97 protein-coding genes, 4 tRNA genes and 3 rRNA genes (2 of these 104 running past the window's edge) are annotated in these 115,343 nt (G+C 71.0%); 77 read left to right on the top strand and 27 right to left on the bottom strand.

Going from position 1 to position 115,343, the window contains the following annotated elements; translation table 11 throughout:
- From galE to DEJ08_RS11835, 4 genes are all read left to right on the top strand, one after another.
- On the top strand, window positions 1-98 hold the 3' end of the coding sequence (gene galE, locus DEJ08_RS11850; RefSeq protein ID WP_071405789.1) for a UDP-glucose 4-epimerase GalE. The gene continues 865 nt to the left of window position 1, outside the view; the window shows 98 of its 963 coding nt (coding positions 866-963); its start codon lies beyond the left edge, outside the window; the stop codon is at window positions 96-98.
- Window positions 99-286: 188 nt separating this feature from the next.
- A complete protein-coding gene (locus tag DEJ08_RS11845; RefSeq protein WP_081827389.1) occupies window positions 287-619 on the top strand; it encodes a WhiB family transcriptional regulator in 333 nt (110 codons plus the stop codon).
- A gap of 178 nt (window positions 620-797) precedes the next feature.
- A complete protein-coding gene (locus DEJ08_RS11840; protein ID WP_111039892.1) occupies window positions 798-3,635 on the top strand; it encodes a glycosyltransferase in 2,838 nt (945 codons plus the stop codon).
- Window positions 3,632-5,041, top strand: a complete 1,410-nt coding sequence (locus DEJ08_RS11835) for a DUF5719 family protein (protein WP_071405767.1) — start codon at window positions 3,632-3,634, stop codon at window positions 5,039-5,041. Before DEJ08_RS11840 ends, DEJ08_RS11835 begins: the two co-directional genes overlap by 4 nt.
- Before the next feature lie 22 nt (window positions 5,042-5,063).
- Here the strand turns inward: DEJ08_RS11835 and DEJ08_RS11830 are convergent, their stop codons facing one another.
- A complete protein-coding gene (locus DEJ08_RS11830) occupies window positions 5,064-5,504 on the bottom strand; it encodes a metallopeptidase family protein (protein ID WP_071405768.1) in 441 nt (146 codons plus the stop codon).
- A gap of 59 nt (window positions 5,505-5,563) precedes the next feature.
- Between DEJ08_RS11830 and DEJ08_RS11825 the strand changes: the two genes are divergently transcribed.
- Window positions 5,564-5,779 (top strand): DUF3499 family protein, encoded by a 216-nt coding sequence (locus DEJ08_RS11825; RefSeq protein ID WP_111039893.1) that lies wholly within the window; start codon window positions 5,564-5,566, stop codon window positions 5,777-5,779.
- A 105-nt stretch (window positions 5,780-5,884) separates the two neighbouring features.
- Window positions 5,885-7,363: an adenosylhomocysteinase gene (gene ahcY / locus DEJ08_RS11820; protein WP_071405791.1), complete on the top strand. Its 1,479-nt coding sequence runs from the start codon at window positions 5,885-5,887 to the stop codon at window positions 7,361-7,363.
- Between the two features lie 124 nt (window positions 7,364-7,487).
- Here ahcY and DEJ08_RS11815 read toward each other — a convergent pair whose 3' ends face one another.
- Window positions 7,488-8,357 carry an RDD family protein gene (locus DEJ08_RS11815; protein WP_111039894.1) on the bottom strand — a complete coding sequence of 290 codons (870 nt, stop codon included), beginning with the start codon at window positions 8,355-8,357 and terminating at the stop codon, window positions 7,488-7,490.
- Window positions 8,358-8,399: 42 nt separating this feature from the next.
- On the opposite strand from DEJ08_RS11815, the gene DEJ08_RS11810 reads away from it, so the two are divergent.
- Complete coding sequence (locus DEJ08_RS11810; RefSeq protein WP_111055276.1) at window positions 8,400-9,398, top strand: stage II sporulation protein M; 999 nt, start codon at window positions 8,400-8,402, stop codon at window positions 9,396-9,398.
- Between the two features lie 13 nt (window positions 9,399-9,411).
- On the opposite strand, the gene DEJ08_RS11805 is transcribed toward DEJ08_RS11810, so the two are convergent.
- From DEJ08_RS11805 to DEJ08_RS11785, 5 genes are read right to left on the bottom strand one after another with little or no spacing between them, the layout of a single operon-like run.
- On the bottom strand, window positions 9,412-10,764 hold the full coding sequence (locus tag DEJ08_RS11805) for a DUF58 domain-containing protein (RefSeq protein WP_071405772.1): 1,353 nt from the start codon (window positions 10,762-10,764) through the stop codon (window positions 9,412-9,414).
- Window positions 10,764-11,771 carry an AAA family ATPase gene (locus tag DEJ08_RS11800; RefSeq protein WP_375334838.1) on the bottom strand — a complete coding sequence of 336 codons (1,008 nt, stop codon included), beginning with the start codon at window positions 11,769-11,771 and terminating at the stop codon, window positions 10,764-10,766. Before DEJ08_RS11800 ends, DEJ08_RS11805 begins: the two co-directional genes overlap by 1 nt.
- Window positions 11,772-11,776: 5 nt before the next feature.
- On the bottom strand, window positions 11,777-13,024 hold the full coding sequence (locus tag DEJ08_RS11795) for a DUF4350 domain-containing protein (protein WP_111055277.1): 1,248 nt from the start codon (window positions 13,022-13,024) through the stop codon (window positions 11,777-11,779).
- Entirely contained in the window at window positions 13,021-13,662 is a 642-nt protein-coding gene (locus tag DEJ08_RS11790) for a DUF4129 domain-containing protein (RefSeq protein WP_111055278.1), read from the bottom strand. Before DEJ08_RS11790 ends, DEJ08_RS11795 begins: the two co-directional genes overlap by 4 nt.
- A complete protein-coding gene (locus tag DEJ08_RS11785) occupies window positions 13,659-14,897 on the bottom strand; it encodes a glycerophosphoryl diester phosphodiesterase membrane domain-containing protein (protein WP_181439053.1) in 1,239 nt (412 codons plus the stop codon). The genes DEJ08_RS11790 and DEJ08_RS11785 overlap by 4 nt, the downstream gene beginning before the upstream one ends.
- Before the next feature lie 329 nt (window positions 14,898-15,226).
- Here DEJ08_RS11785 and mtrA point away from each other — a divergent pair, with 329 nt between their 5' ends.
- The 6 genes from mtrA to secA all read left to right on the top strand — a co-directional run bounded on the left by mtrA (window position 15,227) and on the right by secA (window position 23,950).
- Window positions 15,227-15,901 carry an MtrAB system response regulator MtrA gene (gene mtrA, locus DEJ08_RS11780; RefSeq protein WP_017888813.1) on the top strand — a complete coding sequence of 225 codons (675 nt, stop codon included), beginning with the start codon at window positions 15,227-15,229 and terminating at the stop codon, window positions 15,899-15,901.
- Window positions 15,902-15,906: 5 nt separating this feature from the next.
- On the top strand, window positions 15,907-17,682 hold the full coding sequence (gene mtrB, locus DEJ08_RS11775) for an MtrAB system histidine kinase MtrB (RefSeq protein ID WP_258367240.1): 1,776 nt from the start codon (window positions 15,907-15,909) through the stop codon (window positions 17,680-17,682).
- Window positions 17,682-19,364 (top strand): LpqB family beta-propeller domain-containing protein, encoded by a 1,683-nt coding sequence (locus tag DEJ08_RS11770; RefSeq protein ID WP_111055279.1) that lies wholly within the window; start codon window positions 17,682-17,684, stop codon window positions 19,362-19,364. The genes mtrB and DEJ08_RS11770 overlap by 1 nt, the downstream gene beginning before the upstream one ends.
- A 97-nt stretch (window positions 19,365-19,461) precedes the next feature.
- Window positions 19,462-20,124 (top strand): ComF family protein, encoded by a 663-nt coding sequence (locus tag DEJ08_RS11765; protein WP_146248548.1) that lies wholly within the window; start codon window positions 19,462-19,464, stop codon window positions 20,122-20,124.
- 158 nt (window positions 20,125-20,282) lie between these two features.
- Window positions 20,283-20,993 (top strand): ribosome hibernation-promoting factor, HPF/YfiA family, encoded by a 711-nt coding sequence (gene hpf / locus DEJ08_RS11760; RefSeq protein WP_071405776.1) that lies wholly within the window; start codon window positions 20,283-20,285, stop codon window positions 20,991-20,993.
- A gap of 170 nt (window positions 20,994-21,163) precedes the next feature.
- Window positions 21,164-23,950 carry a preprotein translocase subunit SecA gene (gene secA / locus DEJ08_RS11755; protein WP_110865380.1) on the top strand — a complete coding sequence of 929 codons (2,787 nt, stop codon included), beginning with the start codon at window positions 21,164-21,166 and terminating at the stop codon, window positions 23,948-23,950.
- A gap of 142 nt (window positions 23,951-24,092) precedes the next feature.
- Here secA and DEJ08_RS11750 read toward each other — a convergent pair whose 3' ends face one another.
- Window positions 24,093-24,533: an Rv3235 family protein gene (locus DEJ08_RS11750; protein WP_111055281.1), complete on the bottom strand. Its 441-nt coding sequence runs from the start codon at window positions 24,531-24,533 to the stop codon at window positions 24,093-24,095.
- Between the two features lie 118 nt (window positions 24,534-24,651).
- Here DEJ08_RS11750 and DEJ08_RS11745 point away from each other — a divergent pair, with 118 nt between their 5' ends.
- Window positions 24,652-26,154 (top strand): sensor histidine kinase, encoded by a 1,503-nt coding sequence (locus tag DEJ08_RS11745; protein ID WP_110865382.1) that lies wholly within the window; start codon window positions 24,652-24,654, stop codon window positions 26,152-26,154.
- A 69-nt stretch (window positions 26,155-26,223) separates the two neighbouring features.
- On the opposite strand, the gene DEJ08_RS11740 is transcribed toward DEJ08_RS11745, so the two are convergent.
- The gene (locus DEJ08_RS11740; protein WP_017888820.1) at window positions 26,224-26,472 is read right to left on the bottom strand and encodes a WhiB family transcriptional regulator; all 249 of its coding nucleotides are present in this window, start codon (window positions 26,470-26,472) and stop codon (window positions 26,224-26,226) included.
- Window positions 26,473-26,733: 261 nt separating this feature from the next.
- Here DEJ08_RS11740 and DEJ08_RS11735 point away from each other — a divergent pair, with 261 nt between their 5' ends.
- The gene (locus tag DEJ08_RS11735; RefSeq protein ID WP_084741237.1) at window positions 26,734-27,165 is read left to right on the top strand and encodes a hypothetical protein; all 432 of its coding nucleotides are present in this window, start codon (window positions 26,734-26,736) and stop codon (window positions 27,163-27,165) included.
- 79 nt (window positions 27,166-27,244) lie between these two features.
- Here the strand turns inward: DEJ08_RS11735 and bcp are convergent, their stop codons facing one another.
- Window positions 27,245-27,715 carry a thioredoxin-dependent thiol peroxidase gene (gene bcp, locus DEJ08_RS11730; protein WP_111055282.1) on the bottom strand — a complete coding sequence of 157 codons (471 nt, stop codon included), beginning with the start codon at window positions 27,713-27,715 and terminating at the stop codon, window positions 27,245-27,247.
- Window positions 27,716-27,810: 95 nt separating this feature from the next.
- On the opposite strand from bcp, the gene DEJ08_RS11725 reads away from it, so the two are divergent.
- A tRNA-Lys gene (locus DEJ08_RS11725) sits at window positions 27,811-27,883 on the top strand.
- A gap of 121 nt (window positions 27,884-28,004) precedes the next feature.
- Here DEJ08_RS11725 and DEJ08_RS11720 read toward each other — a convergent pair.
- A complete protein-coding gene (locus DEJ08_RS11720; RefSeq protein WP_071405779.1) occupies window positions 28,005-28,655 on the bottom strand; it encodes a YigZ family protein in 651 nt (216 codons plus the stop codon).
- Window positions 28,656-28,756: 101 nt separating this feature from the next.
- Here DEJ08_RS11720 and DEJ08_RS11715 point away from each other — a divergent pair, with 101 nt between their 5' ends.
- From DEJ08_RS11715 to DEJ08_RS11685, 7 genes are all read left to right on the top strand, one after another.
- Window positions 28,757-29,197 carry a hypothetical protein gene (locus tag DEJ08_RS11715; RefSeq protein ID WP_051596928.1) on the top strand — a complete coding sequence of 147 codons (441 nt, stop codon included), beginning with the start codon at window positions 28,757-28,759 and terminating at the stop codon, window positions 29,195-29,197.
- Window positions 29,194-29,655 (top strand): ImmA/IrrE family metallo-endopeptidase, encoded by a 462-nt coding sequence (locus DEJ08_RS11710; RefSeq protein ID WP_111055283.1) that lies wholly within the window; start codon window positions 29,194-29,196, stop codon window positions 29,653-29,655. The genes DEJ08_RS11715 and DEJ08_RS11710 overlap by 4 nt, the downstream gene beginning before the upstream one ends.
- Complete coding sequence (locus DEJ08_RS11705; protein WP_111055284.1) at window positions 29,652-30,578, top strand: hypothetical protein; 927 nt, start codon at window positions 29,652-29,654, stop codon at window positions 30,576-30,578. The genes DEJ08_RS11710 and DEJ08_RS11705 overlap by 4 nt, the downstream gene beginning before the upstream one ends.
- 162 nt (window positions 30,579-30,740) lie before the next feature.
- Window positions 30,741-30,953, top strand: a complete 213-nt coding sequence (locus DEJ08_RS11700) for an SCO4848 family membrane protein (protein WP_071405782.1) — start codon at window positions 30,741-30,743, stop codon at window positions 30,951-30,953.
- Window positions 30,954-31,001: 48 nt separating this feature from the next.
- On the top strand, window positions 31,002-31,679 hold the full coding sequence (locus DEJ08_RS11695) for a response regulator transcription factor (protein ID WP_110865386.1): 678 nt from the start codon (window positions 31,002-31,004) through the stop codon (window positions 31,677-31,679).
- A complete protein-coding gene (locus DEJ08_RS11690) occupies window positions 31,672-33,069 on the top strand; it encodes a sensor histidine kinase (RefSeq protein WP_111055285.1) in 1,398 nt (465 codons plus the stop codon). Before DEJ08_RS11695 ends, DEJ08_RS11690 begins: the two co-directional genes overlap by 8 nt.
- 49 nt (window positions 33,070-33,118) lie before the next feature.
- Entirely contained in the window at window positions 33,119-33,772 is a 654-nt protein-coding gene (locus tag DEJ08_RS11685; RefSeq protein ID WP_146248549.1) for a PepSY domain-containing protein, read from the top strand.
- Window positions 33,773-33,841: 69 nt separating this feature from the next.
- Here the strand turns inward: DEJ08_RS11685 and DEJ08_RS11680 are convergent, their stop codons facing one another.
- Entirely contained in the window at window positions 33,842-34,141 is a 300-nt protein-coding gene (locus DEJ08_RS11680; protein WP_128780676.1) for a hypothetical protein, read from the bottom strand.
- 76 nt (window positions 34,142-34,217) lie between these two features.
- Entirely contained in the window at window positions 34,218-35,750 is a 1,533-nt protein-coding gene (locus tag DEJ08_RS11675) for an amino acid permease (RefSeq protein ID WP_111055287.1), read from the bottom strand.
- A 138-nt stretch (window positions 35,751-35,888) separates the two neighbouring features.
- On the opposite strand from DEJ08_RS11675, the gene DEJ08_RS11670 reads away from it, so the two are divergent.
- Window positions 35,889-37,052, top strand: a complete 1,164-nt coding sequence (locus DEJ08_RS11670; RefSeq protein WP_111055288.1) for a mechanosensitive ion channel family protein — start codon at window positions 35,889-35,891, stop codon at window positions 37,050-37,052.
- 123 nt (window positions 37,053-37,175) lie between these two features.
- Here the strand turns inward: DEJ08_RS11670 and DEJ08_RS11665 are convergent, their stop codons facing one another.
- Window positions 37,176-37,364 (bottom strand): hypothetical protein, encoded by a 189-nt coding sequence (locus DEJ08_RS11665; RefSeq protein ID WP_027466522.1) that lies wholly within the window; start codon window positions 37,362-37,364, stop codon window positions 37,176-37,178.
- Window positions 37,365-37,457: 93 nt separating this feature from the next.
- On the opposite strand from DEJ08_RS11665, the gene DEJ08_RS11660 reads away from it, so the two are divergent.
- Window positions 37,458-38,609: an SLC13 family permease gene (locus DEJ08_RS11660; protein WP_110865404.1), complete on the top strand. Its 1,152-nt coding sequence runs from the start codon at window positions 37,458-37,460 to the stop codon at window positions 38,607-38,609.
- Between the two features lie 51 nt (window positions 38,610-38,660).
- Here the strand turns inward: DEJ08_RS11660 and DEJ08_RS11655 are convergent, their stop codons facing one another.
- Together DEJ08_RS11655 and DEJ08_RS11650 are read right to left on the bottom strand one after the other, a co-directional pair.
- The gene (locus tag DEJ08_RS11655; protein ID WP_111055289.1) at window positions 38,661-39,632 is read right to left on the bottom strand and encodes a magnesium transporter CorA family protein; all 972 of its coding nucleotides are present in this window, start codon (window positions 39,630-39,632) and stop codon (window positions 38,661-38,663) included.
- An 82-nt stretch (window positions 39,633-39,714) separates the two neighbouring features.
- Window positions 39,715-42,507 carry a zinc ribbon domain-containing protein gene (locus DEJ08_RS11650; protein ID WP_111055290.1) on the bottom strand — a complete coding sequence of 931 codons (2,793 nt, stop codon included), beginning with the start codon at window positions 42,505-42,507 and terminating at the stop codon, window positions 39,715-39,717.
- Window positions 42,508-42,757: 250 nt separating this feature from the next.
- On the opposite strand from DEJ08_RS11650, the gene otsA reads away from it, so the two are divergent.
- From otsA to DEJ08_RS11525, 25 genes are all read left to right on the top strand, one after another.
- The gene (gene otsA, locus DEJ08_RS11645) at window positions 42,758-44,350 is read left to right on the top strand and encodes an alpha,alpha-trehalose-phosphate synthase (UDP-forming) (protein WP_071405817.1); all 1,593 of its coding nucleotides are present in this window, start codon (window positions 42,758-42,760) and stop codon (window positions 44,348-44,350) included.
- Window positions 44,343-45,125: a trehalose-phosphatase gene (gene otsB, locus DEJ08_RS11640; RefSeq protein WP_111055291.1), complete on the top strand. Its 783-nt coding sequence runs from the start codon at window positions 44,343-44,345 to the stop codon at window positions 45,123-45,125. The genes otsA and otsB overlap by 8 nt, the downstream gene beginning before the upstream one ends.
- A 70-nt stretch (window positions 45,126-45,195) precedes the next feature.
- A complete protein-coding gene (ilvD, locus tag DEJ08_RS11635) occupies window positions 45,196-46,890 on the top strand; it encodes a dihydroxy-acid dehydratase (RefSeq protein WP_071405815.1) in 1,695 nt (564 codons plus the stop codon).
- 45 nt (window positions 46,891-46,935) lie between these two features.
- A complete protein-coding gene (locus DEJ08_RS11630; protein WP_027466529.1) occupies window positions 46,936-48,759 on the top strand; it encodes an acetolactate synthase large subunit in 1,824 nt (607 codons plus the stop codon).
- Window positions 48,756-49,256 carry an acetolactate synthase small subunit gene (gene ilvN, locus DEJ08_RS11625; protein ID WP_017888842.1) on the top strand — a complete coding sequence of 167 codons (501 nt, stop codon included), beginning with the start codon at window positions 48,756-48,758 and terminating at the stop codon, window positions 49,254-49,256. The genes DEJ08_RS11630 and ilvN overlap by 4 nt, the downstream gene beginning before the upstream one ends.
- Before the next feature lie 71 nt (window positions 49,257-49,327).
- Window positions 49,328-50,353 carry a ketol-acid reductoisomerase gene (gene ilvC, locus DEJ08_RS11620; RefSeq protein ID WP_027466530.1) on the top strand — a complete coding sequence of 342 codons (1,026 nt, stop codon included), beginning with the start codon at window positions 49,328-49,330 and terminating at the stop codon, window positions 50,351-50,353.
- Between the two features lie 209 nt (window positions 50,354-50,562).
- Window positions 50,563-51,753 (top strand): mannitol-1-phosphate 5-dehydrogenase, encoded by a 1,191-nt coding sequence (locus tag DEJ08_RS11615; protein ID WP_071405813.1) that lies wholly within the window; start codon window positions 50,563-50,565, stop codon window positions 51,751-51,753.
- A gap of 59 nt (window positions 51,754-51,812) precedes the next feature.
- On the top strand, window positions 51,813-52,277 hold the full coding sequence (locus DEJ08_RS11610; RefSeq protein ID WP_111047588.1) for a hypothetical protein: 465 nt from the start codon (window positions 51,813-51,815) through the stop codon (window positions 52,275-52,277).
- The gene (locus DEJ08_RS11605; RefSeq protein WP_111055293.1) at window positions 52,274-52,657 is read left to right on the top strand and encodes a hypothetical protein; all 384 of its coding nucleotides are present in this window, start codon (window positions 52,274-52,276) and stop codon (window positions 52,655-52,657) included. The genes DEJ08_RS11610 and DEJ08_RS11605 overlap by 4 nt, the downstream gene beginning before the upstream one ends.
- 156 nt (window positions 52,658-52,813) lie before the next feature.
- Window positions 52,814-54,403 (top strand): phosphoglycerate dehydrogenase, encoded by a 1,590-nt coding sequence (gene serA, locus DEJ08_RS11600; protein WP_071405810.1) that lies wholly within the window; start codon window positions 52,814-52,816, stop codon window positions 54,401-54,403.
- Window positions 54,404-54,416: 13 nt separating this feature from the next.
- Window positions 54,417-55,490: a 3-isopropylmalate dehydrogenase gene (locus DEJ08_RS11595; RefSeq protein WP_071405821.1), complete on the top strand. Its 1,074-nt coding sequence runs from the start codon at window positions 54,417-54,419 to the stop codon at window positions 55,488-55,490.
- 15 nt (window positions 55,491-55,505) lie between these two features.
- A complete protein-coding gene (locus tag DEJ08_RS11590) occupies window positions 55,506-56,615 on the top strand; it encodes a branched-chain amino acid aminotransferase (protein WP_111055294.1) in 1,110 nt (369 codons plus the stop codon).
- A gap of 30 nt (window positions 56,616-56,645) precedes the next feature.
- Window positions 56,646-57,416: a fumarylacetoacetate hydrolase family protein gene (locus DEJ08_RS11585; RefSeq protein ID WP_027466538.1), complete on the top strand. Its 771-nt coding sequence runs from the start codon at window positions 56,646-56,648 to the stop codon at window positions 57,414-57,416.
- Window positions 57,417-57,935: 519 nt separating this feature from the next.
- Window positions 57,936-59,457: ribosomal RNA gene (locus tag DEJ08_RS11580) — 16S ribosomal RNA — on the top strand.
- A gap of 433 nt (window positions 59,458-59,890) precedes the next feature.
- Window positions 59,891-63,018, top strand: a 23S ribosomal RNA gene (locus DEJ08_RS11575).
- Window positions 63,019-63,170: 152 nt separating this feature from the next.
- Window positions 63,171-63,287: ribosomal RNA gene (rrf, locus tag DEJ08_RS11570) — 5S ribosomal RNA — on the top strand.
- The 16S, 23S and 5S rRNA genes sit together here, the layout of an rRNA operon.
- A gap of 115 nt (window positions 63,288-63,402) precedes the next feature.
- On the top strand, window positions 63,403-64,890 hold the full coding sequence (gltX, locus tag DEJ08_RS11565; protein ID WP_111054674.1) for a glutamate--tRNA ligase: 1,488 nt from the start codon (window positions 63,403-63,405) through the stop codon (window positions 64,888-64,890).
- A 6-nt stretch (window positions 64,891-64,896) separates the two neighbouring features.
- Window positions 64,897-65,901, top strand: coding sequence for an NAD(P)/FAD-dependent oxidoreductase (locus DEJ08_RS11560; RefSeq protein ID WP_111054675.1), 1,005 nt, complete (start codon window positions 64,897-64,899; stop codon window positions 65,899-65,901).
- A gap of 45 nt (window positions 65,902-65,946) precedes the next feature.
- Window positions 65,947-66,018, top strand: a tRNA-Gln gene (locus tag DEJ08_RS11555).
- Between the two features lie 363 nt (window positions 66,019-66,381).
- Window positions 66,382-69,147: an AMP-binding protein gene (locus DEJ08_RS11550; RefSeq protein ID WP_181439001.1), complete on the top strand. Its 2,766-nt coding sequence runs from the start codon at window positions 66,382-66,384 to the stop codon at window positions 69,145-69,147.
- A 368-nt stretch (window positions 69,148-69,515) separates the two neighbouring features.
- Complete coding sequence (locus tag DEJ08_RS11545; RefSeq protein ID WP_258367093.1) at window positions 69,516-70,475, top strand: glycosyltransferase family 2 protein; 960 nt, start codon at window positions 69,516-69,518, stop codon at window positions 70,473-70,475.
- Window positions 70,472-71,437 carry a glycosyltransferase family 2 protein gene (locus tag DEJ08_RS11540; RefSeq protein ID WP_071246821.1) on the top strand — a complete coding sequence of 322 codons (966 nt, stop codon included), beginning with the start codon at window positions 70,472-70,474 and terminating at the stop codon, window positions 71,435-71,437. The genes DEJ08_RS11545 and DEJ08_RS11540 overlap by 4 nt, the downstream gene beginning before the upstream one ends.
- Entirely contained in the window at window positions 71,434-75,006 is a 3,573-nt protein-coding gene (locus tag DEJ08_RS11535; protein ID WP_111054677.1) for a glycosyltransferase, read from the top strand. Before DEJ08_RS11540 ends, DEJ08_RS11535 begins: the two co-directional genes overlap by 4 nt.
- Window positions 74,993-76,978, top strand: a complete 1,986-nt coding sequence (locus tag DEJ08_RS11530) for a DUF7402 domain-containing protein (RefSeq protein ID WP_284180464.1) — start codon at window positions 74,993-74,995, stop codon at window positions 76,976-76,978. Before DEJ08_RS11535 ends, DEJ08_RS11530 begins: the two co-directional genes overlap by 14 nt.
- Window positions 76,963-77,931 carry a glycoside hydrolase family 16 protein gene (locus DEJ08_RS11525; protein WP_111054679.1) on the top strand — a complete coding sequence of 323 codons (969 nt, stop codon included), beginning with the start codon at window positions 76,963-76,965 and terminating at the stop codon, window positions 77,929-77,931. Before DEJ08_RS11530 ends, DEJ08_RS11525 begins: the two co-directional genes overlap by 16 nt.
- 68 nt (window positions 77,932-77,999) lie before the next feature.
- Here the strand turns inward: DEJ08_RS11525 and DEJ08_RS11520 are convergent, their stop codons facing one another.
- From DEJ08_RS11520 to DEJ08_RS11505, 4 genes are all read right to left on the bottom strand, one after another.
- A complete protein-coding gene (locus DEJ08_RS11520; protein WP_181439003.1) occupies window positions 78,000-79,211 on the bottom strand; it encodes a glycosyltransferase family 4 protein in 1,212 nt (403 codons plus the stop codon).
- Entirely contained in the window at window positions 79,208-80,716 is a 1,509-nt protein-coding gene (locus DEJ08_RS11515) for a lipopolysaccharide biosynthesis protein (protein ID WP_111054681.1), read from the bottom strand. Before DEJ08_RS11515 ends, DEJ08_RS11520 begins: the two co-directional genes overlap by 4 nt.
- Window positions 80,713-81,657 (bottom strand): beta-1,6-N-acetylglucosaminyltransferase, encoded by a 945-nt coding sequence (locus DEJ08_RS11510; RefSeq protein WP_111054682.1) that lies wholly within the window; start codon window positions 81,655-81,657, stop codon window positions 80,713-80,715. The genes DEJ08_RS11515 and DEJ08_RS11510 overlap by 4 nt, the downstream gene beginning before the upstream one ends.
- 114 nt (window positions 81,658-81,771) lie before the next feature.
- A complete protein-coding gene (locus tag DEJ08_RS11505; protein WP_163343513.1) occupies window positions 81,772-81,945 on the bottom strand; it encodes a hypothetical protein in 174 nt (57 codons plus the stop codon).
- Window positions 81,946-82,103: 158 nt separating this feature from the next.
- Here DEJ08_RS11505 and DEJ08_RS11500 point away from each other — a divergent pair, with 158 nt between their 5' ends.
- Window positions 82,104-83,417, top strand: coding sequence for a glycosyltransferase family 2 protein (locus tag DEJ08_RS11500; protein ID WP_111054683.1), 1,314 nt, complete (start codon window positions 82,104-82,106; stop codon window positions 83,415-83,417).
- Between the two features lie 145 nt (window positions 83,418-83,562).
- Here the strand turns inward: DEJ08_RS11500 and DEJ08_RS11495 are convergent, their stop codons facing one another.
- Entirely contained in the window at window positions 83,563-84,891 is a 1,329-nt protein-coding gene (locus DEJ08_RS11495) for a glycosyltransferase (RefSeq protein WP_111033421.1), read from the bottom strand.
- A 294-nt stretch (window positions 84,892-85,185) separates the two neighbouring features.
- Between DEJ08_RS11495 and DEJ08_RS11490 the strand changes: the two genes are divergently transcribed.
- The 6 genes from DEJ08_RS11490 to DEJ08_RS11465 all read left to right on the top strand — a co-directional run bounded on the left by DEJ08_RS11490 (window position 85,186) and on the right by DEJ08_RS11465 (window position 90,694).
- Window positions 85,186-86,469, top strand: coding sequence for an ABC transporter substrate-binding protein (locus DEJ08_RS11490; protein ID WP_071405683.1), 1,284 nt, complete (start codon window positions 85,186-85,188; stop codon window positions 86,467-86,469).
- 104 nt (window positions 86,470-86,573) lie between these two features.
- Entirely contained in the window at window positions 86,574-87,599 is a 1,026-nt protein-coding gene (locus DEJ08_RS11485; protein WP_111054684.1) for a carbohydrate ABC transporter permease, read from the top strand.
- 65 nt (window positions 87,600-87,664) lie between these two features.
- Window positions 87,665-88,507 carry a carbohydrate ABC transporter permease gene (locus DEJ08_RS11480; RefSeq protein ID WP_071405697.1) on the top strand — a complete coding sequence of 281 codons (843 nt, stop codon included), beginning with the start codon at window positions 87,665-87,667 and terminating at the stop codon, window positions 88,505-88,507.
- A 5-nt stretch (window positions 88,508-88,512) separates the two neighbouring features.
- The gene (locus DEJ08_RS11475; protein ID WP_111054685.1) at window positions 88,513-89,010 is read left to right on the top strand and encodes a hypothetical protein; all 498 of its coding nucleotides are present in this window, start codon (window positions 88,513-88,515) and stop codon (window positions 89,008-89,010) included.
- Between the two features lie 21 nt (window positions 89,011-89,031).
- Window positions 89,032-90,048 (top strand): LacI family DNA-binding transcriptional regulator, encoded by a 1,017-nt coding sequence (locus DEJ08_RS11470; protein WP_111054686.1) that lies wholly within the window; start codon window positions 89,032-89,034, stop codon window positions 90,046-90,048.
- Window positions 90,049-90,058: 10 nt separating this feature from the next.
- Complete coding sequence (locus DEJ08_RS11465; RefSeq protein WP_111054687.1) at window positions 90,059-90,694, top strand: MBL fold metallo-hydrolase; 636 nt, start codon at window positions 90,059-90,061, stop codon at window positions 90,692-90,694.
- A gap of 115 nt (window positions 90,695-90,809) precedes the next feature.
- On the opposite strand, the gene DEJ08_RS11460 is transcribed toward DEJ08_RS11465, so the two are convergent.
- The gene (locus DEJ08_RS11460) at window positions 90,810-91,715 is read right to left on the bottom strand and encodes a DUF72 domain-containing protein (RefSeq protein ID WP_111054688.1); all 906 of its coding nucleotides are present in this window, start codon (window positions 91,713-91,715) and stop codon (window positions 90,810-90,812) included.
- Window positions 91,716-91,818: 103 nt separating this feature from the next.
- Here DEJ08_RS11460 and DEJ08_RS11455 point away from each other — a divergent pair.
- The 5 genes from DEJ08_RS11455 to DEJ08_RS11435 all read left to right on the top strand — a co-directional run bounded on the left by DEJ08_RS11455 (window position 91,819) and on the right by DEJ08_RS11435 (window position 93,544).
- A tRNA-Glu gene (locus DEJ08_RS11455) sits at window positions 91,819-91,894 on the top strand.
- Between the two features lie 33 nt (window positions 91,895-91,927).
- A tRNA-Glu gene (locus DEJ08_RS11450) sits at window positions 91,928-92,003 on the top strand.
- Window positions 92,004-92,109: 106 nt separating this feature from the next.
- Window positions 92,110-92,556 carry a fluoride efflux transporter FluC gene (locus DEJ08_RS11445; protein WP_111054689.1) on the top strand — a complete coding sequence of 149 codons (447 nt, stop codon included), beginning with the start codon at window positions 92,110-92,112 and terminating at the stop codon, window positions 92,554-92,556.
- Window positions 92,553-92,942: a fluoride efflux transporter CrcB gene (crcB, locus tag DEJ08_RS11440; RefSeq protein ID WP_111054690.1), complete on the top strand. Its 390-nt coding sequence runs from the start codon at window positions 92,553-92,555 to the stop codon at window positions 92,940-92,942. Before DEJ08_RS11445 ends, crcB begins: the two co-directional genes overlap by 4 nt.
- Window positions 92,939-93,544, top strand: coding sequence for a histidine phosphatase family protein (locus DEJ08_RS11435; RefSeq protein WP_027465908.1), 606 nt, complete (start codon window positions 92,939-92,941; stop codon window positions 93,542-93,544). The genes crcB and DEJ08_RS11435 overlap by 4 nt, the downstream gene beginning before the upstream one ends.
- Before the next feature lie 306 nt (window positions 93,545-93,850).
- Here the strand turns inward: DEJ08_RS11435 and DEJ08_RS11430 are convergent, their stop codons facing one another.
- On the bottom strand, window positions 93,851-94,918 hold the full coding sequence (locus DEJ08_RS11430) for an FUSC family protein (RefSeq protein ID WP_181439004.1): 1,068 nt from the start codon (window positions 94,916-94,918) through the stop codon (window positions 93,851-93,853).
- Between the two features lie 202 nt (window positions 94,919-95,120).
- On the opposite strand from DEJ08_RS11430, the gene leuC reads away from it, so the two are divergent.
- From leuC to DEJ08_RS11400, 6 genes are all read left to right on the top strand, one after another.
- Window positions 95,121-96,578, top strand: a complete 1,458-nt coding sequence (leuC, locus tag DEJ08_RS11425; protein ID WP_111029137.1) for a 3-isopropylmalate dehydratase large subunit — start codon at window positions 95,121-95,123, stop codon at window positions 96,576-96,578.
- A complete protein-coding gene (gene leuD, locus DEJ08_RS11420; protein WP_111038544.1) occupies window positions 96,578-97,174 on the top strand; it encodes a 3-isopropylmalate dehydratase small subunit in 597 nt (198 codons plus the stop codon). The genes leuC and leuD overlap by 1 nt, the downstream gene beginning before the upstream one ends.
- On the top strand, window positions 97,174-98,541 hold the full coding sequence (murA, locus tag DEJ08_RS11415) for a UDP-N-acetylglucosamine 1-carboxyvinyltransferase (protein WP_111023958.1): 1,368 nt from the start codon (window positions 97,174-97,176) through the stop codon (window positions 98,539-98,541). The genes leuD and murA overlap by 1 nt, the downstream gene beginning before the upstream one ends.
- An 80-nt stretch (window positions 98,542-98,621) precedes the next feature.
- Complete coding sequence (locus tag DEJ08_RS11410) at window positions 98,622-99,371, top strand: lysophospholipid acyltransferase family protein (protein WP_071405671.1); 750 nt, start codon at window positions 98,622-98,624, stop codon at window positions 99,369-99,371.
- Window positions 99,372-99,450: 79 nt separating this feature from the next.
- Window positions 99,451-100,464 carry an NAD(P)H-dependent glycerol-3-phosphate dehydrogenase gene (locus DEJ08_RS11405; RefSeq protein ID WP_031259730.1) on the top strand — a complete coding sequence of 338 codons (1,014 nt, stop codon included), beginning with the start codon at window positions 99,451-99,453 and terminating at the stop codon, window positions 100,462-100,464.
- Window positions 100,465-100,523: 59 nt separating this feature from the next.
- Window positions 100,524-101,606: a D-alanine--D-alanine ligase family protein gene (locus DEJ08_RS11400; RefSeq protein WP_111054692.1), complete on the top strand. Its 1,083-nt coding sequence runs from the start codon at window positions 100,524-100,526 to the stop codon at window positions 101,604-101,606.
- A 9-nt stretch (window positions 101,607-101,615) separates the two neighbouring features.
- Here the strand turns inward: DEJ08_RS11400 and DEJ08_RS11395 are convergent, their stop codons facing one another.
- Window positions 101,616-102,101, bottom strand: a complete 486-nt coding sequence (locus DEJ08_RS11395; RefSeq protein WP_111023961.1) for a DUF3515 family protein — start codon at window positions 102,099-102,101, stop codon at window positions 101,616-101,618.
- Between the two features lie 24 nt (window positions 102,102-102,125).
- Between DEJ08_RS11395 and thiL the strand changes: the two genes are divergently transcribed.
- The gene (gene thiL / locus DEJ08_RS11390; RefSeq protein WP_111054693.1) at window positions 102,126-103,121 is read left to right on the top strand and encodes a thiamine-phosphate kinase; all 996 of its coding nucleotides are present in this window, start codon (window positions 102,126-102,128) and stop codon (window positions 103,119-103,121) included.
- 93 nt (window positions 103,122-103,214) lie between these two features.
- On the opposite strand, the gene DEJ08_RS11385 is transcribed toward thiL, so the two are convergent.
- Window positions 103,215-103,775: an RsmD family RNA methyltransferase gene (locus tag DEJ08_RS11385; RefSeq protein ID WP_110863961.1), complete on the bottom strand. Its 561-nt coding sequence runs from the start codon at window positions 103,773-103,775 to the stop codon at window positions 103,215-103,217.
- A 97-nt stretch (window positions 103,776-103,872) separates the two neighbouring features.
- On the opposite strand from DEJ08_RS11385, the gene DEJ08_RS11380 reads away from it, so the two are divergent.
- The 7 genes from DEJ08_RS11380 (at window position 103,873) to DEJ08_RS11350 (ending at window position 113,025) form a co-directional block, all read left to right on the top strand.
- The gene (locus DEJ08_RS11380; RefSeq protein WP_258367095.1) at window positions 103,873-106,101 is read left to right on the top strand and encodes an ATP-dependent DNA helicase RecG; all 2,229 of its coding nucleotides are present in this window, start codon (window positions 103,873-103,875) and stop codon (window positions 106,099-106,101) included.
- A gap of 38 nt (window positions 106,102-106,139) precedes the next feature.
- A complete protein-coding gene (gene coaD / locus DEJ08_RS11375; protein ID WP_071405665.1) occupies window positions 106,140-106,625 on the top strand; it encodes a pantetheine-phosphate adenylyltransferase in 486 nt (161 codons plus the stop codon).
- Window positions 106,626-106,718: 93 nt separating this feature from the next.
- Window positions 106,719-107,291 carry a YceD family protein gene (locus DEJ08_RS11370; RefSeq protein ID WP_071405664.1) on the top strand — a complete coding sequence of 191 codons (573 nt, stop codon included), beginning with the start codon at window positions 106,719-106,721 and terminating at the stop codon, window positions 107,289-107,291.
- 55 nt (window positions 107,292-107,346) lie between these two features.
- Window positions 107,347-107,550, top strand: coding sequence for a 50S ribosomal protein L32 (gene rpmF, locus DEJ08_RS11365; protein WP_017888273.1), 204 nt, complete (start codon window positions 107,347-107,349; stop codon window positions 107,548-107,550).
- 13 nt (window positions 107,551-107,563) lie between these two features.
- On the top strand, window positions 107,564-108,289 hold the full coding sequence (gene rnc, locus DEJ08_RS11360; RefSeq protein ID WP_173034235.1) for a ribonuclease III: 726 nt from the start codon (window positions 107,564-107,566) through the stop codon (window positions 108,287-108,289).
- 4 nt (window positions 108,290-108,293) lie between these two features.
- Window positions 108,294-109,265: a bifunctional DNA-formamidopyrimidine glycosylase/DNA-(apurinic or apyrimidinic site) lyase gene (mutM, locus tag DEJ08_RS11355; protein ID WP_071405663.1), complete on the top strand. Its 972-nt coding sequence runs from the start codon at window positions 108,294-108,296 to the stop codon at window positions 109,263-109,265.
- Window positions 109,266-109,296: 31 nt separating this feature from the next.
- Window positions 109,297-113,025: an AAA family ATPase gene (locus tag DEJ08_RS11350; RefSeq protein ID WP_111054694.1), complete on the top strand. Its 3,729-nt coding sequence runs from the start codon at window positions 109,297-109,299 to the stop codon at window positions 113,023-113,025.
- Window positions 113,026-113,239: 214 nt separating this feature from the next.
- On the opposite strand, the gene DEJ08_RS11345 is transcribed toward DEJ08_RS11350, so the two are convergent.
- Both DEJ08_RS11345 and ftsY read right to left on the bottom strand, forming a co-directional pair.
- A complete protein-coding gene (locus DEJ08_RS11345) occupies window positions 113,240-113,398 on the bottom strand; it encodes a hypothetical protein (RefSeq protein WP_171907827.1) in 159 nt (52 codons plus the stop codon).
- A 106-nt stretch (window positions 113,399-113,504) separates the two neighbouring features.
- Window positions 113,505-114,374 carry a signal recognition particle-docking protein FtsY gene (ftsY, locus tag DEJ08_RS11340; RefSeq protein ID WP_017888268.1) on the bottom strand — a complete coding sequence of 290 codons (870 nt, stop codon included), beginning with the start codon at window positions 114,372-114,374 and terminating at the stop codon, window positions 113,505-113,507.
- Window positions 114,375-114,591: 217 nt separating this feature from the next.
- On the opposite strand from ftsY, the gene DEJ08_RS11335 reads away from it, so the two are divergent.
- Window positions 114,592-115,343, top strand: the 5' portion of a protein-coding gene (locus tag DEJ08_RS11335) for a TerC family protein (protein ID WP_110859106.1). The gene runs 274 nt beyond the window's last position; the window shows 752 of its 1,026 coding nt (coding positions 1-752); it begins with the start codon at window positions 114,592-114,594; the stop codon falls past the right edge of the window.

The raw sequence follows: 115,343 nt of genomic DNA, 5'->3' as shown, positions 1-115,343 counted from the left end.
CCGGCGAAGCCGCCGCCCGTGACCTCGAGTGGGCCATGCGGCACTCCCTGGACGAGATGGTGTCGAGCGCCTGGGAGGCCCGTCGCAGCGCCTCCTGAGCGCCTGAGGACGAGTCAGTTGTCCCCCGGAAGGCCCACCCGAGCGGTGCGACACGCCCAAACGGGGGACATGACACGCTGGAGCGGTCAGTGCCTTCTATGATCCGCGACTTGACTCAGGCGAATGACACCGCTGTAATTACAGGCAACGGCCGCAAGAGTTGGGGTTCGTTGTCGAGGCGGCAGGGGTGATCAGGGTGAACGGTTCCGAGTTCCACGCCGGAGTTCCGGAGGACTGGCACGTCGATCCCGTGGCGCTCGGCGTCCCGGGTGTCCGACGTCCGGAGACCGACGACGAGGAGAACCCGCTCGCCTGGCAGGTCGACTCGCTCTGCGCGCAGACCGACCCCGAGGCGTTCTTCCCCGAGAAGGGCGGCTCCACGCGCGAGGCGAAGAAGATCTGCACCTCGTGCGAGGTCCGGGCACAGTGCCTCGAGTACGCGCTCGAGAACGACGAACGCTTCGGCATCTGGGGTGGCCTCTCCGAGCGGGAACGCCGGAAGTTGCGGAAACGGGCGTAGGAGCGTTCACGGCGCGCCAGCGCCGTGCGACTGCGCCCCTGAGGAGCCTGCGACGAAGGCGCCGGAAGGCGACCACCTCCGCCCGTCCCGCACCGCGCAGTGAGCGCATCCAAAGGTTCACGGCGCGCCGCCGTCCGCAGCCGACACCGCGCCTCCAGACCGTAGAGTGACGCCCGTCATGCAGCCCAGAGTCACCGCGATCCTCGTCGCCGCCAACGGGGCGGCCCACCTCGACCGGACCCTGGACGCGCTCGCCGCCCAGACCCGCCACCCCGAGAACCTGGTGGTCGTCGACGTCGGCACGACCGACGGATCGACCGCCGAACTGTCCTTCGGCGGGTCCGCGCAGCTCGTCCGGCTGCCCGCCGGTACCGCGTTCGGTGACGCCGTCCGCCAGGGCGAGCGCAGCGCGCCGCCCGCCGCGACCGACGAGCCGGTCGATGAGTGGCTGTGGGTCCTCGGCCACGACAACGCGCCGGCACCGACCGCGCTCGCCGACCTGCTGTCCGCCGTCGAGATCGCGCCCTCGGTCGTCGTCGCCGGTCCCAAGCTCGTCGCCGACGACGACCCCTCGCTCATCCGCGCCTTCGGCGAGAGCATGACCCGCTTCGGCCGGTCGATCGTGCTGGTGCAGGACGAGCTCGACCAGGGCCAGCACGACCGCAACACCGACGTGCTCGGCGTCGCCGCGGGCGGCATGCTCGTACGCCGCTCCGTCTGGAACGAACTCGGCGGCTTCGACCCGGCGCTGCCGGACGTCGACGCGGCCCTCGACTTCTCGGTGCGGGTCCGCCTGGCCGGACACCGCGTCGCCCTCGTGCCGGAGGCCAAGGTCACCAGCGCCGGGCCGATCGAGGAGTTCGGTCGCAAGCGCGTGTCCGAGGCGCGGCGCGTCCGGATGCACCGGCAGGCGCAGCTGCACCGCCGGATGACGTACGCGCCCGCCGCGCTGGTCTGGCTGCACTGGCTCACACTCGTGCCGTTCGCGATCGGCCGCGCGCTCGGTCACCTGGTCGCGAAGCACCCCGCCGCCGTGGTCCCCGAGCTCTCCGCCGCGTTCGCCGTCGCGTTCGGCGGCGGCACGGGACGTGCGCGCAAGAACCTCGCCCGCACGAAGAAGCTCGGCTGGGCCGCCGTCGAACCGCTCCGCGTGAGCTGGCGTCGGGTGCACGAGCACCGCACCACCTCCCGGGACGTCGAACTCGCCCGGGCGGAGGACGCCCCGATCGCCCGGGCGTCGTTCCTCAGCGACGGCGGCATCTGGGTGGTCCTGGCCGCGGCGGTCCTCAGCGTCGTGACGCTCTACCCGCTGCTCGGGTCGCCGGCCCTGACCGGCGGGGGACTCCTGCCGCTCTCCGCGACGCCGGGACAGCTCTGGCAGAACGTCGGGTACGGCTTCCACTCGCTCGGTACGGGCTTCACCGGCCCGTCGGACCCCTTCGCCGCGGTGCTCGCCGTGCTCGGCTCGATCGTGTTCTGGTCGCCGTCCACCGCAGTCGTGCTCGTCATGCTCGTCGCGTTCCCGCTGTCCGCACTGGGGGCCTGGTTCGCGGTCCGCAAGGTCACGACCCGCACCTGGGTGCCGGTCATCGGTGCGTCGCTGTACGCGATCGCCCCGTCGCTCGTCGGAGCCGTTACGACCGGACACCTCGGCGCCGTGATCGCGCACCTGGTGCTGCCGTGGCTGTTCGTCGCCGTGCTCGAGGCGCACCGCTCGTGGGCCTGGGCCTCGGGAGCGTCGCTCCTGTTCGCCGTCGTCGCCGCCTCGGCGCCGTCGCTGCTGCCGGTCCTGCTGGTCGGCTGGCTCGTCGCGCTCCTGGTCGGCTGGCGCCGGGCCCACCGTCGTCTGTTCATCCCGGTGCCGACCGCGGTGCTCTTCCTGCCGCTGATCCTGGCGCAGGCCGCACGCGGCAACCTGCTCGCGGTGTTCGCCGACCCGGGTGCGCCGTCCGCGACCCGGGCGCCGTCCGCGCTCCAGCTGGCCATCGGACAGCCCCTGCCCGACTGGAGCGGCTGGCTCCCCGCGACGTCCGGACTCGCGCTGGTCGCCACGGTCCTGCCGATCGTGATGGCCGTCCTCGCGCTCCCCGTGGCCGCCGCCGCGATCGGGGCGATGCTCGGCCACCGCTGGGCGGTCGCGGGCTCGGCGCTCGTCATCGCGCTCCTCGGCTTCGCCACGGCCTTCGCCGCCACCCACGTCACGGTCACCGGTGTCGGGTCGACCACCACCATCGTCTGGCCCGGCAGCGGTCTGTCCGTGTACTGGCTCGCCCTCGTGGTCGCGGCCTGCATCGGCATCGACGTGCTGCCGAAGGCCGCTCCGGTCACCGGGCTGGTCGCGACCGTGCTCGCCGGTGTGGCCGTGGCTCCGGCCTTCGCGGCGTTCTACCTCGGCACCGCCACGATCGAGCCGACCACCGGCCGGGTGCTCAGCGCGTACGTGAACGCCGAGGCCCAGGCGAACCCGGACGTCGGCACGCTCGTGGTCGTCCCGCAGGACGACGGTTCGCTCGCCGTCACGCTCGAGCGCGGGCAGGGCTCCACCCTCGACGACCAGTCGACGCTCGACGCCACCGCACTCCGGCTGAGCGAGTCCGGCGCACGGCTGACGACGCTCGCCGGCAACCTGGCGAGCCGCAGCGGGTACGACCCCCGGCCGGCGCTCCGCGAGCTCGGCGTGAGCTTCGTGCTCATCGACGACGCCGGTGACGACCCCGAGGCGCAGACCGTGCACGACCGGGCCGCCGGCGCGATCGGTCAGAACGCGCTCTTCACGAGCATCGGCGAGACCACGAACGGTCAGCTGTTCCACTACGAGGGCGAGGTCGACCGCACCCGCTCCGGCTCCGCGGCGACCCAGGCCACCCACGTGCTGTACCTCGTCGTGCTCGGCGTGGTCTTCGGCGCCGCAGCACTCCTCGCGGTCCCGACGGCCCCCCGCCGCCGCCGTGCCACCTCGAACGTCATCGAGGCCGAGGAACCCGCCACCACCTTCGACGAGGAGCGCGACGAATGAGCACCAACCCCTCCTCGGTCCGGCGCTGGATCGTCCGCGGCACCGCCACGGCCGTCGCCGTCGTCGTCGCCGCGGGTGCCGTCACCGCGGCCCACGCCATCGGCACCGAGTCCGAACCCGGTCGACCGGCCGGACGCACCGTCACGCCGGTCCCCGCGGCCGCCGAGCGTGTCTGCGCCGGCAGTGCGCTGCGCCTGTCCGACGACGCCGGCAACGACGCGACGCAGGCGAGCACCGTCGGCACCGCGACCGTCGCGACCGCGACGACCGGTTCGACGGTCGAGCGGTCCTCGCTCGACTCCTCGACCACCGGCGGCAGCGACCCCCGGCTCCTGACGGCCCCCGCTGGTGAGACGACGCCGCAGGTCGCGGGCAGCAGCTTCCAGAGCGTCTCGAGCGGCGACCTGGTGGGGGCGGGCGCCGCCTCGTGCGACGACCCGACCCAGTCCACGTGGCTCGTCGGCGGCTCGACGGAGACCGGTCGGACGAGCCTCGTCACGCTCTCGAACCCGACCGACGTGAACGCCACGGTCGACCTGACGATCTTCGACGGCTCGGGGACGGTCAGCGCACCCGGGACCACCGGCATCGTCGTCGCGCCGAACACGCAGAAGGTCGTCCCGCTGTCGGGCTTCGTGTCCGACGCCGCCTCGACCGTCGTGCACGTCACGTCGTCCGGCGGCCAGATCGTCGCGCACATGCAGGAGTCCGTCGTCCGCACCCTCACCCCGGGCGGCTACGACATCGTCTCCGGTGGGGCCGCGCCGTCCCGCTCGCAGGTCATCCCCGCCGTCGCCCTCGCCGACGCGCAGGCCGCCCAGCGCGGCGACGACACGGCCGACGCGGCGCCGATCGTCCGGCTGTTCGTCCCCGGCACGAAGTCGGCGCGCGTCACCCTCGGCATCAGCACGGCCGACGGCGGCGGCACGACCGTCAACGCCACCGCAGAGCCCGGGGTCGTCACCGACGTCGCGCTCGACGACTTCCCGGACGGCCGGTACTCGTTCACCGTCACCTCGACCGAGCCGGTCGTCACCGGTGCGCGCACCACGACGCCGACCGACGGGGCCAGCAGCGGCACCGACCTCGGGTGGTTCGCCTCGGCCGAGCCGCTGGGCGACCGGACGATCACCGCCATCGCCCCGGGCGAGGGCGTGCGGCTGAACTTCGTGAACCCCACCCGCCAAGACCGCTCCGTCACGGTGCGGTCGGGCGACGAGCGGCGCACGCTGAAGATCCTGTCCGGCGCGACCGTGACGCTCCCGGTGCAGACCGCGAAGCAGCTCACGCTGACCGGGACGGAGGGCATCGTCGCGGGCGTGACCTACCGCGGGGCCGACGGCATCGCCGGGTTCCCGGTGCGTCCGGCCACCGACGTCTCCACCCCGGTCCGCGTCTACCCCTGACGGGCGGCTCGATCAGCCCGGCTCACCAGTGCCGGTAACGGTCCGGCGCCAGGTCCCAGGGGTCCTTGCCGATCAGCTCGCCGACCGCGCGGAACACCGCGGTCTCGATGATGATGCGGCGGTCCGAGTCGTCCTTCTCGGGGCTCCGGTTCACCCGCTCGACGGGGATCCGGAAGACGGTCACGCGGCGGGTGTCGCGGTCGATCCGCCAGCGCGGCATCTCGTCCGGCAGGGTCGTGTCGCTCGGCATGTCCGCCACCTGGAACACGACGCCGGAGAGCTCCTCGGGCCAGAGTCCGAGCAGGTAGTGCGCGCTGTCGCCGACGATCCGGTCGAACGCCTCGGCGCGGGTGATGATCGGCGCGAGCTCGGGGCCGGTGACGCTCGAGCGCCCACCGCGGCCGTGCCGGGAGCGCCCTCGACCGCGGTCGACCGGGGTGACGAGGCGAGGCTTCCGACGCATCCCCACATCGTACGCGGGGACGGGTGCGCGCCGGACGCTCCGCTAGGCTCCCTGTCGAGATGGACGTGCGGATCTGCAGCAAGGTGGCGTGTGCCAACAGCGCTTCGTCGACCCTGACGTACGACTACGGCGACTCCATGGTGGTCGTCGGTCCGCTGTCGACCAGGGTCGAGCCGCACGGCTACGACCTCTGCGCCCGGCACGCTGCCGCCCTGCGCGTCCCGCGCGGCTGGCAGGTGGTGCGGCGCGAGCCGCTCCCGCGCGACGCCGACTGACGGCTCACGTTCGCGACGTGGGTGCGGGGGTCGGTCTGGAGGCCCGGGGAACGTGACCGGGATCGGCTGGTGATCCGCGCCTCCCGGCATGGAAGACTGGTGGGCATGCCCACCGAAACCCGCACCGCTGCTGCGTTCCGCGTCGCCGACCTGTCCCTCGCCGAGGCCGGCCGGCACCAGATCCGCCTCGCCGAGAACGAGATGCCGGGCCTGATGTCCCTGCGTGACGAGTTCGCCGCGTCGCAGCCGCTCGCCGGCGCGCGCATCGCCGGGTCCCTGCACATGACGGTGCAGACCGCGGTGCTCATCGAGACGCTCGTCGCCCTCGGCGCGCAGGTGCGCTGGGCCAGCTGCAACATCTTCTCCACCCAGGACGAAGCCGCGGCCGCCGTCGCCGTCGGACCCACCGGCAGCCCGGACGCCCCCGCCGGCGTCCCGGTGTTCGCGTGGAAGGGCGAGACGCTCGAGGAGTACTGGTGGTGCACCAGCCGCATCTTCGACTGGAGCGACGAGGCCGCCGCGGCGGGTGCCGACTGGACCGGACCGAACCTGATACTCGACGACGGCGGCGACGCCACGATGCTCGTGCACACGGGTGCCGACGCCGAGGCGGCCGGTGCCGCCCCGGTCGCCGAGCCGGACGCGAGCACCGAGTGGAAGATCGTGCTCGACACCGTCGCGCGGTCGCTCGAGACGTCCTCCGACCGCTGGACCCGCATCGCGGCCGACATCCAGGGCGTCACCGAGGAGACCACCACGGGCGTCCACCGCCTGTACGAGCTGTTCCGGAACGGCGAGCTGAAGTTCCCGGCGATCAACGTGAACGACTCGGTGACGAAGTCGAAGTTCGACAACAAGTACGGCATCCGGCACTCGCTGCCCGACGGCCTGAACCGGGCCACCGACGTGCTCATCGGTGGCAAGGTCGCCTTCGTCGTCGGCTACGGCGACGTCGGCAAGGGTGCGGCCGAGGCGCTCCGCGGGCAGGGTGCCCGCGTCATCGTCAGCGAGGTCGACCCGATCTGCGCGCTGCAGGCGGCGATGGACGGCTACCAGGTCGCGCGCCTGGCGGACGTCGTCGACACCGTCGACATGGTCATCACGTGCACCGGCAACCTGGGCGTCGTCGGGGTCGACGAGATGCTCGGGCTGAAGCACCTGGCGATCGTGGCGAACGTGGGGCACTTCGACAACGAGATCGACATGGCGGGGCTCGAGGCGCTGCCCGGCGTCTCGAAGGTCGAGATCAAGCCGCAGGTGCACGAGTGGCGGCTGCCGACCGGTCGGTCGATCCTGGTGCTGTCCGAGGGACGGCTCATGAACCTCGGCAACGCGACCGGGCACCCGTCGTTCGTGATGAGCAACTCGTTCACGAACCAGGTGCTCGCGCAGATCGAGCTGCACACGCGGCGCGAGGAGTACCCGACCGGCGTGTACGTGCTGCCGAAGCACCTGGACGAGAAGGTCGCGCGCCTGCACCTCGACGCACTCGGGGTGCAGCTGACGTCGCTGCGTCCGGAGCAGGCGGCGTACATCGGTGTGCCGGTCGAGGGGCCCTTCAAGCCGGACCACTACCGCTACTGAGCGCGGCGGGGCGGCCTGGGGCCGGCGGAACCTGGTTCCGGACACAGCACCGTGGATCTCCGCGGTGCTGTGTCCGTTTCGCAGTGTTGCGAGGGGGCAGTCAGCCCGGGCGCCGCGGTGCGCGTCAGCGCGGGAAGCCGGGCGGGGGCGCCGCCGCCGTCGCACCCGCGGCGGTGAGCAGTTCGGCGCGGGCACCCAGCGCCCGGACGTCCCGACGACGCCGCAGCACGACGACCCCGGCCAGGAAGACCTCGGGCGGGACGGGCGGCACCGGGTGTGCGAACGCGGACACCTCGGCCGCCAGGGTCTGCGCCGCCGCCTCGCGCAGTTCGGGGCGCATCAGCGCAGCCCCGCGGAAGAACGCACCGAGGCGGTTCTCCAACCGCTGCGGCAGCGCCGAGACGTCCGCGACACCGGCCCAGGCCGTCAGCTCCGGGGGCAGCAGCACCTCGGGGTCCCGCTGCTTCGGCAGGCGCTCGTGCTGCACGATCGTCCCCGCCAGCAGGTCCCCGAGGCGCCGCGGCCGGCTGCCGAACAGCGCGACGAGCAGGGCGACCGAGCCGAACGTCATCCAGAGCTCGAACAGGCCGACGAGCGACCGCGTGAAGGCGTGCCGGAAGCCGATCGCGCCGCCGTCGAGCCGGACGACGCGGGTGCCGGTGGCGAACCGTCCGACGCTCCGCCCCTTCGTCACGGTCTCGACCGCCGCGGGAACCAGGACCAGCACGACGACGAGCAGCACGATGTTGAGCGCAGCACCCCAGGCCGGCTCGAGCCCCCTCGGCCAGAGCCGCCAGACGCCGAACAGCGCGAGCACGAACAGGACGAGGACGCACAGGCCGTCCAGCAGCGCGGCCGCGAGCCGCAGCACGAGTCCGGCGGGTTGGACGTCGAGCGCGACGCCCTCGCCGACCACGAGCTCGTCGGCGGTCTCGTCGAGGTCGCGCGAGAACCGGGCGTCGGCGAGGTCACGCGGCGTGCGGGGCTTCGGCATGGGATCATTCTGTCGGAGATCGCGCGACCTGAGGGGGAACACGTGGACCTGGATGCCTACACCGAGGTGCACCGTGACCGGTGGCAGGAGCTCGACCGTCTGGCGCGTGCCCGGCACCGGTCCGGTGCGGACGTCGATCGGCTCGTCGCCGGCTACCAGGAGGCCGCGACCGACCTCGCCCGCATCCGGGGCGCAGCACCGCGCACCGTGACCGGCGACCGGCTCTCGCTGACGCTGTTCCGCGCCCGTCTGCGCTTCACCGGCACGCCCGTCGACCCCTTGACCGCCGTCGCCCTGTTCTTCACGCGGCAGCTGCCCGCGGCGCTCTACCGGATCCGCTGGGTGACCATCTGGGTCGCGCTCGCGACGGTGGCGATCGGGGCGATCGTCGCGGTCTGGATCACCACCACGCCGGGTGCGACGGCGACGTTCGGCAGCGAGGAGGCCCTGCGCCGGTACGCCACGCAGGACTTCGTCGACTACTACTCCGACCGTGGCCTCGGGGCCTTCACCGCGCAGGTCTGGACGAACAACGCCTACATCGCCGCGACGATGGTGGCGTTCGGCATCACCGGGGTCTTCGTGCCGTTCTCGATCATGCAGAACGCCGTCAGCCTCGGGGTCTCCGCGGCGATCATGCACTCCCAGGGCCGCCTGGCCGACTTCTTCCTCTACATCTCCCCGCACGGGCAGCTTGAGCTCTACTCGGTGTTCCTCGCGGGCGGTGCGGGGCTGATGATCTTCTGGTCGTGGGTGGCACCGGGACCCGGACGGACGCGCGCCCAGGCCCTCGCCGAGGACGGCCGTGCGCTCATCACCATCGCGATCGGTCTGACCCTGACCCTGCTGCTGTCCGGCATCGTCGAGGGCGTGGTGACGCGGCAGGACTGGCCGTGGCCGATCAAGATCGGCATCGGCACCCTCGCCCTGGTCGCGGTGCTCGCCTACCAGTGGGTGCTCGGCGGCCGCGCGTACCGAGCGGGGGAGCGCGGCGACCTCGAGGAGTTCGAGCGCGGCTCCACCGCCCTGGTGGCCGGCTAGGGCCTGCCCCGGTTCAGAGCCGGCCGGTGGCCTTCGCCCGGATGTAGGCGTCCGCGACGAGCGGCGGGACGTCCGCCGGTGCGCCGCGCACGACCTCGGCGCCGGAGCGCCGTGCGACGTCGGCCGCACCGTCCGCGTCGAGCAGGGTGCGTTCGGCGGCCGCGCGTCGGTAGACGTCGCGCTCCGCGCCGGTCGGGAGGCCCGGCACCTTTCCGCCCCGCGCCGTGCGGATCGCCGTGGTCGGGTCCACCCCGCCGCGCGCCATCCGCTGGACGGCCGGGTCCTCGATGCTCGTCACGACGACCGCGTGCCGTCGGGACAGCCGGGGGAGCACGGCGAGCAGGTCGCCCGAGGCGCCGACGGAGTCGAGGCTCGAGGCGAGGACGACCATGGCGCGCGAGGTCGTGATCGAGTCGACGAGTGCGGGCACGGATGCCCAGTCGGTCGCGGCGAGCCCGGGTTCGGCCATCGCGAGTGCCTCGCCGAAGCGCTGCACGACGTCGGTGCGGGTGGCGCCGTGCACGCGGTCGTGTGCGGTGTCGTCGAGGACCACCAGGTCGACGCGGTCACCGGCGGCTGCCGCGAGGGCACCGAGGAGCAGCGCCGACTCGATGAACGTGTCGAGTCGGGGTTCGTCGGCGACGCGGCCGGCACCCGCCCGGCCCGCGTCGACCACGACGACCACGCGTCGGTCGCGTTCCGGACGCCAGGTGCGGACGACGAGGTCCTGCCGCCGCGCGGTGGCGCGCCAGTCGATCGACCGCACGTCGTCGCCGCGCACGTAGTCGCGCAGCGAGTCGAACTCGGTGCCGTGCCCGCGGAGCTGCAGCGTGGTCTCGCCGTCGAGCTCGCGGAGCCGTGCCAACCGTGACGGCAGGTGCCGCCGGGAGCGGAACGGCGGCGTCACGACGAGTTCGCCCGGTGCTGCGACGACCCGCTGCCGTGCGGCGAGGCCCAGGGGACCGAAGGACCGCACGGCGACCCCGGTGGTGCGGCGTCGACCACGACGGAACGGTGTGAAGCGCATCCGGGCCGTCCGTCGCTCCCCGGCGGGGACCGTCATCCGGATCCGACGGGGACGGTGGCCGGCCGACGGCTCCCACATGTCGCGGACCACACCGCGGACCGTCCGGGAGCCGTCGTTGGCGAGCACGAGGGTGCCGTCCGCGGTGCTGTCGCGTCGAGCGAGCCGGGGCATCCGCCGCTCCACGCGGACCCGTCGCAGGTCGGCGGCGAGCACGACGTCGAGCGCCGCGGCGAGCAGCACCACCCCGACCCACGCCAGACCGGCCCACCCGCTGCCGAGCAGCACGGTGGGCACGAGGGCGACGGCGAGGAGCGCGACGAACCGGCCGGAGACCGCCACTAGATCGGCACCCGCACCTGCTCGAGCACCTGCTGGAGCACGCCGTCGGCACCGACGCCCTCGAGCTCGGCGTCGGCGGCGACCCGCAGGCGGTGCCGCCAGACCGGCAGGGCCATGGCCTGCACGTGGTCCGGGGTGATCGCGTCGTAGCCGGTGAGCCAGGCCCAGGCCTTGGCGGCCGCGAGCAGTGCCGTCGCTCCGCGGGGGCTCACCCCGACGCGGACGGACGGTGCCTGCCGGGTGGCCCGGGCGAGGTCGACGATGTACGCGAGCACGTCGTCGCGGGCCCCGACGCCGCGGACGGCACGCTGCGCACGGACGACCTCGTCGACGCCGACCACCGGGGTGATGCCGGCCGACCGGACGTCGCGCGGGACGAACCCGTCGGCGTGGCGCCGGAGCACCTGCCACTCGACGTCGCGCGGCGGGATGTCGAGCGTCAGCTTCATCAGGAACCGGTCGAGCTGCGCCTCGGGCAGCGTGTAGGTGCCCTCGAACTCGATCGGGTTCATCGTCGCGGCGACGAAGAAGGGGTCGGGCAGGGCCCGGGCGTCGCCGTCGACGCTCACCTGGCGTTCCTCCATCGCCTCGAGCAGGGCCGACTGGGTCTTCGGCGGCGTGCGGTTGACCTCGTCGGCGAGCAGGACGTTCGTGAAGACGGGGCCCTCGCGGAACGGGAACGTGCCGGTCGAGGCGTCGTAGACGAGCGACCCGGTGACGTCGCCGGGCATCAGGTCCGGTGTGAACTGGATGCGCTTCGTGTCGAGCGTCATCGCGGCGGCGAGGCTGCGGACGAGCAGGGTCTTCGCGACACCGGGGACGCCCTCGAGCAGCACGTGCCCCTGTGCGAGGAGTCCGACGATCATGCCGGAGACCGCGCCCTCCTGGCCGACGACGGCCTTGGCGACCTCGGTGCGGACCCGGCCGAACGCGTCGCGCAGGTCGGAGCCGGCCGCGGTCGCCGGGTCGTGCTCCGGTGCGGTGTGCTCGGTGGTGGCAGGGGGCAGGTCGGTCACGGTCGTGCTCCTGGTCGGTCGGGGTCGGAGGTCGGTCGGTCACCGGAGGTCGCCCGGCGGACGGCGCGTTCGAGGTCGTCGAGCGCGGCGGTGCCGTCGACGAGTGCACGGTCGTCGTCGGTGGTCCCGCCGACGAGCACGGCGCCGACACGGGTGTGCGGGATGCCGGTGGCCTGGGCCGCGGTCCGGACGACCTCGTCGACGTGTGCCGATCGGGGAAGTCCGAGCATCCGGCCGATGCGGCGGACGGCGGCGACGCGCAGGGTGTCGAGGGCGTGGGTGCGGTCACGGGTGCGGGCGTACATCCGGGCGCGACCCTCGGTGGTCTCGGCAGCACGGACGACGACGGGCAACCGCTCGACGACGAGCGGGCCGAGCCGTCGGCCCCGCCAGACACCGGCCGCCACGGCGACGAGGGCGAGCAGTGCGAGGGCGCTCGGGACCCACGGCGGGGCGAGCTCGCCGAGGGTCGGTGCGGCGTCGGGGGTGCCGACCGCCGGGGTGTACCAGACGAGTCGCTCGTCGGCGCCGAGCAGCCCGAGGGCGAGCGCGGCGTTCCCGGCGGTGGCGATCGTGTCGTTCCGGAACGCCGAGGTTGTGCCGAGCAGGGTGACGTCACCGCCCGGGGTCGTGGTGCGCACGAGGCCCCAGACCCGGGAGCCGCCCTCGCCCGTCGGCGCGCACCGTTCGGCGGCGTCGTCGTCCACGGTGTACCCGGAGCCGGCGGTCGTCACCCGGGCAGCCGAGGCCGCCGCCGGGATCCCGCACGAGGCCGTCGAGACGGTGGCGTCACCGTCGATCTGGGCGGGCGGGTCGACCGGGAACCCGAGCAGCGCGTCGAGGCCGGCGCCGCTCGTGCCGACGACCACGACGTGCCGGGCCGTGCGGGCGATGCGTTCCGCGACGGCGGGGTCGAGCGCGCCGTCGGCGTCGTCGATGAACACCGTGCCGCCGTCGATCCCGCCGACGCCGTCGACGGTGTCGGTGACGGAGACCGCGGTGCCCCGCTGTTCGAGCACCCGGACCAGCGCGGCAGAACCACTGGCCGTCGTCGAGGTCGGGTCGAGTGCGCGCGGTGCGTCCGGGTCGGTGCCCTGCACGACGGCGGTCAGCGCGGCGAGCAGGACGCCGACCAGGACGATCGCGACCCAGAACCCGATGCGGAACCGGCGTCCCTCGGCCGGAGCCGGAGCCCGAGCAGGAGTCGATCCGGCGCTCGTCCGCATGGCGGTTTCGGTCGTCATGCCGGCACCACCGGTCCCTCGGCCGGGGCGGGCCGGGCCTGCCGGACGGTCCGCTCGGTGTCGAGCACGCGCAGGGCCGCGGCTTCGTCGGCCTCGGCACCGAGGTACCGGACCGCGTCGAAGGCGGTCGCTGCCGCGTCGAGTGCACCGGCCGACGCGGGGAACGGCACCGCACCCCGCGCGGCGATCGTCCGTGCGGTGGCTCCGGGCACGTCGGGCACCAGGTCGCGTTCGCCGAGCCCCCTGGCGATCGCGCGGAACCCGTCGAGCACCGCTGCCGACCAGTCGGCGCGACGGACGGCGGCCTGGGCCGCTTCGAGGAGTTCCCGGGCGGAGCGCAGGTCGTCGGCGTCGAACACCCCGCCGGTGTCACCGTCACCGGCCCGCGCGCGCCGGCGGGGGAGTCCGCGGGCGACGACGACGAGCACGACGACCGCGACGAGCACCACGATCGCGATCACCAGCGCGGTGCGGGCCGCCGCGGGGGAGTCGATGCTGTCGGCGCGGAGCGACCCGAGCCAGTCGAGGAAGGAGCGCGAGGCACGGTCCCACCACGTCGGCCGGGCACCGTCGTAGGCGGACCGTTCGAGCTCGCGCTCGAGCAGGCGACGCGCCTCGTCCGGGTCGACCGCCGTCACGCGGAGCCGTTCGGCGGCGCCTGGCCCGGACCCTGCTGCCAGGGTTGCTGCTGCTGGCCGGGCTGCCAGGGTTGCTGCTGCTGGCCGGGCTGCCAGGGTTGCTGCTGCTGGCCGGGCTGCCAGGGTTGCTGCTGCTGGCCGGGCTGCCATTGCTGCTGCCCCGGCCACGGCTGCTGCTGCGCCTGCCACTGCTGGCCACCCCACTGCTGCTGCGGCGGCCACGGCGGGCGTGCGACGGGCTCGGACGGGGCGAACGGGTCGGTCGGCTGCCCGGAGTCCAGGTGCGATGCGATCCGCTGGTCGAGGGCCTCGGTGCGGATCCGCCGGTCGATGGCGAGGAACGTGGTGATCGAGGCGCTCAGCACGTCGGTGATGCACTGCACCGCGATCGCGAGCAGGCTGCCGACGACGATGGCGATGACCGCACCGGTGCCGGCTCCCGACGTGCCGCCCGTCTGCCCGAGCGGGTCGAACGTGCCCCCGACGAGCACGGCGCCGATGGTGAGCGGGATCGACGCGATGGACGCTGCGAACCCGAACATCAGCTGCACGAGCAGCAGGATGCCGAAGGTCCGCCAGAAGGCCCCGCGGGTCAGGCGCCACGACTGTGCGGCTGCGGCGAAGACCGGCCGGCCCTCGAGCGCGATGGTCGGGACGGTGAGCACGAAGCGCGTGGCGAGCCACACGACGACGACACCGATGCCGAGCACGAACAGCACGAGCACCAGCACGAACCACCCGGTGCCGGAGTCGGCGGCGCCCATGGCCGCGAACACCCCGAAGAACACGAGCCCGGCCAGGAGCGCGAGGACCACACCGGCCCCGATCTGCACGAGCATCCACGCGACGACGGACCACCGGCGGCCGGCGAGCAGCGCCCACAGCCCCCGGAACGTGGCGCGACGGCCGAGGACCCGCTGCCCGGTGTCGGCGGCGACCGGCGCCACCAGGAACCCGCGACCGAGGTAGGCGAGGAACGGCAGCACGACCGAGAGCAGTGCCGTGAGCGTCAGCGTGCCAGCGACCACCGAGTCGGCACCGCTGCCGCCGTCGAGGGCCGAGAACATCCGCGACTGCAACGCCTGCTGCCCGAAGGTGCTCGCCAGCGTCGAGAGCAGGCCGAGCACACCGCTCAGCAGCACGCTCCAGAGCAGCAGCACGCGGGCGTTCCGGCGGAAGACCGTGAACGCCCCGGCCAGGATGTCCCCGAGACCGAGCGGGCGCAGCGGGATCACCGGACGCGAGCCACCTGAGGGGCCGCCCGGTCGCCCCGGACCCGGCCCCGGGGCGGGCTGCGGCGGCACGGAGAAGCGGGGCGGGCCTCCAGGCTGGGGTCCTGGTCCCTGCGCCGGTCCGGATGCCGGCGGCGTCGGCGCACCCTGCTGCCCACCGCCCGGTGTGTGCCAATCGGACATGACTCCAGCCCCCTCGTCGTGTCGGACCGAGCCAGCGATGCACGGTCCACCCCCATCCTGGCGGAAAACCCGGCGCGGCGGGGCCTCGGCTATCGTGTGGGGACACGTGCCGACCACGGCACCCGCACGCCACCCGGAGTCCAGATCACATGACACCGCGCATCCTCGTCGTCGACGACGACCAGGCCCTCTCCGAGATGATCGGCATCGTGCTCCGCTCCGAGGGGTACGAACCCGAGTTCAGCGCCGACGGCAACGACGCCGTCGACGCGTTCCACGCCACCAAGCCGGACCTCGTCCTGCTCGACGTCATGCTGCCCGGCATCGACGGCATCGAGGTGTGCAAACGCATCCGTGCCGAGAGCGGCACGCCGATCATCATGCTCACGGCGAAGAGCGACACCGCCGACGTCGTCCTCGGGCTCGAGAACGGTGCCGACGACTACGTCGTGAAGCCCTTCAACCCGAAGGAGCTCGTCGCGCGCATCCGGACCCGCCTGCGGCCGAGCGCGTCCGACGCCACCGTGCTGCACGTCGGCGACGTCACGGTCGACGTCGCCGGGCACGAGGTGCGCCGCGGTGACACCGTGATCGCGCTCACGCCGCTCGAGTTCGACCTGCTCCGGGCGCTCGCCGAGAAGCCGAACCAGGTGTTCACCCGCGAGATGCTGCTCGAGCAGGTCTGGGGCTACCACTACAAGGCGGACACCCGCCTGGTCAACGTGCACGTGCAGCGGCTCCGCGCGAAGATCGAGCACGACCCGGACAACCCGAAGACCGTCACCACGGTCCGCGGCGTCGGGTACCGCGCCGGAGGAGCCTGAGCACCGTGCCGCCCTCGACGCGCCCGTCGGGCTCGGCACGCTCCGGCCGGGCCGGCGGCGCCGGCCGGGCCACCGGCGCCGGTGGGTCCGGCGGTGCCAGCGGTGCCGGTGGGGCCGGCAGCACCACCGTCTCGATCGGCGTCGTCGACCGCAGCCGCCGCCGGATGCGGCGCTGGCTCCGACGTGCCTGGCGTCCGATCGCCTACCTGTGGCGGCGCTCGCTCATGTTCCGCTCGGTCGCCATCACCGTGATGACGACCGGGCTCGCGGTGGCGATCATCGGCACCGCGGTCATGGTGAGCATCTCGACGAACGTCTACTCGCAGCGCCGCGACCAGATCGAGTCCGAGTCCGCACGGGCCACCATCGTCGCCCAGGGGATCTTCGACGCGGCCACGGCAGCTGAGGACAACAACCAGTCCGAGCTCGAGACCCTGCAGAACGAGGCCCAGCAGGCGATCCTGTCGAACACGACGAGCCCGGGCGGCACGAGCATCGCCATCGAGCGGAGCCCGGACCAGTCCACCCCGCAGACGCTGCAGACCATCGCCAGCCAGGACTTCCCGGACGCGGTGATCACCGATGCCCTGCGCAAGGAGGTCGCGCAGAACACCGGTCGGCTCAGCCTGCAGCCCGTCGAACTCGACGACGACGGGCGCCGGGTGCCGGGGCTCGCCGTCGGCTCCACGCTGCAGATCCCGAGCGCCGGCCAGTACGAGCTCTACCTGGTCTACGACCTCTCCGACGCGCAGCAGACCCTGGACTTCGTCTCCCAGACCCTCTCCATCGGCGGTGTGGCGCTCATGGTGCTCATCGCCCTGGTCACCTCGCTCGTCGTCCGGCTCGTCGTCGTGCCGATCCGCGGAGCCGCCGAGACGAGCCGGAAGATCGCCGCGGGGCGCCTCGACGAGCGCATCCCGGTGCGCGGCCAGGACGACCTGGCGACCCTGGCACGGAGCTTCAACGGGATGGCCGAGGCGGTCAGCCGCCAGATCACCCAGCTCGCCGAGCTCTCCCGCGTGCAGCAGCGGTTCGTCTCCGACGTGTCGCACGAGCTCCGTACCCCGCTCACCACGATCCGGCTCGCCGGCGACATGCTCTACGACTCCCGGCACGCGTTCGAACCGTCGGTCGGCCGGTCCGCCGAGCTCCTGCACGCCCAGGTGGAGCGCTTCGAGATGCTCCTCGCCGACCTGCTCGAGATCTCCCGGTACGACGCCCAGGCGGTGCAGCTCGACACAGCACCCGTCGTGCCGGCCTCCCTCGCCGCGGACATCGTCGAGGAGTTCCGCCCGCTGGCCGAGCGCGCCGGCATCGACCTGCAGCTCGCGACCCCCGGCGGCCACACCACGATGCGGCTCGACGCCAAGCGGGTCCGACGGATCCTGCGCAACCTCGTCGGCAACGCCATCGAGCACGGTGACGCGAAGCCCGTGCAGGTCGTCGTCGACAGCGACGCACGCACCGTCGCCATCGCCGTCCGCGACCAGGGCGTCGGCATGCCGCCGGAGGACGCCGCACGGGTGTTCGACCGCTTCTGGCGGGCCGACCCGAGCCGCAAGCGCACCATCGGCGGCACCGGCCTCGGCCTCGCGATCAGCCTCGGCGACGCGAAGCTCCACGGCGGACGCATCGACGTGTGGTCCCGACCGGGCGAGGGATCGACGTTCGTGCTCACCCTGCCCCGCAACGAGCAGGGCACCACCGCCACCTCGGCCATCCCGCTGCCCGAGCTCGACGAGTCGTACGACGGCCCCCGCGCCGTGCGAGAGGAGTCCTGATGCGCCACCGGATCCGCCACGTCCTCGCCGTCGCGCTCGCCTCGGTCAGCCTGCTCGCGGTCACCGCCTGTGCGGCCATCCCGACCGACGGTGCCGTGCGCACCGGGCAGACCATCAAGGACGAGTCGCTCTCGGGCGTCGACTTCCGGCCGGACAAGCCGATCACCGGGTCCGACCAGACGGCGATCCTCCGCGGGTTCATCGCCGCCGCCACCGGTGCCCAGGACAACTACGCGATCGCCCGGCAGTTCCTGGCCGCCGACTTCGCCCAGCGGTGGAACCCGCGGCAGGGCGTCACGATCCGGGACGGCAGCGGCACCGTCGAGCGCGCCGACGACCGCGAGCTCACCTACACGATGACGGCCAGTGCCACGGTCGACTCCGACGGGGAGTACACCCAGGCGGTGCGCCCGACCTCGTCGACGCTGACGTTCCAGTTCGTCCGCGAGGACGGCGAGTGGCGCATCGCCTACGCCCCGGACGGCATCATCCTGTCGCCGGTCAGCTTCGAGTCGGTGTTCCAGTCGCACGCCCTGTACTTCTACGACCCGACCTACCGCTTCCTGGTGCCCGACCAGCGCTGGTTCCTCGCTCGGTCCTCCACCAGCACCCGCATCGCCAGCGCCCTGCTCGCCGGCCCCGCCGACTGGCTGAAGGGCGCCGTCGTCTCGTCGTTCCCGGAGGGCACCCAGCTGTCCCTCAACGCGGTGACGATCGACAGCGGCACCGCCCTGGTCGACCTGTCGAGCGACGCCCTCCGTGCGAGCACGGTCGACAAGGTCCGGATGCGCGAACAGCTCAGCAAGTCCCTCGCCTCGGTCGCCACCATCTCGTCGGTGTCGATGACGATCGAGGGCGCGACGCTGTCGGTGCCGGACTCCGGGGGAGCCGACGCCCAGCAGAACCCCGACGTCGACCCCCGACCCCTGGTCGACGAGGACGGCGTCGTCGGCTACGCCGCCTCGGGCACCGGCAAGGTCGCCGAGCTCGGCAGCGGCGTCGGGGCCGCGATCGCCGGCCTCGACCCGACCTCGATCGCCCTGTCGGCGTCCGGCACCACCGCCGCCGTCGGCAACCGGGACGGCGTCGTCGTCGTGCGCGGCAAGGACCGCCTGCGCGTCGACGCCCGCGAGGACCTCGTCGCCCCCGCCGTCGACGACCTCGGCTTCGTCTGGGTGGGGCAGCAGTCCGACACCCGTCACATCACCGCGTACGGCCTCGGTGGCGACCCCCACCAGGTGCGCACCACGTTGCCGCGCGGCGACCTCGTGTCGTTCCAGGTGTCCCGCGACTCCACCAGGGCCCTCGCACTCATCGAGACCGCGGACGGCCCCGGCCTGTACGTGATGGCGATCATCCGCGGGTCCGACCGGTCACCGACCTCGTTCGGCGCCCCGGTCCGCGTGCAGGCCGCCAGCGGCACCACGGTCGACGCCACGTGGGTGAACGACACCGACGTCGCCTCGGTCGGGCAGACGCCGACCGGTCCGAACATCGTCCGCACCACCATCGGCGGCAAGTCGAGCACCCTGCCGAAGCCCGACGGGCGCGCCACCGCGATCAGCGGCGGCAGCGGCGGCGCGCTGCTGCTCCGGATGTCGAGCGGCGACGTCCTGCAGTCCACCGGGGGCGGCTGGGACTCGACGGGCGTCACCGCCGACGTGCTCGGCGTCCAGCGCTGACGCCACCGTCCTCCACACCCCGCCCTGCCTGGAGGCCCGTCCACCGTCCGGCACGCCGGCCCACCGCCGTCGTCCGGTCAGCACCACAGTCGTGGGCATGCCCCCTGACGACGCCCCCACCCCGTGGCGTGACGCCCTGCTCGCCGTGCTCGGGCTCGTCCTGCCCGTCGCCTGCCTGGGCTGCGGCCGCCCGGACCGCGCGCTCTGCCCACCGTGCCGCGCGGCGCTCGACGCACGGCCCCGGCGGGTCCGGCTGGTCGCCGGCGTCCGGCTCGACGCGGCCTTCGAGTACGAGGGGCTGGTCCGCACCCTGGTGCTCGAACTCAAGCTCCGGGGCCGGGTCGACGTCGCCCGTCCGCTCGGCGTCCGCTTCGGTGTCCTCGTCCGCGCGGCGCTCGCCGCGGCCCCGGACGGCGCCGTGGTGCTCCGGGTGCCGCCGTCCCGCGCGGGTGCCCGACGCCGTGGGTTCGACCCGGTGGTGCTGCTGCTCGCCCGTGGTGGTGTCCGGCACACGGGGCGCCTCGGCCGGACCCCTGCCGGACGACGGCGATCCGGACCCGGGCAGAAGGAGCGGTCGGCGGTGGAACGCGTCGCCGCGACCGTCGGGACCCTGCGGGCAACCGGTGTCGACGGCCGCGACGTCGTGCTCGTCGACGACGTCGTGACGACGGGCGTCACGATGGCCGAGGGCGTCCGAGCGGTGCGGGCGGCGGGTGGTCGGGTGGTGCGCTGCGTCGCCGTGGCGAGCGTCGACGACTGACGCTCGGTGAACACCCGGTGGCCGCTGTGTGTCCGGTGAGTGTCCGACGGACTCGCCGCCTCCCCGTGACGCCGAGGGTGCGCCGGGTCTAGCCTCGCGACAAGGCGTTCGGGTCGCCGGACGGAGGCGACGCGCCGACACTGGATGGGAGCCGCCACATGGACGTGACGATCACGGGCCGGAACGTCGGGGTCACCGACCGTTTCCGCACCTACGTCGAACAGAAGTCCGAGAAGATCGACGTGCTCGCCGACCGCGCCCTCGCCTTCGAGGTGCGCATCAGCCGCCACCACGAGAAGTCGAGCGGCAGCCAGGGCGAGGACCGCGTGGAGCTCACGCTGATCGGACCGGGGCCGCTCGTACGGGCCGAGTCCGCGGCGTCGGACAAGTACGCCGCCTTCGACCTCGCCTTCGCGCGGATCATGGAACGCCTCCGTCGGGCGCGTGACCGCCGCAAGGTGCACCACGGTCGGCACCGCCCCACCTCGGTCGCCGAGGCCGCCGGCAGCGGCTTCGACGGCATGGGCGTCGTCCCGGCCGACGGCAAGCTCATCGAGGACGTCGCGACCGGTGCCGTCCCGGTCGTCGATCAAGAGGCCGCCGAGGACGAGAACGAGGTCTACAGCCCGGTCGTCATCCGGCACAAGGTCTTCGAGGCGGCCCCGATGACGGTCGACGACGCCCTGTACTACATGGAACTCGTCGGGCACGACTTCTACCTGTTCCTCGACGCCGAGACCCGCCGCCCGAGTGTCGTGTACCGACGCAAGGGCTGGGACTACGGCGTGATCGGCATCGACGAGGTGCCCGCAGGCCAGGCGCCGGCCGCGGTCGACACCGACGCGGAGCGCGCAGCCGCGATCGCCTGATCCGACTCGGGGCCTCCGGTCCCGCACCGTGTGCGCGGTCCTTTCGCGGGCCGCGCACACCCGTGTCCGCGACAGCCGCGCCGCTCACAGCGCCGTGGGTTCGCGGGTTGCTAGCATGACTGGTCGATCGGGCGTGCAGGTCGCGCGCGACGACCTCGTAAGGAGTTCACGTGGCAAACGTGCTGGAGAAGGTCCTCCGCATCGGCGAAGGACGAACCCTCCGCCGGCTGAAGGCGTACGCCTCGGCCATCAACGACCTCGAGGACGACTTCTCGAGCCTCACCGACGAGGAACTCCACGACGAGACCAAGGAGCTGCGCGAGCGGTACGCCAACGGCGAGACCCTCGACGACCTCCTGCCCGAGGCGTTCGCCGCCGTGCGTGAAGCCGCGAAGCGGACCCTGGGCATGCGGCACTTCGACGTGCAGCTCATGGGTGGCGCGGCGCTGCACCTCGGCAACATCGCCGAGATGAAGACCGGTGAGGGCAAGACCCTCGTCGCGACGACCGCCGCCTACCTCAACGCGATCCCGTCGCGCGGTGTGCACGTCATCACGGTCAACGACTACCTGGCGTCGTACCAGTCCGAGATCATGGGCCGCGTCTTCCGCGCGCTGGGCATGACCACCGGCTGCATCATCGCGAACCAGACCCCGGCCGAGCGCCGCGAGCAGTACGCCGCCGACATCACGTACGGCACGAACAACGAGTTCGGCTTCGACTACCTGCGCGACAACATGGCGTGGCAGGCGTCCGACATGGTGCAGCGAGGCCACTTCTTCGCCGTCGTGGACGAGGTCGACTCGATCCTCATCGACGAGGCCCGCACGCCGCTCATCATCTCCGGTCCGTCCTCGGGCGAGGCCAACCGCTGGTTCACCGAGTTCGCCTCGATCGCCAAGCGCCTCACCCCGGGCGAGGACTACGAGGTCGACGAGAAGAAGCGCACCGTCGGTGTCCTCGAGCCCGGCATCGAGAAGGTCGAGGACTACCTCGGCATCGAGAACCTGTACGAGTCGGCGAACACCCCGCTCATCTCGTTCCTCAACAACTCCATCAAGGCCGTCGCCCTGTTCAAGAAGGACAAGGACTACGTCGTGATGAACGGCGAGGTGCTCATCGTCGACGAGCACACCGGCCGCATCCTGATGGGCCGCCGCTACAACGAGGGCATCCACCAGGCGATCGAGGCGAAGGAAGGTGTCGAGGTCAAGGCCGAGAACCAGACCCTCGCCACCGTCACGCTGCAGAACTACTTCCGCCTCTACCAGAAGCTCTCCGGCATGACCGGTACCGCCGAGACCGAGGCGGCCGAGTTCATGTCGACCTACAAGCTCGGCGTCGTGCCCATCCCGACGAACAAGCCGATGCAGCGCATCGACCAGACCGACCTCGTCTACAAGAACGAGAAGGCGAAGTTCGAGCAGGTCGCCGAGGACATCGCGGAGCGCCACGAGAAGGGCCAGCCCGTCCTCGTCGGCACCACGAGCGTCGAGAAGTCCGAGTACCTGTCGAAGCTCCTCGCCAAGCAGGGCGTCAAGCACGAGGTCCTCAACGCGAAGAACCACGCACGTGAAGCCGCGATCGTTGCCCAGGCCGGTCGCTTCGGCGCCGTGACCGTCGCGACGAACATGGCCGGTCGTGGTACCGACATCATGCTCGGTGGCAACGCCGAGTTCCTCGCCGTGCAGGAGATGCACGCCAAGGGCCTGTCGCCGACCGAGACCCCCGACGAGTACGAGGCCGAGTGGGACGACGTGTTCGCCCGCGTCAAGGCCGAGGTCGAGGAAGAGGGCGACAAGGTCCGCGCCGTCGGCGGCCTGTACGTGCTCGGCACCGAGCGCCACGAGTCGCGCCGCATCGACAACCAGCTGCGTGGTCGTTCCGGCCGTCAGGGTGACCCGGGCGAGAGCCGCTTCTACCTGTCGCTGACCGACGACCTGATGCGCCTGTTCAACTCCGGTGCCGCCGAGAGCCTGATGGGTCGATCGAACGTGCCGGACGACCTGGCGATCGAGAACAAGCTCGTCGGCCGTGCGATCCGGTCCGCCCAGGCGCAGGTCGAGGGCCGCAACGCCGAGATCCGCAAGAACGTCCTGAAGTACGACGACGTCCTGAACCGCCAGCGCGAGGCGATCTACAGCGACCGCCGCCACATCCTCGAGGGCGACGACCTGCACGACCGCGCGCAGTCGTTCCTCAAGGCCGTCATCGACGACGTGATCGACAGCCACACCGGCGAAGGCTCCCCGGACGACTGGGACCTCGACGCCATGTGGACCGAGCTCGGCACGCTCTACCCGATCTCGATCTCCATCGACGAGGTCATCACCGAGGCCGGCTCGAAGGGCAAGGCATCGCGTGACTTCCTGGCCCGCGAGATCCTCTCCGACGCCAAGCTGGCCTACCAGCAGCGCGAGGAGCTCCTCGGCGACGAGGCGATGCGTGAGCTCGAGCGTCGCGTGGTGCTCTCGGTGATCGACCGCCGCTGGCGCGACCACCTGTACGAGATGGACTACCTCAAGGACGGCATCGGCCTCCGCGCGATGGCGCAGCGCGACCCGCTGGTCGAGTACCAGCGCGAGGGCTACGCCCTGTTCCAGACGATGATGGGGCAGATCCGCGAGGAGTCCGTGGGCTACCTCTTCAACCTCGAGGTCCAGGTGCAGTCCGACGGCGAGAACGCGGTGATCGAGGCCAAGGGCCTCGGCGAGGACGAGGTCTCCGGCCTCGAGTACTCGGCACCGTCGATCGACGGCGAGGTCGAAGTCCGCGACGAAAAGGGTCGCCTCGAGCAGGCCGCGACCGCTCGTGCGCAGCGCGCCCAGGCCGAGGCTGAGGCCGAAGCGGTCGCCGAGCCGGAGCAGGGCTCCGCGTTCGGCAACGCGGCCACCGCCTCCGGTCAGGCCGCGGCGAGCAACCGCGCCGAGCGTCGCCAGGCGGCCAAGAAGAACTAGCGTCCGCGCGCGAGCGCATCGTGAGCAGGAATGGTCGGGTCCCACATCGGGACCCGACCATTCCTGCTCACCGAGCGTGACCGACGACGGACGGGAGGCCCGGTGCCAGCTGGCACCGGGCCTCCCGTCCGTCCGCCACCGGCTACAGGACCCCGATCGCGGTCGCCTGCCACCGTCCGTGTCGCTCTTCGAGCCGCATGGCGACCGCCCGCGCGTGGCTGCGCGCGTGCACGACCACCGTCGCCTCGGCGACGCCCGCCGCGGGGCGGCAGACGAGCACGCTGCCGACCCGGAGCACCGGGCGTCCGCGTGCCCGCCGACCGGAGCCCCGGGCGTGCGCTGCCACCGCGGCCCGCTGCTGCAGGTGCCGCTGCACGTCGTCGCTGATCCACCGGGCGATGCTGTCGACGTCCCGCGCGCCGGTGAGCACCTCGGCGACGCAGAGCCCGAGCGCCCGTGCGGTCGTCGCCGGGCCCGCGAGGCCGGTCGCCGTGGCGGGCTCCGGTGCCGGTTCGACGATCCGCAGCGGCGGCGGGTGCGCCGTCGTCGTCTCGTGATCGATGCGGCGTGCCTGCTCTGCCACCCCTGCCCCTTCCGTCGTTGGAGCGAGCGTATGGGGCGTGCGACATACGAAATACACACCGGTCTACCCTGTGGAGAGGGCGACGTTCTCCACAAGGCAGCGGACCTAGACTGGCTGGGTGTCGACCCTCAGTGACCTCGTCCTCGCGCAAGGCCGTTCCTCGGAAGCAGACGTGGAGTGGCTCCACCTGCTCGTGGGGGACTGGCAGCTCCTCGCCGACCTGTCCTTCGCCGACATGGTGCTCTGGGTCCCGACCGCCGAGGACGGCTCGTTCGTGGCCGTGGCACACGCCCGGCCGAGCTCCGCGGCGACGCTGTTTTACCGGGACATCGTCGGGCAGGAGATCCGCGAGGAGTGGCGCGGCCAGGTGACGGAGAGCTTCGCCGGGTCCCGGGTCGTCGACTCCGCCGAGCCGGACTGGTACGAGGACACCCCGACCCGCGTCCGCGCGATCCCGGTGCTCCGCCGCCTGAGCGCGAAGAGCGCCGAGACGACCGAGCGACCGATCGCAGTCGTCACCCGGCACTCCAACCAGGACGAGATGCGGACCCCGAGCCGCCAGGAACTCAACTTCACCGCGAGCGCGAACGACCTGTTCGGCATGATCGCCACCGGTGACTTCCCCGACCTCGGCGCACCGGCGGGCCCCCGTCGTGGTGCGCCTCGTGCCAGCGACGGCCTGCTGCGCCTCGACACCGCCGGCATCGTCACGTTCGCGAGCCCGAACGGCCTGAGCGCGTTCAACCGCATGGGCTTCGAGGGCGAGCTCGAGCGGAAGTCCCTCGCCGAGGTCACCACCGAGCTCATCGGCGCCCAGCTCGACGTCGACGAGTCCCTGCCGCTCGTCGTCACCGGCCGCGCACCGTGGCGGGCGGACATCGAGTCGAAGGGCGTCACAGTGTCGCTCCGCTCGATCCCGCTCCGGGACCACGGTGAGCGCATCGGTGCCATCGTGCTCTGCCGCGACGTGTCCGAGCTGCGGCACCAGGAGCGCGAGCTCATCACCAAGGACGCCACGATCCGCGAGATCCACCACCGCGTGAAGAACAACCTGCAGACCGTGGCGTCCCTGCTGCGGATCCAGGCCCGTCGTACGCACTCGGACGAAGCGCGGACCTCGCTGCAGAACGCCATGCGCCGCGTCGCCGCCATCGCCGTCGTGCACGACACCCTGTCGAGCGGGCTCAGCCAGACCGTGGACTTCGACGAGGTGTTCGACTCGGTGCTCAAGCTCGTGACCGAGGTCGCCGCGTCGCACAACACCACCGTGCACCCGAAGAAGACCGGCGAGTTCGGGGTGCTGCCCTCCGAGGCTGCGACGCCGCTCGCACTCGGCCTCACCGAACTCGTGACGAACGCCGTCGAGCACGGGCTGGACGGCCGCGACGGCGAGGTCGAGATCGTCGCCCGCCGCTTCGACGACCACCTGGAGATCGAGGTCCGCGACAACGGCGTGGGGCTCCCCGAAGGCAAGGTCGGCTCGGGCCTCGGCACGCAGATCGTCCGTACGCTCATCCAGGGCGAGCTCGGCGGCACCATCGACTGGCACACCCTGACCGGCAGCGGCACCGAGGTGACGATCACCATCCCGTTCCGCTGGCTGACCGCCCCCGCCGCCTGACGCCGCACGCACGACGACGCCCGCCGCCCCCGAGGGGACGACGGGCGTCGTGGTGTCAGACGACCGGGGTCAGGACGCGCGGCGAGCGCGGGCGGCGCGACGCTTCAGCGCACGACGCTCGTCCTCGCTGAGACCACCCCAGACACCCGAGTCCTGGTTGTTCTCGAGTGCGTACTGCAGGCACATCTCGGTGACCGTGCAACGCGCACAGACCGACTTGGCCTTCTCGATCTGGTCGACGGCGGGCCCGGTGTTCCCGACGGGGAAGAAGAGCTCGGGGTCTGCGGTGAGGCAGGCAGCCTTGTCACGCCAGTCCATGTGTGGTGCTCCTTGATGTCGATGCTCGAACGGCAGGCCGGGGCCGTGGTTCGGGGGATCGGACCGCTGACCATGCATGCGGCATGGAGGGGACAACTGTGGGGAGGAGTCCGCAGGAAGCGTGTCTGACGCCCGCGAGACGCTCGGGGGAGGAGCGATGAACCACGGGAGACGCACACCACATCGTGCCGTCCAAACGACCTCCAATATCGTTCCATACTGGTAGGGCCAAATCAAGGGTTCCGATGCTGGAGGATCACTGTGCACGACGACACCCCGAACGACACCGAACCCTCCGCACCCGTCGCGCGCCGGTCGCCGGCGATGCTGGGGCTGCTCGCCGTGGTCGGCCTCGAGTTCCTCGCGCTGGTGGTCGTGACCGTGGTCCTGGTCGTCGAACTGGTCGTCGCCCCGGCCACGAGCATCGCCTCCGGCATCGCCCTCACCGTCCTCGTCGCCATCGCTGCGCTCTGGCTCGGCGCGCTGCTGAACGGCCTGTGGCAGGGCCGGGCGTGGGTGCGCTCCGGCATCATCGTCTGGCAGGTCCTGCAGGGCGCCATCGCGATCGGGGCGTTCCAGGGCGTCTTCCGGGTCGCCGCGGTCGGCTGGGTGCTGCTCGTCCCGGCCCTGCTCGGCATCACGCTGGTGCTGTCGCGGTCGGTGACGGCCGCGCTCGCGCGTCCGGCCGAGTAGACAGTCTGGTCCGCCACGCACTGGAGGCCCGGTGCCGGTTCTCGGAACCGGCACCGGGCCTCCAGTGCGTGGCCGGCCCTCAGACCAGGCCGAGCTTCTTCCGCAGGCTCGCCACGTGCCCGGTGGCCTTGACGTTGTAGAGCGGCAGCTGGACGGTGCCGTCCTCGTCGACCACGATCGTGGACCGGATCGTGCCGGTGACGATCTTGCCGTAGTTGTTCTTCTCGCCCCAGGCCGCGTAGGCCTTGTGCACGGCGAGGTCGGGGTCGCTCAGCAGCGGGAAGGTCAGCGCCTGCTCGTGCTGGAACGTCTTGAGCTTCGCCTGCTCGTCCTTCGAGACGCCGAGGACCTCGTAGCCGGCGGCCTGCAGCGTGGACATGTTGTCGCGGAAGTCGCAGGCCTCGGTGGTGCAGCCCGGGGTGGACGCCGCCGGGTAGAAGTACACGATGACCTTCTTGCCGCGGAGGGCAGCGAGGGAGTGCTCGACGCCGTCCTGGTCGGGCAGCGTGAAGTCGGGGGCGGTGTCGCCGGGGACGAGACGGTCGGTCATGGTGCTCCTGTTCGCGTCGTGCGCCCGCGAGTGGTCGTGGGCGCGCGAAACCCATGCTATTGTTGATTCCCGTTGCGGCACGGAAGCCGGAACATGCACCTCTAGCTCAATTGGCAGAGCAACTGACTCTTAATCAGTGGGTTCTCGGTTCAAGTCCGAGGGGGTGCACCGCAGGACGAACGCCCCGGCTCATCGAGTCGGGGCGTTCGTGCGTTCCGGGCAGGTTTCCACGCCGATGCCGAGACACGCCCGAGGTGTGCAGGAACTGCGAATTCAGTCGGCGCGGACGTCAGCCGGCGCGGACGTCGACGATCCGCTCCTCGCCGATGACGGGTTCGAGCGAACCGGCCGACGCGGCGGCGAGGTCGGCGGTCAGGGCGCCGAGCGCCTCGTGGGGGACCCACACCTCGAAGGTCGCCGCCTGCCCGTACTCGGTCGGGCCGAGCGTCGCGTGGTGGTGCCGGACCCAGTCGCGCAGCACGTTGTCGAGCCGCCCGGCGTCGGCGTGGTCGACGTCGAAGCGCACCTGCGTCAGGGCCTCGCGACGGACGAGGACCGCCGTGTCGAGCGCCTCGGACACCGAGGTCGAGTAGGCCCGGACCAGTCCGCCGGCACCGAGCTTGACCCCGCCGAAGTACCGCGTGACGACCGCGACGACGTCGGTCAGCCCGCGGCGTCGCAGGACCTCGAGCATCGGGACGCCCGCGGTGCCGGAGGGCTCCCCGTCGTCCGAGGAACGGGCCTGGTCGCCGAGCACGCCGGTGACCATCGCCGTGCAGTTGTGCCGGGCGTCCCAGTACCGACGGCGGACCTCGGCGATGACGCGGTCGGCGTCCTCGACCCCGGACACCGGCGCGACGGTCGTGATGAACCGCGACTTCGTGATGACGATCTCGTGCTCGACCGGTGCCGCGACGGTGGCGGGGAAGCGGCGGGGCATGCCCACGAGGGTAGCGGCGCGCGTGCCGGGCACCCGCGCTAGCATGGCGTCCACGCGCCGGACCCACAGGTCCCGCGGACACGGCTGGGGAGGAGTCCGAGATGGACACGGGTGATCTGAAGGGCGGGGCGCTCGACGCCGCCGAGCTCGCGCGCCGCCTCAACCTGCTCCTCGACTTCGAGGAGTCGCAGCGTGGCGCCCCGGTGCCGTTCTCCTCGATCGAGGAGTACGTCGCGGCGCATGGCGGCTCGCTGTCGCGGGCGAAGTGGACCTACATGCTCTCCGGCGACGGCCGCCGCAACCGCGACACCGAGCTCCTGCGCCTGCTGGCCGGGTACTTCGAGGTCGACGAACGCTTCCTGCTCGAGGACAGCGAGGTGCCGGAACGGATTGGTGCCCAGCTCGCACTCGTCCGGTCCCTGCGCTCCGCCCGCGTGAGCGGCTTCGCGGCCCGGACCTTCCCCGGTGAGCTCTCACCCGACGCGCTGCGGCGCATCGCCGAGGTGCTCGAGGAGGAATCGCAGCGGGGGAGCGTCGCATGACCGACGCCCTCGTCGAGGCGTTCTGGGCTCGTGGTGCCGCCGAGGGGTGGTCGGACGTCGACCAGGCCGTCGTCGCCGCCGCTGACGTCGTCGGCAAGCCGATCGTGGTGCGCGAGGAGTCGTTCCTCGCCGCCGAACCCGTGTGCGGCTTCGTGGCCACCCTCGAGCACGCGCACCTCGTGATGATCTCGCCGACGACCTCGCCGACGTTCCGGTCGTTCGTGATCGGGCACGAGCTCGGGCACGTCCTGCACCGGCACCAGGAACACGCCCCGCAGAGCGCCTACATCCGTGACGTCATCCCCGACCTGCCCGAGTACAAGGTCGAGCGGGCACTCGCCCGTGGGCTGTTCTCGAACACCTACGAGCACGAGGCCGAGGTCTTCGCCGACCGCCTGGCCACCGTGATCCGCCAGCACCGCGGCCGCCCGAGCGCCTTCCGCGGGGTCTTCGGGTGATCATCGCCGTCGTCCAGGCGGTGCTGCTCATCGTCGGGACGATCGTGCTGTTGGTCCTGCAACGCGGGCAGGACCGCACCCTGGCGTTCACGTTCCTGCTCTTCGCCGCCACCATCGTGACGAACGTCGACCCGCTGTACCGGTGGCTCGACCCGCTGCTCGGCGGGTTCAACGTCGTCACCGTCATCAGCGACTGCCTCATGGTGGCCGGCACGAGCACGCTGCTGTGGGGCGTGGCGAAGGCGGTCGGCGCGGCGCGGCCCTGGCTCCGGAACGCGGTCGTGGTGTCGTTCGCCGTGGTCGTCGTGGTGGTCGTCGTCGCGTTCACCGTGCTCGACAAGCCCGCGACCACGACGACCTTCATGCTCGACGCCGGCTCGCATCCGGCTGCCACCGTCTACTCGATCGCGCAGACCGTGTACCTCGGCGTGGCCCTCGGCGCCACGGGGTTCATCTGCGTGCTCCGGCTGCGCGAGGCCCGGACGACCACCGACCTGGTGGGGCTGTGGGTCCTGGTCCTCGGCGGGGTGCTCGGGGTCGTCCGCATGGTCGTGGTGGTCGTGATGGACGTCGCCCACGTCGCCGGCGACCTGGACGTCACGCACGCGCTCTCGCTGCCCTACGACATCACCACGCCGGGGGCCGTGCTGTGCGTGGCGTCCGGCATGCTCCTGCTCGTCTTCGGGCACCGGATCTCCCGCCGCCGCCGTGCCCGCCGTGTGGACGATGCGCTCCGCCGCCTGGCACCGCTGCACGAACGGATCGGCGTGGACAACGCCTACCCGCCGACCGACGACCCCGCGACCCGGCTCAGCCGCCGCATCGTCGAGATCAACGACGGCGTCCGGGGTGCACGGGCGTCCCTGACCGACGCCGAGCGTGCCGCCCTCGCCGACGCCGAGGCCGCGCTCGAGACGGCGTAGTCCCTCGACGCTGCCGGACAGGCCGTGTACAGTCTGTAGCAAGTGCTACAGATCCTGTGGCCTGCCGGGTCGGGACTCGGCCGCGTTGGGGGCGGCCGAGCACCACCCGCCCGGCGTCGCCGGACCGGCATCGTCGCCGCGAACGTTCACTAGGATCGTCCCGTGCTCGTCTTCGCCGCAGTCGTCCTGTTCATCGGCGCCGTCTTCAACGTCGTCACCTGGCCGCGCTTCTTCCAGCGTGTCGCGAAGGACTCCCGTGCCCGCGACGCCGCCGGCAAGCCGACGACGTTCTACACGGTGCACCTCGTGCTCCTGCTCATCGCGCTCGCCATCGCCCTCGCGTCCGTGATCGCCGGGATCCTGCTGCTGGTCTGAGCACGCCGCTTCAGCCCTGCTTCAGCGGGGCACGGCAGGATCGACCCCATGCGTGTGCTGGTGGTCGACGACGAGGTCCGGCTCGCCGACGGCGTGCGCCGCGGCCTCGAGGCCGAGGGGTGGGCGGTCGACGTCGCGAACGACGGCGTGGACGGGCTGTGGCACGCGCGTGAGTTCCGCTACGACGCGATCGTGCTCGACCTGATGATGCCCGGCCTGAGCGGCTGGGCCGTGTGCGCGCAGCTCCGCGCCGACGGCGACTGGACCCCTGTGCTCATGCTGACGGCCAAGGACGGCGAGTGGGACCAGGTCGAGGCGCTCGACGCGGGGGCCGACGACTACGTCACCAAGCCGTTCTCGCACCCGGTACTCGTCGCACGGTTGCGGGCGCTCGTCCGACGCGGTGCCCGCGAGCGCCCCACCGTGCTGACCCTCGGCGACCTGGTGGTCGACCCCGCGGCGCGCACCGTGGCCCGCGGCGAGACCCCCGTCGAACTGACCAGCCGCGAGTTCGCCGTGCTCGAGTACCTCGCACGGCACCCGGGACAGGTCCGGTCGAAGCGCGACGTCATCGAGAACGTCTGGGACGTCGACTTCGAGGGCGACCCGAACATCGTCGAGGTGTACGTCGGGCACCTCCGCCGGAAGCTCGACCGACCGTTCGGGCGTGCCGCGATCGAGACGGTCCGGGGCGCCGGGTACCGCTTGGCGGCGGACGGTGGCTGAGCGGCCGAAGCCCGGTGCGAGCGGAGTCGCGCCGTCCAGGCCACGGCGCGCCCGGTCGGTCCGGGCCCGCACCACGCTCGGCGCCGGGGTCGTCGTCCTCGCGGCCCTGGTCATCGGTGCCGTCGCCTTCGTCGTCGTGCTGCGGCTCGTGCTGCTCGACGGCGTGCGGACCTCCGCCGAGGCGGGTCTCGAGCAGGTGTCCTCCCGGGTCGAGGCGGACGGTGCGGCCGCGGTGACCGGCTACGAGGACGTCCTGGTGCAGGTGATCGGCGACGGCGGGGCGGTCCTGGCGCACGGCGAGGACGCCGACGGGGACGCCCTCCCGACCGCCGACGAGTCCCGGTGGACCCACGACGGCGAACGCTGGCTGCTCGTGGCGGACGACGTGGACCTGCCCGGCGGCGGTGAGGCGACGCTCGTCTACGGCGCCACGCTCGACCAGGCCGACACCGCGGTCCGCACCGCCGTCGTGCTCCTCGCCGTGGGGGTGCCCGTGCTGGTGCTCCTGCTGGTCGCGGTCACCTGGGCCGTCACCGGGCGCTCGCTGCGGCCGGTGGAACGGATGCGCACCGAGGTCGAGACGATCCGGGCGGCCCGTCCGGACGCCCGGGTGGAGGTCCCGGACACCGGCGACGAGGTCGCCCGGCTCGCGAGCACCATGAACGCCATGCTCGACCGCCTCGAACGCTCCGCCGAGAGCCAGCGGCGCTTCGTGTCCGATGCCTCCCACGAACTCCGGTCGCCGATCGCGTCGATCCGGCAGCACGCCGAGGTCGCCGTCGCGCACCCGGAGCGGACCGAGGTGGCGGACCTCGCCGACGTCGTCCGGTCCGAGGCGGTGCGCCTGCAGGACCTGGTGACCGGGCTGCTCGAGCTCTCCCGCCTCGACGAGGGCGGGGTCCGCACGCGGCGCCCCGTCGACCTGGACGACCTGGCGCTCGACGCGGTGGCCCGTGCGCGTGCACGGTCGACGGCCGGTGGCGCGCCCGAGCGCGACGGCGACGCCCCGGCGGTGCGGGTGGACGGCTCGGCGATCTCGGCAGCGCGGGTCCTCGGCGACGAGCGCGTGCTGGCGGGGGTGGTCCGGAACCTCGTCGACAACGCCGTCCGGCACGCGAGCACACGCGTCGCCGTGTCGCTCACCGAGCACGACGGGTCCGCGGTGCTCACGGTCGACGACGACGGCACCGGCGTCCCCGAGGACGAGCGCGAGCGCGTCTTCGAGCGGTTCGTCCGTCTCGACGAGGCCCGCAGCCGGGACGCCGGCGGCGCGGGGCTTGGCCTCGCCATCGTCCGTGACGCCGTGCGGGCCCACGGCGGTGAGACGACCGTGGTCGCGTCCCCGCTCGGTGGCGCGCGGTTCGTCGTCCGCATCGCACTCGGCGGCTGAACAGGCGGCTTCAGGGCTGCTTCAGCACCCCGACGCGATGCTCGTCCACATGAACTCCCGTACCCAGCACCAGAAGCCCTCCGCCCGCCGCATCGCCGCGTTCGCCGCCCTGCCGATCGTCGCGGCGCTCGCACTCACCGGGTGCGCCAGCGACGACTCCGACGACGACACCGGCTCGGCCGGCTCCGGTTCGGTCGGCTCGTCGGCGACGGACTCGGCCGGCACCGGCACCGGCTCGTCATCGTCCGGCTCGGCGTCCGCCGGCTCGAACAAGGCCCTGCTCGCCGCCGTCGCCACCGCACGCGGTGAGGTCGGCTCGGGCACCGTCATCTCGGTCGAGCAGGAGCAGGGCGCCTCCGCCTACGAGGTCCTGGTCGTGACGAAGGACGGCACCGAGCACGAGGTGCACACGAACGCCGACGGTTCCGCGGTCGCCGGCACCCCGCAGACCGAGGCCGCCGACGCGGACGACAAGGCCGAGCACGAGCGCTTCGTCGCCGCCGCCGACCTGAGCGTCAAGCAGGCCGTCGACGCCTTCCAGGACCTGCACGCGGGGACCGTGACCGAGCTCGGACTCGACGACCACGTCGGCACGGTCGTCTGGGAGGGCGACGTGCTCGACTCGTCCGGCACGAAGCACAGCGTGCGCATCGACGCTGGCTCCGGTGACGTCGTCACCGACCGCGTCGACACCGACGACTGACCCGGGCACCCGGGCACCCGGGCAACGTGGCCCCGGGCAACGGGGCAGCGCGCCCCGGCACCGGCGTCCTCAGGACTCCAGCGGCGGGCCGAGCACCTTCCGGATCGCCAGCGCAGCGAGCTGCTCGTCCGGGGTGTCGAGCAGCACCCGGTAGGTGTCCTGCCCGGCGATGAACTCGACGCAGACGGCGTCCTCGTCGCACGGTCCGAGGCGCCACCCCTGCACCGCGTCCATCGGCACCACGGTGCGCGTCTCGCGCTGGTAGTCGGTCTCGGCCTCGAGACGATCCGCGAACACCCGGAGGCGTCCGTAGGCACCTCGCCAGCTGAGCTGCAGGTCGAGGGTGGGAGAAGGAGAGCGGTCCGGCACCCGCTGATGGTAGCGACGGGTGCCGGACCGCTCGTGTTCGGCGCTGGGGCCTTGCGTTCCGGGGACAAGCGGAGCGCTAGCTCCCGTCGCCGTCGCGTCGCACCGAGGCGGCGGGGTCGCGGACGCCGATCGGGTAGGGGCCGGTGACGCCCTCGCGCAGGGCGGCGATGCGCAGGATGCGGTCACGCTGCAGGAACCAGCCGACGACGAGCAGCGGGATGATGATGACGAGGGACGCGATGGTGTACGTGCCGACGGGGTAGTCGATCGCCATCAGGACGATGACCGAGGCGAGGAACGCCAGGGTCAGCCACGCCGTGACCGGCGCCCCGGGGAGCTTGAACGAGGGTTCCTTCGCGAGCCCTTGCTTGGCCCACTGGCGCAGTCGCATCTGGCACAGGATGATCGTGCCCCACGCGGTGATGATGCCGAGGCTGGCGATGTTCAGGGCGATCTCGAACGCCTGCTTCGGGACGAAGTAGTTCAGCACGACGCCCGCGACGGTGAACGCCGCGGTGAGCAGGATGCCGGCGTAGGGGACGCCGCCCTTCGACATCTTCGTGGTCCACTTCGGCGCCGAACCGTTCATGCCCATCGAGTGGAGCGCGCGTCCGGTGGAGTACAGGCCGGCGTTCAGCGACGACAGGGCGGCGGTGAGCACGACGAAGTTCATGATGCCGCCGACGATCGCGCCGACGTGCGGGTTGCCGAGCGACGAGAAGAACGTCACGAAGGGGCTCTCGCCCTCCTTGTAGGCCGTGTACGGCAGCAGCAGGGAGAGCAGGATGATCGATCCGACGTAGAAGACCGCGATGCGGAAGACGACGGAGTTGATCGCGCGCGGGATGACCTTCTCGGCGTTCTGCGTCTCACCCGATGCCGTGCCGACGAGTTCGATCGCGGCGTAGGCGAAGACGACACCCTGGATCACGATGACCGCGGGGAGCAGCCCGTTCGGGAACAGCCCGCCGTTGTCGCCCCAGATCGTGAAGCCGGTCCGGACGGCCTCGCCACCGGCCTCGACGGGGAACGCGAAGACGAGCCAGATGATCGCGACGAGGAGGAACGCCACGAGCGCGGCGACCTTGATCAGGGCGAACCAGAACTCGAGCTCGCCGAACACCTTCACGGCGACCATGTTCGCCGCGAGGACGACGATCAGGGCGATCAGCGCGAGCAGCCACTGCGGCGCCGCGGTGAAGGCCGACCAGTACTGCAGGTAGATCGCGACGGCGGTGGTGTCGACGATCGAGGTCATCGCCCAGTTCAGGAAGTACATCCAGCCGGCGGCGTACGCGAACTTCTCGCCGTAGAACTCGCGGGCGTACGAGATGAACGACCCCGAGGACGGGCGGTGCAGCACCAGCTCGCCCAGGGCCCGCAGGATGAAGAAGGCGAAGATCCCGGCGACCAGGTAGGTCAGCGCGAGCGCGGGGCCCGCGGTGTGCAGGCGTCCACCGGCACCGAGGAAGAGGCCGGTGCCGATCGCGCCGCCGATCGCGATCATCTGCAGTTGCCGGGGCTTCAGACCGTGCTGGTAGCCCTCCTGCTCGTGCGAGAAGTCGTTCGCCGGCGCTCGGTTGCCACCCGTGTCGTTCTGCGCTGTCATGCGAGAGAACCTACATGCGCACCGGACCGGGGCGTCACGCAAACCCCGGTTCGGTCGAACCGCAGCTGCTGAACGTCCGCACAGCCGACGGCGGCCCGAACCTGAACGACGACCGTCGTCCGTTGCTTGCATGGAGGGATGGACATCCTCCTCCGACTCCTCGTCGCGATCGGGTTCGCCCTGCTCGTGACCGCCGTCGTCGCCCTCGTCCTGCACCTGGTCCTCCGGGCGATCGCGCGCCGGGAACGCTGGGCCGGCGTGCTCTCGCGACGGACGAAGCACCCCTTCCGCACCGTGCTGCTGGTGGTCCTGCTCTGGATCGCGTTCACGTCGAGCATCCCGCGGAACCCCGACGACTACCCGTGGCGCGACGAGGTCGCGCACGCCTTCCTGATCGTCACGATCGCGACCGGTTGCTGGCTCGCGTGCCAGGTCGCGATCTTCCTCGAGGACCTCGGGCTGCACCGCTTCCGCATCGACGTGCCCGACAACCGGCAGGCGCGTCGCATCCGCACCCAGGTGCTCATCATCCGGCGGCTCACCGTCGCCGTGCTCGTCATCATCGCGGTCGGCGCGATCCTGCTGACCTTCGACGGGGTCGAGGCCGCGGGCGCGAGCGTGCTCGCCAGCGCCGGCCTCATCTCCGTGGTCGCGGGCCTCGCCGCGCAGTCCACGCTCGGCAACGTGTTCGCCGGCATGCAGCTGGCGTTCTCCGGGTCGATCCGCGTCGACGACGTCGTCGTGGTCGAGCAGCAGTGGGGACGGATCGAGGAGATCACGCTGACCTACGTCGTCGTGCACCTGTGGGACGACCGTCGGTTCGTGCTGCCGTCGACGTACTTCACGAGCACGCCGTTCGAGAACTGGACCCGGACCGGCAGCGAACTGCTCGGTGCCGTCGAGTTCGACCTCGACTGGCGGGTGAGCCCGGCCGACATGCGGACGGAGCTCGACCGGATCCTCGACACCTCGACGATCTGGGACCGCCGGGTCAAGGTGCTCCAGGTCACGGACGCCGTCGGGGGACTGGTCCGGGTCCGCATCCTCGTGACGGCACCCGACGCCGGCGGCCTGTTCGACCTCCGCTGCTACGTCCGCGAGGAGATGGTCGAGTGGATCCAGCGCACCCACCCGGACGCCCTGCCGGTCCAGCGGGTGCAGCTCACCGAGCCGGGTGCGGCGGCACCGCGCCGCCGCGGACGCCCGGCAGAGGGGGACTCGCAGCTGTTCGGTGACGACGAGCGCGGCGCGCTCTTCACCGGACCGATCCAGACGTCCGGCATCCCGGAGTCCGAGCGCTGACCCGGTGACGTGACCGCGTGCCGTGCACGGGACGGACGACGGACGGGAGGCACGGTGCCAGCTGGCACCGTGCCTCCCGTCCGTCAGGCCGGTCGCGTCTGCAACCGCCTGCCGCGTCTGGACCTACTGGCGCGCCTTGACCGCGCGGTCGTCCTCGACGACCGTGCCGATCGCCACGATCGTCGTGGCGAGCCACGCGACCCAGGTCAGCGCGAGCCGCCAGTCACGCGGTCCCTGGCGGGTGGTCTGCAGCACGCTGTAGCCGCTGATGAGCGAACTCCATACCGCACCGTTGAACATGAACTTGCGCACAGAGGCCTCCTGTCGTCGTGCTGACAACGCTACCGGCCCGTACATTGGAGCGCCGCCGGTCACCCTGCCGCGGTGTCTGCCGGAGGAGTGTTCGTGCGTCAAGCGGTCATCGGAGCGGCCCTGCTCGTGGTCGGCGCGGTCTGCGTCGTGTTCGGGCTGCTGCCCCTCGACGACCTCGCCGTGCTCGCCGACCGGGTCCTGCCGGTCCTCGGGTTCGTGCTCGGGCTGACCGTCGTCGCCGAGCTCGCCGCGGACGCCGGGGTGTTCGACCGCCTCGCCGACGTCGCCGCCCGGGTCGGTGGCGGACGCACCATCGGCCTCTGGGGCGCGGTCGTCGTGCTCGCCGTGCTCTGCACCGTCTTCCTGTCGATCGACACCACCGCGGTGCTCCTCACCCCCATCGTGATCTCGCTCGCGCGGCGTGTGGGACTGCCCCCGATGCCGTTCGCCCTGACCACGGTCTGGCTCGCGAACACGGCCTCGATGCTGCTGCCGGTGTCGAACCTGACGAACCTGCTCGCCGTCGACCGGATGGGGCTCGGCGGCCCGCTGCCGTTCGCCGGGCTGATGGCCTGGCCCGCGGTCGCCGGGGTGGTCGTGCCGTGCGTCGTCCTGCTCGTGGTGTTCCGCGGCAAGCTGTTCGGCCGCTACTCGCCGGTGTCCGTCCGTACGCCGAAGGACCCGGTGTTCTTCTGGGCGGCCTCCGCGGTGCTCGTCGCGCTCGTCGTCGCGCTGACGGCCGGGGTGACCGTGTGGATCGCCGCGGTCCTGGCCGCCGTGGTGCTCGTCGTGGTCGCGGCGTTCCGGTCCCCGTCCGAACTCCGGGTGTCCCGCGTGCCGTGGTCGACCCTGCTGTTCGCCGCCGGGCTCTTCGTGGTGGTCGAGGCGCTGCACACGACGGGCATCACCGACCCGATCGTGCACGCGCTGCAGGGCGGCACCGGGACCGGCCCGCTGCTGCTGCTCGGCGGTGCGGGCGCGGTCGCCGCGAACGGCATCGACAACCTGCCGGCCTACCTGGTGCTCGAACCGGCCGCCGGGCACGAGGCCGTCCGGTACGCGGCGCTGCTCATCGGCGTCAACGCCGGCTGCCTCATCACGCCGTGGGCCTCACTCGCGACGCTGCTGTGGCACGCACGGCTGTCGGCCGAGGGCGTGCACCTGTCCTGGGGCCGGTACATGGCGCTCGGGTGCGTCGTCGCGCCGCTCACCGTCGTCGCCGGGGTCCTGGCGCTCGCGCTCTGACGCCGGCAGAGCCCGGTGCCGAGGCGGTGCCGGTGCCGGTGCCGTGCGCGGTCAGAGCCAGTCGCGGGTCTTGAAGACGCGGTAGAGCACGAGCGACGACGCGGTGATGATCGCGAGCGAGGCCCAGAGACCACTCCAGGCGCCCTCGCCCGGGAACTCCACGTTCTGCCCGAAGAAGCTCGTCACACCGGTCGGGATCGCGATGATCGCCGCCCAGCTCGTGACCTTCTTCATGACGGTGTTCTGCCGGTTCGACGCCAGGTTCAGGGTCGTGTCGAGCACGCTCGACACGGCGTCACGGAGCTGTTCGACGGAGTCGGCGATCGAGACCAGGTGGTCCTCGACGTCGCGGAAGTACGGCCGGATGCCGTTCGAGATCGTCTCCGCGTCACCGTGCAGCAACGAGGCGACGCTGTCCCGCGTCGGGACGACCAGCCGCCGGAGCACCCCGAGGGTCTTGCGGAGCCGGAACGACCGCCGCTGGATCTGCTGCTCGCGGGGGTCGCCCGGTTCGAACAGGTCGTCCTCGAGCGCATCGATCTGCCGCTCGAGGTCCTCGACGGTGTCGGTGGCACGGTCGACGACCGCGTCGAGCAGCGCCCAGACGAGCCAGGGCACGCCGTGTTCGGCGATGTCGGAGTTCGCCGTGAGCCGGTGTTCCATCGGGGTGGTGTCGACGTCGGACCCGTGGATGGTGACGAGCGCCCGTTCGGTGACGAAGGCCTTGACCTCGTGCGTGATCAGGTCACCCTCGTCGTCCGTGCCGCCCACGTCGTAGACGACCAGGAACAGGCTGTCCCGGTACCGGTCGAGCTTCGGCCGCTGTCCGTGCTCGACGGCGTCCTCGACCGCGAGCGCGTGGATGCCGAGCTCCTCCTCGATCTGCTCGAGGTCCGCCGACGTCGGGTCCGTGTAGTCGATCCAGACGAAGGTGTCCGGATCGGCGACGAGGTCGGAGATCCGGTCGACGGGGAAGTCCCGCTCGACCGTGTCGCCCCTGCACCACGCCCGTGTCCTGACCATGCTCGTCAGCCTACTGAGACGGCCGACCCGGAGATCCGGGTCGGCCGTCGTGGTGCTGCGGAGCCGCTCGGTCGGCTCCTGCTCAGTAGGCGGAGACGAGCTTGCCGTCCTGCACCTTCAGGTACTGGTTCACGCTGAACGAGTCCTCGCCGCGCTTCTTGTCGCCCAGGTACGAGGTGTAGCCGTACGAGACGCTCCCGTCCTTCGTGCTCGTCACCATCACGGTGCCGGCGCGCGACGCCTCGACCTCCAGCTCGGGCATCGACGTGACGTCGTACTGCACGCCGCCGTCGGCGTCGTAGGGCCCGTACCAGGGGCAGCCGCTCAGGGCCCGGAGCTCGGTCTTCTCGGCGCAGTCGTCGATGAGGTCGGTCACGTACTGCTCGGCGTCCTGCTCGAGTGCCTTGGTCGCCTTGGGCGCGAAGTCGACGTAGCCCGACGTGACCGCACCCACGGCGACCTGCTCGGTGCCGCCGGTGAAGTACTTCGTCCCGCCGACCGAGACCTGGTAGGTGCCGGGGTAGGCGAGGGACGTGAACTTGCCGTCGCTGATCTCCCCGATCTCCTTGCCGCCGACGGTCACGGGTGCACCCTCGAGCACGTCGGAGGCCGTCAGGGTGACCTGCTGGGCGAGGGGCTGCGTGACACGCCACTCGTCCTTCACCAGGAACGAGGTGCCCGTGCGCCGCAACGACACCTGGCCGGAGCGGTTCTTGCCGTCCTGCGTGTAGCTCAGGGTGGCGATGGCGGTGTCACCGGTCCGGGCGACCCGGCCGACGCGGATGTCCGACGGGCGGTCCTTCGCGCTCCCGAGCACCTTCGAGTCGAGCATCGCCGCGTCGTCGGGGATCTCGCTCAGGTCGGCGGCGGTGTCGGCGTCACCGCTGGCGATGGCCTGCACGTAGGACTTCACGGTCGGTGCCGGACCCCAGACGTTGGCGCGGAGGACGCTCGTCGTGACCGCACCGGCGATGACGACGACGATCACGGCGCCACCGGCGATGAGGGAACGGACCAGGATCTTCTTGGCCCGCGGGGACATCGGTGCGGGAGCGGGGGCACCACCGCCGATGAACGGCTGCGACCCGTCGGCCGGTTGTGCGCCGTACGGGGGCAGCGTGCCGTAGGGCGGCTGCGACCCGGCAGCCGGCTGCGTGCCGGAGATCGACTGCACGCCGTACGCGGGCTCCTGGGCAGGCCCGGCCGGCGGGTACGGCACGTGCTGGTCAGCGGCCGGGGGAGTGTTCCACGCGGCGGCAGCCGGCGCGTCCGCGGCGACAGGCGCGCCGGGCGCAACGGGAGCGCCGGGCGCGACGGGAGCACCGGGCGCGGCCGGGTCGACCGTCGCGGTGGGCGCGACGGGAGCGCCCTGACCGGCGACGGGAGCACCCTGGCCGGCAGCGGGCCCGGCCGGGAACGCCGGCGGCACGACGGGGCGGGGGTCCGCTCCGACCAGGCGGGACGTCCGGAGCACCACGGCTCCGCCGAGGCGGGGCAGGAGCACCGGGGCGAGGTACCGGGCGACGACCTCGATCGCGCCGCCCCACAGGGCGAAGACGATCGGCGTCCACGGCGCGATGCCGATCGACCCCGAGCCGTCCACGGAGCTCGTGCTGCTCACCTGGTACGAGACGACGCCGGTGCCGAGGACGAAGCAGAGCAGACCGAGTGCGAACCACACCAGCGGCGTGACGACCCAGTCGAGCGTGGTGCGGATCCGGTCGTTGCGGCGGACGGCGAGGGCGAGCCCGGCCGCGACCGAGGTGACGACGACGAACAGCACGACAAGCCAGGTCCAGCCACCGGCTCCGCCGAACACCGAGGCGGTGTCGCTGGCGGACCCGAAGCCGGACGTCCCCACACCACCGAAGAACCCGAGCGCGGTCAGCCCGATCGCGACGTTGCCGAGCAGGAGCGGCAACGCGGAGCCGTAGGACGGCTGGGCGATCAGGGCGACGACGATGACGACGAGGGCGACCAGCACGACGAGGACCGTCAGCTGCGACGCGGCGACCCGGAGCGTGCCGAGCAGACGGGCGGCGAAGACGTTGCGCCCGGCGAGGACGGAGGGCCGGGCGAGGAGTGCCGCCAGGGCCCCGATGACGAACGCGCCGATGATGCTGCCGGCGCCGACGGCGTGCACCGGCTCGATGACCGCACCGGACACCGACGGGAACCGGATCGCGAAGAGGCCAGCGGCGACGTTCGTGAGCACGGTGGTGACGAGGCCGGAGACCACCGCGGTGACGAGCACCTGCGTGCGGCCGAGGCCACGCGTGCGGATCCGGCGGGTGAGCACGACGGCGAGGACGACCTGCGCGGCGAGCACCAGCGCGGGCACCACGGCGAGCGAGCCCGAGCCGGAACCGAGGAACCCGATCGACCCGGACAGGTGCAGTCGGCCGAGGTCGGCGAGGGCCACGAGCTGCGCCGGCGCGCCGAGCAGGACGCTCACGCCGGAGAGCAGGGACTCCACGTCGGGGGCCGAGCCCGCGCCGAGGTCGGTGCCGGACCCGGTGGCCGGAGCGGCCGACCCGCTGCCGCCCGACGCGAGCAGTCCGACGGTGATGAGCAGCGAGAGCCCGGCGACGACGTACGCCGCGACCCAGCCGCCGACGGCGGCGAGCACGGCCGCCAGCCAGTCGCGACCGGACACGGACCGCAGGAAGCGACCGAACGCATCGGACGGGTGCGCGGCGGGGGCGGGCTGACCCGACCACTGCTGCGGGCCTCCAGGCTGCTGCTGCCAGGCGGGCTGGCCGTTCCAGGCGGGCTGGCCCGAAGTGGGCTGGCCCGATCCGGGCTGGCCGGCACCGGGCTGGCCCGGACCGGGCTGCGACGGCGGGACGGGCTGGTTGGGCGGGTTCTCGCTCACGGCTGGGGGTCCTCTCCGACCGGGAGGCCGGCGCCGCACTCCAGCACCCGTGTCCCCCCGACACGTGCCTGCAGCGTAGCGGAACCGCCGATCCGCCGTGAATGCGCTGTCCCCACGCTGGTAACTTCGGCAGCGCACCCGGCGCAGCACGCCGGACCACCCGGCGCACCGCGCCGGCCGTCGAACCCGACGCACCGTCGCACCCGACGCACCCGGCCCCGGCCGGGCGGAACGGAGATCACACCACCCCATGCCTGCAGACCGCACCGAACAGACCCGCTACTCGTTCGTCGTCGCCTCCAACCGACTCCCGGTGGACCGCGTCGTCGACCAGGACGGCAACGAGGGCTGGCGGCACTCGCCGGGTGGCCTCGTGACCGCCCTCGAACCCGTGATGCGCGCGAACGACGGAGCCTGGGTCGGCTGGGTGGGGCAGGCCGAGGTCGAGGTCGCGCCGTTCGACAACGAGGGCATCCACATCGTCCCCGTCCCGCTCTCCGACGACGACGTCGAGGAGTACTACGAGGGCTTCAGCAACGACACGCTCTGGCCGCTGTACCACGACGTCATCGAGCACCCGAGCTACCACCGCGACTGGTGGAACGCGTACAAGCGCGTGAACGAGCGCTTCGCCGCGCAGATCGCCGAGATCGTCGAGCAGGACGGCATCGTCTGGGTGCAGGACTACCAGCTGCAGCTCGTGCCGGCCCTGCTCCGTGCCAAGCGCCCCGACCTGACGATCGGCTTCTTCAACCACATCCCGTTCCCGCCGGTCGGCATCTACGCGCAGCTGCCGTGGCGTGCGCAGATCCTCGACGGGCTGCTCGGCGCCGACGTCATCGGCTTCCAGCGCCACGACGACGCCAGCGACTTCCTCCGAGCGGTCCGCCACATCAAGGGCTACACGACCAAGGGCACCACGATCGACGTCCCGGTGGACGACCCGGCAGCCCCGCGCAGCCGCAAGGGCATCACGGTCCGCCACGTCGAGGCCAGGCACTTCCCGATCTCGATCGACGCCGAGAGCTTCGAGGCGATCGCCCGCAAGCCCGAGGTGCAGGAGCGTGCGCGCGAGATCCGCGAGAGCCTCGGCAACCCGAAGACGGTGCTGCTCGGCGTCGACCGGCTCGACTACACCAAGGGCATCCGCCACCGCATCAAGGCCTTCGGCGAGCTGGTGGAGGACGGCCGCATCGCGGTCGAGGACGCAACCCTCATCCAGGTCGCGAGCCCGAGCCGCGAGCGTGTCGACTCGTACGCGGCGCTCCGTGACGAGATCGAGCTGAGCGTCGGCCGCATCAACGGCGACCTCGGCGTCATCGGCCACCAGCCGATCTCGTACCTGCACCACGGCTACCCGCGCGAGGAGATGGTGGCGCTGTACCTGGCCGCCGACATCATGCTCGTCACCGCACTGCGCGACGGCATGAACCTCGTCGCGAAGGAGTACGTCGCCGCCCGCTTCGACAACGACGGGGTGCTCATCCTGTCCGAGTTCGCCGGTGCGGCCGACGAGCTCAAGCAGGCCGTGATCGTCAACCCGCACGACATCGGGGCGCTCAAGGACTCGATCGAGCGCGCGATCCAGATGCCGCGTCGCGAGCGGTCGACGCGCATGCGCGCGCTCCGCAAGCGCGTCCGCGACAACGACGTGGCGCGCTGGTCGCGCTCGTTCCTCGAGGCGCTCGACCGGCACGCGCCGCGGAACGCCCAGATCGACCCGTCCGCCGCCGACCCGCGCGAACAGCACCGTGAGGCGCAGACCGACAACATGTCGATCTTCGACCAGGACGCCCAGTCCGCCAGGGCTGCCGAGGACACCCGGGAGGCACGTGATGACTGAGACCACCACCGACCAGTCCGCCATCGACGCGGCCCTCGAGACGCTCGCGGCTGCGCCGCGACTGATCGTCGCCCTCGACTTCGACGGCACGCTGGCCCCCTTCGCCGACGACCCCTCGCAGGTCGGGGCGCTGCCCGGGTCGTGGGCCGCGGTCCTGACCCTGCACCGTGCGAAGGACACCGAGGTGGTGCTCGTGTCGGGGCGTCCCCTCGGCAGCCTGGCCGCGGTGACCCACGCGCCGGAGGACATGGCGCTCGTCGGTTCGCACGGCGTCGAGTGGCGTGTGGACGGCCACGACGAGGCCGCGCTCAGTGACGACGAGGTGGAGCGTGTGGCACGGATCGGTGCGGCGCTCGACGAGGTCGGCGAACGGTTCCCGGGCGTCGTCATCGAGCACAAGCCCGCCGGGCACGGGGTGCACACACGCCGTGGCTCCGCCGAGGTCGCGGCCGAGGCGAACGCGGCGGCGAGCCGCGCGGCGCACGAGGCCGACCCCGAGGTGCTCGAGCGCGGTGGCAAGGACATCGTCGAGTTCGCGGTGCGACACGTCACGAAGGGCGACGCGATCGCCCGGCTCCGCGAGCTGCACGGTGCCGACGCGGTGTTCTTCGCCGGCGACGACGTCACCGACGAGGACGCCTTCCGCGTGCTCGGTGACGGCGACGTCGGGGTGAAGGTCGGGCCGGGCCAGACCCGGGCCGGGTACCGCATCGCCGACCCGGCGGCCCTGACCGGGGTCCTGAAGCAGCTGGCGAGGCTCCGCGCCACCCGCTGATCGCGGCCCCCGAGCATGAGAATGCACGGGGGTGCACGGCTGGTATCCCAAAGCGTCCTAGACTCATCCCATGCCTGATATCGACGTCAAGCCGCGCAGCCGGGTCGTCACCGACGGGATCGAAGCAACCACCTCGCGTGGCATGCTGCGGGCCGTCGGTATGGGAGACGAGGACTGGAGCAAGCCGCAGATCGGCATCGCGTCCTCGTGGAACGAGATCACGCCGTGCAACCTGTCGCTCGACCGCCTCGCGCAGGGAGCGAAGGAGGGCGTGCACTCCGGTGGCGGCTACCCGCTGCAGTTCGGCACCATCTCCGTCTCGGACGGCATCTCGATGGGCCACGAGGGCATGCACTTCTCCCTCGTCTCGCGTGAGGTCATCGCGGACAGCGTCGAGACCGTCGTCAACGCCGAGCGCCTCGACGGCACCGTCCTGCTCGCCGGCTGCGACAAGTCGCTCCCCGGCATGCTGATGGCCGCCGCGCGACTCGACCTGGCGAGCGTGTTCCTGTACGCGGGTTCGGTCATGCCGGGCTACGTGAAGCAGGCCGACGGCACGATGAAGGAAGTCACGATCATCGACTCCTTCGAGGGCGTCGGTGCCTGCAAGGCCGGCACCATGAGCGAGGAAGAGCTCAAGAAGATCGAGTGCGCCATCGTCCCGGGCGAGGGCGCCTGCGGTGGCATGTACACGGCGAACACGATGGCTTCGGTCGCCGAAGCGCTCGGTATGTCGCTGCCGGGCTCCGCCGCTCCGCCGAGCGCCGACCGTCGCCGCGACTACTATGCGCACCGCTCCGGCGAGGCCGTGGTGAACATGCTCGAGCACGGCATCACCGCCCGGCAGATCCTCACCAAGGAAGCCTTCGAGAACGCGATCGCCGTGGCGATGGCCCTCGGCGGTTCCACCAATGTCATCCTGCACCTGCTCGCGATCGCCTACGAGGCCGAGGTCGAGCTGTCGCTGGACGACTTCAACCGCATCGGCTCGAAGGTCCCGCACCTGGCGGACATGAAGCCCTTCGGCAAGTACGTCATGGTCGACGTCGACCGCAACGGCGGCATCCCCGTGATCATGAAGGCGCTGCTCGACGCGGGCCTGCTGCACGGCGACTGCATGACCGTGACGGGCAAGACCGTCGCCGAGAACCTGGCCGAGATCGACCCGCCGGCACTCGACGGCGAGGTCTTCCGCACGCTCGACAACCCGATCCACGAGACCGGTGGCCTCACCGTCCTGCAGGGCTCCTTCGCCCCCGAGGGCGCCGTGGTGAAGACCGCGGGCTTCGACGCCTCCGTCTTCGAGGGCCCCGCCCGCGTGTTCGACCGCGAACGCGCGGCGATGGACGCCCTGACCGAGGGCAAGATCGAGAAGGGCGACGTCGTCGTCATCCGCTACGAGGGCCCCAAGGGCGGCCCGGGCATGCGCGAGATGCTCGCCATCACCGCGGCCATCAAGGGCGCGGGCCTCGGCAAGGATGTACTACTCTTGACCGACGGTCGATTCTCAGGCGGCACAACCGGCCTGTGCATCGGCCACATCGCACCGGAAGCAGTGGACGCAGGTCCAGTCGCTTTCGTTCGTGATGGCGACCGCATCCGTGTCGACATCGCGGCTCGCTCGCTCGACCTACTGGTCGACCCGGCCGAGCTGGAGGCCCGCCGTGACGGCTGGGCCCCGCTGCCCCCGCGCTACACCCGCGGAGTCCTCGCGAAGTACGCCAAGCTCGTGAAGTCCGCCGCCCAGGGCGCGGTCACGGGCTAGCGTCCGACACCCGCACCACCGCCACCACTCAGGCAAGGACCACTCATGCCCACGGAAGCAACTCCGTTGTCCGCGGCCGCCGGTGCACGCCGGTCGCCGGAGATCCTCACCGGCTCGGGAGCCGTCCTCCGGACGCTCGAGCACCTCGGGATCACCGACGTCTTCGGCCTGCCCGGCGGCGCGATCATCCCGTTCTACGACGAGCTGATGGCGTCGACCACGATCCGCCACATCCTCGTCCGTCACGAGCAGGGCGCCGGCCACGCCGCCGAGGGCTACGCCTCGTCGTCCGGCAAGGTCGGGGTCGCCATCGCGACGTCCGGCCCCGGTGCGACGAACCTCGTCACGGCCATCGCCGACGCCTACATGGACTCGGTGCCGTTCATCGCGATCACCGGCCAGGTGTTCTCGACGCTGATGGGCACCGACGCGTTCCAGGAAGCCGACATCGTCGGCATCACGATGCCCATCACGAAGCACTCGTTCCTGGTCACCGACCCGGCCGACGTGCCGGCGACCCTCGCCGCGGCGCACCTCATCGCGACGACCGGTCGGCCCGGCCCCGTGCTGGTGGACATCACGAAGGACGCCCAGCAGAAGTCGGCTCCCTACGTGTGGCCGCCCAAGATCGACCTGCCCGGCTACCGCCCGGTGACCAAGGCGCACGGCAAGCAGATCACCGCGGCCGCGCAGCTGCTGTCCGAGTCGAAGCGCCCGGTGCTCTACGTCGGCGGCGGGGTCATCCGCTCCCGCGCGACCGCCGAGCTCCTCCGCTTCGCCGAGGCGACCGGTGCGCCGGTCGTCACGACCCTGATGGCGCGCGGCGCGTTCCCGGACTCGCACCCGCAGCACCTCGGCATGCCCGGCATGCACGGCACGGTGCCCGCGGTGCTCGGCCTGCAGGACAGCGACCTCATCGTCGCCCTCGGTGCCCGCTTCGACGACCGCGTGACGGGCAAGGCCGACGAGTTCGCGCCGGACGCCAAGGTCGTGCACGTCGACATCGACCCGGCCGAGATCTCGAAGATCCGCTTCGCCGACGTCCCGATCGTCGGTGACGCCCGCGAGGTCCTGGTCGACCTGCTCGACGCCTGGGGTGGCATCGCCGTCGAGGACCGCGCGTCGACCGACGAGTGGTGGGCGAAGCTCCACCAGCTCAAGACCGACTTCCCGCTCGGGTACGCCGAGCCGACCGACGGACTCCTCGCGCCGCAGGGCATCATCAAGCGCATCGGTGAGCTCTCCGGTCCCGAGGCCGTCTACGCCTCCGGTGTCGGGCAGCACCAGATGTGGTCCGCGCAGTTCATCAAGTACGAGCGGCCCAACGCCTGGCTCAACTCCGGCGGCGCCGGCACCATGGGCTACTCGGTCCCCGCGGCGATGGGTGCGAAGGTCGCACAGCCGGACCGCGTGGTCTGGGCGATCGACGGCGACGGCTGCTTCCAGATGACGAACCAGGAGCTCGCGACCTGCGTGATCAACGACATCCCGATCAAGGTCGCGATCATCAACAACTCGTCGCTCGGCATGGTCCGGCAGTGGCAGACGCTGTTCTACGACGGCCGGCACTCCTTCACCGACCTCGAGACGGGGCACGCCTCGCGCCGTGTGCCGGACTTCGTGAAGCTGGCCGACGCCTACGGTGCCCTCGGCATCCGGGTCGAGAAGGCCGACGAGGTCGACGCCGCGATCGAGCTCGCCCTCGCGACCAACGACCGCCCGGTGGTGATCGACTTCGTCGTGAGCCGTGACTCGATGGTCTGGCCGATGGTCCCGCAGGGCGTCAGCAACTCGTCCATCGAGTACGCCCAGGCACTCGCGCCCACCTGGGACGACGAGGACGCCGACATGACGGGAGAAACCGCATGAGCCACGTCCTCTCCCTCCTCGTGGAGGACAAGCCCGGTCTGCTGACCCGTGTCGCCGGACTCTTCGCCCGGCGCGGGTTCAACATCGAGTCGCTCGCCGTCGGCAACACCGAGGTGGACGGCCTCAGCCGGATCACGGTCGTCGTCGACGTCGAGGACCTCCCGCTGGAACAGGTGACGAAGCAGCTCAACAAGCTGGTGAACGTCATCAAGATCGTCGAACTGGACTTCTCGCAGTCGGTCCAGCGCGAGCACATGCTCGTGAAGGTGCGCGTCGACAACCAGACGCGCTCGGCGGTGCTCGAAGCAGTGAACCTGTTCCGTGCCCAGGTCGTCGACGTGGCGACCGACTCCCTGATCGTCGAGGTGACCGGCGACCCCGGCAAGATCCAGGCGATCCTCCGCGTGCTCGAGCCCTACGGCGTCAAGGAGCTCGCCCGCGCGGGCCTCCTCGGCATGGGCCGCGGACCGAAGAGCATCACCGACCGGGTGCGCTGAGCGCCCGTCACACCCTTCCCGGGCGCCGATGGTGCCCGGCACCGACCACAGAACCAAGGAGACACACCCTCGTGACTGACATCGTGTACGACGCCGACGCCGACCTGACGCTCATCCAGGGCAAGAAGGTCGCCGTCATCGGCTACGGCTCGCAGGGCCACGCCCACGCCCTCAACCTCCGTGACTCGGGTGTCGAGGTGAAGATCGGCCTGCAGGAGGGCTCGAAGAGCCGGCAGAAGGCCGAAGAGGCGGGCTTCGAGGTCCACACCCCGGGCGACGCCACCGCCTGGGCCGACGTCGTCGTCATCCTCGCGCCGGACCAGGTCCAGCGCATCGTCTACGCCGAGGACATCCGCCCGAACCTCAAGCCGGGCGCGACGCTCGTCTTCGGCCACGGCTTCAACATCCGCTTCGGCTACATCGAGGCGCCCGAGGGTGTCGACGTGTCGCTCGTCGCGCCGAAGGGCCCGGGGCACACCGTCCGCCGCGAGTACGAGGCCGGCCGTGGCGTCCCCGTGATCGTCGCCGTCGAGGTCGACGCGTCCGGTTCCGCCTGGGACCTCGCGTGGTCGTACTCCAAGGCGATCGGTGGCCTCCGCTCCGGCGGCATCAAGACGACCTTCACCGAGGAGACCGAGACCGACCTGTTCGGCGAGCAGGCCGTCCTCTGCGGTGGCACCTCGCAGCTCATCCAGTACGGCTTCGAGACCCTGGTCGAGGCGGGCTACCAGCCGCAGATCGCCTACTTCGAGGTCCTGCACGAGCTCAAGCTCATCGTCGACCTCATCTGGGAGGGCGGCCTCACCAAGCAGCGCTGGTCGATCTCCGACACCGCTGAGTTCGGTGACTACGTCTCCGGCCCGCGCGTGATCTCGCCGGACGTCAAGGAGAACATGAAGGCGGTGCTCGCGGACATCCAGAACGGTGCCTTCGCGAAGCGCTTCATCGAGGACCAGGACGCCGGCGCACCGGAGTTCAAGGCGCTCCGTGCCAAGGGCGAGGGCCACCCGATCGAGGCCACCGGCCGTGAGCTCCGCGCGCTCTTCGCGTGGAAGCAGAACGACGGCGACTACGTGGACGGCTCGGCCGCGCGGTAGTCTTCCGAGAACCACTCGATGACGAGGCGGCGGTGCACCTGCACCGCCGCCTCGCGATGTGACCCGAACGTTATGCAGCAGCTCTTCTCCAGCCCCGACGCCGCGGACCGGCGTCCCTCCGCCGTGCGCGCGGTCGATTCCCGACACCCGTCGGCCGTGCTGCGCACCCGCGGTCAGGACCGCCCCGACCAGCATGGGATGATCGTTCGATGGCGGTGACGAAGCGAGCGGTCCACATCGGCGCCGGCAAGATCGGGCGTGGGTTCGTGGGCCAGTTCCTCGTGGCGAGCGGCTACGAGCTCACCTTCGTCGACGTCGACGAACGCGTGGTCTCGGCCCTGAACGAAGCCGGCCGGTTCGTGGTGCACGAGGTCGGCGAGATGCCGGTCGAGCACCTCGTCTACGGGTTCCGCGCGCTCAGCAGCAAGACCGACCGCGAGCGTGTGGTGCAGGCCATCGCCGAGGCCGACGTGGTGACCACCGCCGTGGGCGCACGCACGCTCCCGCTCGTCGCGCCGCTCATCGCCGAAGGGCTCGCGGCACGCCCGCTCGAGCGCGGTGACGTCACCATCGTCGCCTGCGAGAACGCGTTCAACGCGACCGACTCCCTGCACGCCAGCATCCGCCGAGCCCCCATCCTGGAAGACCGCGACATCGCCGCCGTCTTCGCGAACTGCGCGATCGACCGCATCGTCCCGGACCAGTCCGGGGTGCTCGGTCAGTCCGGCGGCCTCGACGTCGTGCTCGAACCGTTCTACGAGTGGGTCATCGAGCGCACCCCGTTCCTGGGCTCCGACGCCGAACCGCCGACGATCGAGGGCGTCACCTGGGTCGACGACCTGCAGCCGTTCGTCGAGCGCAAGCTCTACACGGTCAACACGGCGCACGCCACCGCCGCCTACCACGGCTACGTGCGGGGCATCCGGCTCATCCGCGAAGCACTCGAGGACGACGCCGTCCGCGCCGAGGTCGACGGGGTGCTCGCCGAGACCACCGCACTGCTGATCGCGAAGCACGGCTTCGACCCCGAGGACCACGCGCGCTACGTCGCCGCGAACCTCTCCCGCATCGCGAACCCGCACCTGCCGGACTCCACCGCGCGCGTCGGCCGCAACCCGCTCCGCAAGCTCGGCCGTCGTGAACGCTTCGTCGGCCCGGCGTCGCAGCTCGCCGAGCGCGGGCTGCCCGTCGAGCACCTTCTGGGTGCCGTCCGCGTGGCGCTCGCGTTCGACGACGAGAACGACCCGGAGTCGATCGAGCTGCACGCACTCCTGCGTTCCGGGGCGACCGCGCACGCGCTGACCGAGATCCTCACGGGCCTGATGGAGAGCCACCCGCTCTTCCCGGCCGTCCGCGACGTCGTCGCCGAGGTCCTCGCGACGCAACCGGCCGACGTCTGACGTCGGCCTCCCGGCCGTCGCTGGTCTCCCCGGTGTCGGGTCCCTCGTAGAATCGGGGCATGACCACGGCAGCATCCCCACCAGACGGGTCGATCGACCCGGACGTGCCGAACGCCGTCGACACCGACGACGCCGCCCTCAGCTGGGGTGACGCCGACGACGCCACCCACGTCGACGCGGCGCACAACCCGGTGGCCGTGCGCGAGCGCGGCGAGCGGGACCCCGAGGCGCCCGAGACCTCCGGCGCGCTCGTCGGGTTCGGTGTCTTCGGAGGCCTCTACCTCCTCTACACGGTGGCCTGGCTCCTCACCGCGTCGACCGCGTACGTCTCCGGCGTCGACACGGTCCTCACGCTCTTCGTCGAGGTGCTCCGCTTCCTCGCGATCCTCGCGCCGGCACTCTGGTTCACGGTGGTGCTCTGGGCGGCGCGCAGCAGCCGCACGCGGACCCGCCTGCTCTGGATGCTCCTCGGCGCCGTCGTGCTCTTCCCCTGGCCGTTCCTCCTGACGAGGAGCTTCGGGTGACCGGGGCAGTGCCGGCGACGACCCGCCGGAACAGCGCCCCCGTGGTCGCGAAGATCGTGGTCTGGGTCGTGTTCGCGGCGCTGTTCGCGTACATGACGGTGCAGGCCGTCGGCAACCTGACGCAGATCAACCAGCGGGTGGACGCCTTCAACGCGTTCCTCCAGACGACCTCGGGCGGCGACTCGCTGCAGACCAGCACCCCGTGGCTGTGGCTCGTGCTCGACATCCTCATCGCGCCGGTCGCGTTCGTCGCGGCGATCGTCATCACCCGGCGTTCGAGCCTGCCCGTCACGATCGCGGTGTTCGTGGTCGCCTTCGCGGGCGCCGGCGCCCTCTGGCTCGACCTCCAGCTGTTCGTCCCGACGCTGCTGGACTTCTGACGCGACCCGCCGACGGCCAGGAGGCGCGGTGCGGCCCCGCCCCGCGCCTCCTGCCCTCGTGTGGTTCTCCACAGGACCGCTCCCGCGGTCGTAACCACCGGCCCGCGTCGATACCATGGTGGGATACCAACCGTCTCGAGTGAGGAAACAGCTGCTGTGTCGAAGCCGGTCGTCCTGATCGCCGAAGAACTCTCGCCCGCAACGGTCGACGCCCTCGGGCCCGACTTCGAGATCCGGAACGTGGACGGCACCGACCGTCCGGCGCTCCTGGCGGCGCTGTCCGACGCGCACGCCGTCCTCGTGCGGTCCGCCACCAAGATCGACGCCGAGGCGATCGCCGCGGCACCGGTCCTCAAGGTCGTCGCCCGTGCCGGCGTCGGCCTCGACAACGTCGACATCAAGGCCGCGACGACCGCCGGCGTGATGGTGGTGAACGCCCCGACCTCGAACATCATCTCGGCGGCGGAGCTCACGGTGGGGCACATCCTGTCGCTCGCACGGCACATCCCGGCCGCCCACGCCTCGCTGGCCGCCGGTGCGTGGAAGCGCTCGTCGTACACCGGTGTCGAGCTCTACGAGAAGACCGTCGGCATCATCGGCCTCGGCCGCATCGGCGCGCTCATCACCCAGCGGCTGCAGGCCTTCGGCGTGACGGTCATCGCGTACGACCCGTACGTCACCACCGCACGTGCGCAGCAGCTCGGGGTCGAGCTCGTCTCCCTCGAGGACCTGCTGCGTCGGGCGGACTTCACCACGATCCACATGCCGAGGACGCCGGAGACCCTCGGCATGATCTCGGACGACCAGTTCGCCCTGATGAAGCCGACCGCGTTCGTCGTGAACGTGGCCCGCGGTGGCCTGATCGACGAGGACGCCCTGCACCGGGCCCTCACGTCGAACACCATCGCCGGCGCCGGCCTCGACGTCTTCGTCGCCGAGCCCCCGAAGGACTCGCCGCTCCTGGCGCTCCCGAACGTCGTCGTGACCCCGCACCTCGGCGCCTCCACCGACGAAGCGCAAGAGAAGGCAGGCGTCTCGGTCGCCAAGTCGGTCCGTCTCGCCCTCGGCGGCGAGCTCGTGCCCGACGCGGTCAACGTCGCCGGCGGGGTCATCGACCCGTACGTGCGCCCCGGCATCCCGCTCGTCGAGAAGCTCGGCCAGGTCTTCACCGCCCTCGCGACCTCGCCGGTCACGAGCATCGACGTCGAGGTGCACGGCGAGCTCGCCGAGTACGACGTCAGCGTGCTGAAGCTCGCGGCGCTCAAGGGCGTCTTCACCGACGTCGTCAGCGACCAGGTCTCCTACGTCAACGCTCCGCTCATCGCCGAGCAGCGCGGGGTCACCGTCCGCCTCATCACCGAGACCGACAGCCCCGAGTACCGCAACGTGCTGACGATCCGCGGTGCCCAGTCCGATGGCCCGGCGATCAGCGTCTCCGGCACGCTCACCGGCCCGAAGCAGGTCGAGAAGCTCGTCGAGATCAACGGGCACGACGTCGAGGTGCCGCTCGACCGGCACCACGTCGTCATGGAGTACACCGACCGTCCGGGCATCGTCGCGGTCTACGGCAAGGAGTTCGGCCAGGCAGGCATCAACATCGCCGCGATGCAGATCTCGCGCGAGGCCGCCGGTGGCCAGGCACTGAGCGTCCTGACCGTCGACTCGCCGGTCCCGGCCGAGATCCTCGAGCACGTCCGCTCGGCGATCGACGCGTCCTCGCTCCGCGAGATCGACATCACGCTCTAGGGGAGTGGCGGACATGAGCAGCGCGCAGACGATCCGACTCGCGGTCATCCGTGGTGACGGCATCGGCCCCGAGGTCGTCGACGAGGCCCTGAAGGTCCTGCACGCGGTCCTGCCGGACGACCTCGTGGTGCAGGAGACCCCGTTCTCCCTCGGCGCCGCACGGTACCTGGAGACCGGTGACATCCTGACCGACGACGACATGGCAGCGATCGCGCAGCACGACGCGATCCTGCTCGGAGCGGTCGGCGGTGACCCGCGTGACCCGCGGCTCGCCGGGGGCATCATCGAGCGTGGGCTGCTCCTCAAGCTCCGCTTCGCGTTCGACCACTACGTGAACCTCCGGCCGACGACGGTGCACCCGGCCGTCCCGACGCCGCTCGCCGACCCCGGCGAGGTCGACTTCGTGGTCGTGCGCGAAGGGACCGAGGGGCCCTACGTCGGCAACGGCGGCGCCATCCGGACCGGTACCCCGCACGAGATCGCGACCGAGGTCTCGTTGAACACCGCCTTCGGTGTCGAACGGGTCGTGCGGTACGCCTTCGCGCTGGCCGACCGACGCCCGCGTCGCCACCTGACCCTCGTGCACAAGAGCAACGTCCTGGTGCACGCCGGAGCCCTCTGGCAGCGCACCGTCGCGGCCGTCGGCGCCGAGTACCCGGACGTCACGGTCGACTACCAGCACGTGGACGCGGTCACCATCCACATGGTCCGCGACCCCGCACGGTTCGACGTCATCGTCACCGACAACCTGTTCGGCGACATCATCACCGACCTGGCCGGCGCGATCAGCGGCGGCATCGGTCTGGCGGCCTCGGGCAACATCAACCCGGACGGCACCTTCCCCAGCATGTTCGAGCCGGTCCACGGTTCCGCGCCGGACATCGCAGGTCAGCAGCTGGCCGACCCCACCGCCGCGATCCGTTCCGTCGCCCTGTTGCTCGACCACCTCGGTCGCGGTGACCTGGCGGCCGCGGTGACGGCTGCGGTGGAGTCCGACCTCGCCGACCGGGGCACCACGCCGCGTCGCACGGCCGAGATCGGCGACGCGATCGCCGCCGCGGCCACGGCACGCACCACCACCGCCTGAGAAGGAGTCCTCCCCATGAGCACCGACACCGCCTTCGGACTCGAGTTCGCCAGCACCCCGTCCGCCGACCGCCGCGCGGCTGCCGAGCGTGAGCAGATCCTCGCCGACCCGGGCTTCGGCAAGCACTTCACCGACCACATGGCGACGGTCGAGTGGACGCTCGACGACGGCTGGCACAGTGCGTCGATCCACCCGTACGGGCCGTTGTCCCTCGACCCGAGCGCGAGCGTCCTGCACTACGCCCAGGAGATCTTCGAGGGGCTCAAGGCCTACCGGCACGCGGACGGCTCGGTGTGGTCGTTCCGACCGGACGCCAACGCCCGACGCTTCCAGCGGTCCGCCCGACGCCTGGCGCTCCCGGAGCTCCCGATCGAGGCGTTCGTCGAGTCGATCCGGCAGCTCGTGCAGACCGACGTCGAGTGGGTGCCCTCGGCGCCCGAGACCAGCCTGTACCTGCGGCCGTTCATGATCGCGACGGAGTCGTTCCTCGGGGTCCGCGCGGCACAGGCCGTTGCGTACCACTGCATCGCGAGCCCCGCCGGTGCGTACTTCACCTCGGGCCCGAAGCCGGTGTCGATCTGGCTGTCGACGCAGTACGCGCGCGCCGGCAAGGGCGGGACCGGTGCGGCGAAGACCGGCGGCAACTACGCCTCGTCGCTGCTGCCCCAGCAAGAGGCCTACGAGCACGGCTGCCAGCAGGTGATGTTCCTCGACTCGGTGGAGGGCAAGTACCTCGAAGAGCTCGGCGGGATGAACGTCGTCCTGGTCAAGTCCGACGGCACCCTCGTCACGCCCGACTCCGACTCCATCCTCGAGGGGATCACGCGTGACTCGATCCTGCAGTTGGCCGAGGACCGCGGCCTGACCGTCGAGAAGCGCCGCGTGACCCTCGACGAGTGGCGTGACGGCGTCGCCGACGGCTCGATCACCGAGGCCTTCGCGTGCGGGACCGCCGCCGTCGTGACCCCGATCGCCGAACTCCGGGGTGACGGCTTCACGATCGGTTCGCCGACCGTCGGGGCGGGGGAACTCACGATGTCCCTGCGCGATGAGCTCACCGACATCCAGTACGGCCGTCGTCCCGACCCGCACGGGTGGATGACCAAGCTGACCGACGCGTCCTGATCGACCGGCGGGCGTGGGTAGGGTCGAACGGTGAAGATCGCACGGTTCAGCAGCAAGGGTGAAGACCCCCGGTACGGCATCCTCGACGAGCGCGCTCTGGTGGTGCTCGCGGGAGACCCGATGTACCAGGGGTTCGAGACCACGGGGGAGCGCGTGGCGCTCGCCGACGCCAAGCTCCTCGCCCCCGTCATCCCGCGGTCGAAGGTCATCGGCGTCGGGCTCAACTACTCGGAGCACGCCTCGGAGATGGACGAGCGTGCCGGCGACGACCCCGTGGTGTTCCTCAAGCCGAACACCTCGGTGATCGGTCCGGACGAGCCCATCCGCCTCCCCGCCGACATCGGTCGCGTCGACCACGAGGGCGAACTCGCCATCGTGATCGGCTCGCTCGCGAAGAACGTCCGGCGCGAGGACTTCGCGAGCGTGATCCTCGGCTACACGATCGCCAACGACGTGACCGCCCGAGACCTGCAGGCTCGCGACGGTCAGTGGACCCGGGCGAAGGGCTTCGACACCTTCTGCCCGCTCGGCCCCGTGATCGAGACCGAGATCGACCCGTCGGACATCCGCATCGAGACCCGCGTCGACGGTGACCTCCGGCAGGCGGCCTCGACGAACGAGATGGTGCACGACATCCCGTCGCTCGTCGAGTTCGTGTCCTCCATCTGGACCCTCCTGCCCGGTGACGTCATCCTGACCGGGACTCCGGCCGGTGTCGGGCAGATCCGCGACGGTGAGATCGTCGAGGTCACCATCTCCGGCATCGGTTCGCTCAAGAACCCGGTCATCGCGCGGCACTGACAGCGCTCCCGAACGGCCCGTTCCCCCAGGTGGGGAGCGGGCCGTTCGTCGTTGCCGGGGGAGTGTCCAACCGCGGCGCGGAGGGCGACACGCCCGGGATGTGGGCCGGCTTGGCGCTGCCGTTCACCTCTGCGTAAAGTAATCACTCGTTGCCGCTGAGGCGGAGAACGGAACGGCCGAGACGATCACCGGGTTGAACACCTGGAGATGCAGTCCGGACGGGGTCCCGCTCAGGCAACCGACTCCTCGGAAACACAACCTCTGGTTGTGCGCCCAGGATGTTGTACAAGACGAATGCCTCTCTGGCGGAACCTTTCGGGGTCGAGCGGGGAGTGCGTCTGGTCCTTGAGAACTCAACAGCGTGCACATTGTCAATGCCAATTTATTGATTGACCTCGTGCCTGGTCGGCTTGCTGACTGGGTCATGAAGCAATTCCTTTTGGATTGAAGATTGTCAGTAGACAGTCAACAGTCAGAATCAACTCGGTCTGATGCCTTCGGGTGTTGGGTCTGTATTTTTTTACGGAGAGTTTGATCCTGGCTCAGGACGAACGCTGGCGGCGTGCTTAACACATGCAAGTCGAACGATGATGCCCAGCTTGCTGGGTGGATTAGTGGCGAACGGGTGAGTAACACGTGAGTAACCTGCCCCTGACTCTGGGATAAGCGTTGGAAACGACGTCTAATACTGGATATGATCACTGGCCGCATGGTCTGGTGGTGGAAAGATTTTTTGGTTGGGGATGGACTCGCGGCCTATCAGCTTGTTGGTGAGGTAATGGCTCACCAAGGCGACGACGGGTAGCCGGCCTGAGAGGGTGACCGGCCACACTGGGACTGAGACACGGCCCAGACTCCTACGGGAGGCAGCAGTGGGGAATATTGCACAATGGGCGAAAGCCTGATGCAGCAACGCCGCGTGAGGGATGACGGCCTTCGGGTTGTAAACCTCTTTTAGTAGGGAAGAAGCGAAAGTGACGGTACCTGCAGAAAAAGCACCGGCTAACTACGTGCCAGCAGCCGCGGTAATACGTAGGGTGCAAGCGTTGTCCGGAATTATTGGGCGTAAAGAGCTCGTAGGCGGTTTGTCGCGTCTGCTGTGAAATCCCGAGGCTCAACCTCGGGCTTGCAGTGGGTACGGGCAGACTAGAGTGCGGTAGGGGAGATTGGAATTCCTGGTGTAGCGGTGGAATGCGCAGATATCAGGAGGAACACCGATGGCGAAGGCAGATCTCTGGGCCGTAACTGACGCTGAGGAGCGAAAGCATGGGGAGCGAACAGGATTAGATACCCTGGTAGTCCATGCCGTAAACGTTGGGCGCTAGATGTAGGGACCTTTCCACGGTTTCTGTGTCGTAGCTAACGCATTAAGCGCCCCGCCTGGGGAGTACGGCCGCAAGGCTAAAACTCAAAGGAATTGACGGGGGCCCGCACAAGCGGCGGAGCATGCGGATTAATTCGATGCAACGCGAAGAACCTTACCAAGGCTTGACATACACCGGAAACGGCCAGAGATGGTCGCCCCCTTGTGGTCGGTGTACAGGTGGTGCATGGTTGTCGTCAGCTCGTGTCGTGAGATGTTGGGTTAAGTCCCGCAACGAGCGCAACCCTCGTTCTATGTTGCCAGCGGGTTATGCCGGGGACTCATAGGAGACTGCCGGGGTCAACTCGGAGGAAGGTGGGGATGACGTCAAATCATCATGCCCCTTATGTCTTGGGCTTCACGCATGCTACAATGGCCGGTACAAAGGGCTGCGATACCGTAAGGTGGAGCGAATCCCAAAAAGCCGGTCTCAGTTCGGATTGAGGTCTGCAACTCGACCTCATGAAGTCGGAGTCGCTAGTAATCGCAGATCAGCAACGCTGCGGTGAATACGTTCCCGGGCCTTGTACACACCGCCCGTCAAGTCATGAAAGTCGGTAACACCCGAAGCCGGTGGCCTAACCCTTGTGGAAGGAGCCGTCGAAGGTGGGATCGGTGATTAGGACTAAGTCGTAACAAGGTAGCCGTACCGGAAGGTGCGGCTGGATCACCTCCTTTCTAAGGAGCATCTGGTCAGTGCTGGTCGCCCATTAGGGGTGGTTGGTTGCTGGTCCAGGCGCCTGTTTCGGACCGAACGTGTCCGACGGGTAGCTCATGGGTGGAACATTGACAGTGCAGTTGGGAGTGATGCCTCCGACCTCAGTACGCTCTGCTTGCAGGGTTGGGACGGGTCGTGGGTGGAGCTGCTGGCTGGTGCACGTTGTTGGGTCCTGAGGGACCAGGCTTCCTGCTGTCACGTGAGTGGTGGTGGGGGTTGGGCCTACGGGTCCTTCGTCGGGCCAGGGTGAACCTACCGTTGTGGTGGGGGAGTGCTGGTGCCGATCGTATGTTGAGAACTACACAGTGGACGCGAGCATCTTTGATTCGCGTCATCCATGATCAGCCTTCGGGCTGCTGATTGGTGACGTTGGATCGCAATTTTAATCTTTGTGGTCAAGTTTCTAAGAGCAAACGGTGGATGCCTTGGCATCTGGAGCCGATGAAGGACGTAGAAATCTGCGATAAGCCTCGGGGAGCTGATAATCGAGCCTCGATCCGAGGATTTCCGAATGGGGAAACCCCGCCAGGCGTTTTGCGACCTGGTGACTCCCGCCTGAATATATAGGGCGGGTAGAGGGAACGTGGGGAAGTGAAACATCTCAGTACCCACAGGAAGAGAAAACAACATGTGATTCCGTGAGTAGTGGCGAGCGAAAGCGGATGAGGCTAAACCGATCATGTGTGATAGCCGGCGGGCGTTGCATGGTCGGGGTTGTGGGACACGTCACTCAGTTCTGCCGGACTGGGACGGTTACAGCGCATCATAGTCGAACCGGTTTGAAAGCCGGGCCGTAGTGGGTGCCAGCCCCGTAGACGAAATGGTGTTATGGCCGGATGTGTATCCCAAGTAGCACGGGGCCCGAGAAATCCCGTGTGAATCTGTCAGGACCACCTGATAAGCCTAAATACTCCCAGATGACCGATAGCGGACAAGTACCGTGAGGGAAAGGTGAAAAGTACCCCGGGAGGGGAGTGAAATAGTACCTGAAACCGTTTGCTTACAAACCGTCGGAGCCTCCTTAGTAGGGGTGACGGCGTGCCTTTTGAAGAATGAGCCTGCGAGTTAGTGATATGTGGCGAGGTTAACCCGTGAGGGGCAGCCGTAGCGAAAGCGAGTCTGAATAGGGCGTTTGAGTCGCATGTTCTAGACCCGAAGCGAAGTGATCTATCCATGGCCAGGTTGAAGCGACGGTAAGACGTCGTGGAGGACCGAACCCACTTCAGTTGAAAATGGAGGGGATGAGCTGTGGATAGGGGTGAAAGGCCAATCAAACTTCGTGATAGCTGGTTCTCTCCGAAATGCATTTAGGTGCAGCGTTGCGTGTTTCTCGCCGGAGGTAGAGCTACTGGATGGCCGATGGGCCTCAACAGGTTACTGACGTCAGCCAAACTCCGAATGCCGGTGAGTGAGAGCGCAGCAGTGAGACGGTGGGGGATAAGCTTCATCGTCGAGAGGGAAACAACCCAGACTACCAACTAAGGTCCCTAAGCGTGTGCTAAGTGGGAAAGGATGTGGAGTTGCACAGACAACCAGGAGGTTGGCTTAGAAGCAGCCACCCTTGAAAGAGTGCGTAATAGCTCACTGGTCAAGTGATTCCGCGCCGACAATGTAACGGGGCTCAAGCACACCACCGAAGTTGTAGATTTCGCACTATAGACAAGCCTTCGTGGTTCAGTCGTGCGGAGTGGTAGGAGAGCGTCGTGTGGCGAGTGAAGCGGCGGAGTGATCCAGCCGTGGACGCTACACGAGTGAGAATGCAGGCATGAGTAGCGAAAGACGGGTGAGAAACCCGTCCTCCGAAAGACCAAGGGTTCCAGGGCCAGGTTAATCCGCCCTGGGTAAGTCGGGACCTAAGGCGAGGCCGACAGGCGTAGTCGATGGACAACGGGTTGATATTCCCGTACCGGCGAACAACCGCCCAAGCTAATCCAGTGGTGCTAAGAGTCCTAACCCGGTACATCCGGATCCCTTCGGGGTGATGGTGGCCGGTCTAACGCTCGACCCCATGCTGGTGCGGTTAGCGTATGAACAGGTGTGACGCAGGAAGGTAGCTGAGCCAGGCGATGGTATCCGTAAGGTGAACCTGGTGTAAGGATGTAGGGCTGACGATAGGCAAATCCGTCGTCTGTATGCCTGAGATCCGACGCGTACCCGTAAGGGGAAATCAGTGATCCTATGCTGCCGAGAAAAGCATCGACGCGAGGTTGCAGCCGCCCGTACCCGAAACCGACTCAGGTGGTCAGGTAGAGAATACCAAGGAGATCGAGAGAATCGTGGTTAAGGAACTCGGCAAAATGCCCCCGTAACTTCGGGAGAAGGGGGGCCGGACACGTGACCGGATTTACTCCGTGAGCGTTGAAGGCCGCAGAGACCAGTGGGAAGCGACTGTTTACTAAAAACACAGGTCCGTGCGAAGTCGCAAGACGATGTATACGGACTGACGCCTGCCCGGTGCTGGAAGGTTAAGAGGAAGGGTTAGCCTTTGGGCGAAGCTCTGAATTTAAGCCCCAGTAAACGGCGGTGGTAACTATAACCATCCTAAGGTAGCGAAATTCCTTGTCGGGTAAGTTCCGACCTGCACGAATGGCGTAACGACTTCCCAGCTGTCTCAACCGCGAACTCGGCGAAATTGCACTACGAGTAAAGATGCTCGTTACGCGCAGCAGGACGGAAAGACCCCGTGACCTTTACTACAGTTTGGTATTGGTGTTCGGAGTGGCTTGTGTAGGATAGGTGGGAGACTGTGAAGCGGGCACGCTAGTGTTCGTGGAGTCATTGTTGAAATACCACTCTGGTCACTTTGGATGTCTAACGTAGGACCCTGATCGGGTTCATGGACAGTGCCTGATGGGTAGTTTAACTGGGGCGGTTGCCTCCCAAAGAGTAACGGAGGCGCCCAAAGGTTCCCTCAACCTGGTTGGCAATCAGGTGGCGAGTGTAAGTGCACAAGGGAGCTTGACTGTGAGACTGACAGGTCGAGCAGGGACGAAAGTCGGGACTAGTGATCCGGCAGTGGCTTGTGGAAGCGCTGTCGCTCAACGGATAAAAGGTACCTCGGGGATAACAGGCTGATCTTGCCCAAGAGTCCATATCGACGGCATGGTTTGGCACCTCGATGTCGGCTCGTCGCATCCTGGGGCTGGAGTAGGTCCCAAGGGTTGGGCTGTTCGCCCATTAAAGCGGTACGCGAGCTGGGTTTAGAACGTCGTGAGACAGTTCGGTCCCTATCCGCTGCGCGCGTTGGAAATTTGAGAAGATCTATCCCTAGTACGAGAGGACCGGGATGGACGAACCTCTGGTGTGTCAGTTGTTCTGCCAAGGGCACCGCTGATTAGCTACGTTCGGACCGGATAACCGCTGAAAGCATCTAAGCGGGAAGCCGTCTTCGAGATGAGATTTCCATGCACCTTGAGTGTGAGAGGCTCCCAGCAGACTACTGGGTTGATAGGCCGGATGTGGAAGCGGGGACTAACGACCCGTGGAGCTGACCGGTACTAATAAGCCGAAGACTTGATAACACACTGATTTCCGTGCACTTGTTGCACGGGCTCGCGTCCACTTTGTGGTTCCCGACAGACGATCGGGAATCGAAACTGAATACACCGCTCTGCCCTCTTCACGGAGGGCAGCAGTCGGAACAGCTTTGAGGCCAGATCATGGTCGAAGGTGTTCCGGTGGTCATAGCGAGAGGGAAACGCCCGGTCACATTCCGAACCCGGAAGCTAAGCCTCTCAGCGCCGATGGTACTGCAAGGGGGACCTTGTGGGAGAGTAGGACGCCGCCGGACTTAACGTGGAAGAACCAGGGAACCCCTGACCATTCGTGGTCAGGGGTTTTCTGCGTTTGCGGACCGTCAACAGGGCAGGTTGGAGAGACGGACGCCGCGGTAGGGTTGTCGGGTCATGACTGCGCCATTCACCACTGCCTCCGGCTCCGACATCCGCGTCCGCTTCTGCCCGAGCCCGACGGGGACCCCGCACGTGGGGCTCATCCGCACCGCGCTCTTCAACTGGGCCTACGCCCGTCACACCGGCGGCAAGCTCGTGTTCCGCATCGAGGACACCGACGCCGCCCGCGACAGCGAGGAGTCGTACGGGCAGATCCTCGACGCGCTCCGCTGGCTGCGGCTCGACTGGGACGAGGGCGTGGACGCCGGCGGCGAGCACGGACCCTACCGGCAGTCCGAGCGCACCGCGATCTACGACGACGTGATCGCGAAGCTCAAGGAGTCGGGTCACATCTACGAGTCCTTCGTCACGCCGGACGAGATGGAGGCCCGCAACAAGGCGGCCGGTCGTGACCCCAAGCAGGGCTACGACAACCACGAGCGCGACCTGACCGATGCCGAGCGCCAGGCGTTCCGCGACGAGGGCCGCGAGCCGGCGCTCCGCCTGCGGGTCCCCGACCGTGACCTGAGCTTCGACGACCTGGTGCGCGGGGAGATCACCTTCAAGCAGGGCACGTTCCCCGACTTCGTGGTGGTCCGTCCGAACGGCAAGCCGCTGTACACGTTCACGAACCCGGTCGACGACGCCCTGATGGGCATCACGCACGTGCTCCGGGGCGAGGACCTGCTGTCGTCGACCCCGCGCCAGATCGCCCTGTACGAGGCGCTGTACGAGATCGGCCTCGCGCCCTCCATCCCCGTGTTCGGACACCTGCCGTACGTGATGGGGGAGGGCAACAAGAAGCTCTCGAAGCGTGACCCCGAGTCGAACCTGTTCCACCACCGCGCCGCCGGCATGATCCCGGAGGGGCTCGTCAACTACCTGGCGCTGCTCGGCTGGTCGATCGGCCCCGACCGCGACGTGTTCTCGATCGACGAGATGGTCGCGGCGTTCGACGTCACCGACGTGAACCCGAACCCGGCCCGCTTCGACCACAAGAAGGCCGAGGCGATCAACGGGGACCACATCCGTCTGCTGGCTCCCGAGGACTTCCGGTCGCGTCTGCTGCCGTACCTGTCGGAGTTCATCAGTGACCCGGCGACCCCGGAGCAGCTCGAGGTCCTGACCAAGGCGGCTCCGCTCGTGCAGGAGCGCATGCAGCTGCTCGGCGAGGCGTCGGCGATGCTCGGGTTCCTGTTCACCTCCGACGCCGAACTGGTGGTCGAGGACGACGCCCTGGCCTCGCTCAAGGGCGACACGGCGACGGTCCTGACCGCGAGCACCGCCGCGCTCGAGGGCGTCCAGGACTGGACCACCGAGGCCATCGAGGGTGCGCTCCGTGCGGCCCTCATCGACGAGCTCGGCCTGAAGCCCCGCGTCGCCTTCGGCCCGCTGCGCGTGGCGGTGTCCGGACGCCGGATCAGCCCGCCGCTGTTCGAGTCGATGGAGATCCTGGGCAAGGAGTCCACCCTGACCCGGCTCCGCGCCCTCGCGGCGCGCTGACCGACCGTGAGCAGTACGGAGCACGCCGACCAGGTCGTGTACGACGTCGCGGTCATCGGCGCCGGGCCGGCCGGGCTGAGCGCTGCGCTCAACCTGGTCCGGGCGAAGCGCACCGTGCTGCTCGTCGACGCGAACCGCCCTCGGAACGCGGCGACGCTGCGGTCGCACGGGTTCCTGACGCGGGACGGCATCTCGCCGCTCGAGCTCCGCAAGCTCGGGCGGACCGAGGTCGAGGGGTACCCGGAAGCGACGGTCGTGCAGTCCGTCGTCGACCTGGTGGCCCCGGACCCCGACACGGACACCTGGCGGGTGCACGGTTCGTGGCGCGGCACCGAGCTCGAGGCCCGCGCCCGGACGGTCGTCGTGGCGACGGGGTTGCGTGAGGAGTTCCCGGCGCTGCCGATGCTCCGCGCGTTCTACGGCACCGCGGTGCACAGCTGTGTCGAGTGTGATGCGTACGACAAGGCCGGGCAGCCGCTCGCGTTCATCTGCGAGACCGACGACGTCGTCGACCGCGCACTGCTCATCGCCGCGTGGACCGACGACCTGATCGTCTACACGAACGGGGTGGCGCCGCTCGACGACGTTGGCCGCGCTCGGCTGGCGTCGGCGGGGATCGTCGTGGACGAGCGGGTCGTCGAGGACCTCGAGGGCGATCGCACCGGGATGACCGGTGTCCGGCTCGCCGACGGCCACGTCGAGCCACGGTCCGGCGGGTTCGTCCGACCGGTGTGGCACGCCGACCTCGACTGGCTGCACACGAGCGGGGACACGGACGCGGCGAGCGACACGCCCGAGGCGCTCGACGGGCTCCAGCGCGACACGCAGGGACTCCTCGTGGTCGACCGGGTTGGGCGGACGTCCGTCCTGGGGCTCTACGCCGTGGGAGACGTGACGCCTCCCGGGCCGGAGCAGCTCATCGTCGCCGCCGGACACGGAGCCGCGACCGCCGCCGCCGTGCACCGAGACCTGGTGGGTGGTCTTGCGGACCTCCGGGATGCTGTACAGTAGTTGATCGTGCCCCGGGTGACCGGGCCAGAAGGTCGACAGGCCTTTTGGGGTATGGTGTAATTGGCAACACAGCGGTTTCTGGTACCGTCGTTCTTGGTTCGAGTCCAGGTACCCCAGCACTCGATGAACAGCCCCCGGGACTTCCCGGGGGCTGTTCTCGTTTCCGGGACCTTCTCGTTCCGAGCGTCCTCATCGGCGATGCACGGCGCATCCACGGTCGCGCCACGGCTGATCCGGAGGTTGCGCGGAACCGCACGATCCCCGAGCCGGGCGAGCCGCCATGCGGACGGCGCCCACGGCGGTGGACCGGTCGTTCCGGAGTCGTACCGTCCGTGGCGGGCGCAGGCCGCGCCTCCAGGCCGGTTGCGGTTCCCCGCACCGGGCCGACGCCTGCTCGCGGGCCGGGGGAACGCGGACCTACGGTCGGAGGACCGTCGCGGGAGTCGTGGCGGTCCGCTGCTGAGCACCCGAGGTGTCATCGTGACCTCCGTCGACCCGCTGACGACCGTCGATCCCTGGAACCACCCCGCAGCCGTGCCCGCGGCGGCCGACCACTCCGTCCTGGACCGCTGGGACCGCGTGGTGGCGCTCCGGGGCGACGCCGCCGCGCTCGCGGGGGACGGCCGTCCGTACACCTACGGCGAAGCGGACCGGGCCTCGCGCGCGCTGGCCGCAGCCCTGGCCGTGACGCTCCGACCCGACGACCACAGCGGCGCCGGCGTCGGCGACACCCCGGGCGGGGCATCGAAGCCGGTCGGGCTGATGGCGGGGCAGTCGACCGAGGCCGTGATCGGCATCCTCGCGCTGGTGCGTGCCGGACGGACCGTGGTGGTGCTCGACGACCACCTGCCCGCAGCGCGCCTGGCGCACGTGGCCCGGCTCGCCGGCGTCGACGAGATCGTGGCAGACACCGAACGTGCAGCGCTGGCCGCCGACGTGGTCGCGGAACGGGACGGCCGGGTGCACGCACTCGGCGAACTGCTGGACGCGGGCGAACCGGGCGCGGCCCCGTCGGCGGACACCGTCGGCGTGCGCCCCGGCGGGCGGGACCCCTTCGCCATCGTCTTCACCTCCGGCTCGACCGGCATGCCGAAGGGCGTCGTCCTGACGCACCGGCAGCAGATCGCCGACGCCGAGCAGGACGCGGTCGCACTCGGCCTCGGCCCGGGCGACCGGCTCGGTGTCGTCCTGCCGCTGTCGTTCGCGGCCGGGCTCCTGTTCTCGTTCGACACGTTGCTCTGCGGCGGCACCATCGTGCTGCTCGAGCCGCGTGAGCTCGGTGTCGAGCGGCTGCTCGGGCGGTTCCGGGACGACGACGTGAACGTGCTCGTCTGCACCCCGCACCTGCTGCGCTCGATCGTCGGGTCGCAGAACGCCCCCGGGTCGCACGGGACCGCCGCCGGCACCGCGCCGGTGCTCGGCGGGCTGCGCTTCCTGATGACCACGGGCGAGTCCGTCACCGGCGCCGACCTCGCCGCGGCCCGACCCCACCTGGACCCGGACACGCTGCTCCTGAACGCCTTCGGCTCGAGCGAGACCGCGTGCGTCGCGTACTGCCCGGTGGCACCGGGCGAGCCGGTGCCCGAGGGTGTCGTGCCCGCCGGGTGGCCGCTGCCCGGCAAGACGGTCCTCGTGCTCCGTGAGGACGGCAGCCCTGCCGACCCGGGGGAGACCGGTGAGCTCGTCGTCGTCTCCGACGCCCTGACCGCGGGCTACTGGGGTGCGCCGGAGAAGACCGCCGAACGGGCCGGACGCACCGGCGAAGCCGAGGCCGTCGCCGGCATCCCCGTCGGGACCCCGAGCTGGCGGCAGGGCGACCTGGCACGCGTCGACCCCGACGGCCGGCTCGTGCTGCTCGGCCGATCCGACGACGCCGTGAAGGTCCGCGGCTACCTGGTCGAGCCGAGTGAGGTCGAGGCGGCGCTCCGCGCGGTCCCCGAGGTGCACGACGCGGTCGTGACGGCACAGGTCGACCCCGGTTCCGTCACCCGGCTCGTCGCCTACGTGGTCGGTCGCCCGGGGCACCGCACCCCGGCCCCGGGTGCGCTCCGACGGGCGCTCCGTGAGCGGCTGCCCGAGTACATGGTGCCGGCGTCGATCGTGCCGATGACCGAACTGCCGCGGAACGAGCGCGGCAAGGTCGACCGGGCCGAACTCCCCGGGGCACCGAGCGTCGAGACCGAGATGGTCGAGGGCGAGTACGACCAGTGGGAGCTCGTCGTGGGGCAGATCTGGGCCGAGGTGCTCGGCCTGCGGGGCGTGCACCTCGACGAGGACTTCTCCGCGCTCGGCGGCGACTCGCTGTCCGCCGAGGAGATGCTCGCCGTCGTGCAGGACCGGCTCGGGGTCGACCTGCGCTCCTCGGACGTGCTCGAGCACCCGACGCTCCGCGCCTTCGCCCGACGGGTGCGGAGCGGCACGAGCGCGCTGCCGAGCCACCCCGACGTCGTGAAGGTCTCCGAGGCGCGCGAGGGCGGCCGTCCGCCGGTGTTCTGCTTCGCCGGTGGCGGTGCCCTGGCGCTGACGTTCCTGCCGCTCTCGCGGCACCTGCCCGCGCACGACCTGTACGCGTTCCAGCAGCACGCCCTCGAGCGCCGTGGGATGCCGGACTGGAACATCGAGCGGAGCGCCCGCCGCTACCTCGCCCTGATGCGCATCGTCCAGCCCCGCGGCCCCTACCTGCTCGTCGGGCACTCGCTCGGCGGACTCGTCGCGCTCGAGATCGCCCGGCTCCTGACCGAGAGCGGCGAGCAGGTGGAACACGTCGTCCTGCTCGACACCTACCTGCCCCGCACGAAGTCCGAACAGGCCCGCCTGCACTTCGGCCGGATGGAGCCGCGCGACCAGCCGAACACCGCCGTCCGGGCCGTGCAGCGGGGGCTCGACCGCGCCGTCAGGCGGGTGCTGCCCGCGGGTGTGCCGTACGGGGCGCTGTTCGCCAAGCGGCTCCGTGCGTACACCGCCGGCGTGCTGCGGCACGGTGGGCAGAAGGACTTCGACGCCTTCTTCGACCAGGCCGAGATCGTCACCAGGCGCCACCACCCGACGCCGTTCCACGGGCGCGCCACCTACGTCCTCGCCGACGCCAACCCCGACGCCGCCGGGTGGTCCGCCCTGCTGCGCGGGCCCACCGAGATGGTGCGGATCGCGAGCGAGCACACGTCGCTGCTGCGGGAACCGCACGTCGCCGAGCTCGCGGTCGCGCTGCGGGCCGCCTTCGAGACGGCGGACGTGCCGCAGGTCTGAGACGGGCCCACGAGCGGACGGGAGGCGCGGTGCCGGCTGGCACCGCGCCTCCCGTCCGCTCGTCCTGCGTCCACCACCCGCCGGCCGCCGCGCCGGACCGCCAACCTGCACGACCGTTGCGGGTTTCCGTATCCGCACCCGGGTGTCCGCAAGGGACCGCACCGCGCATTGACCCTCCCGCTGGCCACGGCGATGGTTGGAACCGCGGGGGAGAGTACCCACTCACCCGCGGCAAGCAGGCGGCGTCGTACCCGCGTCCCGCTGCTCGACCGACGACGGTCACCGTCGTCGATGCGTCATCCGAGGACGCGCCGCTCGTCTCGACGAGCCACCACCCGACAGCAACCCTGACCCGACAGGACCGCGCCATGCCCGCACGTACCGTTCGCCCTGCAGACCCGAGGGTCTCCGTCGTCATCCCGGCACGGAACGAGGCCCGCAACCTCGAGATCATCCTCCCGAAGCTCCCGCCCGTGTACGAGGTGATCCTGGTCGACGGCAACTCCGTCGACGACACCATCGCCGCCGCCCAGCGCGTGATGCCCGACATCCGCGTCGTGCACCAGACCCGCAAGGGCAAGGGCAACGCCCTGGCCTGCGGCTTCGAGGCCGTCACCGGCGACATCGTCGTCATGTTCGACGCCGACTGCTCCGCGGACCCCGACGAGATCCCGCGGTTCGTCCAGGCACTCGTCGACGGCGCCGACGTCGCGAAGGGCACCCGGTACTCGCTCGGCGGTGGCAGCGACGACATCACGATCGTCCGGAACATGGGCAACCGCGGCCTGAACATGCTCTGCAACATCATCCTCGGCACCCGCTACAGCGACCTCTGCTACGGCTACAACGCCTTCTGGGCGGACGTCCTGCCGGAGATCGGTCTGCTGTCGTCCGAGCTGCCGAAGCCGGCCGACGGTTCGATGCTGTGGGGCGACGGGTTCGAGATCGAGACCGTCCTGACCTGCCGCTGGTCGGCCGCCGAGCTCGCGATCACCGAGGTGCCGAGCCACGAGAAGCTCCGCGTGCACGGTTCGAGCAACCTCAACGCCGTGACCGACGGCATCCGCGTGCTGAAGTCGATCATGCACGAGCGTCGTCGTGCCGCGATCGGCCGTGCCGAGGTCCGTCGCGCGGCGATGAGCGTCGTGCCGCCGGCCGAGCAGCTCGCCGCGCCGGCTGCTGCGCCGGTTGCTGCTGCTCCCGTCGCTGCGGCGCCGGTCGCTGCGTCCGTCGCGACCCCCGTCGCTGCGTCCGCCGTCGCCGGGGCGTCCGTCGCCGGGGCTGCCGCCGTCGCGTCCGTCGTCGCCCTCGAGGAGGACGTCGCGTGACGACCGTCGCGGTCGTCATCTGCGCCTACACCCAGCAGCGCTGGGGTGACCTGCAGGACAGCGTCGAGTCGGCCAAGCGCCAGCCCGAGGGCCCCGAGGTCGTCGTCGTCATCGACCACGAGCCCGAGCTCCTGGCCCGCGCCGCCGCGCGCTGGCCGGAACTCCGGGTCGTCCCGAACACCGAGGACCGCGGACTCTCCGGGGCCCGGAACACCGGTGTCGCCCTGACCGACGCCGACGTCGTCGCGTTCCTGGACGACGACGCCACCGCGGACCCCGACTGGCTCGGGCACATGCTCACCGCGCTCGAGGACCCCGACGTCGTCGGTGTCGGCGGTCGTGCCACGCCGTCCTGGCCGACCGCGACCGGCCCCGGCCCGTACGCCGACGAACTGCTCTGGATCGTCGGGTGCTCGTACCGCGGGCTGCCCGAGACCCCGGGCGACGTCCGCAACGTCATCGGGTCGAGCATGGCGTTCCGCCGCGACGCGATCCTGCTCGCTGGCGGTTTCCGCTCCGGCATCGGCCGCGTCGGCAACCAGCCGCTCGGCTGCGAGGAGACCGAACTCTGCATCCGCATCGCCCAGGCCCGTCCCGGCGCGCGGATCCGGCACGAACCGCGCTCGAACGTCTCGCACCGGGTCTCCCCGGACCGCGTGACGATGCGCTACCTGCGCCGCCGCAGCTACTACGAGGGCATCTCGAAGGCGGTGCTGAGCCGTCGGGTCGGCACCGGCGACTCGCTCGCCAGCGAGTCGACCTACCTGACCCGGGTGATCCCGGGCGCCGTGCTGCGCGAACTGCGCCACGTCGGTCGTGGCGGAGGCCTGCGGGCGTACGCCATCGCGCTCTCCGTCGTCTCGACGGTCGCGGGCTACGCCGTCGGCCGGGTCCTCGGAACCGTAGTCGTGCGGACCCCGCCCGCACCCGCACCGCTCCCGCAGCCGGTGGGCACACCGTGACCCGCGCGACCCTGGCGATGGTCCTCTCGCCGGTCGTGACCGGGCCGCTCGTCCCCACCTGGGACGGCGCGCTCTGGGTCGGCGAGGTCGACCGTGCCGACGTGCACGCGTCGAGCCACCGGGACGTCATCGCCCTGCAGGGATCCGCCGGGTACGGGCGTGCCCGCCTGCTCGTCCGCGACCACGGCGAGCCCCTCGGCTTCGTCGAGGCCGAGATCACCGAACGCCGTCGCATCGGCGGCACCATCGACGTCCGTGCGCTCCAGCGCGCGATCCGGCCCATGCCGGCACCCGAGCGTCGGCCGGCAGCAGGTCTGGTGCTGCCGTCCGTCACCGTGGTGCTCTGCACGGACGGCGCCGCCGGCACGACCATGCGGTCGGTGCTCGCCAACGGGCACGCCGACTTCGACGTCGTCGTCGTCTCGCACGGCGCCGACGACAGCGGCGTGGCGACGGTCGACATCAGCGGACGTCGCGTCACCACCATCCCCGCGCCCGACGGCGGCCTCGCCGCCGCGCGGAACGCCGGCCTGCTCGTCGCGACCGGCGACGTCGTCGCGTTCGTGGACGAGGGTGCCGTCGTGGACGGCGACTGGATCGCCGCCATCGCCCGTGCCTTCGCGGCCGACCCCGACGTGGCCTGCGTCACCGGGCTCGTGCCGAGTGCCGAGCTCCGGACGCCGGCGCAGCGCTGGCACGACGACCGCACCCCCGGTGGGCGGACCGTTCACCGGCGGGTGTTCCGGCTCGACGACCCGGTCGACGACCTCCCGCTGCACCCCTTCGCCGCCTCGGCCTACGGCACCGGCGCGAACCTCGCCGTGCACCGCGCGACCGCGCTCCGGATCGGCGGGTTCGACACCGCCTTCGGTCCCGGCACCCGCGTCGGCGGTGGCGACGACCTCGACCTCTTCACACGACTGCTGTTCGCCGGATCCGCGATCGCCGTCGAACCGGCCGCGATCGCGTGGCAGCGATCGGCGGACGACGTCGCGTCGCTCCGCGCCGCCGCTGCCGCGCACGGCCACGGACTCGGAGCCTGGATGACCAAGAACGCACTCGACCGCGACACGCTGACCGCCTCGGTGGACGCGGCGCCGGAGGCCATCAGCGCCTTCGCACGCCTCGGCCTCGAGCAGGGCGACGACGCTGCCGACGCTGCTCCGGCGAACGGCCACGGGACGGGCGCCGCGCGTGACGCGGACACCGTCGACGCCGTCGACGCCGTCGACGCGGAGTTCGCGGCGACGAAGCGCCGGTTGCGTCGCGTCGAGCGGCGATCCGTGCTCACCGCACCGGTCCTGGCGCTCCGCGAACGCATGGGCGGCGCGGGGACGATCGACCGGACGGCGCACGGTCGCCACGAGCTGCAGCGCGGCCTCGACACCGCGGGGCCGGCACGACCGACCCCGGGCGGCGCGATGAGCCCGGTGGCCCGACTCGGCGCCGCCGCGATCGTCGTGCTGACGCTCGTGCTGGCCGCCGTCGGCAGCGTCGTCGAGCTGCCCACGCTGCGGGCGAGCGCCGTCGCGGTCTTCCTGTTCGCGCTGCTCGGGGTCGCCCCGATGCTGCTCGTCCGTCCGATGTCCCTCGCACGGTTCGCCGTCCTCGCCGTCACCGGGTCGCTCGTCGGCACGATCGGCATCGGCTACACCATGGCGACCTTCCACATCTGGGCGCCGACGGTCCCCTTCGTCGGTGTCGTCGTGCTCACCGCGGCGGCGCTCGCCGTCTCGGTGCCGCGTGACCTGGCGGAGCTCCGTCGCGCCGGCCTCGTGCACCGGGAGACCGCCCGGCCCCGGTGGAGCACGACCGCCACGGTGACGGCGCTCTCGCTCGGCGGGCTCGTCGTGGTGGTCGTCGCCGCGCTCACCCACATGGGCGACCCGGTGCCCGCCGGACTGTTCGGCTCGCTCGGCCCCGGCCTGGTCGTCGGCCTGGTGCTCGTCGTCGCCGCGGCGGTCATCGCCCTGGTCCGCGGCCGCGCGCTCGCCGTGCCCGTCGTCGTGCTCGGCGGCGTCGTGCAGCTCGCCCAGGCGATCACGTACGGCGTGCCCACCGTGACCGCCGCCGCGAGGCACATCGGTGTCGTCGAGTACATCCGCCAGTTCGGTGGGACCAACCCGTCGGCCGACATCTTCCAGACCTGGTCCGGCCTGTTCGCCGGCGCCGCATGGGTCGCCGACGTCGGGGGCATCGTCAACACGATCCTCATCGCCGCGTGGGTGCCGGTCCTGCTCGCCTTCAGCACGACCATCGCGGTCGGCGTGCTCGCGGCGCACTGGTTGCCCGGCGCCCGTCGGCCGTGGATCGCAGCGCTGCTGACCGCGATGACCGGTTCGCTCAACACCACGTACTTCTCGCCGCAGTCGACCGGCATCCTGATGTCGATCGTGATCCTCGTGCTCGCCACCGGACCGCTGCGCGATGCCGCCGCCACCACCGCCGACGGCTCCGTCGCCGCCAAGCCGCGGGCACGGCGCGTGGGGCTCTCGCGGATCGTCGCGATCACCCTCATCGGCATCGTGCTCGCCGTGACCCACCAGATCTCGCCGTACCTGACGGTCGCCGCACTCGTCACGCTCATCGTGTTCCGGATGCTCCGCCCCTGGTGGCTGCCCGCCGTCGTGCTCGTGCCGGCGGTGGTCTTCGCCGCGCTGAACGGCGACATCCTCGGGCGGTTCCTGTCGCTCGCGGCGGTCGGACGGGTGCTCGACAACGTGCAGCCGCCCGCGCACGACATGACGGTCCTGCCGAAGCCGCTCGTCACGCGTCTGGCGTTCGACATCCCGGCAGCTGCGCTCGTGGTGCTCGGACTCATCGCCGTGGTGACCGTCCTGATGCGGCGTGACCGGACGCACTGGGCGCTCCTCGCCACCGCCGCGAGCCCGATCTCGCTGCTCGTCGCGACGAACTACGGCCAGGAGGGCGTCTTCCGCGTCGTGCTCTTCGCGACGCCGTGGATCGCGATCCTGGCGGCGGCGCTCCCGATGCCCGCCGGTCGGTTCGCCCCGGTCGGGGCGGTCCTGCAGCGGGGGATGCGTCCGACCGCGGTGCGGTTCGCGGTCGCCGGAGCAGCGGTGGCGGCGCTCGTCGCGATCGGTGCGTTCGGGCAGACCTCGCTCGACTGGAACCGCGTCATGACCCGGAGCCAGTCCGCGGCGACGCAGTACTACGACCGCACGGCACCCGCGGGCTCCGTGATGCTGCTCACCGGGTCGGCCAACGCCGTCCCGAGCAACACCGGCGCGCGGTACTTCGACGTGGGCTACCTGTCCCGCGAAGCCCTCGGCCCGTACCCGGACCCGACCGGCGGCTACGACGCCGAGGCGGACCTGTCGAACGTGACGCGGGAACTCGTCGTGAACTGGTCGGCCACCGGCTACTACGCCCTGGTCGCGGAGCCCTTCGGCGCCTACGACGAGCGGTACGGCTACCAGAGCGACGCCGACTACCAGGAGCTCGCCGCCGCCATGGCGTCCTCGCCCTACTGGAAGCGGGTCTGGTCGTCGGGGACGACCGCGATGTACGAGCTGACGACGGAGGGCCTGCGCCATGCAACCGACTGAACCGACCTCCGACAGACCGCGACGGACGCGACGGGCCACCGTCGCGTCCGTCGCGGGCGTGCTCGCCACGGTGCTCGCCGTGCTGGTCGCGCCGAACCTCGTGGTCCAGCCCGCCGTGGCCGCGGCGGCCGACTGCAGCGCCGGGCGGGTGCTCAACGTCGTCGCCCACCCCGACGACGACCTGCTCTTCCAGGGCACGGACCTGCGGAAGGACATCGACGCGGGGCGCTGCGTGCGCTCCGTCATCGTCACGGCCGGTGACGCCGGCAAGCCCGACTGGTACTGGCAGGAACGCCAGGTCGGGCTGATGGCCGCCTACGCGAGCATGGCCGGCGTCGACCCGGCGTCGACGACCGGCTCCACGACGGTCGCCGGACGGACCCTGCTCACCGAGACCCTGACCGCCGACCCGCGGATCAGCCTGGTCTTCATGGACCTGCCGGACGGCAACGTCGAGGGCAACGGCTTCTGGGCGAACGGCTACGAGAGCCTCCAGCGCCTGTACACGGGCGACATGGACACGCTGCACACCGTCGCCGATGCCCCGCACGCCGCCACGTACACGCTCGCGCAGCTCCGGGCGACGCTGCAGGGGATCGTGCAGGACTTCGCACCGACGGACATCCACACGCTCGACCACAAGGGCGAGTACGGCGACGGGGACCACAGCGACCACCACACGGTCGCGTACCTGACCGACCAGGTGCAGCAGCAGTACACCGGCGCGCACGGCTTCACCGGGTACATGGGGTACCCGATCGCCGACCGTCCGGCGAACCTGACGACGGCCGAGACCCAGGCGAAGGCCGACGCGTTCTTCACCTACGCCGCGCACGACAGTGAGACCTGCGCCTCGTACGAGGCCTGCTCGGCTCGACCCGAGACCTCGTGGCTCAGCCGGCAGTACACCGCCGGCTCGCCGGTGCCGACGGACCCCACCGACCCCACCGACCCCACGGACCCGACCCCCGCACACAGGGACGTGACGGGTTCGGCGTCGGTGACGGCGAGTGCGGAGAACCCGGCTGATGGTCAGACGGCCGTGAAGGCGGTCGACGGTGTGGTGAGCGGGTACCCGGATGCGCCGACGGCGGAGTGGGTCGCGCCGTCTGGTCGTGCGGGGACGTGGATCCAGCTCGGGTGGGCGGGGGCGACGGCGTTGGACGCGGTCGACCTCGCTGATCGTCCGAACGCGGTGGACCAGGTGCTGGGTGGGACGTTGACGTTCTCGGACGGTTCGAGTGTGACGGTGCCGGCGTTGAACAATAGTGGTGCGGTGCAGCGGATCACGTTCGCGGCGCGCAGTGTCAGGTGGGTGCGGTTCACGGTGACCTCGGTCAGTGGCGGGACGCAGAACGTGGGGCTCGCCGAGATCCGGGCGTTCTCTCCGGCGAGCAACGGCGGTACGACGCCGACGCCGACGCCGACGCCGACGCCGACGCCGACGCCGACGCCGACGCCGACGCCGACGCCGACGCCGACGCCGACCCCGACCCCGACTCCGACGCCCACGCCGACGCCGACTCCCACCCCGACGCCCACTCCGGGCCTGCGGGACGTCACCGGCTCGGCGACCCCGACGGCGATCGCCGACAACCCGGCCGACGGCCAGACCGTCGCGAAGGCCGTCGACGGCGTGGTGTCCGGCCACCCGGTCGACCACACCGCCGAGTGGGCCGTGCCCTGGGGACGCACCGGCATCTGGATCCAGCTCGACTGGGCTGCCCCGGTCGCGCTCCAGCGCATCGTCCTGCACGACCGTCCGAACAGCGACGACCAGATCACGAGCGGCACGCTGACGTTCTCGGACGGCAGCCAGGTCGCCGTGGGCGAGCTCCCGAACGACGGCAGCGCCCGGACGGTCGACTTCACCGCCCGCAACGTCACCTGGGTGCGGTTCACCACCACCGGGGTGTCGAACAGCACGATCAACGTCGGTCTCTCGGAGGTCCGCGCATGGACAGCTGGATGACCCCGGACGATGACGGCCCCCGCCCCGTCGCCGAGCAGTCGGCCGCCGCGCACGGCGCCCCACCCGCGCACGGCTTCGGCACCTCCCGTCACCGCACGCCGCTCTGGACACGGGGACGACGGGTCGCGATCGTGGCCGCCGCCCTGGTGGTCGCGGTCGGTGCCGTCGCCGCGGCGACCACCGGCACGACCTCCGTCGGCCCCGCACCCAGTGGGGTCGCGATGCCGACCGGCGACGGGGACGGCTGGAAGCGGGTGTTCTCCGAGGACTTCGACGAGTCCGCCCCGTCCGGCGGGTTCGAGGCGGCCTACGACGACCGGTTCACCGTCTACCACGGCTTCGCGGACACCGCGGGGACCGGTCGGTACCAGGCGTCCACGCTGAGCGCCCACGACGGGATGCTCGACATGCACCTGCGCACGACGAAGGCGGGCACCCCGCTCGCCGGCGGGGTCGTGCCGCTCGTCGACGGACGATGGGGCGGTCAGACCTCCGGCCGGTACAGCATCCGGATGAAGAGCGACGAGGTCGACGGCTACGGGGTGGCGGTGCTGCTCTGGAGCGACGAGAACGTCTGGGCGCACGGCGAGATCGACTTCCCCGAGGGTGCGCTCGGTGCGCCCGCCTGGCTCAACGTGCACTGCCTGGTCGACCCGGCCGAGAAGTGCATCCACCACGAGACCGACGCGTCGCTGGCCGACTGGCACACGTACACGATCGAGTGGACGCCGTCGCGGATGTCGTTCCTGGTCGACGACGAGGTCGTCGGGAGCACCACCCAGGACATCCCCGTGGAGCGCATGCACCTGGTCGTGCAGACGGGATCGCTCGAGGGCCTGCCGCCCCGGGACGCCGCCGGGTCGTTGCTGGTCGACTGGATGACGATCGACGTGCCCGCGGACGGCGAGAGCCCCCGGGCCACGCTGCCGTCCACGGAACCCACCGCCGGCTGACGGCGCGGAGCCCGGCGCAGACCGACGCCTCCGCCCGGTGCGCGCAGACGACGCCGGGCCCGGCCCGGTCAGCGCCGGGCGTGTGCCAGCAGCGCCTGCAGCAGCGCACGCACGTGCGGCTCGCGCCCGTAGCGGTCACGCACCCACGCGCGGCACCGGGCGGCGAGGGACGGGTCGCGCTCGGCGTCGTCGAGGGTGTCGAGCAGCTTCTCCGCCAGTGCGTCGGGGTCGGCCGGGTCGACGGTGTACCGCGCCCAGTCACCCGACAGGATCTCCCCGGTGCCGCCCGATGCTGCCGCGACGACGGGACGGCCGGCGGACATCGCCTCGACCACGACCCGCCCGAAGCCCTCGGGCTCGATGGACGGCGCCACCACGACGTCGGCGGCGTGCAGGAGCGGGACGACGTCGTCCCGCTCGGGGAGCACGAGCACGGAACCGGCGGGGAGCGCGTCGATCGCGGCGTGCACGGCGTCGGCTTCCTCCGGGTAGAGGGCACCGGCCAGCACGAGGAGCGGCGCGGGCGCCGCGTGACCGGCCACGGGGGGAGTGGTGACCGGCACGCGTGCCGCGGCGGTCGTACGGACGCGACCCCACGCCTCCAGGAGGGCGAGCACGCCCTTCGACCGGGTGAGCCGACCGTAGTAGAGCACCGTCGGGGTGTCCTCGGCGATGCCGAGTGCCGCGCGGGCGTCGTGCACCGACGCCGGGGTCGCGGCCGGGAACGCGTCGGTGTCGACGCCGTTCGGCACGATCGTGATGCGGTCCGTCGGCACGCCGGACGCGGCCCAGGCACGCGCCATCGCGTGCGAGACGGCGAAGTAGCGGGTGCGGCCGCCGGCGATCGGTCCGAGCCGCCGGTAGTTCGGCGCGTGGTGCAGGTGCACCGCGAGCGGGACGCCGGAGACGAGCGACGCGACCCGGCCGAACGGCAGGTACTCGGGGCGGTTCAACCAGAGGACGTCGAGGTGTGATCGTCGGATCCGCAGTCCCTCGCGGGCGAAGCGCCAGGCGTCGCGGAGCGCGGTGGTGATGCCGAACCGGTAGTCGGTTGCTTCCACCAGGCGCACGCCCATCGCCTCGTAGGGCAGCGGGCCCTCGGCGGCGCGCGGGGACTGGGCGTTCCGGTGCCAGACCTCGACCTCGTGGCCGGCGGCGAGGAGCTCGCGAGTGTCCTCGAGCACGCAGCGTTCGAGTCCGCCGGTGATGGCGAGTCCGGTCACCAGCACGCCGACGCGGAGTCGGCGGGTGCCGTCGGTCGCAGTCTGTCGCGGTCTCACGAGACACCACCCCTTGCGGTCTTCAGTCGGCGGAGGAACCAGGGGAGGCAGGCGACCACCCCGGCGACGCGGACCCAGTTCCAGAGCACGTCCTGCGGCAGGAGCAGGGACGCGGCGGCCACGACGAGCGCGGCGAGGGTCGTCAGGACGATCCGGGCTCCCGGTCCGCGCCACTCGCGGCGGTCGGGCAGGGCCAGCAACTGCATGGCGGCCAGGATCGCGTAGGCGACGACGGTGGCGAGACCCGCGCCGGCGATGCCGAGCACGGGCACGAGCACGAGGTTCGCGCCGATGTTCACGGCGCCGGCGATCGCGGCGATCACCCCGACGGCGACACCGCGGCGTTCGACCAGGAGCAGGCGACCGGTCGCGCCGCTCGCGACGACGGGGAACGCGGTGATCGCGACGACGAAGACGACGACGGAGAGCTCCTGCACGCGGTACGACGCCGGGGCGAGGATCGGCAGCGCGACCGGTGACACCAGGGTCACGGCGAGCAGGACCGGTCCGAGCATCTTGTACAGCTCGTCGCGGGAGTGCATGGCGAGCTGCCGGCGGGCGACCGGGTCGCGGAGGGCGGCGAAGTGCGGCGCCCAGGCCTGGTTCGTGAAGGTCAGGAGCAGGATGACGGCCGAGCCGACGACGTAGGCGATCTGGTAGCGGGCCACCTCGTCCGGGCCGAGCAGCCGCTGGACGACGATCCGGTCGCCGGCGTTCAGCACGAAGTACGACAGGTTGCCGAGGGCGATCGGCACGCCGAGGCGGAACGCCCGGGCGGTGGTCCTGCGGTCGAACAGGCCGGCCAGACGCGGACGGGTCGCCGCGATGCCGATGACCATCGCCACGCCCTGGGCGACGACGCCGCCCCACGCGTAGGTGGTCGCGTCGGCCTGCACCCAGGTGAGGAGCCCGAGGCCGATGACCGAGCCGCCGATCGAGGACAGCAGGCTCGTGACCGCGAAGACCCGGATGCGGTCCTGGGCGACGAGCAGCGCCAGCGAGATCTGCACGATGGCGGCGGGGCCGGTCCAGAGCACCGCGACGAGGAGCAGCGGGTGGTTGCCGACGAAGCCGGCGGCGTCGGCCCAGACCGGGATCGTGGTGAGCGCGGCGACGGTGACGACGATCGCGGTGACCATGCCGACGGCGAGCAGGCCGCGCGCCCGGCGGTCGTCGCCGTCCTCGGCGCGCTGCAGCACCGACGCCTGGTCGATGCCGAGCACGGCCAGGACGACGAGCGCCTGGTACAGGGCGATGGCCGAGGCGAGCACGCCGAACTCGGCCGGCGGCATGAGGTGTGCGAGCACCGGGGAGATGAGCGACGAGACGACGAGCTGCATCGACCAGACGACGACGTACAGCAGGCCGCGGCCGAACAGGACGGAGGCGCCCTTCCGCACCGCGACCGAACCGGTGTCGAGCGACTCGGGCACGGCGGCGGCGACGGGGACGGGTGCCTCGCGCGCTGCGCGGGCCTCACGGCGGGTCTGCGGGGGGAAGCTCACGGTGCGACCACCGCTGCCGCATCCTGCCGCGGCGACGCCGACCCCGTCGCCGCGCCCGCGCCCTGGCGCAGCCCGAAGGCCGCGTCCACGACGTCGAGCAGGTCACCGCTCCGGTCGGTCGAGAACTTCCGCGCGAACAGGTGCTGCACCTCGACGTCCGCGTCCGTCCGACGCTCGAGCAGCTGCCCCGCGTCAGCGACGGTCAACCACGGCGGGCTCTTCCGGGCCGTGCCGTCCCACCCGATCCACCAGAGCGGCTGGGAGACGTGCTCGTCGGCGAACCCCGGCGTCAGCGACGGCGAGTTGAGCACCGACGGCACGAAGGTCTCGTCGGCGACCCAGGTGCGCTGCCAGAACCGGACCAGGTCGGGGCGCTGGTCGACGGTGTCCACGACGGCGGCGGCGTGCCGGCGGGCGAGGACCTTGAGCTGTGAGCCCCCGGCGAAGGAGATGTTCGCCGGCACGCGGCGGGGGACCGGCAGCCGGAGCATGTGCTTCCGCCACGCCCAGTGCCGGAACCGGATGCGGGAGATGCCGCCGTCGCGGCCCCACGGTGCGAACGGCAGCGGGTTGACCGAGATGAACGACTCCTCCCGGTGGGCCTCGAGCAGGGCTGTGATCTCGGTGGGGTTCGCGAGCGGGTAGTCGCTGCCGGTCAGCACGGCCACGTGCGAGGCGTCGGTCTCGGCCAGGGCGGCCCGGTAGCCGGACACCTCGGCGGCGACGTTCTCCCAGCGGGCCCAGCCGGTCCGGATGCGGGGGAGCAGCCGGACGCGGTCCGGCAGCCCGTCGGTCATGGCGCGGAACACCGTCTCGGGGGTGCGCGCGTCGCAGTGCAGGAACACCGGGAACGGGTCGAGCGCCTCGACGAGCCGGCGCACGTGTGCCGGGTCCTCGTGGGCGAGGACGATGCACGCGGGAACCGCGGGGGAGATGGCCATGGACGCGACGCTAACCGCGCCGTTCCGGGGCCGACAAGGCGACCCGTGCCCGTCTGCGGGGAAGCGGCGGTTTCCCGCACCACCCCCGATCGGTCAGTGCTCGAAAGGGCCGGATCAGCGCTTCTTGCGGAACTTCTGGCAGTCGCAGAGCGCGCAGTCCGTGCCCGGACGGTAGTGCTCGTGGGCATCCTGCACGTGGCCGCAGACGCAGGTCACGGCGTCGACCACGAAGACGCTCTGTTCCGAGGGGAGCACGGCGCCGAGCTCGTCGGTGGGGCCCATCGACATGCGTCCTCCTCGTGCCCGGCGTGCTGCCGCCGAGTCGTCCTCACGATCCTACCGTCCGGGGAGTGTGCACTGGCGGCAAACCGCAAGTCGGACGACCGTCGCCGCAACCGCGGGCGGCCGCCGTTGACCCCGCAGCAGCCCCACCGGAGCATCGGACCATGACCGACCAGCAGGCCACCACCACCCGCGTGCTCACGCTCACGCCCGCGATGCCGTCCCCGGACGTGCCCGCCTGGGCCGGCGCGGCCTGGGTCGGCGCCGTCGACCGGCAGGAGGCGCTCGCCGCGTCCGGCGTCGAACTCGCCGGTGCCACCGGCTTCCGCCGCGCCCGCCTGCTCGTCCGTGACGGACGCGAGATCGCCGGGTTCGTCGACGTCAGCGTCGACGCGGACGGCGGCGTGGACCCGGCCGAGCTGGGACCGGCCCTGCGCGCGCTGCGCACCACGGGCCTCCCGGACGCCCCCGCGGGGACGCCGGTCGGGCGCATCTCCGTCGTCATCGGCACCCGCGACCGGCCGGACGACCTGCGCCGCTGCGTGCGCTCGGTGCTCGCGTCCGAGCACGACGACTTCGAGGTCCTGGTCGTCGACAACGCGCCCACCACCACCGCCACCCGCGACGTGGTGACGTCGCTCGCGGACCCGCGGCTGCGGTACGTCCTGGAGGCCCGACCGGGCGTCTCGCGCGCACGGAACGCCGGACTCGCCCTCGCGTCCGGGGCCGTGGTCGCCTTCGTCGACGACGACGTGGTCGTCGACCGGCACTGGCTCGCAGCGCTCGCCGACGCGTACGCCCGCGACGCGGACGTCGTCTGCGTGACCGGCCTCGTGCCCAGCGGCGAACTCCGGACCCCCACGCAGCGGTACTTCGACGAGCGCGTCACCTGGGCGCGCAACACCGACCGCCGGGTGTTCCGCACGTCGGCGCCGCCGGCCGACCTGCCGCTGTTCCCGTTCTCCGTCGGCGCGTTCGGCACCGGGGCCAACATGTCGCTCCGCCGCTCGGCCGCGCTCGCCCTGGGCGGGTTCGACGTCGCACTCGGCCCGGGCACCCTGGCCCGCGCCGGCGAGGACCCCGACCTGTTCACCCGGGTGCTGTTCTCCGGCGGCGCGCTCGCCGTGGAGCCCACGGCCGTCGTCTGGCACAAGCACCGGCCGGACCGTGCGGCGCTGCGCTCGCAGGCGCTCGGCTACGGCACCGGCCTCGGCGCGTGGGTCGCGAAGCTCATGCTGCGACCGCGCACCGCACTGGCCGTGCTGCGTCGGGCGGTCGGGGCGCTGCGGCAGCTCGGCGCGCTCGGACAGGGCACCGGTGCCGACGCCGACCAGGTGTCCGCGGCGGTGGACGCCGTGGGTGGGTGGCCGGTCGACGACGCGTTCCGCGAGGCGACGGCCGGCCTCAAGCGCGTCGAGCTCGTGGCGGCGCTCGGTGGCCCGTGGCGGTACGTCGTCGGGCGGTCGCGGCGCGGCTGACCGCGGCGCGGGCGACCGCGCTCCGCGTGCGCGGCGCGCGCGGCAGACACCGCGTGCACCGCATGCACCGGACGGACGGGAGGCCCGTGGCGACGCTGCCACGGGCCTCCCGTCCGTCCGGTGCGGACGTCTCCTGCACCCCCGCCTACGGGCGGAAGCGGCCCTCCTCGACCTCGCGCCAGAACCGACGGCTGCGGAAGTACGCTGCCGGACCCGCCGGGAAGCCGCGGAACTCGTGGTACGCCAGTGAGCGCGGGATCCGGGTCGTGGAGGCCTCGGTGATGCTCTCGGCCGCGGCGTCACGCCGGCCGGCCAGTCGTGACACGAGCTGCTTCAGCTTGATCTTGCCGGCGCGGGGCATCAGCCGCGCGAGCACGAGCGCGTGCCGGCGGTCCTTCGCGATGAGCTCGCACATCAGCGCCGTGAACCCGACGCCGTTCGAGTGGAGCTGCCCGTGCAGCCCGGCGAGGTCCTGCCGGTGCCGGTGGTGCACGACCGCACGGGGTTCGAAACCGATCCGGCCACCGCTCCACAGGATGTCGATGAAGATCGCCAGGTCCTCGCCACCGCGGGCGGGCACACCGGCACCGAGCACGGGGTCGAACCCGCCGACGGCGTCGAACGCCGACCGTCGGACCGCCCAGTTCGCGCCGGCGCCGTAGCCGCCGATGCCGTACACGGCGAAGTGCTTCTGCACCGAGCCGTCGGGTCGGACGGCCCGGGCCTGCGCGTGCCGCATGACCCCGGGGACGTCGTCCGGCACGATCGTCACCGGCTGGAAGGTGCGCTCGCCGCTGAAGCCGCCGTAGTACGCCTCGTACCAGATCTGCGCGGGGGTCTCGAGCTCGACGGGCAGGATCATCCCGGTGACCGCGGCGACCTCGGGCTCGCGGACGAAGCGCGTGCCGATGGACCGGAGCCACTGTGCGTCGACCCGGACGTCGTCGTCCGTGAACGCGATGATCTCGCCGTGCGCTGCCGCGACCCCGGCGTTGCGGCCGGCGGAGCAGCCCGGACGGCGTTCGGTGACCAGCCGGACGTCGCGGCCCTCGAGCAGCCCGGGCAGGGCGTCGACCTCGGGCAGCTTCACGCGGTTGTCGACGAGGATGACCTCGTACCGCGGGTAGTCGAGGTGCTCGAGGAAGTCGAGCAGCTTCCGGATGTCCTCGACCCGGGTGACGATGGTCGACACGACGATCGAGATGAGCGGGAGCTCGAGGTCGGGGATCGGGGTCTCCGTCGCACCGGAGGTCCGTGCGAGGCCGTCGACCAGGGGCGCCATCGCGCGGGCGGCGTCGGCCGGGTCCGCGGTGAGCAGCACGTCGAGGGTGGTGACGGGGAAGCCGCCGCGGTAGCCGACGACGAGCGCGGAGGAACCCGACTCGTCGGCGACCAGGCGCGGCAGCGGAGCGTCGAGGTCGACGCTGACGACCCGACGGGGGCCGGGCACGGTGACGGAGGAGTGCAGGGTCATGCTCGGGACGCTACGACCGCCCGCGGCGTCCGGACAACGGACCGGACCAGGGGTGGCGGGGTTCGTGCGGGGTTCCGCAGTGCGGTGCGTGTGCCCCAGACGAGGGTGAGCGCTCACCCAGGAAGCCACGGGAACCTCATGGGTCACGCTCAGGTCACGGAACCGATGCAACCGGTTGCGCTCCCGCCGGACCGGGCGTAGCTTCCTCCACCAGCAGGCAGCGGCGCCTGCTCCAGGGCAGTGTCGTCGAACCCGATCGATGCCCCCTGGTGATCTCAATGAGGAGACAACGCTGTGAAGACAACACGCTCCAGGGTGCGGTTCGCATCCGTTGCCGGGGTCGCCGTCATCGGCCTCGTGCTCACCGGCTGCTCGAGCGGGAGCTCCGGCGCCGGATCGGATGACGCCAAGAGCGGCCAGGACAGCCGCGGCCCCATCACCTACGTGCAGGGCAAGGACAACTCGAACGTCGTCCGCCCGCTCATCGCGAAGTGGAACAAGGCCCACCCGGACGAGAAGGTCACCTTCAAGGAACAGTCCGACCAGGCCGACCAGCAGCACGACGACCTCGTGCAGCACTTCCAGGCGAAGGACGAGAACTACGACGTCGTCGACGTGGACGTCGTCTGGACCGCCGAGTTCGCCGCCAAGAGCTGGCTGACGCCGCTGACCGGCGACATGAAGCTCGACACCTCGAAGCTCCTGCCGTCGACAGTGAAGACCGCCACCTACAACGACACCCTCTACGCCGCTCCGCAGACCTCGGACGGCGCACTGCTCTACTACCGCAAGGACCTCGTCAAGACGCCTCCCACCACGTGGAAGGAGATGATGGACGACTGCAAGATCGCGAAGGACGCCGGCATCGGTTGCTACGCGGGGCAGTTCGCGAAGTACGAGGGACTCACCGTCAACGCCTCCGAGGCGATCAACGGCTCCGGCGGTTCGGTGCTCGGCAGCGACGGTGCGCCCGACGTCGACACCGACAAGGCGAAGGCCGGCCTGCAGAACCTGGTGGACGCGTTCGAGGACGGGAACATCCCGGCCGAGGCGATCACCTACCAGGAGGAGCAGGGCCGCACCGCGTTCGAAGCCGGCAAGCTCCTGTTCCTGCGCAACTGGCCGTACGTCTACAGCCTCGCCAAGACCGACGGCTCGTCGAAGGTCAAGGACACCTTCGGCATCGCGCCGATCCCCGGTGCCGACGGCGTCGGTGCCTCCACGCTCGGCGGCCACAACGCCGCGATCAGCGTGTACTCGAAGCACAAGGCCACGGCGCACGACTTCCTCGAGTTCCTGACCTCGGACGAGACGCAGAAGTTCTTCGCGACCCAGGGCTCGCTCGCCCCGGTCGTCGGTGACCTGTACACCGACCCCGAGCTGACGAAGCAGCTGCCCTACCTGCCGACGCTGCTCAAGTCGATCGAGTCGGCGGAGCCGCGCCCGGTCACGCCGTTCTACCCGGCCGTCACGAAGGCGATCCAGGACAACACCTACGCGGCGCTCAAGGGATCGAAGTCGGTCGACGAAGCCATGAAGGACATGCAGGACGCCCTCAAGTCGGCGACCAGCAGCTAGCGGCGCACGCCGCTTGATGGACGGGAGGCCCGTGGCGGGTCCGCCACGGGCCTCCCGTCCGCCCCCTACTTGCGTTCCGACACCCCCGGCAAGGAGGCCGACACGTGTCAGCAGCAACCGAGATCCCCGCAGCCATCCCCAACCCGACGGGCACGGAACCGAAGCGCCGACGGCGCAAGGGCGGACTCAACGCCGAGCACGGCCGATGGGCCGTGTACCTCATCGGCCCGACGATCGTGCTCCTCGCGATCGTCATCGGGTACCCCGTGGTCAGCGCGGTCATCCAGTCGTTCCAGCTCGACCAGGGCCTCGACAAGGCCACCGGCCTGTTCGTGCAGGGCGGGTTCGCCGGCGTTACGAACTACGTGCACTGGCTCGGCCAGCGGTGCGGGGACGTCGCGTGCCCGCCCGGCAACCTCGGTTCCCAGTTCTGGGTCGCCTTCGGGAACACGTTCTTCTTCACGTTCGTGACCGTGATCCTCGAGACCGTCATCGGTCTGTGGATGGCCATCATCATGAACCGCAACTTCAAGGGCCGCGCCCTCGTCCGTGCCGCGATCCTGGTGCCGTGGGCGATCCCGACCGCCGTCACCGCGAAGCTCTGGTACTTCATCTTCGACGCGAACGGTGTGCTCAACCACGTGATCGGGCACCAGGTCCTCTGGTTCTCCGACGAATGGGCGTCACGGTTCGCGATCGTCATCGCCGACACCTGGAAGACCACGCCGTTCATGGCGCTGCTCATCCTGGCCGGTCTGCAGCTCATCCCCGAGGACGTCTACGAGGCGGGGAAGATGGACGGCGCCTCGACCCTCCAGCGCTTCTTCCTCATCACGCTCCCCCTCGTCCGGCCGGCCCTGATGGTCGCCATCCTGTTCCGTGTCCTCGATGCCCTGCGCATCTACGACCTCATCGCGATCATGACCGGCGGTGGTGGTGGTTCCGGGAACGCGACCGTGTCGCTGTCGGTGCTGGTCGTCGACCAGATCCGGCAGGGGTTCAACGCCGCATCAGCCCTGTCCACCATCACGTTCCTCATCGTCTTCATCGTCGCGTTCGTCTTCGTCCGGTTCCTCGGCGCGAACGTCGTGCAGACGCAGGCAGCCCAGCAGAAGGGTGAACTCAAGTGACCCTCGCAGCAGATCGTCCCCGCCGCACCGCCGCGACCCGCGACCGGGCGACGGACCGTCCCGACGTGCGGGTCCGGCGCGAGACGGGCCCGAAGCTCCGGACCGCCGTGCAGGCCGTCGTCATCGCCGTGTGGTGCCTCCTGCCGTTCTACTGGATGGTCGTCACGAGCTTCCGCGAGGTCGGGTACACGTTCGACGCCACCCCGTGGTTCACCCACGTGACCCTCGACAACTACGCGACCGCGTTCTCGACCGCGCTGGGCAACCACCTCGGCCGAGCGCTCCTGAACAGCGTGTTCATCGGGGTCGCGGTGACCGTCATCGCCCTGCTCGTCGGCACCACGGCGGCGTACGCCCTCGCCCGGCTCGAGTTCCGCGGCAAGTCGCTCATCGCCGGCGCGATCCTGGCCGCGTCGATGTTCCCCGGCGTCGCCCTCATCTCGCCGCTGTTCCAGCTGTTCACCGACATCGGGTGGATGGGGTCGTACCAGGCGCTCATCCTGCCGAGCATCTCGTTCGTGCTGCCGCTGACCGTGTACACGCTCGCGTCGTTCTTCCGCGAGATGCCGTGGGACCTCGAAGAGGCAGCCCGCATCGACGGGTGCACCCGGGTGCAGGCGTTCCGGCGGATCATCCTGCCGCTCGCGGCGCCCGCGGTGTTCACCACGGCGATCCTGGCGTTCATCTCGAGTTGGAACGAGTACCTCATCTCGTCGCAGCTCTCGAGCGACGCGACACAGCCGGTGACCGTGGCGATCGCCTCGTTCGCCGGGTCGCAGCCGCACCAGGAGCCCTACACGGCGGTGATGGCCGCCGGCACGATCGTCACGATCCCGCTGGTCATCCTCGTGCTGATCTTCCAGCGGCGCATCGTGGCGGGGCTCACCGCCGGCGGCGTGAAGGGCTGACGACCATGGCCCAGCGCGGACCCACCCGTCCCACCGCCCACATCGAGGAGTCGATCGGCTTCGTCGGGATGTTCGGCGTCCTGTTCCTCGGCGTCACGGTGTTCTGCGAGCTCACCGGGCGACCGGCGCTCGGCTGGGCGCTCACCCTGCTCGTGTGCGTGCTCGGCGTCGTCGCCCTGGACCGGTGGCGGGTCGCCGTCCTCCGCCGGACCGCACCGCGGGACGGCACGGGTGCGTCCGTGCCCCGGGGCGTCGGTGCTGCGCCCGCGGTCGCCCCGGTGCACACGTCGGTCACCGACCCCACCGGTCGCCGACCCCGACCCGGCGCGGACGGACGGGTGCACCAGCACGCCGGCTGGGACGAGGTCGCACCGGCTGCACGACGGCCGGCGCGCCCCGCACGGGTCCCGCAACGCCGGGCGGACCGCGGTGTGCCCGCGGTGGCGGCCCGACGGGGTGGACCCGACGCACCGGCGGACGTGACGCACGGCACGGACGGCTGACGGGCCTCCCGGGTCGCACCGATGGGGATCCAGGAGATCGCGACCGTCACGGGGCTGTCGAAGTCCACGGTGTCGCGGGCACTCCGCGGCATGTCGAACGTGGCCGACACCACGATCGAGCAGGTGCAGCGGGTCGCCGACGAACTCGGGTACGTCCCGAGTTCGGCGGCGGCCGGCCTCGCCACCGGGCGTCAGCGCGCCGTCGGGGTGGTCGTGCCCGTCATCGACCGCTGGTTCTACGTCAAGGCGCTCGGCGGCGTCGACGCGGAGCTCCGCCAGGCCGGGTACGACCTGGTCCTCTACAACCTCGGCGGCCCGGGCGGCGACCGCGACCGGGCGTTCCGACGCTCGATGCTGCGGCACCGCGTCGACGGCCTCGTGCTGCTCTCCCTGGTGCTCGACGCCACCGAACGGGCCGAGCTCGAACTCAGCCGGCACCCCATGGTCGTCATCGGCGGCCCGGCACCGGGCCTGCGGAACGTGGGCGTCGACGACCGCGAGGTCACCCGGATCGCGGTCGAGCACCTGCACGGCCTCGGCCACCGGCGCATCGCCTACGTCGGCGGGCAGGACGAGGCCGGCATGAACGTCGCCGTGCCGCACCTGCGACGGGACGGGTTCCTCGACGCCGTGCGGTCGTCGGGACAGGCCGTGCCGGAACGGTGGTCCCTCGACGGCCGGTTCTCGTTCGCCGGCGGGACCGCCGCCGGGGCCGTGCTGTTCGCCGAGCCGGCGTCGGAGCGACCGACGGCGGTGCTCTGCGCCTCGGACGAGATGGCCCTCGGTGTCCTGCTGGCCGCACGCCGAGCCGGCCTCGCGGTCCCCGAGGACGTGTCCGTGATGGGGATCGACGGCCACGAGTACGGCTCGACCGTCGGACTCACCACCGTCGCGCAGGACCCGGTGGCCCAGGGACGCACCGCTGCACGGGCGGTGCTCGCCGAGGTCGACGGCGGTGTCGCCGGCCCGATCGCGGCGGCCCCAGCGCACCTGGTCGTCCGCGCGACCACGGGACCCCGCCCGCACGGTCCCGCGTAGGGTCGCCCGCATGGAGGTCACCAAACTCGAACACGCCTGCCAGGTCATCACCGAGGGGGACGCCCGCCTGGTCCTCGACCCGGGGGACTTCACCCGACCGGTCGACGCGACCGGGGTCGTCGCCGTCGTCGTCACACACGAGCACCCGGACCACGTCACCGCCGAGCAGGTCCGGCGCATCCTCGACGCCAACCCCCGTGCGGTCGTCATCGGACCGGAGGGCGTCCGCGCGGCGCTCGCCGAGGCGGGTGTCACGGTGGACGTCGTCACGGACGGTGACCACCGGAAGGTCGGCCCCTTCACGCTCACCTTCCACGGCACGCGGCACCAGCTGATCCACGCCTCGGTGCCGATCGTCGACAACACCGGCGTGCTCGTGAACGGCCGGCTGTTCCACCCGGGCGACTCCTACACGGACCCGGGCGTCCCGGTCGAGGTCCTCGCGGCACCCGTCGGGGCGCCGTGGCTCAAGGTCGCCGAGATGATGGACTACGTCGCCGCGATCGCGCCGTCCCGGGCGTACCCGATCCACGAGGCCACCCTGTCCGAGGTCGGCCTCGGCATGCACACGGGCCGGCTCCGCGAGGCCGTCGAGCCCGCCGGGTCGCTCGTCGTGCTGCGTCCGGGGGAGTCGCTGACGCTCTAGGGCTGCGCTGCGCTGCGCGGCCTGGAGGCCCGTGGCGGCGCCGCCACGGGCCTCCTGTCCGTCACCGAGTGAGCAGAACGCGACGGGTCGCGTCCACGCACCCGGCTTCTGCTGCTCACCGGTCGGGCGCCCGCCGGCGCAGTCGCGCCGCGACCAGGCGGTCGAGCGCCAGGGCGTCCCACGGAGCGTGCCGCTCGGCGTCGTTGTCGAAGTACACGTAGACGTCCCGGCCGGCCTCGGCGTGCTCGAGGACCGTCGTCGCCCAACCGCCGAGCGCCTGGGGCGAGTACCCGTCGTGGTAGGTCCGGGGCGCGCCGTGCAACCGGAGGTACGCGAGCGGCGCCCCGGTGTCCGCCCGGAAGCGGGGGAAGTCGCCGGCGTGCGAGTCGACGAGGGCGACGCGGTGCCGGCCGAGCACGTCGAGGTGCTCGTCGCCGAAGCCGGCTGCCCGGACCTCGAGCGCGTGGTGGATCGACCACGCCGGTTCCTCGGGCACCGCGAGTCCGTCCGGTTCGGCGGGGACCTTGTCGTCGTGGTGGCGTGCGAGTTCGGCGGCCGCGCCGTGCGTCCGGGGGAGCAGCCCGAGGAACGCGTCGAGCACCTCCGGCGTCGGCAGCAGGCGCTCGGGCAGCTGCCAGAGCACCGGCCCGAGGGTGTCCCCGAGCTCCAGCGGACCCGAGGCGAAGAAGTTCGCCAGCGCGGTCTCAACGTTCCGCAGCCGCAGCATGTGCGTGACGTACCGGCCGCCCTTGACCGCGAACCGGAACGGATGCCCGCCCGAGGCCGCACGCCACGCCCGGTACCGCGCCGGACGCTGCAGCGAGTAGAAGGATCCGTTCAGCTCCACCGTCGGGAACCGCGACGCCACGTGCTCGAGCCACCGCCGCTTCGCGAGGCCGTCGGGGTAGAAGTCCCCACGCCAGCCGTCGTACTGCCACCCGGACAGGCCGATCCGCACCGTGGCCGACGGGCCGCCGCTCACGTGTCTGGCCCGGGCGCTCGCGTCGTGGTCGGCCGTCATCGATCCACCGTATGCCTGCTCCGACATGGCGGCACACCCGGGCGACACGCCCCGTTTTGGTGCGGATGCGAGCCTTGTGCAATACTTGTCGAGTTGTCGGAACGGCCCCATCGTATAGCGGCCTAGTACGCTGCCCTCTCACGGCGGTAACGCGGGTTCGAATCCCGCTGGGGTCACCACAGGTGACATGCTCCGAGTCCGACAACAGCCGCGGCCCCATCGTATAGCGGCCTAGTACGCTGCCCTCTCACGGCGGTAACGCGGGTTCGAATCCCGCTGGGGTCACCAGCACGCAAACCCCCGTCCAGCTCCGGCTCGGCGGGGGTTTCGTCGTCTCGGCTAGCCTGGATCGTCCCCGTCACCCGGGGAACGATCGCCTCGCGACGGGAGCACGATGCACGCCGAACGCCCACCGCACCTGCGCTGGAGGCTCGTCGCCCTCGTCGCTCTCGGCGGCGCGATCGGGACGGCCGTCCGCGCACTCCTCGCCGCGGCGTTCCCCGCGCACGACGGGATCAGCTGGACCATCCTCGGGATCAACGTCGTCGGGGCGTTCTGCCTCGGGTTCCTGCTCGACGCGCTCGTGCGCCGCGGCCCCGACGTCGGTCGTCGTCGCGCGGTCCGGCTGTTCGTCGGCACCGGCGTGCTCGGCGGCTTCACGACCTACAGCACGCTCGCGGACGACACCGCGCAGCTGCTCGACCTCGGGCGCTGGACGGCGGGCACCGGGTACGCGCTGCTGTCGGTCGTGCTCGGACTCGTCGCGGTCGTCCTCGGTCTGTGGGTCGCCGCGGCCACCCGGCCCCGCACCCGCCCCGAGCCGCTGCAGGACGTCCGATGAGCCCGCTCGAACTGGTCCTGGTCGCCGTCGGCGGGGGAGCCGGCGCCGCGCTGCGCTTCGTGCTCGACGGGCTCGTCAAGGGCCGCGTCGCCGGTACCCGGTTCGCCGGGTTCCCGGTCGGGACCCTGCTCATCAACGTGTCCGGATCGCTCGTGCTCGGGGTCCTGACGGGCCTCGGGCAGGCCGGCACCATCCCCGCCTCGACGGTCGCTGTGCTCGGGACGGGCATGATGGGTGGGTACACGACGTTCTCGACGGCGAGCGTCGAGACCGTACAGCTCCTCCGATCCGGCAAGACCCGGCTCGCCGTCCTGAACGGCCTCGGGATGCTCGTCGTCTCGGTCGGCGCAGCTGCGCTCGGCCTCTGGATCGGAAGGAACTCATGACCTCGGAACGCCCCGGCGAACTCGTCCTCGTCCGTCACGGAGAGACGGAGTGGTCGAAGAGCGGGCAGCACACCGGCCGCACCGACATCCCGCTCACCGACAACGGTGTCGAGCAGGCGAAGCGCGCGGGCCGGTACCTCGGGGACCGGTCGTTCGCGCTGGCGCTGTCGAGCCCGCTGCAGCGCGCCCGCGACACCGCGCACCTGATCGGCGTCGAGCCGGAGCTCGACGAGGACCTGTACGAGTGGGACTACGGGGCGTACGAGGGCCTCACCACCCCGCAGATCAAGGTGCTGCGCCACGGTCCGTGGGACCTCTGGACCGACGGCGTCCCCGCCGGCGACACCCCCGGGGAGAACGCCGCCGAGGTCCGGGTCCGCGTCGAGCGCATCCTGAACCGTGCCCGTCCGGTGCTCGCCGAGGGCCACGATGCCGTGTTCATCGCCCACGGCCACGTGCTGCGGGCGCTCGGTGCCGCGTGGATCCGACTCGCGCCGCAGGACGGCGCCGTGCTGAAGCTCGGCACCGCCTCGGTCAGCATCCTCGGCTACGAGCACGGCCGCCCCGTCATCGACGCCTGGAACATCCAGCCGCGCGACTGACGCGCTGGTGGGGTGGACGGGCTCGCGAAAGCGACAGACCCGCGGCAAGCGGTGCCGTCCCGTCCGCGAGGGCGACAGATCCGCGCGGTTGTCCCGCAGCGATCTGTCGCTTTCGCAGGACGCGGTGGTCGCGACCGCCGGCGGACGGGAGGTCCGTGGCGGCGCCGCCACGGGCCTCCCGTCCGCCGTCCGCGCACGTTCCTTCCCCTGTCACGCGCGATGGCAGACGGAATCGGGCGTTCCAGGTCGAAAGGAACGACCAGGTACGCCCGGTTCGACGAGGTACGCCCGGTTCGACCAGGCGCGTCAGACGGTGCGGATCGCGCTCGTCGCACCCAGGGCACGGCCGCGCCGGCGCTCGATCGCGCGCCCGACGAGCAGCAGCCCCACGCTGACCACGGCACCGAGCACGGTCTGCGCGATGCGGTCGAGCGCCAGCAGCTGCGGCGCCTCGGGCAGGCTCAGCCACGACACCGCCAGGGCGAGCGGAGTGAGGAACAGCAGGCACACGGCGTAGTTCCGGGCGACGAAGATCTCGGCGAAGAACTGCCCGACGACGGCCAGCACGACGATCCACCACGCCGACGGCTCGAGCAGCAGGATGCCGACCGCGATCACGGTGCCGCCGATCGTGCCGACCACACGCTGCCCGGCGCGGACCACGGTGTGCCGCTGGCGGATCGCCGGCAGGGTCGACACCACCGCGATGACCGCCCAGTACGGGTGCCCGAGCCCGGGGATCGACTCCGCGACCGCGCCGGCGACGAGTGACCCGACGACGTTGAGCGCGACGGTCTCCCAGAGCGCCGGCGTGCGCAGGACCGCGAGCGAGCGGTGCTTGCGGTCGGCCAGCGGGCGAAACCGGTGCGGGGCGTGCGGGTGGAGCACCCGGCGGAGCACTGCGCCCGACATCGCGACCAGCCAGGCCCAGACCACCGAGCAGACGATGATCGTCGTGACGAGCGGGACGTCCGCCGTGCGCATCGGCACGAGTGCGGACACGACGAACGCGAACACCGGGAAGATCGGCTGCGCGGGGATCGCCCGGAGCGTGGAGAGGGTGCAGACCGCGACCACCAGGACGACGACGAGACCAACGGCCTGCAGCCAGAGCGGCGACCCGACGAGCCCGACACCGATACCGGCGAACATGCACAGCGCCTGCAGTGCGCCCGCGACACCGGTGGTGACGGCACGCTGCCGGTAGGGCTCGGTCGCGCCGAAGATGGCGGTGAACCCGGCGAACATGGCGAAGGCGGCGTACCCCGGCATGCCGAGGGCGATGAGCAGCGCGAGCGGTGCGCCACCGGCGATCGCGGCGCGTGCCGCGCCCTCGAGGTTGATGGTCCGGGTCGAGTGCGCAGGTGTCGTCATGTCGTCACCATCTTCCCACCGCGACAGGTGTCGGGGAGTCGCCACGGGCCTCCATGCCGTGTCGCCACGGGGTGACGGGCGTGCGACGGCGGGGTGACGGACCCGCGGCGGGCGGGGTGCCGCGCGTTGGTATACCAATGGTAGAGTCGCCTGATCACGCCGCGGTCGCGGCGCAACGACGAGGACGAGGAGGGCTGAGCTCATGGGAAAGACGCTCGCCGAGAAGGTGTGGGACGACCACGTCGTGGTCAAGGGCGAGGACGGCAACCCCGACCTCCTCTACATCGACCTCCACCTCGTGCACGAGGTGACGAGTCCGCAGGCGTTCGACGGCCTGCGGCAGGCCGGGCGACCGGTGCGTCGCCTCGACCTGACGATCGCGACCGAGGACCACAACACCCCGACGCTCGCCATCGACCGCCCCATCGCGGACCCGACGAGCCGGATCCAGATCGAGACCCTCCGTCGCAACTGCGAGGAGTTCGGCGTCCGGCTGCACTCCCTGGGCGACAAGGAGCAGGGCATCGTCCACGTGGTCGGTCCGCAGCTCGGCCTGACCATGCCCGGCATCACCGTCGTCTGCGGCGACTCGCACACCAGCACCCACGGGGCCTTCGGCGCGATGGCGTTCGGCATCGGCACGTCCGAGGTCGAGCACGTCCTCGCCACGCAGACCCTGCCGCTCAAGCCGTTCAAGACGATGGCGATCACGGTCGAGGGCACGCTGCGCCCGGGGGTGACGGCGAAGGACATCATCCTGGCCGTCATCGCGAAGATCGGCACCGGCGGCGGCCAGGGCTACGTGCTCGAGTACCGCGGCTCCGCCATCCGTGCGCTCTCGATGGAGGGCCGCATGACGATCTGCAACATGTCGATCGAAGCCGGTGCCCGCGCCGGCATGGTCGCCCCCGACCAGACCACCTACGACTACGTGCAGGGCCGCGACCACGCGCCCACCGGTCAGGACTGGGACGACGCCGTCGCGTACTGGGAGACCCTCGCCACCGACGACGACGCCGTGTTCGACGCCGAGGTGTTCATCGACGCGGACGAGCTCGAGCCCTTCGTCACCTGGGGCACGAACCCCGGCCAGGGCGTCTCGCTGTCCGAGAGCGTGCCGGACCCGGCCGCCTACAGCGACCCCAACGACCAGGCCGCCGCACGCCGCGCCCTGGAGTACATGGACATCACCGCCGGTACCCCGATGAAGGACATCGCCGTCGACGCGGTGTTCATGGGCTCCTGCACGAACTCGCGCATCGAGGACCTGCGGGCCTTCGCGTCGATCATCAAGGGCCGGCAGAAGGCGCCGGGTGTTCGGGTCATGGTGGTTCCGGGCTCCGCGCGCGTCCGGCTCGAGGCCGAGGCTGAGGGGCTCGACGTCGTCATGAAGGAGTTCGGCGCCGAGTGGCGGTTCGCCGGCTGCTCGATGTGCCTCGGCATGAACCCGGACCAGCTGGCTCCGGGGGAGCGCTGCGCGAGCACCTCGAACCGCAACTTCGAGGGCCGCCAGGGCAAGGGCGGCCGCACACACCTGGTGTCGCCGCTCGTCGCCGCGGCCACCGCGGTGCGCGGCACGCTGTCCAGCCCGTGGGACCTGGAGACCGACGACGAGATCGCGGCGGCGACGTCCGCCACCGCCACCGAGGGGACCTTCTGATGGACAAGATCACCACCGTCACCGGCATCGCCGCGCCGCTCAAGCGGTCGAACGTCGACACCGACCAGATCATCCCCGCGGTCTACCTGAAGCGCGTGACGAAGACCGGCTTCGAGGACGCCCTGTTCTCCGGATGGCGTCAGGACCCCGACTTCGTCCTGAACCAGGAGCGCTACCAGGGCGCCCGCGTCCTGATCGCCGGCCCCGACTTCGGCACCGGGTCGTCCCGCGAGCACGCCGTCTGGGCGCTCCGTGACTTCGGCTTCTCGGTCGTGATCTCGCCCCGGTTCGCGGACATCTTCCGGGGCAACGCCGGCAAGCAGGGCCTGGTCACCGCGATCGTGACCGAACCGGAGGTCGAGCGGCTGTGGGCCGTCATCGAGGCGAACCCGGGCATCGAAGCGACGGTCGACCTCGAGACGCAGCGCGTGTCGCTGGGGGATGTGGACGTCCCCTTCGAGATCGACGCTTACACTCGTTGGCGGTTGATGGAAGGGCTCGACGACATCGGGCTCACCCTCCGTGACGAGACCTCGATCACGGAGTTCGAATCCCGCCGCTCCAGTTGGCGGCCGAAGACATTGCCGGTGAAGTAGTGAACTCTCTCGTACAGGACGCAGCGGCCGCAGGGGCGCGCGTGGGCCTCAAGTCGGACGAGATCGTCATCCGCGGGGGCAAGCCGCTCGTGGGGCGCATCGAGGTCCGTGGGGCGAAGAACCTCGCGACCAAGGCCATGGTGGCGTCGCTGCTCGGTGACACCCCGTCGATCCTCCGTGACGTGCCGGACATCTCCGACGTCAAGGTGGTCCGCGGGCTGCTCGAGGTGCACGGCGTGCGCATCACCGATCCTGCACGAGGCGAACTCATCCTCGACCCGTCGCGGGTCGAGTCGGCGCACTTCGCCGAGATCGACGCGCACGCCGGTTCGAGCCGCATCCCGATCCTGTTCTGCGGTCCGCTGCTGCACAAGCTCGGCGAGGCGTTCATCCCCGACCTCGGCGGCTGCCGCATCGGCGACCGCCCGATCGACTTCCACCTCGACGCCCTGCGCGCCATGGGTGCGGTCGTCGACAAGCAGGTCAACGGCATCCACCTGACGGCCCCGGACGGCCTGAAGGGCGCCTCGATCGAGCTGCCGTACCCGAGCGTCGGCGCGACCGAGCAGGTCCTGCTCTCGGCGACCCTCGCCAAGGGCGTCACGGAGCTGCGGAACGCCGCGATCGAGCCCGAGATCATGGACCTCATCGCGATCCTGCAGAAGATGGGCGCCATCGTCTCGGTCGAGCCGAACCGCGTCATCTTCATCGAGGGCGTCGAGTCGCTCCGCGGCTACACGCACCGCGCGATCAACGACCGCAACGAGGCCGCGAGCTGGGCCTCCGCCGCGCTCGCCACCAACGGCGACATCTTCGTCGAGGGCGCGAACCAGCAGGAGCTCATGACGTTCCTCAACGTCTTCCGCAAGGTCGGCGGCGGGTTCGACATCCAGGAGGACGGCATCCGGTTCTACCGCGAGCTGGACACCCTGAAGCCCGTCGTCATCGAGACCGACGTGCACCCCGGCTTCATGACGGACTGGCAGCAGCCGCTCATCGTCGCGCTGACCCAGGCCGACGGCCAGAGCATCGTGCACGAGACCGTCTACGAGAACCGCTTCGGCTTCACCGACGCACTGAACGAGATGGGTGCCGACATCGTCGTGCACAAGGAGGGGCTGCCCGGCCACGACCGCCGTGTCGCCCGCCGCCCGTTCGAGCAGGCCGCCGTCATCACCGGTCCGACGAAGCTGCACGCCGCCAACGTCCGCGTCCCCGACCTGCGCGGCGGGTTCAGCCACCTCATCGCGGCGCTGACCGCCGACGGCGAGTCGCACATCACCAACGTCGGCATCATCAGCCGCGGCTACGAGCACTTCATCCCGAAGCTGCGCAAGCTCGGCGCCGACTTCGACTTCGCTGGGTAGGCACAGTGCCGGCAGAAGGAAAAGGCGACGGTCTGGAGGCCCGTGGCGGCTCCGACGCGCAGGTCGCGACCGGTCTCCCCGTGCGTGGGCGCCGGTGGCGCCGCGGTGAGCTGAACACCGCGTTCCGGATCGTCGCCTCGATCGTCATCCCGACGTTCCGGTTCTCGGCGCGCTACCACTGGCACGGCCCGAACCGCCTGCCGGCGGAGGGCGCGTTCGTGCTCGCACCGAACCACTTCACGAACATCGACCCCCTGGTCGTGGGCACCGCCGTGTACATCTCGAAGCGGGCGCCGCGGTTCCTCGCGAAGGCGTCGCTGTTCAAGGTCCCCGTGGTCGGCAAGCTCATGTCCGGCATGGGGCAGATCCCGGTCGAACGCTCCGGCCGGACGCGCCTGAGCGACCCGCTCGGTGGCGGCCGGTCCCTGGTCGAGCAGGGCGGGGCGATCATCGTCTACCCCGAGGGCACGCTCACCCGCGACCCCGACCTGTGGCCGATGCGCGGCAAGACGGGTGCGGTGCGGATCGCGCTCGAGAACGACGTGCCGCTCATCCCGATGGCCCACTGGGGCACGCAGAACATCATGGCCAGGTACGGCAAGAAGCTCCGGCTGTTCCCGCCGTCCCGCGTCGACGTCATCATCGGTGACCCGGTCGACCTGTCGGCGTACCGCGGTCGGCAGATCGACCAGCAGATGCTCGGCGAGGCCACCGAACTCGTCATGCGCGAGATCACCGCGCTGCTCGAGGTGCTCCGTGGCGAACGGGCACCCGCGACCCGCTGGGACCCGGCGGCGAACAACCAGAAGGAGACCGGCCGGTTTGAGTGACCTCCGACCCCACGACGACCGACCCGACCCCGCCGCCGCGGCTCCGGGGGCCTTCGACACCGCCGCGATCCGGGTGGTCATGCAGTCGACCGACAAGCCCCGGGTGGCCGTGATCGGTGCCGGCAGCTGGGGGACCACGTTCGCGAAGGTGCTGGCCGAGGGTGGTGCGTCCACCGTGGTGTGGGCCCGACGCCCTGAGGTCGCCCGCGAGATCACCGAGACCAAGCGCAACTCGGACTACCTGCCCGGCATCAACCTGCCCCGCACCCTGACCGCCTCGACGTCGCTCGAGCGCGTGCTCGACGGCGCCTCGCAGGTGTACGTCTCGGTGCCCTCGCAGACCTTGCGCTCCAACCTCGCCGCGATCCGCGAGCTGCTGCCGGCCGACGTGCCGGTCGTCAGCCTGATGAAGGGCGTCGAGAAGAGCACGGGACTGCGGATGAGCGAGGTCCTGCTGCAGGGCCTCGGCATCGACCAGGACCGCATCGCGGTGGCCAGCGGCCCGAACCTGGCGCTCGAGATCGCCCGTCGGCAGCCGACCGCCGCCGTGGTGTCGTCGTCGTCGCTGGAGACCGCCACCGACGTCGCCGCCGTCGCGACGAACCCGTACTTCCGGTCGTTCATCAACACCGACGTCATCGGCACCGAGTTCGGCGGCGTGCTGAAGAACCTCATCGCCGTCGCGATCGGCATCGTCGACGGGGTCGGCTACGGCGAGAACACCAAGGCCTCGATCATCACGCGCGGCCTCGCCGAGATGACCGACTTCGCGGTGTCGCTCGGCGCGCAGTCGTCCACGCTGTCCGGGCTCGCGGGCCTCGGCGACCTCATCGCCACGTGCCAGTCACCGCTGTCGCGGAACAACACCGCCGGGCGGTTGCTCGGCCAGGGCTACCGGTTCGACGAGGTCGTCCGCCAGATGAACCAGACGGCGGAGGGGCTGGCCTCGGTCGCCCCGATCCTCGAACTGGCCGCGGCGAACGGCGTCGACATGCCCATCGTCAGCCAGGTCGGCGAGGTCCTCGCCGGTAGGCTCGATCCGCGCAACATCGCGCCGCACCTCACCGAGACCGACGAGCCGCAGGGCGAGTGACCGGTCCCGCACCGAGTCACGAAGGGACTCCCGTGCCCACGATCCCCGAGGGAACCCCCATGCCCAGGACCACCGTCGCCGTGCTCTTCGGAGGTCGCTCGAGCGAGCACGAGATCAGCTGCGTGACCGCCGGCGGCATCATGGACGTCGTCGACCGGGCCGAGTACGACCTCGTGCCGATCGGGATCACCCAGGACGGGGCCTTCACGCTGCAGTCGGACGACCCGGCGCAGTGGACCATCCGCGACGGTGCGCTGCCAACCGTGCCCGACAACGGCACGCGGATCGCGTTCCCGACCTCGCCGGCCACCAACGAACTCGTCGTGTCCCACCCCGACGGCACCGTCACCGCGATCCCGGTCGACGTGGTGTTCCCGATCCTGCACGGCCCGTTCGGCGAGGACGGCACGATCCAGGGCCTGCTCGAGATCGCCGGGCTGCCGTACGTCGGCGACGGCGTGCTCGCGAGCGCCCTGGCGATGGACAAGCACGTCGCGAAGGCCGTGCTCGAGCACGCCGGGCTCCGGGTCGCACCGTGGACCACGGTGCTCCGCCGGCAGTGGGCGGCCGACCCCGTGGACGTCGCCGAGACGATCGCCGCGCACGGCTGGCCGCTGTTCGTCAAGCCGGCCCGCGCCGGGTCGAGCATGGGCGTCTCGCGCGTCGACGAGCCCTCGCAGCTGGGTGCCGCCATGGACCTGGCGTTCGAGCACGACTCCAAGGTGATCGTCGAGCCCCGTGTGATCGGCCGCGAGGTCGAGGTCGCCGTGCTCGAGGGTCGTGACGGTGTGCCGCGCACGAGCCTGCCAGGCGAGATCGTGGTGGCCGAGGACGGCTTCTACGACTTCGCGTCGAAGTACCTGGGCGGCGACGAGTCGCTGCTCTGCCCGGCACCGCTGACCGACGACGAGACCGACGAGATCCGCTCCATCGGTGCCCGCGCGTTCGAGGCCATCGGTGGTACGGGGCTCGCCCGTGTCGACTGCTTCCTGACCGACGACGGCTTCGTCGTGAACGAGGTCAACACGATGCCGGGCTTCACCCCGCTGTCGATGTACCCGCGCTGCTGGGCGGCGTCGGGCGTGTCCTACGGCGAGCTGATCACGGAGCTCATCGAGCTGGGTCGAGCCGCCGTCCGCTGACCAGTTCGGTCAGCCCTGCACGTCGGCGGGGTCGAGGCACTCGTGTCCGTCCTTGGGCAGTGACGACACGGCGTCGGACAGCTCCTGCACGACCGATGACGTGGTCTTCGTCGAGTCGACCACGACCTGCACGGCCGGTGACCGACCGAACGTCGTGTAGACGACCTGGTCGCCGCGGTCGTCGCGGATCCAGTCGACGCCGCCCTGCGAGAAGCACGGCAGGTCGGACACGGTGGGGACGGCGACACCGCAGTGGTAGATCGCCACCTCGGGGTCACCCCAGGCAGCGGTCGCCTGCGCGTTCGTGTTCCGCAGGTCGAACTTCGAGTCCACGGTCGCGGGCAGTCGGACCTGCACGGCCGCGCACGCCGCTGCGTTGGCCGACGGGGCGGCGGACATCGACACGGCGTTCGTGCACCCGGTCAGCCCGGCGGCGAGGGTGATCACGGCCCCCACGATCGCGAGGGTCCGAGGGGTGCGGCGCGCGGTGTCCATCGCCGTCCAGGCTACCGTTCTCGTGTGGATGCGACGGACGACGCCTGGGCCGGACCGACGGTGGGGGAGCTCGGCGAACTCGTCGTCCTCGACCGGATCACGAGCCGTCTGCCCGCGGGCACGCCGATCCTCGGCCCCGGTGACGACTGCGCCGTCGTCGCCGCTCCGGACGGCCGCTTCGTCGTGACGACGGACATGATGGTGCACGGTCCGGACTTCCGGTGGGCGTGGTCGTCGCCGACGGACATCGGCTGGAAGGCGGCCGCCACGAACCTCTCGGACGTCGCCGCGATGGGTGCCGTTCCGAGCGGCCTCGTGATCGCCCTCGCCGCACCGCAGGACACCCCCGTGGCCGTCCTCGAGGGCATCGCCGACGGCTTCCGGCTCGCCGTCGACGCACTCGCGCCAGGGTGCGGGGTCGTCGGGGGAGACCTGTCCACCTCGGCGACGTTCACGGTGGCCGTCACCGCCTTCGGTGACCTGCTGGGTCGCGCGCCCGTGCTCCGGTCGGGCGCGAGCGTCGGTGACGTGCTCGCGGTGTCCGGCGAGCTCGGACGTGCCGCCCGTGGGCTGTCCCGGCTGTTCCGCGAGGGCGTCGACGGCCGGGGCGAGCCGGACCGTGCCGCGACGCTCGCGAGCGGCGCGGACGTCGACCCCGACGTGGGACGCCAGCGCCGCCCGGTGCCCCCGATCGCCGACGGGCCGCTCGCGGCCGGGGCCGGGGCCACCGCGATGCTCGACCTGTCCGACGGCCTGGCGATCGACGCCGGTCGGCTCGCCCGTGCCAGCCGGGTGACGCTCGAACTCGATGCCGCCGCCGACCTCGACGAGGTCGCACTGCACGGCGGCGAAGACCACGGACTGCTCGCCACGTTCCCGGCAGGCACGGCTCTGCCCGGGGGCTTCCGGCGCATCGGTGTCGTGCGGGAGCGCGGTGACGCGGACCTGCTGCGCGCCGGTGCCGCGGTGCCGACGTCCGGCTGGGACCCCTACGCCGACTGGGACGGCGCCGCCGGCTGACCCGGCCCGGTCGGTGCACCACCGGGTGGCGACAGAACACGAGTCGTTCGACAGGTGCACTGTCGCAGAGCGCGTGCACACGCGCAGAACGCCTCAGCCGGCGGCGACGGCCTCCCACGCGACGGTCTCGCCGTAGCTGCGCTTGCTGAACGGCGCGAGCCCCGCCGGCCAGGTGGGCTCGGGGGAGCGCTTGCTCCGCTCCACCACGACGACGGCATCGGGCGTCAGCTTCGGCGACAGGGCCTCGAGCACCTCGGCGAGCTCGTGCTCGGTGACGTCGTAGGGCGGGTCGATGAACACCAGGTCGAAGGTGCGGACGGTTCCGCGCAGGTACCCCAGCACCGGCTGCGGCTGCACGTCGATCCGGACGCCCGGCACCCGCTGCTGCACGGCCTTCGCGTTCGCCCGGCAGGCCTGCGCAGCGGCGGACGCCCGGTCGACCAGGACCACCTCGGCCGCACCGCGGGACGCCGCCTCGAGCCCGAGCGCGCCCGTCCCCGCGTACAGGTCGGCCACCGACGTGGCCTCGACGAGCCCCCGTGCCTCGAGCGACGAGAACAGCGCCTCGCGCACGCGGTCGCTCGTCGGGCGGGTGCCGGACTTCGGCACCCGGAGCGTCAGGGAGCCGGCGGCGCCGGCGATGATGCGGGTCATGCAGCCACCGTATCGGCCCGACGGGTCCGGTCCGGTGTTCTCCACAGGCCGCTCGGGAGGCACGGGTGGGGTCGGTCGTGCCCGGTACCGTTGGAGCGTGGTCACCTCCGGAACCCCCGCTGCGCCGGCCGCGCCCGACCTCGGTCCGGCGCCGCTCGACGCGCGGCTCGCGAACGTGCTCGGCGGTCGGACGGCGACCGCGATCGAGAAGGCCTTCGGCTACCGCACGGTGGGGGAGTTCCTCGAGCACGCACCCCGCCGCTACGCCGAGCGTGGTGCACTGACGGCCCTCGACTCGCTCGCGATCGGCGAACCGGTCACCATCGTGGCCGAGGTGGTCGACGTCCGTGAACGCACCATGCGCGCGCGCCGCGGCTCGATCCTCGAAGCGAAGATCGGCGACGGCAAGGGCCTGCTCACCCTCACGTTCTTCAACCAGGGGTGGCGCACGAAGGACCTCGTCCCCGGCGCCCGGGGCATCTTCTCCGGCAAGGTCAGCGACTACCGGGGCGCCCGGCAGCTCGCCCACCCCGACTACGAGCTGTTCGACCCCGACGACCCCCGCGCCACGGCCGAGCCCGGTTCCGACGAAGCGATCCGGTGGTCGCGCCAGCCGATCCCGATCTACCCGGCGACGGCCTCGCTCACCTCGTGGCAGATCGCGAAGTCCATCGGGATCGTCCTCGACACCCTGCCGGACCTGCCCGACCCGGTGCCGGCGTCCGCGCGGTCCCGGCTCGACCTCGTGCCGTTCCGCCGTGCCCTCGAGCTGCTGCACCGCCCCGAGAAGGTCGCGGACTTCAAGCGCGCGCGGGACGCCCTGCGCTACCGCGAGGCGTTCGTGCTGCAGACCGCCCTGGTGCAGCGCCGGATCGCGGCCCGTCGCACCGCGGCCACCCCGCGCGTCGCCGCCCCTGGTGGCATCCTCGAGCGCTTCGACGCCACCCTGCCCTTCACGTTGACGGACGACCAGCGGGCCGTCGGTGCCGACATCGACCAGGACCTCGCCCGCACCTGGCCCATGCACCGGCTGATCCAGGGCGAGGTCGGGTCCGGCAAGACCCTCGTGGCGATCCGGGCGATGCTCACGGTGGCCGAGTCCGGCGGCCAGTCCGCGCTCATCGCTCCGACCGAGGTGCTGGCGGCCCAGCACCTGCGCTCCATCGTGAAGTTCCTCGGGCCGGACCTCGCCGCCGAGCTCCGCCCGGTGATCCTGACCGGGTCACAGTCCACCGACGAACGTCGCCGGGCCCTGCTCGCCGCGGTGTCGGGCAGCTCACGGCTGGTCGTCGGCACCCACGCGCTCCTAGGGGACAGGGTGGACTTCGCCGAGCTGGGGCTCGTGGTGGTCGACGAGCAGCACCGCTTCGGCGTCGAGCAGCGCGAGGCCCTCCGCACCAAGGGCACGACCCCGCCGCACGTGCTCGTGCTCACCGCGACGCCGATCCCGCGCACGGTTGCGATGACGGTGTTCGGCGACCTCGACGTCTCGACCATCACGGGCATGCCGTCGGGGCGCGCCGGCGTCGAGACCTTCACGGTCCCGCTGGCGGAGCACCCCGGGTGGGAACCCCGGATCTGGTCCCGCATGGCCGAAGAACTCGCCAAGGGTCGCCAGGCGTTCGTCGTCTGCCCTGCCATCGACGACGCCCACACCGAGGACGACGGCGAGCCGGAGCCAGCCGAGGGCGAGGACGACGCCCCGAAACGTGCCCCGGCGACCGTGCTCGCCACCGCCGAACGGATGCGCACCATGCCCGTGCTCGAAGGGCGCTCGATCGCGGTCCTGCACGGCCGGATGACCGCCGACGAGAAGGACCGCGTGATGACGTCCTTCGCCGCCGGTGACCTCGACGTGGTCGTGGCCACGACCGTGATCGAGGTTGGCGTCGACGTCCCGAACGCGGCGATGATGGCCGTCCTCGACGCTGACCGGTTCGGTGTCTCGCAGCTCCACCAGCTCCGCGGCCGCATCGGCCGTGGGCAGTGGGCCGGTGTCTGCCTGCTGGTCACCTCCGCCGAGCTCGAGACGACCTCGCGCGAGCGTGTCGACGCCGTGGCCGCCTCGGACGACGGGTTCGAGCTCGCCCGGGTCGACCTCGAGCTCCGGCGTGAGGGCGACGTCCTGGGCGAACGGCAGTCCGGTGGGCGGTCCTCGCTCAACCTGCTCCGGGTGGTCGAGCACGCCGACCTCATCGTCGACGCGCGGGAAGAAGCGGAGCGCGTGCTCGAACCCGATCCCGAGCTCGAGGGGTCCCCGGCTCTCCGCGACGCCCTCGCCCGGCGTCTCGACGAGTCCGACGCGGCGTTCCTCGGCAAGAACTGACCCGGGGGCACAGCGTCGCGGGCGGTATCGTCGCTGCCATGGCGCAGATCGCGGTGGTCCCCGGTTCCTTCGACCCCGTCACCCTCGGGCACCTCGACGTCATCGGCCGCGCGGCCGGGCTCTTCGACGAGGTGCACGTCCTCGTGGTGCACAACCCCGACAAGAAGCCGGCGATGTTCGAGGCGGTCGACCGGGTTCGGCTCATCAAGGACTCGCTGGTCGAGGTCGGCGCGCCGGAGACGGTCACGGTCGGCGAGTGGACGTCCGGGCTGCTGGTCGACTACTGCCGGCAGGTCGGGGCGAAGGTCCTGGTGAAGGGCGTGCGGTCCGGCGAGGACGTCGCGTACGAGACCCCGATGGCCATCATGAACCGCCACCTGGCCGACGTCGAGACGGTGTTCCTGCTGCCCGAGGCGTCGCGGGCGCACGTGTCGAGCTCGCTGATCCGCCAGGTGTCGTCCCTCGGCGGTGACGTCACGCCCTACGTGCCGAAGACGGTCGCCGACGCGCTCGCGTCCCGCTGAGCGTCCCCGGGGCGGCACCGCGTCCGGACACGCCTGTCGCCACCTCGACTCTCGGCCCCGATCGCGCTAGGCTTGTCGATCGTGTCTTCCCCCGTGAACAGCCCCTACGCCCTGCGCGTGCGCGACCTCGCGCACCGGCCGGGTGAGATGCGCGAGCACTCGCTCGACATCGAGGTGCCCGACGCGATGGGGGCCGGGCTGATCGGCGTCCGACAGGGTGCCGAACTGCACATCGACGTCAAACTCGAAGGCCTGCACGAGGGCGTCCTCGTGTCCGGACACGCTTCGGCCGACGCCACGGGGGAGTGCTCGCGCTGCCTCATCGACATCAGCGAACCGATCGAGGTCGATTTCGCCGAGCTGTTCGCGTATGATGCCTCGGAGGATTTCGACTTCTTCGTTCGCGATGACCACGTGGACACCGAACAGGTCGTTCGAGATGCGGTGGTGCTGTCGCTGCCGTTCCAGCCGGTCTGCCGACCGGACTGCCCAGGACTCGACCCGGTGACGGGCGAGCGTCTGGCCGACCTCGGCGAGCAGCCCGCTCGTCAGGTGCTGGATCCCCGCTGGGCAGCGCTCAGCGCGATCGAGCTCGACGACAGCACCGACGGTGACACCACCGCACCGAAGACCACCGAGGGCGAGGAGCGGGCCGAGACCGAGTAGGTCCCGACACCGCCAGCCCCCGTACCGACCACCGACCAACCGAAAGAGATTCACCATGGCCGTTCCCAAGCGCAAGCAGTCCCGTGCGAACACGCACGCCCGTCGTTCGCAGTGGAAGGCTACGCCGATCCAGCTCGTGAAGACGATCGAGAACGGTCAGGTCACCTACAGCCTCCCGCACCGCGCGAAGGTCGTCGAGGACTCGGCCGGCACGCCCCTGTACATGGAGTACAAGGGCCGCAAGGTCGCCGACGTCTGATCGGACCGAACGCATGACGACAACGTCCGGCGCTGCGGGGTCTCGCCCCGCGGGGCCGGACGTCGTTCGTCTGCAGGGCATCCTCGGGGCCGACATCGACCTCGAGCTGCTCCAGCTCGCCCTGACGCACCGCTCCTACGCCTACGAGCACGGGGGCATCAAGCACAACGAGCGCCTCGAGTTCCTCGGGGACTCGATCCTCGGCCAGGCCGTGACCGTGAAGCTCTACCGGTCGTTCCCCGACCTCGACGAGGGTGACCTCGCCAAGCGTCGGGCGAGCCTGGTGTCGACCGTGGCGCTGGCCGAGATCGCCCGGATGATCGGGCTCGGCCGCTACCTGCGCCTCGGCAAGGGCGAGGAACAGACCGGCGGGCGCGACAAGTCGTCGATCCTGGCCGACACCGTCGAAGCCGTCATCGGCGCGACGTACCTGTCGGCAGGCCCCGACCCGGCCACCGAGCTCGTGCTCCGCCTGGTCGAACCCCTCATGATCGACCCGGACCGCTTCGGCGCCGCGATGGACCCGAAGACGAGCCTGCAGGAGCTCGCCTCGAGCCGCTCGCTCGGCAACCCGGCGTACCGCGTCACCGAGACCGGCCCGGACCACGACAAGACCTTCATGGCGACGGTCGTCCTGCAGGGCGAGGACATCGCCACCGGCACCGGGTCGAGCAAGAAGGCCGCCGAGATGGCCGCCGCGCTCGACGCCTGGACCCGGCTGTCCGGCCGAGCGGCCTGACCGCGTGCCCGAACTCCCCGAGGTCGAGGTCGTCCGCGCCGGCCTCGAACCCGCCGTCAGCGGCGCGCGGGTCCTGCACGTCGACGTGGTCGACGACCGTGCCCTCACCCGGCACGACGGCCCTGCCGAGGACTTCGCCGACCGGCTGACCGGTCGCACGATCGCCGCCGCGGTCCGCCGGGGCAAGTTCCTCTGGATGCCGCTGCAGCCCGAGCACGACGGGGACCGCCCCGAGGCACTCGTCGCCCACCTGGGCATGAGCGGGCAGATCCTGCTCGGCCGTGGTCGACCGGCGGCCAAGCACCGGCGGATCCTCATCGACGTGCAGCCCGCGGGCACCGACCGCTCGGGTGCGGCGGAGCCCCCGGTGGAACTCGAGTTCGTCGACCAGCGCACGTTCGGCTCGATGGCGATCGACGCGATGGTGCCGACGATCGACGGTGCTCCCGCCGGGTTCGGCGGGCAGGTCGACGCGATCGACCCCGATGCCGTGTGGCGTCGGTGGGTGCCCGGGCAGGTGTCGCACATCGCCCGTGACCCGCTCGACCCCGCCTTCGACGACGACCGGTTCACCGCGATGGCACGGAAGCGTTCGAGCGGCATCAAGCGGGTGCTGCTCGACCAGGGCGTCGTGAGCGGCATCGGCAACATCTACGCCGACGAGTCGCTCTGGGCCGCGAAGCTGCACTACGACCGCGCCGCCGACCGCCTCACCCGTGCCGACCTGCGTCGGCTGCTCGACGAGGTCCGTGCCATCCTGCGCCGGGCGCTCGAGGACGGCGGCACGAGCTTCGACGCCCAGTACGTCAACGTCAACGGGCAGTCCGGGTACTTCTCGCAGCGCCTGAACGTCTACGGGCAGCAGGGGAAGCCGTGCCCGCGCTGCGGCACGACGATCGTGCGCGAGGCCTTCATGAACCGGTCGAGCCACATCTGCCCCGTGTGCCAACCCCGTCCCCGCGCCCGCACGCGTTAGCCTGACGCCAACCAGAGCATCCGGAGACCGCATGTACTTGAAGAGCCTGACCATCAAGGGGTTCAAGTCCTTCGCGCAGCCGACGACGTTCGCGTTCGAGCCGGGCGTGACGTGCATCGTCGGCCCGAACGGCTCCGGCAAGTCGAACGTGGTGGACGCCCTGGCCTGGGTGATGGGGGAGCAGGGGGCGAAGACCCTGCGCGGCGGCAAGATGGAGGACGTCATCTTCGCCGGCACCTCGACCCGCGGCCCGCTCGGTCGGGCCCAGGTGCTGCTGACCATCGACAACAGCGACGGCCTGCTGCCGATCGAGTACTCCGAGGTGACGATCGCGCGCACGCTGTTCCGCAACGGTGGCAGCGAGTACGCCATCAACGGCGAGAACTGCCGCCTGCTCGACGTGCAGGAGCTGCTGAGCGACACCGGCCTCGGCCGTGAGATGCACGTCGTCGTCGGGCAGGGGCAGCTCGACAAGGTGCTGCACGCCACCCCCGAGGACCGCCGCGGCTTCATCGAGGAGGCCGCCGGGATCCTGAAGCACCGCCGTCGCAAGGAGAAGACCCTCCGCAAGCTCGACGCGATGCAGACGAACCTGACCCGCCTGTCCGACCTGGCCGGTGAGATCCGGCGGCAGCTGAAGCCCCTCGGGCGCCAGGCCGAGGTCGCGCGCAAGGCCCAGTCGGTCGCCGCGGTCTTCCGCGACGCCAAGGCCCGCATCCTGGCCGACGACGTGGTGCGCCTGCGCCGCGAGCTGCACGACCACCAGGAGGTCGAGGCGGGCCGCAAGTCCGAGCGCATCGTCCTGACCGAGCGGCTCGACCAGACCCGGGTGCGCCAGCAGCACGTCGAGCAGAGCATGGTCGGCGACGACGTCGACCGTGCCCGCACCGTCGTGCACCGACTCGAGAGCGTGCAGGAGCGCCTCCGCGGCCTGTCGAGCCTGGCGAACCAGCGCCTGATGTTCCTCGCGCAGCAGGCGGACGCCCCGCAGCAGGGCCCGACCGTCACCCAGGAGCAGGTCGCCGGGGTCCGTGCCGAGGCTGACCGCCTCGCCGCCCGCGCCGACGAGATGCAGGGCGGCTCGGCGACGACCGCCCGCGCGGTGCAGGACGCCCGCGCCGCGCTGGACGCCCTCGACGAACGCATTGCCGCCCAGGCATCCCGGGTCTCGCAGCACGACCTCGAGGCGCAGCGGCTCGCCAGCGCCGTCGACGTCGCCCGGTCGAAGCGCGGTTCCGCCGTCGCCGACCGCGAGCGGCGGGAGCGGGCTCTGGCCGAGGCCGGGGAGCGTGCCGAGCGTGCCGCGGCGGCCCTCGCCGAACTCGGTGTCGACCCGTCCGAGGGCGTCGACGAGTCCGCGCTCGCGCAGACCCTGGAGCAGGCGCGCGCCGAGCTCGAACGGGCCCAGACCACGCGCGACGAGCAGCGCGACCGCCTCCACGCCCTCGAACGCGAGCGGGACGCCCTCGACGCCCGGGTCACCGCGCTCGGCATGTCGATCGAGGTCCGCGACGGTTCGCAGGCCCTGATCGACGCCGGTCGCGCGGGCATCGTCGGTCGCCTGGCCGACAGCCTGACGGTCTCGCCCGGGTTCGAGGCCGCGATCGCCACCGCGCTCGAGGGACTCGCCGACGCCGTCCTCGCGGACGACCGCGGTGCAGCGCTCGACGCCGTCGACCACGCCCGCGCTGCTGACCTCGGCCGGATCAACGTCGTCGTCGCGGACGCCGCGTCCGTCACCACCGCCCTGCCCGAGACCCTGCCGGCCGGCGTCCGCCGTGCCACGGACCTGGTGCAGGGACCGCCGGCACTCGCGTCGATCCTGCGCGACACGCTGGTCGCGGAGACCGACGACCTCGACCTGGAGGCGGTGCTCACCGCCGCCCCGCACGCCACGGTGGTCACGCGGTCCGGCGACCTCGTCCGCGCGGTCCGCGTGACCGGCGGCGGGGAGCGCGTGACCTCGCGCATCGAGCTCGTCGCGGAGCGCGACGACGCCGTGACGCGCCGCGACGCGATCGCGACCGACGCCGAGGACGCGGCCACGGGCCTCCAGGCCGCACGCAGTGCCGTCGAGGACGCACGCCGCCGTGCGGACGAGGCCGACGCAGCATCCCGCGCGTACACGCGGGCGAAGGCCGAGTACGACCGCACGAGTGCGTCGACGCGGGCGAAGGCGGAGAACGCCGCGGCCGAGGTCGAACGGCTGCGTGCCGCGCTCGCCGAGACCGACGGCGCCGTCGAGACCGCCGAGGCGGTGCTGGCCGAGGCCGAGTCGGCGCACCGGGCCTTCACCGAGCAGGAGCGTCCCGTGGTCGACGCGTCCGAGCGTCCCGCGCTGCAGGACGCGCTCGAAGCCGCACGTGCGGCCGAGGTCGAGCAGCGGATCCAGGTCGAGACCGTGCGCGAGCGGGTGCGCGCCGAACGGAACCGCGCCGACCAGCTCGAACGCCAGCTCGAGGCGGAGCGCGCCGCCGCCGAGGAGGCCGCCCGGCTCGCCGTCATCCGACGCGGCCAGATCCGGACCGCGGAAGCCGTGCTCGCCGACCTGCCCGGGGTGCTCGGTGCGGTCGACCGTTCGCTGGCCGAAGCCCGGGTGCAGCTGGCGACGGAGGAAGCCGAGCGGTCGAAGCGCAACACCGAGCTGCAGACCATCCGCAACGAGGAGCGCGAACTCCGCGACCGCCTGCAGACCATCACCGACGGCGTGCACTCGCTCGAGATGGAGATCTACGAGAAGAAGCTGCACGTGTCCGGCGTCCTCGAGCGGGCGCAGAGCGAGCTCGGGCTGACCGAGGCCGTGCTGGTGGCCGAGTACGGGCCGCACGTCCCCGTGCCGGTCGACGTGCTCGTGGACCCGCGGGTGCGCGCGCGGAAGCACCGTGAGGCGGAGCGCGCAGCCGCGGCCGCCGCGGCCGAGGCCGCGGGCGTGACCGAGCCGGAGGAAGCTGCGGCAGACGCCGGCCCCGAAACCGACGACGTGGCCCTCGTCGACGCCGAGTCCACGCTGCCCGGCGGCCCCGCCCTGCCCGAGTTCGACACCACCGACGAGGTCGACCCCGCCGACGTCGAGACCGTGCCCTACGTCCGTGCCGAGCAGGAGCGCCGACTCAAGGCCGCCGAGCGCGACCTCGGGCAGCTCGGCAAGGTGAACCCGCTCGCGCTCGAGGAGTTCCAGGCGCTCGAGCAGCGGCACGCGTTCCTCGCCGAGCAGCTCGAGGACCTGCAGAAGACCCGGACGGACCTGCTGACGATCATCGACGAGCTCGACACGAAGATGCAGACGATCTTCGAGTCCGCGTTCAACGACACGAAGGAAGCGTTCGACGTCGTCTTCCCGATCCTGTTCCCGGGCGGCTCGGGGTCCATCAACCTGACCGACCCGACCGACCTGCTCGGCACCGGGATCGACGTGCAGGTGAAGCCCGCCGGCAAGAAGATCGACCGCCTGACCCTGCTGTCCGGCGGCGAGCGGTCCCTGGCGGCGGTGGCGCTCCTCGTCGCGATCTTCACCGCGCGGCCGTCGCCGTTCTACATCATGGACGAGGTCGAGGCGGCACTCGACGACGCCAACCTCGGCCGCCTGCTGACCGTGTTCGAGCGGCTCCGCGAGTCGTCCCAGCTCATCGTCATCACGCACCAGAAGCGCACGATGGAGATCGCCGACGCCCTGTACGGGGTGTCGATGCGGCAGGACGGCGTCTCCGCCGTCGTCGGCCAGCGGGTGCAGAAGCGCGAGCCGGCGGACGCGGTCGCCTAGGCGCCCGAGCTTCGCACCCCGTTCCGCGAAAGCGACAGATCTGCGCCGACAGTTCGCGGCGATCTGTCGCTTTCGCGGGGATCACCGGGACTGGTACCGAGATCTGTCGCTTTCGGAGAGCCGTGGGCGTCACCACGGACAGACGGGAGGCGCGGTGCCAGCTGGCACCGCGCCTCCCGTTCTGTCAGGTGCGTCCGGACAGGACGCCGGGTCGCTACGCGCGACCGCGGATCGTCCGGAGCAGCCAGCCGATGACCGCCAGCAGGATGAGCACGATGCCCACCCAGAGCAGGAACTTCAGCGCACCGACGAAGATGCCGCTGAAGAGCAGGACGAGGCCGACGATGATCGCGATGATCAGCAGTGCGGGCATGAGGGTCTCCTATCCCTGGAACGAGACCGAGCAGATGCCCGGACCGTCAGGGACGCTACTCCTCGGCGCGCCGACGCGTTCGCTCAGCCGACGTGGCCGCCTTCGCTCAGCCGACGAGGTTCTGCACGAACACGTGCGGGGTGAAGCCCGTGAGGTCGTTGATGCCCTCGCCCTGCCCGATGAGCTTGATCGGGATGCCGGTCTTCTCCTGCACGCTCAGCACGAACCCGGCCTTGGCCGAGCCGTCGAGCTTCGTGATGACGAGGCCGGTCACACCGGCACCCTCGATGAAGGCCTGAGCCTGTGCGAGGCCGTTCTGGCCCGTCGTCGCGTCGAGGACGAGCAGGACCTCGCTGATCTCGGTCTGCTTCTCGACCACGCGCTTGATCTTGGTGAGTTCGTCCATCAGGCCGGCCTTGGTGTGCAGGCGCCCGGCGGTGTCGATGACGACGATCTCGGTCTGGTCGCGGATCGCCTTCTCGACGGTCTGGTACGCCACCGACGCCGGGTCCTGCCCGGGCTGCGACGGACGGACGACGTCGACCCCGGCGCGCTGGGCCCAGGTGGCGACCTGCTCGACCGCCGCGGCGCGGAACGTGTCCGCCGCCCCGACGAGCACCGTGCGGTCGTAGGTCTTCAGGAACTTGGCGAACTTGCCGATCGTCGTGGTCTTGCCGACGCCGTTCACCCCGACGACGAGCACCACGGCGGGCCGCGCGCTGAGCTTCAGGGTGGTGTCGAGCTTGGAGAGCCGTTCCTCGAGGACTTCGCGGAGCATGCGCTGCAGGTCGGCGGGGTCGGTCGTGCCGTACCGGTCGACGCGGGCGTGCAGGTCCTCGATGATCTCCTCGGAGATGTCGGGCCCGAAGTCGGCGCCGATGAGGGCGGTCTCGAGGTCCTCCCACGTGGTCTCGTCGATCGTCTTGCGCTGGAAGAGGCCGCGCAGCCGTGTGGACAGTGACCAAGAACTCGCCATGCTCCCAGCTTAGAGCGCGGCACATGTCCGCTGTGCCCGGTATGCTCGGGATCACGAAGGGGAGTATTCCCTCTCGGTGACCCCGTCAGTACGGTCCGGAACGATCCGGCCCCGGGGCGCCGGTCGTGCGACACCGGTTCCGGTGCCGAGCGACGGAAGAGACCTTCAGGCCTCGGCGTACCCGCACAGCAGCGGCACGCCCTACCTGAAGGAAACCGTGGACGTCCCACTCTTCGTCTGGCTCATCACGATCGCCGGCATCCTCGCGCTGCTGGTGTTCGACTTCTACTCGCACGTCCGCACGCCGCACGTGCCCCACATCCGCGAATCCGCGTTCTGGTCGGCCTTCTACATCGGGCTGGCGATCCTGTTCGGCATCGGCATCCTGGTGTTCGGCGGCGGACAGGCCGGTGGTGAGTACTTCGCCGGCTGGCTGACCGAGAAGGCGTTGTCGGTCGACAACCTCTTCGTCTTCCTCATCATCATGTCGAGCTTCGCCGTGCCGAAGGAGTTCCAGCAGAAGGTCCTGCTGGTCGGCGTCGCGATCGCGCTCGTCGCCCGCGGTGTCTTCATCGCCCTCGGCGTCACGATCATCGAGAACTTCTCGTGGGTCTTCTACCTGTTCGGTGCGCTGCTGTTCTGGCTCGCCTGGTCGCAGGCTCGCAGCGGCAACGACCACGGCAGCGAGGGCGAATCCCGGCTCATCCGGATCCTCAAGCGCATCATCCCGACCTCGGACCACTACGACGGCGACCGCCTGACCACCCGCGTCGACGGCAAGCGGCTGTTCACCCCGATGCTGCTCGTCATGGTCGCCATCGGCCTGACCGACGTGCTGTTCGCGCTCGACTCGATCCCCGCGATCTTCGGGCTGACGCAGGACGCCTTCATCGTGTTCACGGCGAACGCGTTCTCGCTGCTCGGCCTCCGGCAGCTGTACTTCCTGATCGCCGGGCTGCTCGAACGCCT

Source organism: Curtobacterium sp. MCLR17_054, from assembly GCF_003234335.2.
GTDB classification, from domain to species: Bacteria; Actinomycetota; Actinomycetes; order Actinomycetales; family Microbacteriaceae; genus Curtobacterium; species Curtobacterium flaccumfaciens.
The sequence above is the reverse complement of the archived record's forward strand: the minus strand, read 5'-3'. Positions and strand labels throughout refer to the sequence as shown.

Excerpts from the sequence above, each read along its gene's own strand:
- DEJ08_RS11840 (WP_111039892.1), top strand. The coding sequence starts at position 798 with ATGCAGCCCAGAGTCACCGCGATCCTCGTCGCCGCCAACGGGGCGGCC.
- DEJ08_RS11835 (WP_071405767.1), top strand. The coding sequence starts at position 3,632 with ATGAGCACCAACCCCTCCTCGGTCCGGCGCTGGATCGTCCGCGGCACC.
- DEJ08_RS11830 (WP_071405768.1), bottom strand. The coding sequence starts at position 5,504 with ATGCGTCGGAAGCCTCGCCTCGTCACCCCGGTCGACCGCGGTCGAGGG.
- DEJ08_RS11825 (WP_111039893.1), top strand. The coding sequence starts at position 5,564 with ATGGACGTGCGGATCTGCAGCAAGGTGGCGTGTGCCAACAGCGCTTCG.
- ahcY (WP_071405791.1), top strand. The coding sequence starts at position 5,885 with ATGCCCACCGAAACCCGCACCGCTGCTGCGTTCCGCGTCGCCGACCTG.
- DEJ08_RS11815 (WP_111039894.1), bottom strand. The coding sequence starts at position 8,357 with ATGCCGAAGCCCCGCACGCCGCGTGACCTCGCCGACGCCCGGTTCTCG.
- DEJ08_RS11795 (WP_111055277.1), bottom strand. The coding sequence starts at position 13,024 with ATGACGACCGAAACCGCCATGCGGACGAGCGCCGGATCGACTCCTGCT.
- mtrA (WP_017888813.1), top strand. The coding sequence starts at position 15,227 with ATGACACCGCGCATCCTCGTCGTCGACGACGACCAGGCCCTCTCCGAG.
- DEJ08_RS11770 (WP_111055279.1), top strand. The coding sequence starts at position 17,682 with ATGCGCCACCGGATCCGCCACGTCCTCGCCGTCGCGCTCGCCTCGGTC.
- DEJ08_RS11765 (WP_146248548.1), top strand. The coding sequence starts at position 19,462 with ATGCCCCCTGACGACGCCCCCACCCCGTGGCGTGACGCCCTGCTCGCC.
- hpf (WP_071405776.1), top strand. The coding sequence starts at position 20,283 with ATGGACGTGACGATCACGGGCCGGAACGTCGGGGTCACCGACCGTTTC.
- DEJ08_RS11740 (WP_017888820.1), bottom strand. The coding sequence starts at position 26,472 with ATGGACTGGCGTGACAAGGCTGCCTGCCTCACCGCAGACCCCGAGCTC.
- bcp (WP_111055282.1), bottom strand. The coding sequence starts at position 27,715 with ATGACCGACCGTCTCGTCCCCGGCGACACCGCCCCCGACTTCACGCTG.
- DEJ08_RS11720 (WP_071405779.1), bottom strand. The coding sequence starts at position 28,655 with ATGCCCCGCCGCTTCCCCGCCACCGTCGCGGCACCGGTCGAGCACGAG.
- DEJ08_RS11715 (WP_051596928.1), top strand. The coding sequence starts at position 28,757 with ATGGACACGGGTGATCTGAAGGGCGGGGCGCTCGACGCCGCCGAGCTC.
- DEJ08_RS11710 (WP_111055283.1), top strand. The coding sequence starts at position 29,194 with ATGACCGACGCCCTCGTCGAGGCGTTCTGGGCTCGTGGTGCCGCCGAG.
- DEJ08_RS11695 (WP_110865386.1), top strand. The coding sequence starts at position 31,002 with ATGCGTGTGCTGGTGGTCGACGACGAGGTCCGGCTCGCCGACGGCGTG.
- DEJ08_RS11685 (WP_146248549.1), top strand. The coding sequence starts at position 33,119 with ATGAACTCCCGTACCCAGCACCAGAAGCCCTCCGCCCGCCGCATCGCC.
- DEJ08_RS11675 (WP_111055287.1), bottom strand. The coding sequence starts at position 35,750 with ATGACAGCGCAGAACGACACGGGTGGCAACCGAGCGCCGGCGAACGAC.
- DEJ08_RS11670 (WP_111055288.1), top strand. The coding sequence starts at position 35,889 with ATGGACATCCTCCTCCGACTCCTCGTCGCGATCGGGTTCGCCCTGCTC.
- DEJ08_RS11655 (WP_111055289.1), bottom strand. The coding sequence starts at position 39,632 with ATGGTCAGGACACGGGCGTGGTGCAGGGGCGACACGGTCGAGCGGGAC.
- otsA (WP_071405817.1), top strand. The coding sequence starts at position 42,758 with ATGCCTGCAGACCGCACCGAACAGACCCGCTACTCGTTCGTCGTCGCC.
- otsB (WP_111055291.1), top strand. The coding sequence starts at position 44,343 with ATGACTGAGACCACCACCGACCAGTCCGCCATCGACGCGGCCCTCGAG.
- ilvD (WP_071405815.1), top strand. The coding sequence starts at position 45,196 with ATGCCTGATATCGACGTCAAGCCGCGCAGCCGGGTCGTCACCGACGGG.
- DEJ08_RS11630 (WP_027466529.1), top strand. The coding sequence starts at position 46,936 with ATGCCCACGGAAGCAACTCCGTTGTCCGCGGCCGCCGGTGCACGCCGG.
- ilvN (WP_017888842.1), top strand. The coding sequence starts at position 48,756 with ATGAGCCACGTCCTCTCCCTCCTCGTGGAGGACAAGCCCGGTCTGCTG.
- DEJ08_RS11615 (WP_071405813.1), top strand. The coding sequence starts at position 50,563 with ATGGCGGTGACGAAGCGAGCGGTCCACATCGGCGCCGGCAAGATCGGG.
- DEJ08_RS11610 (WP_111047588.1), top strand. The coding sequence starts at position 51,813 with ATGACCACGGCAGCATCCCCACCAGACGGGTCGATCGACCCGGACGTG.
- DEJ08_RS11595 (WP_071405821.1), top strand. The coding sequence starts at position 54,417 with ATGAGCAGCGCGCAGACGATCCGACTCGCGGTCATCCGTGGTGACGGC.
- DEJ08_RS11590 (WP_111055294.1), top strand. The coding sequence starts at position 55,506 with ATGAGCACCGACACCGCCTTCGGACTCGAGTTCGCCAGCACCCCGTCC.
- gltX (WP_111054674.1), top strand. The coding sequence starts at position 63,403 with ATGACTGCGCCATTCACCACTGCCTCCGGCTCCGACATCCGCGTCCGC.
- DEJ08_RS11545 (WP_258367093.1), top strand. The coding sequence starts at position 69,516 with ATGCCCGCACGTACCGTTCGCCCTGCAGACCCGAGGGTCTCCGTCGTC.
- DEJ08_RS11530 (WP_284180464.1), top strand. The coding sequence starts at position 74,993 with ATGCAACCGACTGAACCGACCTCCGACAGACCGCGACGGACGCGACGG.
- DEJ08_RS11525 (WP_111054679.1), top strand. The coding sequence starts at position 76,963 with ATGGACAGCTGGATGACCCCGGACGATGACGGCCCCCGCCCCGTCGCC.
- DEJ08_RS11510 (WP_111054682.1), bottom strand. The coding sequence starts at position 81,657 with ATGGCCATCTCCCCCGCGGTTCCCGCGTGCATCGTCCTCGCCCACGAG.
- DEJ08_RS11505 (WP_163343513.1), bottom strand. The coding sequence starts at position 81,945 with ATGTCGATGGGCCCCACCGACGAGCTCGGCGCCGTGCTCCCCTCGGAA.
- DEJ08_RS11500 (WP_111054683.1), top strand. The coding sequence starts at position 82,104 with ATGACCGACCAGCAGGCCACCACCACCCGCGTGCTCACGCTCACGCCC.
- DEJ08_RS11495 (WP_111033421.1), bottom strand. The coding sequence starts at position 84,891 with ATGACCCTGCACTCCTCCGTCACCGTGCCCGGCCCCCGTCGGGTCGTC.
- DEJ08_RS11475 (WP_111054685.1), top strand. The coding sequence starts at position 88,513 with ATGGCCCAGCGCGGACCCACCCGTCCCACCGCCCACATCGAGGAGTCG.
- DEJ08_RS11470 (WP_111054686.1), top strand. The coding sequence starts at position 89,032 with ATGGGGATCCAGGAGATCGCGACCGTCACGGGGCTGTCGAAGTCCACG.
- DEJ08_RS11465 (WP_111054687.1), top strand. The coding sequence starts at position 90,059 with ATGGAGGTCACCAAACTCGAACACGCCTGCCAGGTCATCACCGAGGGG.
- DEJ08_RS11460 (WP_111054688.1), bottom strand. The coding sequence starts at position 91,715 with ATGACGGCCGACCACGACGCGAGCGCCCGGGCCAGACACGTGAGCGGC.
- DEJ08_RS11445 (WP_111054689.1), top strand. The coding sequence starts at position 92,110 with ATGCACGCCGAACGCCCACCGCACCTGCGCTGGAGGCTCGTCGCCCTC.
- crcB (WP_111054690.1), top strand. The coding sequence starts at position 92,553 with ATGAGCCCGCTCGAACTGGTCCTGGTCGCCGTCGGCGGGGGAGCCGGC.
- DEJ08_RS11435 (WP_027465908.1), top strand. The coding sequence starts at position 92,939 with ATGACCTCGGAACGCCCCGGCGAACTCGTCCTCGTCCGTCACGGAGAG.
- DEJ08_RS11430 (WP_181439004.1), bottom strand. The coding sequence starts at position 94,918 with ATGACGACACCTGCGCACTCGACCCGGACCATCAACCTCGAGGGCGCG.
- leuC (WP_111029137.1), top strand. The coding sequence starts at position 95,121 with ATGGGAAAGACGCTCGCCGAGAAGGTGTGGGACGACCACGTCGTGGTC.
- leuD (WP_111038544.1), top strand. The coding sequence starts at position 96,578 with ATGGACAAGATCACCACCGTCACCGGCATCGCCGCGCCGCTCAAGCGG.
- DEJ08_RS11405 (WP_031259730.1), top strand. The coding sequence starts at position 99,451 with ATGCAGTCGACCGACAAGCCCCGGGTGGCCGTGATCGGTGCCGGCAGC.
- DEJ08_RS11400 (WP_111054692.1), top strand. The coding sequence starts at position 100,524 with ATGCCCAGGACCACCGTCGCCGTGCTCTTCGGAGGTCGCTCGAGCGAG.
- DEJ08_RS11395 (WP_111023961.1), bottom strand. The coding sequence starts at position 102,101 with ATGGACACCGCGCGCCGCACCCCTCGGACCCTCGCGATCGTGGGGGCC.
- DEJ08_RS11385 (WP_110863961.1), bottom strand. The coding sequence starts at position 103,775 with ATGACCCGCATCATCGCCGGCGCCGCCGGCTCCCTGACGCTCCGGGTG.
- coaD (WP_071405665.1), top strand. The coding sequence starts at position 106,140 with ATGGCGCAGATCGCGGTGGTCCCCGGTTCCTTCGACCCCGTCACCCTC.
- rpmF (WP_017888273.1), top strand. The coding sequence starts at position 107,347 with ATGGCCGTTCCCAAGCGCAAGCAGTCCCGTGCGAACACGCACGCCCGT.
- rnc (WP_173034235.1), top strand. The coding sequence starts at position 107,564 with ATGACGACAACGTCCGGCGCTGCGGGGTCTCGCCCCGCGGGGCCGGAC.
- DEJ08_RS11350 (WP_111054694.1), top strand. The coding sequence starts at position 109,297 with ATGTACTTGAAGAGCCTGACCATCAAGGGGTTCAAGTCCTTCGCGCAG.
- DEJ08_RS11345 (WP_171907827.1), bottom strand. The coding sequence starts at position 113,398 with ATGCCCGCACTGCTGATCATCGCGATCATCGTCGGCCTCGTCCTGCTC.
- ftsY (WP_017888268.1), bottom strand. The coding sequence starts at position 114,374 with ATGGCGAGTTCTTGGTCACTGTCCACACGGCTGCGCGGCCTCTTCCAG.